The organism is Nocardioides sp. BE266 (genome assembly GCF_031457855.1).
Lineage (GTDB): Bacteria > Actinomycetota > Actinomycetes > Propionibacteriales > Nocardioidaceae > Nocardioides.
The window spans coordinates 392,124-504,574 of record NZ_JAURTI010000001.1 but is presented as its reverse complement, the minus strand read 5'-3'; the positions used below and the strand labels follow the sequence as shown (position 1 = coordinate 504,574).

The 112,451-nt window shown below is 71.7% G+C and carries 115 protein-coding genes (2 of these 115 cut by a window edge); 73 read left to right on the top strand and 42 right to left on the bottom strand.

All coding sequences use genetic code 11. The features are described 5' to 3' along the window. Positions 1–920 carry the 5' portion of an LLM class flavin-dependent oxidoreductase gene (locus J2X46_RS02500; RefSeq protein WP_310246495.1) on the bottom strand. 4 nt of this gene lie to the left of the window's left edge, so only the first 920 of its 924 coding nucleotides appear in the window; it begins with the start codon at positions 918–920; its stop codon lies off the left edge, out of view. A gap of 71 nt (positions 921–991) precedes the next feature. Between J2X46_RS02500 and J2X46_RS02495 the strand changes: the two genes are divergently transcribed. After that, complete coding sequence (locus J2X46_RS02495) at positions 992–2,188, top strand: acyl-CoA dehydrogenase family protein (protein WP_310246493.1); 1,197 nt, start codon at positions 992–994, stop codon at positions 2,186–2,188. A 16-nt stretch (positions 2,189–2,204) separates the two neighbouring features. Here J2X46_RS02495 and J2X46_RS02490 read toward each other — a convergent pair whose 3' ends face one another. Continuing rightward, the gene (locus J2X46_RS02490; protein WP_310246490.1) at positions 2,205–3,518 is read right to left on the bottom strand and encodes a DUF222 domain-containing protein; all 1,314 of its coding nucleotides are present in this window, start codon (positions 3,516–3,518) and stop codon (positions 2,205–2,207) included. Between the two features lie 181 nt (positions 3,519–3,699). Between J2X46_RS02490 and J2X46_RS02485 the strand changes: the two genes are divergently transcribed. The 6 genes from J2X46_RS02485 to J2X46_RS02460 all read left to right on the top strand — a co-directional run bounded on the left by J2X46_RS02485 (position 3,700) and on the right by J2X46_RS02460 (position 8,891). Continuing rightward, positions 3,700–5,025 (top strand): sensor histidine kinase, encoded by a 1,326-nt coding sequence (locus J2X46_RS02485; protein WP_310246487.1) that lies wholly within the window; start codon positions 3,700–3,702, stop codon positions 5,023–5,025. Further along, complete coding sequence (locus J2X46_RS02480; RefSeq protein ID WP_310246486.1) at positions 5,022–5,690, top strand: response regulator transcription factor; 669 nt, start codon at positions 5,022–5,024, stop codon at positions 5,688–5,690. The genes J2X46_RS02485 and J2X46_RS02480 overlap by 4 nt, the downstream gene beginning before the upstream one ends. Before the next feature lie 80 nt (positions 5,691–5,770). Continuing rightward, positions 5,771–6,652 carry an ATP-binding cassette domain-containing protein gene (locus J2X46_RS02475; RefSeq protein WP_310246483.1) on the top strand — a complete coding sequence of 294 codons (882 nt, stop codon included), beginning with the start codon at positions 5,771–5,773 and terminating at the stop codon, positions 6,650–6,652. Then, complete coding sequence (locus tag J2X46_RS02470) at positions 6,649–7,881, top strand: ABC transporter permease (RefSeq protein ID WP_310246481.1); 1,233 nt, start codon at positions 6,649–6,651, stop codon at positions 7,879–7,881. Before J2X46_RS02475 ends, J2X46_RS02470 begins: the two co-directional genes overlap by 4 nt. Before the next feature lie 44 nt (positions 7,882–7,925). Beyond that, complete coding sequence (locus tag J2X46_RS02465) at positions 7,926–8,138, top strand: hypothetical protein (RefSeq protein WP_310246479.1); 213 nt, start codon at positions 7,926–7,928, stop codon at positions 8,136–8,138. Positions 8,139–8,165: 27 nt separating this feature from the next. Continuing rightward, the gene (locus tag J2X46_RS02460; RefSeq protein WP_310246476.1) at positions 8,166–8,891 is read left to right on the top strand and encodes a site-2 protease family protein; all 726 of its coding nucleotides are present in this window, start codon (positions 8,166–8,168) and stop codon (positions 8,889–8,891) included. Positions 8,892–8,906: 15 nt separating this feature from the next. Here J2X46_RS02460 and J2X46_RS02455 read toward each other — a convergent pair whose 3' ends face one another. From J2X46_RS02455 to J2X46_RS02430, 6 genes are all read right to left on the bottom strand, one after another. After that, complete coding sequence (locus J2X46_RS02455; protein WP_310246474.1) at positions 8,907–9,371, bottom strand: VTT domain-containing protein; 465 nt, start codon at positions 9,369–9,371, stop codon at positions 8,907–8,909. After that, a complete protein-coding gene (locus tag J2X46_RS02450) occupies positions 9,368–9,982 on the bottom strand; it encodes a CDP-alcohol phosphatidyltransferase family protein (protein ID WP_310246472.1) in 615 nt (204 codons plus the stop codon). Before J2X46_RS02450 ends, J2X46_RS02455 begins: the two co-directional genes overlap by 4 nt. 43 nt (positions 9,983–10,025) lie before the next feature. After that, a complete protein-coding gene (locus J2X46_RS02445) occupies positions 10,026–10,625 on the bottom strand; it encodes a Maf family protein (protein ID WP_310246470.1) in 600 nt (199 codons plus the stop codon). Beyond that, entirely contained in the window at positions 10,622–12,313 is a 1,692-nt protein-coding gene (locus J2X46_RS02440) for a DUF885 domain-containing protein (protein WP_310246467.1), read from the bottom strand. Before J2X46_RS02440 ends, J2X46_RS02445 begins: the two co-directional genes overlap by 4 nt. Before the next feature lie 62 nt (positions 12,314–12,375). Beyond that, on the bottom strand, positions 12,376–12,615 hold the full coding sequence (locus J2X46_RS02435; RefSeq protein ID WP_310246464.1) for an acyl-CoA carboxylase subunit epsilon: 240 nt from the start codon (positions 12,613–12,615) through the stop codon (positions 12,376–12,378). A 94-nt stretch (positions 12,616–12,709) separates the two neighbouring features. Next, a complete protein-coding gene (locus J2X46_RS02430) occupies positions 12,710–14,329 on the bottom strand; it encodes an acyl-CoA carboxylase subunit beta (protein ID WP_310246463.1) in 1,620 nt (539 codons plus the stop codon). A 68-nt stretch (positions 14,330–14,397) separates the two neighbouring features. Between J2X46_RS02430 and J2X46_RS02425 the strand changes: the two genes are divergently transcribed. Continuing rightward, positions 14,398–15,198, top strand: coding sequence for a biotin--[acetyl-CoA-carboxylase] ligase (locus J2X46_RS02425; RefSeq protein ID WP_310246461.1), 801 nt, complete (start codon positions 14,398–14,400; stop codon positions 15,196–15,198). Here the strand turns inward: J2X46_RS02425 and J2X46_RS02420 are convergent. Beyond that, positions 15,155–16,216, bottom strand: a complete 1,062-nt coding sequence (locus tag J2X46_RS02420) for a LacI family DNA-binding transcriptional regulator (RefSeq protein WP_310246458.1) — start codon at positions 16,214–16,216, stop codon at positions 15,155–15,157. The two genes, J2X46_RS02425 and J2X46_RS02420, sit on opposite strands and share 44 nt — an antisense overlap. 52 nt (positions 16,217–16,268) lie before the next feature. Between J2X46_RS02420 and J2X46_RS02415 the strand changes: the two genes are divergently transcribed. From J2X46_RS02415 to purE, 6 genes are all read left to right on the top strand, one after another. Further along, entirely contained in the window at positions 16,269–18,143 is a 1,875-nt protein-coding gene (locus J2X46_RS02415; protein ID WP_310246456.1) for an amidohydrolase, read from the top strand. 47 nt (positions 18,144–18,190) lie between these two features. Continuing rightward, positions 18,191–18,700 (top strand): PH domain-containing protein, encoded by a 510-nt coding sequence (locus J2X46_RS02410; RefSeq protein WP_310246453.1) that lies wholly within the window; start codon positions 18,191–18,193, stop codon positions 18,698–18,700. Next, positions 18,690–19,697, top strand: coding sequence for an adenylate/guanylate cyclase domain-containing protein (locus tag J2X46_RS02405; RefSeq protein ID WP_310246450.1), 1,008 nt, complete (start codon positions 18,690–18,692; stop codon positions 19,695–19,697). The genes J2X46_RS02410 and J2X46_RS02405 overlap by 11 nt, the downstream gene beginning before the upstream one ends. A gap of 95 nt (positions 19,698–19,792) precedes the next feature. Continuing rightward, on the top strand, positions 19,793–20,107 hold the full coding sequence (locus J2X46_RS02400) for a winged helix-turn-helix domain-containing protein (RefSeq protein WP_310246448.1): 315 nt from the start codon (positions 19,793–19,795) through the stop codon (positions 20,105–20,107). Between the two features lie 43 nt (positions 20,108–20,150). Further along, entirely contained in the window at positions 20,151–21,320 is a 1,170-nt protein-coding gene (locus J2X46_RS02395) for a 5-(carboxyamino)imidazole ribonucleotide synthase (RefSeq protein ID WP_310246445.1), read from the top strand. Between the two features lie 7 nt (positions 21,321–21,327). Continuing rightward, positions 21,328–21,855, top strand: coding sequence for a 5-(carboxyamino)imidazole ribonucleotide mutase (gene purE / locus J2X46_RS02390; RefSeq protein WP_310246443.1), 528 nt, complete (start codon positions 21,328–21,330; stop codon positions 21,853–21,855). Here the strand turns inward: purE and arfB are convergent. Further along, positions 21,852–22,280 carry an alternative ribosome rescue aminoacyl-tRNA hydrolase ArfB gene (gene arfB / locus J2X46_RS02385; protein ID WP_310246440.1) on the bottom strand — a complete coding sequence of 143 codons (429 nt, stop codon included), beginning with the start codon at positions 22,278–22,280 and terminating at the stop codon, positions 21,852–21,854. The two genes, purE and arfB, sit on opposite strands and share 4 nt — an antisense overlap. A gap of 53 nt (positions 22,281–22,333) precedes the next feature. On the opposite strand from arfB, the gene lhgO reads away from it, so the two are divergent. Both lhgO and J2X46_RS02375 read left to right on the top strand, forming a co-directional pair. Then, positions 22,334–23,533: an L-2-hydroxyglutarate oxidase gene (lhgO, locus tag J2X46_RS02380; protein ID WP_310246437.1), complete on the top strand. Its 1,200-nt coding sequence runs from the start codon at positions 22,334–22,336 to the stop codon at positions 23,531–23,533. Between the two features lie 16 nt (positions 23,534–23,549). Further along, a complete protein-coding gene (locus J2X46_RS02375; protein ID WP_310246433.1) occupies positions 23,550–24,533 on the top strand; it encodes a Gfo/Idh/MocA family oxidoreductase in 984 nt (327 codons plus the stop codon). A gap of 1 nt (position 24,534) precedes the next feature. Here J2X46_RS02375 and J2X46_RS02370 read toward each other — a convergent pair whose 3' ends face one another. Continuing rightward, positions 24,535–24,981: a CoA-binding protein gene (locus J2X46_RS02370; RefSeq protein ID WP_310246430.1), complete on the bottom strand. Its 447-nt coding sequence runs from the start codon at positions 24,979–24,981 to the stop codon at positions 24,535–24,537. Between the two features lie 54 nt (positions 24,982–25,035). Here J2X46_RS02370 and J2X46_RS02365 point away from each other — a divergent pair, with 54 nt between their 5' ends. Both J2X46_RS02365 and J2X46_RS02360 read left to right on the top strand, forming a co-directional pair. Then, on the top strand, positions 25,036–26,208 hold the full coding sequence (locus J2X46_RS02365) for an acyl-CoA dehydrogenase family protein (protein WP_310246427.1): 1,173 nt from the start codon (positions 25,036–25,038) through the stop codon (positions 26,206–26,208). 76 nt (positions 26,209–26,284) lie between these two features. Continuing rightward, the gene (locus J2X46_RS02360) at positions 26,285–27,157 is read left to right on the top strand and encodes an HAD family hydrolase (protein ID WP_310246424.1); all 873 of its coding nucleotides are present in this window, start codon (positions 26,285–26,287) and stop codon (positions 27,155–27,157) included. On the opposite strand, the gene J2X46_RS02355 is transcribed toward J2X46_RS02360, so the two are convergent. Beyond that, a complete protein-coding gene (locus tag J2X46_RS02355; protein ID WP_310246421.1) occupies positions 27,141–27,725 on the bottom strand; it encodes a TetR/AcrR family transcriptional regulator in 585 nt (194 codons plus the stop codon). The two genes, J2X46_RS02360 and J2X46_RS02355, sit on opposite strands and share 17 nt — an antisense overlap. 72 nt (positions 27,726–27,797) lie before the next feature. Here J2X46_RS02355 and J2X46_RS02350 point away from each other — a divergent pair, with 72 nt between their 5' ends. The 3 genes from J2X46_RS02350 to J2X46_RS02340 are packed head-to-tail and all read left to right on the top strand — an operon-like array spanning position 27,798 to position 29,776. Further along, a complete protein-coding gene (locus J2X46_RS02350) occupies positions 27,798–28,124 on the top strand; it encodes an SMR family transporter (protein ID WP_310246417.1) in 327 nt (108 codons plus the stop codon). Between the two features lie 31 nt (positions 28,125–28,155). Beyond that, complete coding sequence (locus J2X46_RS02345; protein ID WP_310246414.1) at positions 28,156–28,917, top strand: dienelactone hydrolase family protein; 762 nt, start codon at positions 28,156–28,158, stop codon at positions 28,915–28,917. 10 nt (positions 28,918–28,927) lie between these two features. After that, positions 28,928–29,776 carry a hypothetical protein gene (locus tag J2X46_RS02340; protein WP_310246412.1) on the top strand — a complete coding sequence of 283 codons (849 nt, stop codon included), beginning with the start codon at positions 28,928–28,930 and terminating at the stop codon, positions 29,774–29,776. Here J2X46_RS02340 and J2X46_RS02335 read toward each other — a convergent pair. The 6 genes from J2X46_RS02335 to J2X46_RS02310 all read right to left on the bottom strand — a co-directional run bounded on the left by J2X46_RS02335 (position 29,754) and on the right by J2X46_RS02310 (position 35,332). Beyond that, on the bottom strand, positions 29,754–31,433 hold the full coding sequence (locus J2X46_RS02335; RefSeq protein WP_310246409.1) for a copper resistance protein CopC: 1,680 nt from the start codon (positions 31,431–31,433) through the stop codon (positions 29,754–29,756). The two genes, J2X46_RS02340 and J2X46_RS02335, sit on opposite strands and share 23 nt — an antisense overlap. Beyond that, complete coding sequence (locus J2X46_RS02330; RefSeq protein WP_310246408.1) at positions 31,430–32,191, bottom strand: YcnI family protein; 762 nt, start codon at positions 32,189–32,191, stop codon at positions 31,430–31,432. Before J2X46_RS02330 ends, J2X46_RS02335 begins: the two co-directional genes overlap by 4 nt. A gap of 69 nt (positions 32,192–32,260) precedes the next feature. Next, positions 32,261–32,809, bottom strand: a complete 549-nt coding sequence (locus J2X46_RS02325; RefSeq protein ID WP_310246406.1) for a hypothetical protein — start codon at positions 32,807–32,809, stop codon at positions 32,261–32,263. A gap of 49 nt (positions 32,810–32,858) precedes the next feature. After that, positions 32,859–33,278, bottom strand: coding sequence for a DUF1707 domain-containing protein (locus J2X46_RS02320; RefSeq protein ID WP_310246403.1), 420 nt, complete (start codon positions 33,276–33,278; stop codon positions 32,859–32,861). Next, positions 33,275–33,979, bottom strand: coding sequence for a PadR family transcriptional regulator (locus J2X46_RS02315; RefSeq protein WP_310246400.1), 705 nt, complete (start codon positions 33,977–33,979; stop codon positions 33,275–33,277). The genes J2X46_RS02320 and J2X46_RS02315 overlap by 4 nt, the downstream gene beginning before the upstream one ends. A 150-nt stretch (positions 33,980–34,129) precedes the next feature. Continuing rightward, positions 34,130–35,332, bottom strand: coding sequence for an LCP family protein (locus J2X46_RS02310; protein ID WP_310246398.1), 1,203 nt, complete (start codon positions 35,330–35,332; stop codon positions 34,130–34,132). Between the two features lie 25 nt (positions 35,333–35,357). Between J2X46_RS02310 and J2X46_RS02305 the strand changes: the two genes are divergently transcribed. From J2X46_RS02305 to J2X46_RS02260, 10 genes are all read left to right on the top strand, one after another. Continuing rightward, positions 35,358–35,861, top strand: a complete 504-nt coding sequence (locus J2X46_RS02305) for an acyl-CoA thioesterase (protein ID WP_310246394.1) — start codon at positions 35,358–35,360, stop codon at positions 35,859–35,861. Positions 35,862–35,872: 11 nt separating this feature from the next. Next, complete coding sequence (locus tag J2X46_RS02300; RefSeq protein WP_310247322.1) at positions 35,873–36,469, top strand: GNAT family N-acetyltransferase; 597 nt, start codon at positions 35,873–35,875, stop codon at positions 36,467–36,469. A gap of 99 nt (positions 36,470–36,568) precedes the next feature. Then, positions 36,569–38,107, top strand: coding sequence for an LCP family protein (locus J2X46_RS02295; protein WP_310246391.1), 1,539 nt, complete (start codon positions 36,569–36,571; stop codon positions 38,105–38,107). Between the two features lie 31 nt (positions 38,108–38,138). Further along, positions 38,139–39,068 (top strand): glycosyltransferase family 2 protein, encoded by a 930-nt coding sequence (locus J2X46_RS02290; protein ID WP_310246388.1) that lies wholly within the window; start codon positions 38,139–38,141, stop codon positions 39,066–39,068. Further along, positions 39,065–40,009 (top strand): glycosyltransferase family 2 protein, encoded by a 945-nt coding sequence (locus tag J2X46_RS02285; RefSeq protein WP_310246385.1) that lies wholly within the window; start codon positions 39,065–39,067, stop codon positions 40,007–40,009. Before J2X46_RS02290 ends, J2X46_RS02285 begins: the two co-directional genes overlap by 4 nt. Positions 40,010–40,044: 35 nt before the next feature. Then, the gene (gene glf, locus J2X46_RS02280; protein ID WP_310246382.1) at positions 40,045–41,241 is read left to right on the top strand and encodes a UDP-galactopyranose mutase; all 1,197 of its coding nucleotides are present in this window, start codon (positions 40,045–40,047) and stop codon (positions 41,239–41,241) included. Continuing rightward, the gene (locus tag J2X46_RS02275) at positions 41,238–43,280 is read left to right on the top strand and encodes a glycosyltransferase (protein ID WP_310246379.1); all 2,043 of its coding nucleotides are present in this window, start codon (positions 41,238–41,240) and stop codon (positions 43,278–43,280) included. Before glf ends, J2X46_RS02275 begins: the two co-directional genes overlap by 4 nt. Further along, positions 43,277–44,263: an ABC transporter permease gene (locus tag J2X46_RS02270; protein ID WP_310246376.1), complete on the top strand. Its 987-nt coding sequence runs from the start codon at positions 43,277–43,279 to the stop codon at positions 44,261–44,263. Before J2X46_RS02275 ends, J2X46_RS02270 begins: the two co-directional genes overlap by 4 nt. Then, the gene (locus tag J2X46_RS02265) at positions 44,263–45,084 is read left to right on the top strand and encodes an ABC transporter ATP-binding protein (RefSeq protein WP_310246374.1); all 822 of its coding nucleotides are present in this window, start codon (positions 44,263–44,265) and stop codon (positions 45,082–45,084) included. The genes J2X46_RS02270 and J2X46_RS02265 overlap by 1 nt, the downstream gene beginning before the upstream one ends. A gap of 493 nt (positions 45,085–45,577) precedes the next feature. Further along, entirely contained in the window at positions 45,578–48,304 is a 2,727-nt protein-coding gene (locus tag J2X46_RS02260; protein WP_310246371.1) for an FG-GAP-like repeat-containing protein, read from the top strand. 16 nt (positions 48,305–48,320) lie between these two features. Here J2X46_RS02260 and J2X46_RS02255 read toward each other — a convergent pair whose 3' ends face one another. The 4 genes from J2X46_RS02255 to cofD all read right to left on the bottom strand — a co-directional run bounded on the left by J2X46_RS02255 (position 48,321) and on the right by cofD (position 51,825). Continuing rightward, positions 48,321–49,040, bottom strand: coding sequence for a TIGR03089 family protein (locus tag J2X46_RS02255; protein WP_310246368.1), 720 nt, complete (start codon positions 49,038–49,040; stop codon positions 48,321–48,323). A 19-nt stretch (positions 49,041–49,059) separates the two neighbouring features. Then, the gene (locus tag J2X46_RS02250) at positions 49,060–49,797 is read right to left on the bottom strand and encodes a DUF3105 domain-containing protein (protein ID WP_310246366.1); all 738 of its coding nucleotides are present in this window, start codon (positions 49,795–49,797) and stop codon (positions 49,060–49,062) included. A 100-nt stretch (positions 49,798–49,897) separates the two neighbouring features. After that, positions 49,898–50,797: a coenzyme F420-0:L-glutamate ligase gene (cofE, locus tag J2X46_RS02245; RefSeq protein ID WP_310246363.1), complete on the bottom strand. Its 900-nt coding sequence runs from the start codon at positions 50,795–50,797 to the stop codon at positions 49,898–49,900. Next, positions 50,794–51,825 carry a 2-phospho-L-lactate transferase gene (gene cofD, locus J2X46_RS02240; RefSeq protein WP_310246361.1) on the bottom strand — a complete coding sequence of 344 codons (1,032 nt, stop codon included), beginning with the start codon at positions 51,823–51,825 and terminating at the stop codon, positions 50,794–50,796. Before cofD ends, cofE begins: the two co-directional genes overlap by 4 nt. 175 nt (positions 51,826–52,000) lie before the next feature. On the opposite strand from cofD, the gene J2X46_RS02235 reads away from it, so the two are divergent. The 3 genes from J2X46_RS02235 to J2X46_RS02225 all read left to right on the top strand — a co-directional run bounded on the left by J2X46_RS02235 (position 52,001) and on the right by J2X46_RS02225 (position 56,605). Continuing rightward, positions 52,001–52,261 carry a WhiB family transcriptional regulator gene (locus J2X46_RS02235; RefSeq protein ID WP_310246358.1) on the top strand — a complete coding sequence of 87 codons (261 nt, stop codon included), beginning with the start codon at positions 52,001–52,003 and terminating at the stop codon, positions 52,259–52,261. A gap of 71 nt (positions 52,262–52,332) precedes the next feature. Then, entirely contained in the window at positions 52,333–55,224 is a 2,892-nt protein-coding gene (locus J2X46_RS02230; RefSeq protein WP_310246356.1) for a glycosyltransferase family 2 protein, read from the top strand. After that, entirely contained in the window at positions 55,217–56,605 is a 1,389-nt protein-coding gene (locus tag J2X46_RS02225; protein ID WP_310246353.1) for a DUF5719 family protein, read from the top strand. The genes J2X46_RS02230 and J2X46_RS02225 overlap by 8 nt, the downstream gene beginning before the upstream one ends. 4 nt (positions 56,606–56,609) lie before the next feature. Here the strand turns inward: J2X46_RS02225 and J2X46_RS02220 are convergent, their stop codons facing one another. Beyond that, on the bottom strand, positions 56,610–57,047 hold the full coding sequence (locus J2X46_RS02220; RefSeq protein WP_310246350.1) for a metallopeptidase family protein: 438 nt from the start codon (positions 57,045–57,047) through the stop codon (positions 56,610–56,612). Positions 57,048–57,096: 49 nt separating this feature from the next. Between J2X46_RS02220 and J2X46_RS02215 the strand changes: the two genes are divergently transcribed. From J2X46_RS02215 to J2X46_RS02200, 4 genes are read left to right on the top strand one after another with little or no spacing between them, the layout of a single operon-like run. Beyond that, positions 57,097–57,459 (top strand): DUF3499 domain-containing protein, encoded by a 363-nt coding sequence (locus J2X46_RS02215; RefSeq protein ID WP_310246348.1) that lies wholly within the window; start codon positions 57,097–57,099, stop codon positions 57,457–57,459. 30 nt (positions 57,460–57,489) lie between these two features. Continuing rightward, positions 57,490–57,654 carry a Trm112 family protein gene (locus J2X46_RS02210; protein WP_310246347.1) on the top strand — a complete coding sequence of 55 codons (165 nt, stop codon included), beginning with the start codon at positions 57,490–57,492 and terminating at the stop codon, positions 57,652–57,654. Positions 57,655–57,664: 10 nt separating this feature from the next. After that, entirely contained in the window at positions 57,665–58,696 is a 1,032-nt protein-coding gene (locus J2X46_RS02205; protein WP_310246344.1) for an SIS domain-containing protein, read from the top strand. A 1-nt stretch (position 58,697) separates the two neighbouring features. Next, a complete protein-coding gene (locus J2X46_RS02200) occupies positions 58,698–59,096 on the top strand; it encodes a hypothetical protein (RefSeq protein ID WP_310246341.1) in 399 nt (132 codons plus the stop codon). Between the two features lie 3 nt (positions 59,097–59,099). Here the strand turns inward: J2X46_RS02200 and J2X46_RS02195 are convergent, their stop codons facing one another. Continuing rightward, positions 59,100–59,972 (bottom strand): GNAT family N-acetyltransferase, encoded by an 873-nt coding sequence (locus J2X46_RS02195; protein ID WP_310246338.1) that lies wholly within the window; start codon positions 59,970–59,972, stop codon positions 59,100–59,102. A gap of 35 nt (positions 59,973–60,007) precedes the next feature. Beyond that, the gene (locus tag J2X46_RS02190) at positions 60,008–60,352 is read right to left on the bottom strand and encodes an HIT domain-containing protein (protein ID WP_310246335.1); all 345 of its coding nucleotides are present in this window, start codon (positions 60,350–60,352) and stop codon (positions 60,008–60,010) included. 178 nt (positions 60,353–60,530) lie between these two features. On the opposite strand from J2X46_RS02190, the gene J2X46_RS02185 reads away from it, so the two are divergent. Next, positions 60,531–61,034, top strand: a complete 504-nt coding sequence (locus J2X46_RS02185; protein WP_310246330.1) for a GNAT family N-acetyltransferase — start codon at positions 60,531–60,533, stop codon at positions 61,032–61,034. A 9-nt stretch (positions 61,035–61,043) separates the two neighbouring features. After that, positions 61,044–61,610 (top strand): GNAT family N-acetyltransferase, encoded by a 567-nt coding sequence (locus J2X46_RS02180; RefSeq protein ID WP_310246328.1) that lies wholly within the window; start codon positions 61,044–61,046, stop codon positions 61,608–61,610. On the opposite strand, the gene J2X46_RS02175 is transcribed toward J2X46_RS02180, so the two are convergent. Then, positions 61,607–62,140: a DUF4240 domain-containing protein gene (locus J2X46_RS02175; RefSeq protein WP_310246325.1), complete on the bottom strand. Its 534-nt coding sequence runs from the start codon at positions 62,138–62,140 to the stop codon at positions 61,607–61,609. The two genes, J2X46_RS02180 and J2X46_RS02175, sit on opposite strands and share 4 nt — an antisense overlap. 102 nt (positions 62,141–62,242) lie before the next feature. On the opposite strand from J2X46_RS02175, the gene J2X46_RS02170 reads away from it, so the two are divergent. The 10 genes from J2X46_RS02170 to secA all read left to right on the top strand — a co-directional run bounded on the left by J2X46_RS02170 (position 62,243) and on the right by secA (position 75,697). Further along, positions 62,243–63,325, top strand: coding sequence for a DUF808 domain-containing protein (locus tag J2X46_RS02170; RefSeq protein WP_310246322.1), 1,083 nt, complete (start codon positions 62,243–62,245; stop codon positions 63,323–63,325). 96 nt (positions 63,326–63,421) lie between these two features. Beyond that, positions 63,422–64,849: an adenosylhomocysteinase gene (ahcY, locus tag J2X46_RS02165; RefSeq protein ID WP_310246321.1), complete on the top strand. Its 1,428-nt coding sequence runs from the start codon at positions 63,422–63,424 to the stop codon at positions 64,847–64,849. A gap of 41 nt (positions 64,850–64,890) precedes the next feature. After that, a complete protein-coding gene (gene mtrA, locus J2X46_RS02160) occupies positions 64,891–65,589 on the top strand; it encodes an MtrAB system response regulator MtrA (protein ID WP_397212537.1) in 699 nt (232 codons plus the stop codon). 10 nt (positions 65,590–65,599) lie between these two features. Further along, positions 65,600–67,201 carry an MtrAB system histidine kinase MtrB gene (mtrB, locus tag J2X46_RS02155; protein ID WP_310246320.1) on the top strand — a complete coding sequence of 534 codons (1,602 nt, stop codon included), beginning with the start codon at positions 65,600–65,602 and terminating at the stop codon, positions 67,199–67,201. Continuing rightward, positions 67,198–68,937: an LpqB family beta-propeller domain-containing protein gene (locus J2X46_RS02150; protein WP_310246318.1), complete on the top strand. Its 1,740-nt coding sequence runs from the start codon at positions 67,198–67,200 to the stop codon at positions 68,935–68,937. Before mtrB ends, J2X46_RS02150 begins: the two co-directional genes overlap by 4 nt. A 65-nt stretch (positions 68,938–69,002) precedes the next feature. Beyond that, positions 69,003–69,695: a phosphoribosyltransferase family protein gene (locus J2X46_RS02145; protein ID WP_310246316.1), complete on the top strand. Its 693-nt coding sequence runs from the start codon at positions 69,003–69,005 to the stop codon at positions 69,693–69,695. A 428-nt stretch (positions 69,696–70,123) separates the two neighbouring features. Continuing rightward, positions 70,124–70,735 (top strand): ribosome hibernation-promoting factor, HPF/YfiA family, encoded by a 612-nt coding sequence (gene hpf / locus J2X46_RS02140; RefSeq protein ID WP_310246313.1) that lies wholly within the window; start codon positions 70,124–70,126, stop codon positions 70,733–70,735. Between the two features lie 73 nt (positions 70,736–70,808). Continuing rightward, positions 70,809–71,483: a response regulator transcription factor gene (locus tag J2X46_RS02135; protein WP_310246309.1), complete on the top strand. Its 675-nt coding sequence runs from the start codon at positions 70,809–70,811 to the stop codon at positions 71,481–71,483. Positions 71,484–71,629: 146 nt separating this feature from the next. Beyond that, positions 71,630–72,850, top strand: a complete 1,221-nt coding sequence (locus tag J2X46_RS02130; protein ID WP_310246306.1) for a DNA glycosylase AlkZ-like family protein — start codon at positions 71,630–71,632, stop codon at positions 72,848–72,850. A 15-nt stretch (positions 72,851–72,865) separates the two neighbouring features. Continuing rightward, positions 72,866–75,697, top strand: a complete 2,832-nt coding sequence (gene secA, locus J2X46_RS02125) for a preprotein translocase subunit SecA (RefSeq protein ID WP_310246302.1) — start codon at positions 72,866–72,868, stop codon at positions 75,695–75,697. Positions 75,698–75,703: 6 nt separating this feature from the next. Here secA and J2X46_RS02120 read toward each other — a convergent pair whose 3' ends face one another. After that, a complete protein-coding gene (locus tag J2X46_RS02120) occupies positions 75,704–76,231 on the bottom strand; it encodes an Rv3235 family protein (RefSeq protein WP_310246298.1) in 528 nt (175 codons plus the stop codon). Further along, positions 76,228–76,830 carry a LysM domain-containing protein gene (locus J2X46_RS02115; protein WP_310246295.1) on the bottom strand — a complete coding sequence of 201 codons (603 nt, stop codon included), beginning with the start codon at positions 76,828–76,830 and terminating at the stop codon, positions 76,228–76,230. The genes J2X46_RS02120 and J2X46_RS02115 overlap by 4 nt, the downstream gene beginning before the upstream one ends. Before the next feature lie 130 nt (positions 76,831–76,960). On the opposite strand from J2X46_RS02115, the gene J2X46_RS02110 reads away from it, so the two are divergent. Then, the gene (locus tag J2X46_RS02110; RefSeq protein WP_310246293.1) at positions 76,961–77,497 is read left to right on the top strand and encodes a hypothetical protein; all 537 of its coding nucleotides are present in this window, start codon (positions 76,961–76,963) and stop codon (positions 77,495–77,497) included. Between the two features lie 9 nt (positions 77,498–77,506). Here J2X46_RS02110 and J2X46_RS02105 read toward each other — a convergent pair whose 3' ends face one another. Genes J2X46_RS02105 through J2X46_RS02090 form a run of 4 tightly spaced genes read right to left on the bottom strand, consistent with a single transcriptional unit; the run spans position 77,507 to position 80,873 of the window. Then, positions 77,507–77,833, bottom strand: a complete 327-nt coding sequence (locus J2X46_RS02105; protein WP_310246290.1) for a sec-independent translocase — start codon at positions 77,831–77,833, stop codon at positions 77,507–77,509. Positions 77,834–77,849: 16 nt separating this feature from the next. Further along, entirely contained in the window at positions 77,850–79,010 is a 1,161-nt protein-coding gene (locus tag J2X46_RS02100) for an Mrp/NBP35 family ATP-binding protein (RefSeq protein WP_310246288.1), read from the bottom strand. A gap of 31 nt (positions 79,011–79,041) precedes the next feature. Beyond that, positions 79,042–79,587, bottom strand: a complete 546-nt coding sequence (locus tag J2X46_RS02095; protein ID WP_310246287.1) for a DUF1003 domain-containing protein — start codon at positions 79,585–79,587, stop codon at positions 79,042–79,044. Then, positions 79,584–80,873, bottom strand: coding sequence for a magnesium transporter MgtE N-terminal domain-containing protein (locus tag J2X46_RS02090; protein ID WP_310246286.1), 1,290 nt, complete (start codon positions 80,871–80,873; stop codon positions 79,584–79,586). Before J2X46_RS02090 ends, J2X46_RS02095 begins: the two co-directional genes overlap by 4 nt. 194 nt (positions 80,874–81,067) lie before the next feature. Here J2X46_RS02090 and J2X46_RS02085 point away from each other — a divergent pair, with 194 nt between their 5' ends. The 6 genes from J2X46_RS02085 to J2X46_RS02060 all read left to right on the top strand — a co-directional run bounded on the left by J2X46_RS02085 (position 81,068) and on the right by J2X46_RS02060 (position 88,666). After that, on the top strand, positions 81,068–82,987 hold the full coding sequence (locus J2X46_RS02085) for an endonuclease/exonuclease/phosphatase family protein (RefSeq protein ID WP_310246283.1): 1,920 nt from the start codon (positions 81,068–81,070) through the stop codon (positions 82,985–82,987). A 96-nt stretch (positions 82,988–83,083) separates the two neighbouring features. After that, a complete protein-coding gene (locus tag J2X46_RS02080; protein WP_310246282.1) occupies positions 83,084–84,259 on the top strand; it encodes an endonuclease/exonuclease/phosphatase family protein in 1,176 nt (391 codons plus the stop codon). A 41-nt stretch (positions 84,260–84,300) separates the two neighbouring features. Beyond that, positions 84,301–85,878 carry a hypothetical protein gene (locus J2X46_RS02075; protein WP_310246279.1) on the top strand — a complete coding sequence of 526 codons (1,578 nt, stop codon included), beginning with the start codon at positions 84,301–84,303 and terminating at the stop codon, positions 85,876–85,878. A gap of 24 nt (positions 85,879–85,902) precedes the next feature. Further along, entirely contained in the window at positions 85,903–86,115 is a 213-nt protein-coding gene (locus tag J2X46_RS02070; RefSeq protein ID WP_310246276.1) for a DUF6752 domain-containing protein, read from the top strand. Further along, positions 86,112–87,176, top strand: coding sequence for a hypothetical protein (locus J2X46_RS02065; protein ID WP_310246274.1), 1,065 nt, complete (start codon positions 86,112–86,114; stop codon positions 87,174–87,176). The genes J2X46_RS02070 and J2X46_RS02065 overlap by 4 nt, the downstream gene beginning before the upstream one ends. A gap of 38 nt (positions 87,177–87,214) precedes the next feature. Beyond that, complete coding sequence (locus tag J2X46_RS02060) at positions 87,215–88,666, top strand: phospholipase D-like domain-containing protein (RefSeq protein WP_310246271.1); 1,452 nt, start codon at positions 87,215–87,217, stop codon at positions 88,664–88,666. A 34-nt stretch (positions 88,667–88,700) separates the two neighbouring features. Here J2X46_RS02060 and J2X46_RS02055 read toward each other — a convergent pair whose 3' ends face one another. Then, positions 88,701–89,306 carry a hypothetical protein gene (locus J2X46_RS02055; protein WP_310246269.1) on the bottom strand — a complete coding sequence of 202 codons (606 nt, stop codon included), beginning with the start codon at positions 89,304–89,306 and terminating at the stop codon, positions 88,701–88,703. Between the two features lie 124 nt (positions 89,307–89,430). Here J2X46_RS02055 and J2X46_RS02050 point away from each other — a divergent pair, with 124 nt between their 5' ends. After that, on the top strand, positions 89,431–90,627 hold the full coding sequence (locus tag J2X46_RS02050; protein ID WP_310246267.1) for an acyl-CoA dehydrogenase family protein: 1,197 nt from the start codon (positions 89,431–89,433) through the stop codon (positions 90,625–90,627). On the opposite strand, the gene J2X46_RS02045 is transcribed toward J2X46_RS02050, so the two are convergent. Continuing rightward, positions 90,624–91,805: an ROK family transcriptional regulator gene (locus J2X46_RS02045; protein ID WP_310246265.1), complete on the bottom strand. Its 1,182-nt coding sequence runs from the start codon at positions 91,803–91,805 to the stop codon at positions 90,624–90,626. The genes J2X46_RS02050 and J2X46_RS02045 overlap by 4 nt on opposite strands. Before the next feature lie 95 nt (positions 91,806–91,900). Here J2X46_RS02045 and J2X46_RS02040 point away from each other — a divergent pair, with 95 nt between their 5' ends. The 7 genes from J2X46_RS02040 to J2X46_RS02010 all read left to right on the top strand — a co-directional run bounded on the left by J2X46_RS02040 (position 91,901) and on the right by J2X46_RS02010 (position 100,009). Further along, a complete protein-coding gene (locus J2X46_RS02040) occupies positions 91,901–93,433 on the top strand; it encodes a sugar ABC transporter ATP-binding protein (RefSeq protein WP_310246263.1) in 1,533 nt (510 codons plus the stop codon). Then, positions 93,430–94,539 carry an ABC transporter permease gene (locus J2X46_RS02035; protein ID WP_310246262.1) on the top strand — a complete coding sequence of 370 codons (1,110 nt, stop codon included), beginning with the start codon at positions 93,430–93,432 and terminating at the stop codon, positions 94,537–94,539. The genes J2X46_RS02040 and J2X46_RS02035 overlap by 4 nt, the downstream gene beginning before the upstream one ends. 85 nt (positions 94,540–94,624) lie before the next feature. Beyond that, positions 94,625–95,701, top strand: a complete 1,077-nt coding sequence (locus tag J2X46_RS02030) for a substrate-binding domain-containing protein (protein WP_310246261.1) — start codon at positions 94,625–94,627, stop codon at positions 95,699–95,701. A gap of 83 nt (positions 95,702–95,784) precedes the next feature. Beyond that, on the top strand, positions 95,785–96,960 hold the full coding sequence (locus J2X46_RS02025; protein ID WP_310246260.1) for a Gfo/Idh/MocA family oxidoreductase: 1,176 nt from the start codon (positions 95,785–95,787) through the stop codon (positions 96,958–96,960). A 57-nt stretch (positions 96,961–97,017) separates the two neighbouring features. Then, positions 97,018–98,025, top strand: coding sequence for a sugar phosphate isomerase/epimerase family protein (locus J2X46_RS02020; RefSeq protein ID WP_310246256.1), 1,008 nt, complete (start codon positions 97,018–97,020; stop codon positions 98,023–98,025). Between the two features lie 15 nt (positions 98,026–98,040). Continuing rightward, positions 98,041–98,898, top strand: coding sequence for a DUF1707 domain-containing protein (locus J2X46_RS02015; protein ID WP_310246254.1), 858 nt, complete (start codon positions 98,041–98,043; stop codon positions 98,896–98,898). Positions 98,899–98,977: 79 nt separating this feature from the next. Continuing rightward, positions 98,978–100,009: a MaoC family dehydratase gene (locus tag J2X46_RS02010; RefSeq protein WP_310246251.1), complete on the top strand. Its 1,032-nt coding sequence runs from the start codon at positions 98,978–98,980 to the stop codon at positions 100,007–100,009. Here J2X46_RS02010 and J2X46_RS02005 read toward each other — a convergent pair. Then, entirely contained in the window at positions 99,985–101,094 is a 1,110-nt protein-coding gene (locus J2X46_RS02005) for a hypothetical protein (protein WP_310246249.1), read from the bottom strand. The genes J2X46_RS02010 and J2X46_RS02005 overlap by 25 nt on opposite strands. Before the next feature lie 44 nt (positions 101,095–101,138). On the opposite strand from J2X46_RS02005, the gene J2X46_RS02000 reads away from it, so the two are divergent. Together J2X46_RS02000 and J2X46_RS01995 are read left to right on the top strand one after the other, a co-directional pair. Beyond that, positions 101,139–101,960 (top strand): methyltransferase domain-containing protein, encoded by an 822-nt coding sequence (locus J2X46_RS02000; RefSeq protein WP_310246247.1) that lies wholly within the window; start codon positions 101,139–101,141, stop codon positions 101,958–101,960. A 70-nt stretch (positions 101,961–102,030) separates the two neighbouring features. After that, a complete protein-coding gene (locus J2X46_RS01995) occupies positions 102,031–102,216 on the top strand; it encodes a DUF5302 domain-containing protein (RefSeq protein ID WP_310246245.1) in 186 nt (61 codons plus the stop codon). Positions 102,217–102,229: 13 nt separating this feature from the next. Here the strand turns inward: J2X46_RS01995 and J2X46_RS01990 are convergent, their stop codons facing one another. Beyond that, positions 102,230–103,426, bottom strand: coding sequence for an MFS transporter (locus J2X46_RS01990; protein WP_310246243.1), 1,197 nt, complete (start codon positions 103,424–103,426; stop codon positions 102,230–102,232). A gap of 49 nt (positions 103,427–103,475) precedes the next feature. Here J2X46_RS01990 and J2X46_RS01985 point away from each other — a divergent pair, with 49 nt between their 5' ends. The 3 genes from J2X46_RS01985 to J2X46_RS01975 all read left to right on the top strand — a co-directional run bounded on the left by J2X46_RS01985 (position 103,476) and on the right by J2X46_RS01975 (position 105,340). Further along, positions 103,476–104,045, top strand: a complete 570-nt coding sequence (locus tag J2X46_RS01985) for a histidine phosphatase family protein (protein WP_310246240.1) — start codon at positions 103,476–103,478, stop codon at positions 104,043–104,045. Between the two features lies 1 nt (position 104,046). Then, positions 104,047–104,886 carry a PHP domain-containing protein gene (locus J2X46_RS01980; RefSeq protein ID WP_310246237.1) on the top strand — a complete coding sequence of 280 codons (840 nt, stop codon included), beginning with the start codon at positions 104,047–104,049 and terminating at the stop codon, positions 104,884–104,886. A gap of 67 nt (positions 104,887–104,953) precedes the next feature. Then, on the top strand, positions 104,954–105,340 hold the full coding sequence (locus tag J2X46_RS01975; RefSeq protein WP_310246234.1) for a response regulator: 387 nt from the start codon (positions 104,954–104,956) through the stop codon (positions 105,338–105,340). Here J2X46_RS01975 and J2X46_RS01970 read toward each other — a convergent pair. Next, positions 105,337–105,837 carry a GNAT family N-acetyltransferase gene (locus J2X46_RS01970; protein WP_310246231.1) on the bottom strand — a complete coding sequence of 167 codons (501 nt, stop codon included), beginning with the start codon at positions 105,835–105,837 and terminating at the stop codon, positions 105,337–105,339. The genes J2X46_RS01975 and J2X46_RS01970 overlap by 4 nt on opposite strands. Next, on the bottom strand, positions 105,834–106,586 hold the full coding sequence (locus J2X46_RS01965) for an SDR family oxidoreductase (RefSeq protein ID WP_310246229.1): 753 nt from the start codon (positions 106,584–106,586) through the stop codon (positions 105,834–105,836). The genes J2X46_RS01970 and J2X46_RS01965 overlap by 4 nt, the downstream gene beginning before the upstream one ends. Before the next feature lie 61 nt (positions 106,587–106,647). Here J2X46_RS01965 and J2X46_RS01960 point away from each other — a divergent pair, with 61 nt between their 5' ends. Further along, entirely contained in the window at positions 106,648–107,493 is an 846-nt protein-coding gene (locus J2X46_RS01960) for a ParA family protein (protein ID WP_310246228.1), read from the top strand. Between the two features lies 1 nt (position 107,494). Here the strand turns inward: J2X46_RS01960 and J2X46_RS01955 are convergent, their stop codons facing one another. Then, positions 107,495–108,859, bottom strand: a complete 1,365-nt coding sequence (locus tag J2X46_RS01955) for a DEAD/DEAH box helicase (protein WP_310247318.1) — start codon at positions 108,857–108,859, stop codon at positions 107,495–107,497. A 171-nt stretch (positions 108,860–109,030) separates the two neighbouring features. Here J2X46_RS01955 and J2X46_RS01950 point away from each other — a divergent pair, with 171 nt between their 5' ends. Continuing rightward, positions 109,031–109,705, top strand: a complete 675-nt coding sequence (locus tag J2X46_RS01950; RefSeq protein WP_310246226.1) for a ferritin-like fold-containing protein — start codon at positions 109,031–109,033, stop codon at positions 109,703–109,705. An 81-nt stretch (positions 109,706–109,786) separates the two neighbouring features. On the opposite strand, the gene J2X46_RS01945 is transcribed toward J2X46_RS01950, so the two are convergent. From J2X46_RS01945 to J2X46_RS01935, 3 genes are all read right to left on the bottom strand, one after another. Next, positions 109,787–110,062, bottom strand: coding sequence for a hypothetical protein (locus tag J2X46_RS01945; protein WP_310246223.1), 276 nt, complete (start codon positions 110,060–110,062; stop codon positions 109,787–109,789). 149 nt (positions 110,063–110,211) lie between these two features. Beyond that, positions 110,212–110,430 (bottom strand): DUF3107 domain-containing protein, encoded by a 219-nt coding sequence (locus J2X46_RS01940; protein WP_310246220.1) that lies wholly within the window; start codon positions 110,428–110,430, stop codon positions 110,212–110,214. Between the two features lie 67 nt (positions 110,431–110,497). After that, complete coding sequence (locus J2X46_RS01935; protein ID WP_310247316.1) at positions 110,498–111,085, bottom strand: TetR/AcrR family transcriptional regulator; 588 nt, start codon at positions 111,083–111,085, stop codon at positions 110,498–110,500. A 209-nt stretch (positions 111,086–111,294) separates the two neighbouring features. On the opposite strand from J2X46_RS01935, the gene moeZ reads away from it, so the two are divergent. Beyond that, positions 111,295–112,451: the 5' portion of an adenylyltransferase/sulfurtransferase MoeZ gene (gene moeZ, locus J2X46_RS01930; protein ID WP_310246217.1), read on the top strand. The gene runs 43 nt beyond the window's last position; only the first 1,157 of its 1,200 coding nucleotides appear in the window; the start codon lies at positions 111,295–111,297; the stop codon falls past the right edge of the window.

Here is a 112,451-nt window from a genome sequence, read left to right as displayed (position 1 = left end):
CCGATGGCCGGCAGGACCTCGCGGACCAGCCGCTCGAGCTGGGCCACCTCGTCGCCGAGCGGCCAGACGTAGGTGCGCACGCACCCCGCGGCGGCGTACGACGACAGCAGCCGCGCGCAGTGCTCAGCGGACCCGACGCACACCCGGTCGCGCAGCTCGTCGGGATCGCGCCGGACGATCGGTGCGAGCACGTCACGCAGCACGCGTTCGGTCTCGGCGTCGTCGTCGGTGATCCGCGTCCACATCGTCGCCAGCGCAGCTGGGAGCGGCGAGCGGCCCTGCCGGTCGTGCTCCTCCGCGAGCCGACGTCGGCCGGCCGCGAACTCGTCGGGGGTGGTGTTGTAGGCCGACGCGAGCCAGCCGTCGCCCAGCCGCGCCACGCGACGCATCCCGGCCGGCGATCCCCAGCTCGCGACCCAGACCGGGACCGGTTCCGGTGGGGCGGCGACCTGGCCGCCGGCCAGCAGCACCTCCCAGTCGTCGGGCAGGTCGTCGCCGCCGACGAGGCCGCGCAGCACCCGCACGGACTCCTCGAACCGCCGCCACCGGTCCTCGAACGGCACTCCCGCCAGCGCGTGGTCCGTCGCCGACGACCCCGCCCCGACTCCGGCGACCACCCGGCCGGGCGCGAGCGCGGCGAGCGTCGCGAGCGAAGCGGCGAGCTGGACCGGACCGCGCAGCGACGGGAGCGCGATCGTGGTGGCGAGGTCCATCCCAGCTGCCCGGTCGGCGACTGACGCGAGGAGCGTCGGACCGTCCAGCCAGGGCCGGTGGAAGGCGAGGTGGTCGTTGGCACTGACGGCGGCGAGGCCGAGCTGGCGGGCGGCGTCGATGACCTCGCGCACCCGTCGTACGTCCGGCCCCTCCCCGGAACGACCCGCGCCGGTCGCGACCTGCGGCAGGTGCACGCCCACCTCCATCCTGGGAGCGTCCCACAGGCGGGTCGCTCCGGGGGTTAGCGATCGCTAACCTGCGGCGCTACCCTGCTGGCATGACCTTCGAGCTGTCCCCCGAGCACGAGCAGTTCCGCCGCAGCGTCCGCGACTTCGCCGAGGCCGAGATCGCGCCGCATGCCGCGCAGTGGGACCGCGACCACCACTTCCCGACCGACGTCGTGCAGAAGATGGGCGCGCTCGGGCTGATGGGCCTCACCGCCCCCGAGGAGTTCGGCGGCGCCGGGATGGCTGGCGAGGACGGCGGCTTCACGTCGCTGTGCCTGGCGATCGAGGAGATCGGCCGCGTCGACCAGTCGATGGGCATCACCCTCGAGGCCGCGGTCGGCCTCGGCATCAACCCGATCCTCACCTACGGCACCGACGAGCAGAAGAAGACCTGGCTGCCCGCCCTCGTCGCCGGCGAGCAGCTCGCCGGCTTCGGCCTGACCGAGCCGGGCGCCGGCTCCGACGCCGGGGCGACGAAGACCAAGGCCGTCCTCGACGACGGCGAGTGGGTCGTCAACGGCGCCAAGCAGTTCATCACCAACTCCGGCTCGTCGATCACCTCGCTCGTCACGGTCACTGCGCGGACCGGTGAGCGCGCGGACGGCCGCCCGGAGATCTCGACGATCATCGTCCCCTCGGAGACGCCCGGCTTCACTGCCGAGAAGGCGTACGACAAGCTCGGCTGGCACGCCTCCGACACCCACCCGCTGTCCTTCAGCGACGCCCGCGTCCCCGAGGCGAACCTCCTCGGCGAGCGCGGTCGCGGCTACGCCCAGTTCCTCGCCACGCTCGACGACGGCCGCGTCGCGATCGCGGCCCTCGCGGTCGGCTGCATCCAGGCGTGCCTCGACATGTCGCTGCAGTACGCGAACGAGCGGCAGACCTTCGGCGGCCCCATCGGTCGCAAGCAAGGCCTGGCGTTCCAGGTCTCCGACCTCCAGGTCGTGCTCGACGCCTCGCGCCTGCTGACCTACAAGGCCGCCGCGATGAAGGACGCCATGGACGCCGGGCAGAACGTGTCGATGGGCGCCTTCAAGCAGGCCGCCGCCGTCGCGAAGCTCTACGCCACCGAGTCGGCCGTCACCGCCACCCGGATCGCGACCCAGGTCTTCGGCGGCTACGGCTTCATGGAGGAGTACCCCGTCGTGCGGTTCTACCGCGACGCCAAGGTGCTCGAGATCGGTGAGGGCACCTCCGAGGTCCAGCGCATGCTGATCGCGCGCGGCCTCGGCCTGCCGGTCGAGTGATCGGGCTTCCGATGACTCAACCGGCGATCACGTAGTCCATCTGCAACACCGGCACGATCCGTCGCCTGACCATCGCGATCGGTGGAGGCCGGGTGGTGTGCTGGTGCCCGGTCGGCAGCGTGGTCGTCACGCTGCCGTCCGGTGCGGCCCTGGCCCGCCATCGGTGGGCGGTCTTGGCGTAGTTGCAGGCCTCGCACAGTCCCTGGCCACCGCGGGCCGACGTCGAGCGACTCGACTGCCACCCGGTGACGTGGTCGACGTGCCGCACGGGTGCGTCGCACCACGGCGTGCGGCAGGTGCGGTCGCGCAGCTTCACGAACTTCGCGAGGTTGCCCCGGAACGTGCGGGTGCGGGCGTCCATCGAGACCAGCTCGCCGGTCGTCGGTGACGCGTAGAGCCGGCGGATGCTGAGCTCCTCCTCAGCCGTGGCGGCGCCGCAGACGATCTCGCGGGCGAGCTCGGCAGGGATGGGCCCGAGATCCTCGAGGTGCGCCTCGTCATCGGCGCCGCCGAAGAGCGCGGCGTCGGTCATCACGACACCGAGGCTGACCGGCGTGGACGGTCGCTCGTGTGGGCCGGCCAGCACCGAGGCGACGAGGGCGTCGGCCATCACCTGGCCGTGCGTCCGCGGATCGCCTTCGGCCCGAGCGGTGTCTGCGGTGCGGGTGAGCGCCGCCCACGCGGCGACGCCGTCCTTGACCGGCAGGAGGGCGGTGAGCCAGGTCATGCAGTCGGGCGCCGGGCGCAACGTCACGTGTCGCTCGGACTCCGCCTTGCGGCGCCGGGCGACGCACGCGCCCGGATCGCGTGCCTCGGTCTCGGAGCGGAGCCGAGCCATCAGCTGACGCGGACTCAGCTGGGCGAGCGCATCAGCGTCACCCGCCACTGCCTCGTCGACCGCAGCGCGGTGCTCGCGCGGCAGGCAGGCGGTCTCACGGGCCACCACTGTGGCGCCCCACTCGTCGATGTGCCCGGACTTCCACGCCGCCCACGTGTGCGGCAGCTCGGTCGGCACGATACGGGCCAGGCTCAGGTGACGCCTACCTCGATGCGGCGACTCACGGCGCGCGAGTGCGACCACGTGGCCGACGCCGCGTCCGATCTCCTCGGGACGGGCACCCGCCTCTTCCTGCTCACGCGTGAGGGATGCGTCGAGCCGGGCGGTGAGCTCGGCCTGGGCAGCCGTGACCACACGCCCGAGCGTCTCCAGCTCGCCGATCGCGTCGACGAGCTCGGCCTGTTGCACGGCCCCGGGCGAGTCGAGGATCGAGCGCAGCTCGCCGCGCAGCGCTGCGATCGCGGCTGCGGCGGGGAGCTGGTCGGTGGTCATGGGCTCAGTGAATCAACCGGTGCCGCCAGGCGTGCGGATGGACGAGCACGGGTGTGGAGAACCGCTTCTGCGGAGCGCCTGTGGACGGAAAGTGGCGCGTGCCGAGTCGCACCCGGCCATACGCGCCGATCTCCGCCTCCCGACGGATCCGTGCGGGGGAGAAGCGCTCTACCCTCGGCCCATGCCCCGCCCGACCTCACGCCTGCTCGACTGGTTCGGCGTGGACGACCCGTGGGAGCGGCGCCGGCCGCCGATCGGGCGGCAGGACGTCGTGCTCGCCGCGAGCGTGGAGGCGCTGAGCCTGCTCGCGCTCGAGCTGGTGCGCAGCTCCGGCGGCTTCAGCCACACCGACGTACCCGCGTGGGCCCAGTGGCTGGCGGTCTCGAGCGGCGCGGTTCTGCTGCTGGGGCGGCGCCGCTGGCCGCTGACCGTGGCGCTCCTGGCCGCGGTCCACATGTTCGTCGCCGGCGTGACCATGCCCGAGGTGATGGGACAGCTGTCGCTGCAGGTCATCTACTTCGTCGCCCTCCTCAGTGGGGTCGCGTGGGCGCGCGACCGGCGGGGGATGGTCGTCGTAGTGGGCATGATCGTGCTCTTCATGTTCGCGTGGATCACCTGGCAGTTCGCCCTCGGCTCGACCGTCCAGGAGTGGCTCGACGACGAGGAGCTGTCCGAGCACATCGGCCTCTTCCCGCCGATCCCCGCGGCGATCGCGATCACCCTGCTCATCAACGTGCTCTACTTCGGCGGCGCGATCGCCGGTGGAGGCGTCTCGTGGCGCTCCGCCCGGGCGCGGGCCCGCCTGGAGGAGCAGGCCGCGACGATCGCGGCCCAGTCGGGCCGGCTGCGCGACCAGGCCGTCGTCGACGAGCGGCTGCGTATTGCCCGCGAGCTGCACGACGTCGTCGCCCACCACGTCTCCGCGATGGGCATCCAGGCCGGTGCCGCGCGGCGGGTGCTCGACCGCGACCCCGACGCCGCGCGGACGGCCCTGGCCAACGTGGAGGAGGCCTCGCGTGACGCCGTCACCCAGATGCGACGGCTGCTCGGCACCCTGCGGGAGGGCGAGCAGGCCGCGCCGGAGGCCCGCACGACCGAGGCCGGAGTCGGCGACCTGCCGCGCCTCGTCGCGGAGGTGTCGGGCGACGGCCTCGCGGTGACGCTCGACGTGGTCGAGACGCAGCAGGACGCGGCGACCCGGCTCCCGCGCGGCGTCGGCCTCGCCGTCTACCGCACGGTCCAGGAGGCACTCACCAACGTGCGCCGGCACTCCACCGCAGACACCGTGTCCGTCGTCGTACGCGTCGACGAGGCGCAGCCCGCGCCGTACGCCGAGGTGGAGGTCGTCGACAACGGCCGACCTCGCCACGGGACGTCCGGCAGCGGGCTCGGGCAGCTCGGCATCCGTGAGCGCGCTGCCACCCACGACGGGCAGGTCGACATCGGTCCGCGGGTGACCGGCGGGTACCGGGTGCGGGTGCGCTACCCGCTGGGGGCCGGCTCGTGACCGACACCCTGAAGGTGCTGCTCGTCGACGACCACGCGATGGTGCGCTCGGGCTTCGCGATGGTGCTCTCCGTCGAGGACGACATCGAGGTCGTCGGCGAGGCCGCCGATGGCCTCCAGGCGATCGAGAAGGCCCGCGAGTCACGCCCCGACGTGGTGCTGATGGACGTCCAGATGCCGCGGATGGACGGCATCGAGGCCACCCGGCACCTCGTCGCCGACGACCTCGGGCACGTCGTCATCGTGACCACCTTCGACCGCGACGACTACCTCTTCGACGCGCTCCAGGCAGGTGCCAGCGGCTTCCTGCTGAAGAACGCCGGCCCGGAGCAGCTCCTCGACGCCGTACGTGCTGCGGGCCGGGGGCACGCGCTCCTCGCCCCCGAAGTGACCCGACGGGTGATCGGGAAGATGGCCGGTCGCGAGGTGGCTCCGGAGCGGCCCGAGCCGCCGGCGCTGGCGGGGCTCACCGGGCGCGAGCGCGAGGTGCTCGTGCTGCTCGGCCGCGGCCTGTCCAACGGCGAGATCGCCGCCGAGCTGGTTCTCGGCGAGGCGACCGTCAAGACGCACGTGTCCAACGTGCTCGCCAAGCTGCACCTGCGCGACCGCGTGCAGGCGGTCATCTACGCCTACGAGGCCGGTCTCATCCTCCCGACGGAGGAGTGATCCGCGCGGCGGCTGCTCCACCTCGAAGTTCCCCCGCGCGACGGATCCCCCTCGCCGGCCCGCCGCCTAGCGTCGTGGCCATGTTGGAGATCAGGGAGCTGACCAGGCGGTTCGGTGAGAACACCGCCGTCGACCACGTGTCGTTCGAGGTGCCGGCCGGTCAGATGACCGGCTTCGTCGGCGCCAACGGGGCGGGCAAGACGACCACGATGCGGATGGTCATGGGCGTGCTCGGCATCGACGGCGGTGAGGTGCTCTGGAAGGGGCAGCCCATCACCCGCCTGGACCGTCGCTCGTTCGGCTACATGCCCGAGGAGCGCGGGCTCTACCCGAAGCAGCCGATCATCGACCAGCTCGTGTACGTCGCCCAGCTCAAGGGCATGGAGCGCACCGCGGCCCGCGCGGCCGTCGCCGAGCTGCTCGAGCGGTTCGGCCTCGGCGAGCGGACCAAGGACCACCTCGAGAAGCTGTCGCTGGGCAACCAGCAGCGGGTGCAGATCATCGCCTCGGTGCTGCCGCGACCGGCCGCGCTGATCCTCGACGAGCCGTTCTCGGGCCTGGACCCGGTGGCCGTCGACTCGATGGTCGACCTGCTGCGGGAGTACACCCGCGACGGGATCCCGGTGCTGTTCTCCAGCCACCAGCTCGACCTGGTCGAGCGCCTGTGCGACCGGCTGGTCGTGCTGGCCCAAGGACGCCGGGTCGCCGCCGGGACGGTGTCGGAGCTGCGCGATGCGGGGGTACCGCGCTTCCGGCTCGTCCTCGGCGGCGACGCCGGCTGGGTCCGCGACCAGGGCGGCCTCGAGGTCCTCGACCTCGACGGCACGACCGCCCTGGTCGAGGTGCAGCAGGAGGGCGCCGAGCAGCGTCTCGTCGCCGAGGCCACGCGCCGCGGCGACGTCCACGAGTTCGTCCGGGTGCGCCCGGCGCTCAGCGAGATCTACCGGGAGGCCACGGCATGAGCACCGACACCAGCTCCGACACGAGCTCCGGCTCGAGCACCGAGACCAGCGCCCGTCGCGACGACCGCGAGCCCGCGTGGCTCCTGGTGACCCGCCGCGAGATCGTCTCGCGCATCACCGACAAGTCGTTCCTGATCGGCACCGCGCTGATGATCGTGATGATCGTCGGCTTCATCGGCTTCACCGCCTGGCAGGACGAGAAGACCGAGACCGCCACGCTGGGCGCGACGCCCGAGGCGATGGCGATGGCGACAGCGATCAAGGACAACGCGGCCGACGTCGACGACAAGCTGAAGGTCACGCTGGTCGAGCTCGACGACGAGGACGCCGCGAAGACGGCGCTGCGCGAGGAGGACGTCGACGCCTGGCTGCACCCGGTCGACGGCGGCTGGGAGCTGACCTCGGAGTCGAGCGAGCAGGACTCGCTCACCGACGTCGCGCGCGTCGTCGTACGACAGCAGGTGCTGGCCGACAACGCCGCCGGCGTCGGCAGCACGGTCCAGGCCCTCGAGGCGGGCAGCACCGTGTCCACGGACTTCCTGCGCGGTGACGCCGAGAAGGCGGGTGTGGCCGAGGCGGTCGGCTTCGTGTTCGTCTTCCTGTTCTACTTCTCCGCCCTGATCTTCGGCATGCAGCTCGCGTCGTCGGTGATCGAGGAGAAGCAGAGCCGGATCGTGGAGATCATCGCGGCCGCGATCCCGCTGCGGCACCTGCTCGCCGGCAAGGTGCTCGGCAACACGGCGCTGGCGGTGATCCAGCTGCTGGTCTACCTCGCGGTGGGCCTGGTCGGGCTGTCGTTCACGCCCTACAAGTCCTACGTCCCGTCCTTGTCGGGGCCGACCGTGTGGTTCCTCGGGTTCTTCCTCGCCGGCTTCGTCGCGCTGGCCTGCCTCTGGGCGGTCGCGGGATCGCTGGCCTCGCGCACGGAGGACCTCCAGGCCACCTCGACCCCGCTGACGATGCTGATGCTCGCGATGTTCTTCGGCGGGCTCTCGCTCGAGGGACGCGGCCAGGTGATCGCGTCCTTCCTCCCGCCGGTCTCCGCGGTCGTGATGCCCAAGCGCATCCTCGCCGGCGGCGTCGCGTGGTGGGAGCCGCTGGTCGCGCTCGGCCTGCTGGCCCTCTTCGCCGGCGCCACCGTGTGGGTGGGGGAGCGGCTCTACCGCCGGGCGCTGCTGCAGACCGGCGGCCGGGTCAGCCTGCGGCAGGCCTGGTCCGCGGCCGAGTGAGGCGAAAGGGCCCGGGCGCGGGTGTCCGCGCCTAGGCTCCGCCCGTGACCTGCACCTTCCACCCCGACCGGGAGACGCTGCTCGGGTGCACCCGGTGTGGGCGCAGCGCCTGCCCGGACTGCCTGCGCGACGCCCCGGTCGGCCAGCACTGCCTGGCGTGCGTCCGGGGCCTGTCGCCCGAGCAGCCGCTGACCGCGTCCGACGTACGCCTCCTCGTCGCCGGGCAGCGCCGCGCACAGCGGGCGCGGACGGGCTAGCGGCGCCCGGGATGGCTCTTCTACGCCGTGCTGGCCACCTTCGTCGGCCTCTGCGTGGCCACCGGCCCGCTCCAGCTCCAGATCCTGGAGTACGCGCCCCTCGGTCGCGCGGTCGCGATCGGCGTGATCCTGGTCGGCGTGGTGCTCTCGGTGACGCTGCACGAGTACGGCCACGCGTTGACGGCGTACTGGGGAGGCGACCGCAGCGTGGTCGCGAAGGGCTACCTGACCCTCGACTTCCGGAAGTACGCCCACCCGCTGCTCTCCATCGGCATGCCGGTGCTGTTCCTCGCGATGGGCGCGCTGCCGCTGCCGGGTGGCGCCGTGTACATCGAGGAGCACCGGCTCCGCTCACGCGTGTGGTCGAGCGTGGTCTCGCTGGCCGGGGTGCTGATGAACGCCGTGTTCGCCCTCGTGCTGGCCGCCGTGCTCGCCTCCGACGCGCTCGCCGAGCGCAACATCGTGCTCCACTCCTTGCTCGCCTACCTGCTCGTCATCCAGGTCACGCTGATCATCCTCAACCTGCTGCCGCTGCCGGGCCTCGACGGGTACGGCGTCATCGAGCCGTTCCTGCCACGCTCGGTTGCCGCCGCCCTCAACGCCGTCCGGCCCTACGGCCTGATCATCTTGGTGGCCCTGGTGTTCTCGGGAGGACTCGACTTCCTGTGGGACGCCGGCTTCGCGGTCGGCGAGCTGCTCGGCGCCGATCGCTACCTCGTCGGGCTCGGCGCGAGCGTGGCCTCGCTGCGCTGAGCGCCCCGACGCGCGTCAGAGCCAGCTGAGGAAGGTGCTGGCGCCTGCGACGACGACCCAGAACCGCAGCCCGCGACCGAGCAGGCCGGTGACGAGGAAGGCCCAGAAGTTCACCCGGAGCGTGCCGGCGAGCACGGCCGTGACGGCGTACGGCGGGAAGCCGGTGAACGCGGAGACGAAGAGCAGCCCGGAGGTGAACCACGGCCGGCCCTCCGCCCGCTCCTGCCACCGGTCGAGCGAGGCCTTGGCCTTCGGCTTCTCCAGCTGGCGGCGTACCCACGGCGCGCGCTCGACCTCGACGGCACCCCAGTACCAGAGGATCTTGCCCAGCATCTGCCCGACCGTGGCCGCGACGACCAGCGCGATGGCGTGGTCGTTCTGCTGGGAGATGGTGACCGCGAGGATCGCCTCGATGTTGATCAGCGGGAGCAGCGCCGACGCGATGGAGGCGCCGAAGATGCTGAGGTAGACCCAGATCATGCGGCCCCGGGGACCGGGATCCCGATCCGCACCAGCCGGTGCAGCGAGACGCACTTGAGGACCAGCAGCGCGGAGGCGATGGCGAGCCCGACCCACATCCAGCCGGTGACCAGCAGCAGCACCGCGAAGAGTGCGCTGTTGACGGCCTTGGCGGGCTTGGACCAGTTCCACAGCCAGATCGGCCGGTCGACCACGAAGAAGTAGTTGGGGCTGCGCACCGGCCACGCCAGGAAGGCGATGGAGAGGTAGCAGTCGATGACCATGAACTCGGCGAGGTAGACGAAGATCGCCGGCGAGAGGTCGGGCTGGAGCCAGGCGAGGCCGATGTAGAACGCAGCCGCGTTGAACCGGTCGCACATGATGTCGAGCACGGCTCCGATGCGGGTCTCGCAGTCGCGGACCCGGGCGTAGAAGCCGTCGAGCATGTCGCCGACCCAGTAGACGACGAGCGCGACGACCAGCAGCGTGAGGCTCTCCTGGTGGGCGGCCGTCGCGGCCAGCACCACCGACGCGATCGTGCGGACGGCCGTGATCACCGTCGCGCCGGTCAGCAGGCGTTCGTCGCGGACGCCGTAGCGGTCGTCAGGATCGGCGACAGGCTCTGCCTTCACCGTGCCAAGCTCCCCGCTCCCCACGGTGCGAGATCGTATCGGGTCACGCCCAGAGATCCGGCCAGGCATGGCCGAGCTCGATCACGAGCTCCCTCAGGAGCGGCAGGCTCACCCCGACGACGTTGTGGTGGTCGCCCTCGATCCCGGTGACGAACGCGCCTCCGAAGCCGTCGATGGTGAAGGCGCCCGCGACCTGCAGCGGCTCGCCCGTGGCGACGTAGGCGTCGATCTCCTCGTCGCTCACGTCGGCGAAGTGGACCGTGGTGGAGCCGGTCGCCGCGGCGACCTTGCCGGTCGCGACGTCGCGGAGGCAGTGGCCGCTGTGCAGCACCCCCGACCGGCCCCGCATCGCGCGCCACCGGGCCCGTGCCTCGTCGGCCTCGTGGGGCTTGCCGAGCGCCTCGCCGTCGAGCTCGAGCACCGAGTCGCAGCCCAGCACGAGCCCGTCAGGAGGTACGTCGTCGCGCCCGGCGACCGCCGCGCACTTGAGCTCGGCCAGCTGGAGGGCCAGCTCGGCCGGCGGCAGGTCGACCAGCTGCGACTCGTCGACGCCGCTGACGATCACGACCGGCTCGATGCCGGCAGTGCGGAGCGTGGCCAGGCGGGCGGGGGAGGCGGAGCCGAGGACGAGCGGAGTCGTCACAGGCGCTCCAGCGCCGCGCGCAGCGGGTCGAGGCCGAGCGCGCCCAGGTCGAGCGCCGCGCGGTGGAAGGCCTTGAGGTCGAAGGCGTCGCCCTGCCGCTCGGCCACCTGCGCCCGCGCCTCGAGCCAGATCCGCTCGCCGACCTTGTAGGACGGCGCCTGGCCGGGCAGGCCGAGGTAGCGCTTGACCTCGAACTGGATGAACTCGTCGTCCATCCGGCAGTGCAGCCGCATGAACTCCAGCCCGAGCTCGGGAGTCCACGTCTCACCGGGGTGGAACGCGGTGCCGCCGGCCCCGAGGCGGTTGTCCTCAGGGATGGTCAGCTCGAGGTGCATGCCGATGTCGACGATGACGCGGGTCGCGCGCAGCGACTGGCCGTCGAGCATGCCGAGCAGGTCGGCCGGGTCGTCGAGGAAGCCGAGCTCCTCCATCAGCCGCTCGGCGTAGAGCGCCCAGCCCTCGCCGTGGCCGCTGCACCAGCACATCAGCCGCTGCCAGCGGTTGAGGCTGTCCTTGCGGTAGGCCGTCTGGGCGACCTGGAGGTGGTGGCCGGGGACGCCCTCGTGGAAGACGGTGGTGACCTCGCGCCACGGGTGGAAGTCGTCGATGCCGTCGGGCACCGACCACCACATCCGGCCCGGTCGCTCGAAGTCCTCCGAGGGACCGGTGTAGTAGATGCCGCCGTCGTTGGTGGGCGCGAGCATGCACTCGATGCGCCGGATCGGCTCGGGGATGTCGAAGTGCACGTCGGCCATCTCCGCGATGGTCCGGTCGGCCAGCGCCTGCATCCAGTCGCGGAACGCCTCGCGGCCGTGGACGACCCGCTCGGGGTCGGCGTCGAGGTGCGCGACCGCGCCGTCGACGTCGGCGCCCGGGAGGATCCGGTCGGCGGTGGCGGTCATCAGGTCGGAGAGCCGCTGCAGCTCGGTCCAGCCCCAGGCGTAGGTCTCGTCGAGGTCGACCTCCGCGCCGAGGAAGTAGCGGCTGGCCAAGGCGTAGACCTCGCGGCCGACGCCCTCCTTCTCTGCGCCCTGCGGCTCGAGCTCGTCGCTCAGGAACAGCCCGAACGCCGCCGTGGCCGCGCTCGCGGCGCTCGCCAGGCTCCGGAGCTCGGCGGGGTCGCCGCCCTCGAGCCGCTTGACGAGGCCGAGGTAGAAGTCGCCCGCGTCACCGGCCTGGCCGGTCCAGCGGCGCACCTGCTCGGCCACCTCGGCGTACTGTCGCGCGGCGACGACGTTGCCCTTGCGCGCCTCGTCGGAGAGCGTGACGCGCAGCCCCTCGAGGGCAGCTGGCACGGCGGCGAGCCGGGCCGCGATCGCCGCGACAGCCTCCTCGCCCTCGGTCGGCATCAGGTCGAAGACCCCGCGGATCTCGTGGAGCGGGCTCCACAGCACCGACATGCGGCAGCGGTTGACCCCGGCGTCCTCCAGCTCGATCTCGAGGCGGGTGCGCTCGAGGAAGGCGTCGCGTGCCGCGGCCTCGCGGTCGTCGACCGGAGTGGCCGCCTCGACGGCCGCGACGACTGCCCGGTTGAGCGCCTCGCGCGCGTCGAAGCCCGCCGGGGAGTAGTCGGTCATCTCGTGCTCGTGGCCGGCGACCCCGATCCCGGTCGCGGTCAGCGGGTCGAGGGCGGCGTAGTCGTCGACGTAGGCGTTGCAGAGGGCATCGATGGTGCGGGTCTCGGTCACGCAGGCGACCCTAGACCCGCCCGGGGACAGCCAGCAGCCGGGTTTCGGTCGACCGGGTCAGGTCAGCGGGGCAGGCCGCTGGCGCGCCAGGCCGCCTCGCCGTGGCGGTGCGTACGCCGGAGGCTGCGCGCGGGATTGCTCCACGCGGACCGCGGCCGCTTGGGCGGCGTACCTCCCGCCGAGCCGAGCGCGGAGAAGACCGCCACCAGGGCGGCGACCTCCTCGGGGGTCGCGTCCTGGTTGATCACCCTCAACAGCGGCGGCTGGGCGCCGCCCTCGGCTGACTGCTCGTCGCTGGTCATCGACACGTCACCTCGTTCCTCCTCCGCTGCGCTCCTCCGAAACGAGCTGACGAGTCGATGCGATCCCGCTGCTCGGGGACCCTCCGGGCCCGCCTCACAGCGGGATGTTCCCGTGCTTCTTGGGCGGGAGGGTCTCGCGCTTGGTGCGGAGCAGCCGGAGCGAGCGGATGACCTCGATGCGGGTCTCGTGGGGGGCGATGACGGCGTCGACGTAGCCGCGCTCGGCGGCGATGTAGGGGTTGGCCAGCGTGGTCTCGTACTCGTCGATGAGCTGGGCCCGCTTGGCCTCGACGTCGCCGCCCTCGTCCTGGACGGCCTTGAGGGTCTTGCGGTGGAGGATGTTGGCCGCGCCCTGGGCGCCCATGACCGCGATCTGGGCGGTGGGCCAGGCGACGTTGATGTCGGCGCCGAGGTGCTTGGAGCCCATCACGTCGTAGGCGCCGCCGTAGGCCTTGCGGGTGATGATCGTGATCAGCGGGACGGTGGCCTCGGCGTAGGCGTAGATCAGCTTCGCGCCGCGGCGGATGATGCCGTCCCACTCCTGGTCGGTGCCGGGCAGGAAGCCGGGCACGTCGACGAACGTCAGCACCGGGATGTTGAAGGCGTCGCAGAACCGCACGAAGCGGGCGGCCTTCTCCGAGGCGTCGATGTCGAGACAGCCGGCGAACTGCATCGGCTGGTTGGCCACCACGCCGACCGAGTGGCCCTCGACGCGACCGAAGCCGATGATGATGTTGGGCGCGAACAGCTCCTGGACCTCGAGGAACTCCTCGTCGTCGAGCACGGCGGTGATGACGTCGTGCATGTCGTAGGGCTGGTTCGCGCCGTCGGGGATGATCGTGTCGAGCGCCCGGTCGAGGTCGGTGACCTCCATCTCGGGTGCCTCGTCGAGCTCCGGGGCCGGGTCGAGGTTGTTCTGCGGGAGGTAGGACAGCATCGCCTTGACGTAGTCGATGGCGTCCTCCTCGTCGGAGGCCATGTAGTGGGCGTTGCCGGACTTGGTGTTGTGGGTCCGGGCGCCGCCGAGGTCCTCCATCGTGACGTCCTCGCCGGTGACGGTCTTGATCACGTCGGGGCCGGTGATGAACATCGCGGAGGTCTGGTCGACCATCACGGTGAAGTCGGTGACGGCGGGGGAGTAGACGTGCCCGCCGGCGCAGTTGCCCATGATCAGGCTGATCTGCGGGATCACGCCGGAGGCGTGGACGTTGCGGCGGAAGATCTCGCCGTACAGGCCCAGGGAGACGACGCCCTCCTGGATGCGGGCACCGGCGCCCTCGTTGATGCCGATGATCGGGCAGCCGGTCTTGATCGCGAGGTCCATGACCTTGGTGATCTTCTCGCCGTAGACCTCGCCGAGCGAGCCGCCGAAGACGGTGAAGTCCTGGCTGAACACGCACACCATGCGGCCGTTGACCTCGCCGTAGCCGGTCACCACGCCGTCGCCGTAGGGGCGGTTCTTCTCCAGCCCGAACGCCGTCGAGCGGTGCCGTGCGAGCTCGTCGAGCTCGACGAAGGTGCCCTCGTCGAAGAGCATCTCGATCCGCTCGCGGGCGGTCCTGCGACCCTTCGCGTGCTGCTTCTCCACGGCCTTCGCCGAGCCCGCGTGGACCGCCTCGTCCAGGCGCTGCTCGAGGTCGGCCAGCTTGCCGGCCGTCGTGTGGACGTCGATCGCGTCGGGGACGTCGGTGCCTTCACCGGGCTGTGCACTCACGCGGAGGCCTCCTGTTGTCTGCTGGTCGGTCGCACGGAGCTGTCTACCTCTGGGGCAATCTAGACCCCATGACGGACGCGCCCGCACCTCGCCCACCCATCGACCTCGACCGGCTGGTCGCACCGACCGGGTGGCGCGTGGAGGTCGAGGAGGCCACCGCCTCGACCAACGCCGCCGTCGCCGAGCGGGGCCGCGCGGGGGAGGAGCCCGGCCTGGTGCTCGTCACCGAGCACCAGACCGCCGGCCGCGGTCGGCTGGACCGGGTGTGGGAGACCCCCGCCCGCTCCTCGCTCACGTTCTCGGTGCTGCTGCGACCCGACGTACCTCCTCAGGCGTGGACGTGGATCCCGCTCCTGACCGGGTACGCCGTCCAGGCCGCGCTCGCCGACCGGCTCCCCGACATCGCGCTGAAGTGGCCCAACGACGTGCTGGTCGACGGCGGTGAGTCCGGCGCGGGTCGCAAGGTGGCCGGGATCCTGGTCGAACGGATCGAGACGGACAGCGGGCCGATGGCCGTGGTCGGGATCGGCATCAACGTCGACCAGACGCTCGACGAGCTGCCGATCGCGCTGGCCACCTCGGTCTCCCTGGAGACGGGAGACCCGGTCGAGCGCACCGGGCTGCTCGGCCAGGTGCTCGGCTCGCTCCACGGCCTGCAGGGCCTGCTCGACGACACCGAGTCGCTGCGCCTGGCCTACGCCGACGTGTGCGTGACCCTCGGCCGGGCCGTCGACGTGCACCTGCCCGACGGGACCGTACGCCGCGGCGAGGCGCTCGACATCGACGCGACCGGGGCACTGGTGGTCGGGACCGACGACGGCACCTTCACCGTGGCGGCCGGCGACGTGGTGCACGTACGGCCGGCGTAGCCGTCCGGGTCGACGACGCGCGCACCTGGAGCTCGGCCGGCAGCAGCCGCTGCCGCTCGAGGCCACGCCGGCCGTTGACCAGCCCGATGAGCAGCTCGACCGACGCGGCCCCGACCTCGGTGGGACGCAGGCTGACCGTCGTCACGGGCGGGTCGAGGTGGACGTAGGCGGGGTCGTCGCTGAAGCACGCAACCGCCACGTCGCCGGGGACGTCCAGGCCCAGCTCGAGCGCCGCCTCGAGGGCGAGCCGACCGGAGTCGGTGTAGACGCCGAGGACCGCGTCGGGCCGCGGTGATCTCCGCAGCAGCTCGCGGACCGCGGCGCTCTCACCGGTGTTGGTGAGGTCGGGGTCGAAGTCCGCCACGACCGGCTCCTGGCCCACCCGCGCGCACCAGTCGTCGTACGCCCTCCGGAGGACCGTGGGGTAGGCGTCGTCGTGGCGGGGCAGCACCGCAGCCACGCGCGTGGCGCCGCCTGCGCGGAAGTGGTCGAGCAGCTCGGTGAGCACCGCGCCGTCGTCGGTGTCGATCCACGCATCGGTGCGCCGGGACTCGAGCGGCCGTCCGGCGAAGACGAGCGGGATGCCGCGACGCTCGAGGATCGCCCGGATCGGGTCGTGGACCCGCGGCTCGCAGTGCACGATGCCGTCGAGCGGGGTGGTGAGCCAGGCCCACGCCGACATCGATGCCGGCAGCACCGTCAGCAGGTAGCCGCGGTAGTGCGCGGTGCGGATCGCGGCGAGCACGAGCTCGGCGTAGTAGGGGATCTGGGTGTACGGCACCGCGAGGTCGCCGTGGGTGGCGAGGGTCAGCCCGAGCATCCCGGTGCCGCCGCGCGCCTGCGCGGTGGCCGAGGTGTACGGCACGTAGCTCAGCGCGTGGGCCGCGTCGACCACCCGGCGGCGGGTCGCCTCCGAGAGCCGGCCGGTGCCGTTCAGCGCGTTCGACACGGTCGCGGTGGAGACGCCGGCGCGCTCGGCGACCTGACGCACCGTGGGGCGCACGCGGCGTGCGGACATTCGTCCTCCCGACCTCTTGTGGTGAACAGGTTAATCACCCACGGTCCTCGCCATGACCGAGCCCACGCCACGCTCACCCCTTACCAGCGCCGCCCTCTCCCGCCGCGCGGTCGTCGCCGGAGCCGGTCTCGCCGCCGGCGCCGTCGCCGCACCCGCGGCAGTCGCGGCCTCACCCCGGACCGGGCGCACGGCCCGCGTCGTCGTCCGTGGTCACGTCTTCAGCGGTACGTCGCAGCGCGGCGCGGAGGCGGTCGCGATCGGCACCGACGGTCGCATCCAGGCGGTCGGCTCGACCCGCGAGATCCGGAGGATGGCGGACCGGAGGACCGAGGTCGTCGACGCGAGCGGCGGGACGATCATGGCCGGCTTCCACGACGGGCACATGCACCCGCTCGGTGCTGCGGAGCAGTCGATGAACCCGTCCCTCGGCAACGCCACGACGACGGTGCCGCAGCTCCAGGCGACCCTCCAGGGCTTCCTCGACGCCTCCGCCGACCACGAATCCGACGGGTGGCTGCAGGTGACCGACTGGAACCCGGTCGGCCTGCTGCCCGCGGGGACCACGGCGCACCGATCGATGCTCGACGCGCTGCGCACGGCGCGCCCGATGCTGCTGCAGGGCTCGGACTTCCACAACGCGTGGGTCAACAGTCGCGCCCTCGCGCTGGCGGGCGTCGACCGCACCACGCCCGACCCCGCGGGCGGCGAGATCGTGCGCGACGGCGCGGGCGAGCCGACCGGCCTGCTCAAGGACACGGCCCAGGACCTCGTCCGCAACGTCATCCCCCCGCCGGTGGAGGCGGAGCTCCAGGCGGCCTACGCCGACACCATGGCCTACCTGCTGAGCCTCGGCATCACGTCCTTCATGGACGCCGCGTCCGACGAGGAGTCGCTCAAGGCCTACGCCCGGCTCCGCTCGTCAGGTCGACTGCTCCAGCAGGTCACCCCCGCGCTGCGGCTGTCCAACGCGCACACCGTGCACCCGGCCGCGGCGGCGGACTACCTCCACGACCTGCGCCGGAGGTACGGCGACGTGCCGGGGATGCACGTCACCACGACGAAGGTGTTCGTCGACGGGGTGATCGAGTTCCCCGCGCAGACGGCGGCGCTGCTGTCGCCGTACCTCGACGAGGACGGCCGCCCGACGAAGCACCGCGGCGACCTCTACCTGACGAGCGAGCAGTACCAACGTCTCGCGGTCGTGCTCGACAAGTCCGGCTGGCAGATGCACAGCCACGCCATCGGCGACGCGGCGGTGCGGGTCGCGCTCGACGGCTACGAGGCGGCGTACCGCGCGAACCCGCGGCGCGCGAGGCAGCACCGGCACACGATCGCCCACCTCCAGCTCGTGCACCCCGACGACTACCCGCGCTTCGCCCGGCTCGGCGTGCTCGCGTGCATGCAGCTGCAGTGGGCCGTGCGCAACGTGTGGACGCTCGACGCGCTGCGCCCCTTCATCGGCGAGGAGCGCTTCCGCCGGATGTACCCGGCGGGCAGCCTCCAGCGGGCCGGAGCGCATCTCGTCGGCGGCTCCGACTGGCCCGTCGACCCGCTGCGGCCGTTCAACCAGGTCGCCACCGCGATGGACCGCACGATGCGCTCGGCGGTGCCGAAGCCGCTCAACGCGACCGAGGGGCTCAGCCGCGAGGCGGCGCTGCTCATGCACACCAGTGCGAGCGCCTTCCAGCTGCACGAGGGCACGCGCGGCGTGGTCGCACCGGGCCGGGTGGCCGACCTCGTGGTCGTCGACCGCGACCTCGAGCGGTCAAACTCGCGGGCCATTCGGCAGGCCTCGGTGCGCACCACCCTCGTCAAGGGCGCGGTGGTGTACGACGCCGACAGCGCGAGCGGGAGGGCCGTGGCCAGGCGTGGTGCGGGGCTCGCGGCCGTCGCCGGCGGCCGGGCGCCGCACGCGTGCTGCGGCTAGGTGGGCGTTTCCTAGAAGTCGGCTGACGCGGGTGCAATGATCACCGCGTGGCCTTTCCGACCAAGCTCCTCAACGAGGGCGAACACGTCGTCGTCTCCACCCGGACGCACGTCAAGGCGCTGATCCTGCCGGGGCTCGTCCTCGTCGTCGCGCTCGTCGCTGCCCTCCTCCTCACCGGCGTCGCCGACAACGGCGTCGTGCGGCTGATCGTGTGGGTGCTCTTCCTCGCCGTGCTCGTCTGGTTCCTGGTGGGGCCGTTCCTGCGGTGGCTGACCACGACCTACACCTTCACGAACCGCCGCTTCATCAAGCGCTCCGGCTTCATCGCCAAGGAGGGCCGCACGATCCCGCTCAACCGGATCAGCGGCGTCGACTTCGAGATCGGCGTGATCGACCGGATCTTCGGCTGCGGCACCCTGGTCGTCTCCGACGCCAGCACCGACGGCAGCGTCGCGCTCAACGACATCCCCCAGGTCGAGCAGGTCCAGCTGCAGGTGTCCAACGAGCTCCACCGACTCGCCGGCGGAGACCGCGACCACCGGGACGATGGCACCTGAGCGCAGCGCTCGCGGCGGGTCGCCGGACCGCGCACCGGGTGAGCAGCTCGACGACGCGATCCTGCGGAGCGCGCCGGAGTTCAACGCCCTCGAGGTGGCCGCCGAGACCGGCGTGACCATCGAGCAGACCCGTCGGCTCTGGCGCGCCCTGGGCTTTCCGGAGTTCGTCGGCGAGAAGGCCTACACCGCCGCCGACGTCGAGGCGGTCGCGACGCTGATGAGCTTCGTCGACGCTGGCGCGGTCGACTTCGACATGGCCGTCAACCTCACCCGCGGTGTCGGGCAGACGATGGCCCGCCTCGCCGACTGGGAGGTCTCCACCCTGGTCAGCCGGGTGGAGGAGATGGAGCGCGGCGAGCACGCCACCGGGTCGCGGATCGGGTCGGCGCTGAAGCTGATCAACGAGGTCAACCCGCCGTTCGAGCGGCTCCTGGTCTACGCCTGGCGCCGTCACCTCGCGGCCGCCGTCGGCCGGATCGAGGCGATGGGCGCCAAGGACGAGGACCTGCACACCATCGACGTCTCGGTCGGGTTCGCCGACCTGGTCTCCTTCACCGCCCTGTCCAACACACTCGATCGCGACGAGATCGGCGACCTGGTCGAGGTCTTCGAGAGCCGGTGCCAGGACGTGGTGGCCCGCTACGGCGGGCGGATCATCAAGAGCCTCGGTGACTCCGTGCTGTTCGTGACCAACGGCGCCGAGGACGCCGTGGCGGTCGCCGAGGGGATCATCAACGTCATCGGCCGCGACGCCAAGATGCCCGACGTACGCCTCGGGCTGGCCAGTGGCCCCGTGATCCAGCGCCTCGGCGACATCTTCGGACCGCCGGTCAACATGGCCGCGCGGCTGACCCAGGTGGCGCGCCGCAACCGGCTCATCGTCGACCAGAACACAGCCGACCTGCTCCCGCCCGCGGAGTGGGAGAGCCGCCGCCTGCCGGCCCGCCCGGTGCGCGGGTTCGGCCTCGTGGAGCCCGTCGCCGTACGCCGTCGCTGAGGCGGAGGACGGCATCGCGAGGTGGTCCAGACCAGTTCTCCACAATTCACCCATAAGGGTCACCTGGCGCCTGCGTGCTCGCCTATTTTCGCCCCGTGCTGGCTGTGCAAGACGTGCGACTGGACCCCTCGACGCGACAGGTGTGGAGGGGCGAGCGAGAGATCCGGCTCTCGCGCAAGGAGTTCCAGCTCCTGCATGCCCTGATGGCGCGCCCCGGTGACATCGTCACCCGCGGGGAGCTGATGGCGGACGTGTGGCAGACCTCGTTCTACACGAACTCCAAGACGATCGACGTGCACCTCGGGTGGCTGCGGCGCAAGCTCGACGACGACCCGCGCAGCCCCACGTTGATCACCACGCACCGCGGTCGCGGCCTGCGCTTCGAGGCCAAGGCCCCGGTCGCCAGCTGAGCCGGGGCCCGGACGCCGCGCGGGCCTTCTATAGGCTCCGGGCGTGTCCTCGACCGGCTCGCACCGTGCCCCCACGCTCGCCGTCATCGGCGGAGGCCAGCTGGCCCGGATGATGGCCCAGCCCGCGATCGCCCTGGGCCTGCCCCTGCGGCTGCTCGCCGAGGCCGAGGGCGTCTCGGCCGCGCAGGTCATCCCCGACCACCTCGTCGGCGACTACACCGACCTGCCCACCCTGCGCCGGGTGACCGCGGGCACGAGCGTGGTCACCTTCGACCACGAGCACGTGCCCACCGACCACCTGCACGCGCTGGAGGCGGAGGGCGTCGCCGTACGTCCCGGGCCGGACGCGCTCGTGCACGCCCAGGACAAGGCCGTGATGCGGCGCCGCCTCGCCGAGCTCGACGTGCCGTGCCCGCGCAACGCCGTCGTCACCACGACCGCCGACGTGGAGGCCTTCGGGCTGCCGTGCGTCCTGAAGACCACCCGCGGCGGCTACGACGGCAAGGGCGTCTGGGTCGTGCGCGCCCTGGGGGAGGCCCAGTCCGCTTTCGACGCGGCCGCGGCCGCGGGTGTCGAGGTGCTCGCCGAGGAGCTCGTGGACTTCCGCCGCGAGCTCTCCGCCCTCGTCGCCCGCTCGCCGAGCGGCCAGGCCGCGGCCTACCCGGTCGTCGCGTCCACGCAGCTCGACGGCATCTGCCACGAGGTCGTCGCCCCCGCGCCGGACCTCGCGCCCGCCCTGGCCGGTCAGGCGCAGGAGATCGCCCTGCGCATCGCCGGTGCGCTCGACGTCACGGGCATCCTCGCCGTCGAGCTCTTCGAGACGACCGACGGCCGGATCCTGGTCAACGAGCTGGCCATGCGTCCGCACAACACCGGCCACTGGAGCCAGGACGGCGCCGTGACGTCCCAGTTCGAGAATCATCTCCGCGCCGTCATGGACCTCCCGCTGGGCTCGCCGGCCCCGCGAGAACGCTGGACCGTGATGGTCAACATCCTCGGCGGACCCACCGACACCGGCCGGCTGTACGACGGCCTGCCGCACGCGATGGCGCGTGACCCGCAGCTGCGGGTGCACTTCTACGGCAAGGACCTCCGGCCCGGCCGGAAGGTCGGCCACGTCAACGCCTACGGCGACGACCTCGACGACTGCCTCGAGCGCGCGCGGCACGCTGCCGCGTGGTTCCGGGGCGACCTGGGCAACGAGAGCGAGTGAGGACCAGATGAGTGAGACGCAGGCCAGGGTCGCGATCGTGATGGGCTCGGACTCCGACTGGCCGGTCATGCAGGCGGCCGGCGAGATCCTCACCGAGCTCGGTGTCGCGTGGGAGGCCGACGTGGTCTCGGCCCACCGGATGCCGACCGAGATGGTCGCGTGGGGCCAGGAGGCGCACACCCGCGGGCTGTCGGTGGTCATCGCCGGCGCCGGAGGAGCGGCCCACCTGCCCGGCATGCTCGCGAGCCTCACGCCGCTGCCAGTGATCGGCGTCCCGGTGCCGCTGAAGTACCTCGACGGCATGGACTCCCTGCTCTCGATCGTCCAGATGCCCGGCGGGATCCCGGTCGCCACCGTGGCCATCGGCAACGCCAAGAACGCCGGCATCCTCGCCGCCCGGATCCTCGCGACCAGCGACCCCGAGCTGCAGCAGCGCCTCGTCGACTACCAGTCGTCGCTCGCCGAGACCGCGCACGCCAAGGGTGACGTCGTACGGCAGGCGGCGGCGGGCAGCACCCGCCGCGTCGGCTTCTAGTCCCGCACCCGGCCGCGGAGCGACTTGGTCTGCGCCCGCTCCTTCTTGGCCTTGAGCCGTCGCTCCTTCGACCCGCGCGTCGGGCGCGTCGGGCGGCGTGGGGGAGGCGGTGGTGCGAGCGCCTCGCGCAGCAGCTCGGCCAGCCGCTCGCGCGCCGCGACCCGGTTGCGGTGCTGCGAGCGGTGCTCGGACGCCGCGATGGTCACCCGCCCGGACGGCCAGCGGCGCAGCGCACGACGACGCTGGGCGTCGGTGAGCACCGCCGACGAGGCTACGTCGAAGTCGAGCTCCACTCGCGAGTCGGTCGTGTTGACCGACTGACCGCCGGGGCCGGGCGACTTGGAGAAGCGCTCGACCAGCTCGGCCGCGGGCACGACCAGGCCGTCGGGGAGCCCCGGGCCGGCGGGGACGTGGAGGTCGCGCATGCCCCCATTCTGGGCTTGACGGCCGGCGCCGCGACCCACCACCGTCTGACGGCATGGGGGAGAAGACTGTGGGAGTCGTCGGCGGCGGCATCCTCGGAGTGGCGATCGCGCGCGAGATCGTGCGTCGTCGACCGGGCACCGAGGTCGTCGTGCTGGAGAAGGAGGACCGGCTCGCGGCCCACCAGACGGGGCACAACTCCGGGGTCGTGCACGCCGGCATCTACTACAAGCCCGGCAGCCTGAAGGCCGAGCTCTGCACGCGCGGGCGTCTGCTGCTGCGCGAGTTCTGCGCCGAGCACGCAATCGCGTACGACGAGTGCGGCAAGCTCGTCGTCGCCGTTGATGCCAGCGAGATGGAGCGCTTCGACACCCTCGAGCGCACCGCCACGGCCAACGGCGTGCCCGGGCTGAGGCGGCTGTCGTCAGCCGAGATCTCCGAGGTCGAGCCGCACGCGACCGGGCTGGCGGCGCTGCACTCGCCGGCCACCGCCATCACCGACTACGTCGGGATCACCCGCGCCATCGCCGACGAGGTCGTCTCCTCCGGCGGCGAGGTGCGGCTCTCGTCCCCGGTCACCGGCATCCGGCGCGAGGCCGGCCGCGTCCTGGTGCAGGTCGCCGGAGGCGGTGCCCCGCTCGCCGTCGACCACCTCGTGGTCGCGGCCGGACTGCAGTCCGACCGGGTCGCGGCCCTCGTCGACGGCGACCCGAGCCCGGCGATCCTGCCGTTCCGCGGGGAGTACCTCGCGGTCAGCCGCACCAAGCAGGAGCTGGTGCGCGGCATGGTCTACCCGGTGCCCGACCCGCAGTACCCGTTCCTCGGCGTCCACTTCACCCGGCGCGTGAGCGGCGAGCTGGAGGTGGGCCCCAACGCCGTGCTGGCCACCCAGCGCGAGGGCTACCGCCGCCGCGACGTCTCGGCGGCCGACCTGCGTGACGTGCTGACCTATCCGGGCTTCTGGCACCTGGCGCGGGCCCACTGGCGCACGGGCATCGACGAGGTGATCGGCTCCGCGTCGATGCGTGCCTTCATGCGCAAGGCGTCGCGCTACGTCCCCGAGATCGGTGCCGCCGACGTGGTGCGTGCGGGAAGCGGGGTCCGCGCGCAGGCGGTCGATCGCGACGGCAGCCTGGTCGACGACTTCCGCATCGTGCAGGCCGACGGGGTCACCCTCGTGCGCAACGCCCCGTCCCCTGCGGCCACCTCGAGCCTGGCGATCGCCGCGCACGTCGTCGACCAGACGTGGGCGTGATCCCTAGGGTGGGCGCATGACCACGCGCTGGGGCATCGCCGCCACGGGCCGGATGGCCGCCGCCTTCGCCACGGACCTGGCGCTCGTGCCGGATGCGGAGCTCGCCTTCGTCGGCAGCCGCACGCCGGACCGGGCCGCCGAGTTCGCCGGGCAGTTCTCCGCGAGCGGGTCGGGCACCTACCGCGACCTGCTCGCCGCCGACCTCGACGTCGTCTACATCGCGACACCCCACCCGCAGCACCACGCGCTCGCGCTCGCCGCGATCGAGGCGGGCACTCCCGTCCTGGTCGAGAAGGCCTTCACCGCCACCCTCGCGGGTGCACAGGAGGTGGTCGACGCCGCCCGCGCGGCCGGGCTGTTCTGCATGGAGGCGATGTGGACCCGCTTCCAGCCCGCCGTGGTGCGGGCCAAGGAGCTCGTCGACGCCGGTGAGATCGGCGAGCCGCTGATGGTCACCGCGGACTTCGGCGCCCAGCGCGACTTCGACCCGGCCAGCCGGCTCTTCGACCTCGCGCTCGGTGGTGGCTCCGTCCTCGACCTCGGCGTCTACCCGATCTCGCTCGCCCAGTACGTCCTCGGCCGGCCCGACAGCGTCACCGTCACCGGGACGACGTACCCCAACGGGGCGGACCGGTCGGCGGCGATCCACCTCGCCCACGAGGACGGGAGGGCCGCCGCGCTGATGTGCACCCTCGCCGCGGAGACGCCCGGTCGCGCGGTGGTGGTGGGCACGGAGGGCTCGCTCGAGCTGCAGCCGCGCTTCCACCACCCCGACTCGTTCGTCGTACGCCGCAACGGGCAGGACCCCGAGGAGGTCGAGCTGCCGAGGACAGGGGCGGGCTACTTCCACCAGGCGGTGGAGGTCCAGCGCTGCCTGGCCGAGGGGCTCACCGAGAGCCCGACGATGCCGCTCGCGGACACCCTCGACGTGCAGTGGGTGCTGGAGGAGTGCCTCGGCCAGCTCGGCATCGAGATCGGTGAGGCGTCGGTCGAGCTGTAGGTCAGTCCCGCTTGCGCCACTCGATGGCGGGGCAGGTGTTCATCACCATCGGCACGCCCGCCGCGGTGGTGCGCTCGAAGGCGGCCTCGTCGATGACGCCCAGCTGGAACCAGACGCCGCCGGCGCCGATCGCCACGGCCTCGTCAGCGAACTGCCCGGCCGCCTCGGAGCGGCGGAAGACGTCGACCACGTCGATGTGGAAGGGGACGTCGGCGAGGGTGGCGTACCCCGGCTCGCCGTGCACCGCGAGCGCTCCGGGCTCGGCGAACTGCGGATGGATCGGCACGATCCGCTTGCCGCGCTCCTGGAGCAGCCGGGCGATCGACCAGGCGGTGCGCCCCGGGTCGCCGGAGAGCCCGACGACCGCCCAGGTCTCGGCCTCGTCGAGCATGTGGTCGATCGTGGCCCGGTCCTGCCAGTCCTGCTGCGACTGCTGCGGCGTGGTCATGACCACACCGTAGACGGCTGCTCCAGAATGCTTGGACGTCCTAGAATTCCGGTCATGAGCGAGTTCCCCCTCTACGCCCTGTCCGAGGAGCACCAGGCCATCCGCGAGGCCGTCCGGGCAGTGTGCGACGCCAAGATCGCGCCCCACGCCGCGGCCGTCGACGAGGAGGCCCGCTACCCCCACGAGGCCGCGGCCGCGCTGCTCGCCTCGGACTTCCACGCCCCGCACGTGCCCGAGCAGTACGGCGGCGCCGGCGCCGACGCGCTCGCCACCGTGCTGGTGATCGAGGAGGTCGCCCGCGCGTGCGTCTCGTCCTCGCTCATCCCCGCGGTCAACAAGCTCGGCTCGCTCCCCGTCCAGATCTCCGGCTCGGAGGAGCTCAAGCAGAAGTACCTGACGAAGCTCGCCAAGGGCGAGGGCGGCTTCTCCTACTGCCTCTCCGAGCCCGACGCCGGCTCCGACGCGGGCGGCATGAAGACCCGCGCGGTCCGCGACGGTGACGAGTGGGTCATCGACGGCGTGAAGCGCTGGATCACCAACGCCGGCGAGTCGGAGTTCTACACGGTCATGGCCGTCACCGACCCGGAGAAGAAGACCCGCGGCGGCATCTCCGCCTTCGTCGTCGAGAAGTCCGACGAGGGCGTCTCCTTCGGCGCCCCGGAGAAGAAGCTCGGCATCAAGGGCTCGCCCACCCGCGAGGTCTACTTCGACAAGGTCCGCATCCCCGCCGACCGGATGATCGGCGAGGAGGGCACCGGCTTCGCCACGGCGATGAAGACCCTCGACCACACCCGCGTCACCATCGCCGCACAGGCCGTCGGCGTCGCGCAGGGCGCGCTCGACTACGCCCTGCAGTACGCCAAGGAGCGCCAGCAATTCGGTCGCTCGATCGCCGACTTCCAGGGCCTGCAGTTCCTGCTCGCCGACATGGGCATGAAGGTCGAGGCGGCCCGCCAGATGACGTACGCCGCCGCCGGCCGCTCCGAGCGCGGCGACGACGACCTCACGTTCTTCGGCGCCGCCGCGAAGTGCTTCGCCTCCGACACCGCGATGGAGGTCACCGTCAACGCCGTGCAGGTGCTCGGTGGCTACGGCTACACCCGCGACTACCCGGTCGAGCGGATGATGCGCGACGCCAAGATCACCCAGATCTACGAGGGCACCAACCAGGTCCAGCGGATCGTGATGGCACGGCAGCTCCTCGCCGGGGTGCAGTCGGAGCTCTGAGACCTGCGCCTCACCCGCGACGTGGTTGTCGCGCCCGGTGGCGCCGTGACGACCGTCTCTGCGTACGGTCGTGGGCGTGCTCCAGCCACCTGCCCCGGCCGTCTCCTTCCTCGACGACCTCGTGCCCGGCGCGCTCGCGGGCGTACGGCTCGTCGTCTCCGACCTCGACGGCACGCTGCTCGCACCCGACCGGACGCTCCCGGCCGGCACGGGCGGGCTGGTGGCGGAGCTGCGTGACGCAGGCATCGCGTTCGTGCCCGCCAGCGGTCGGGCGTACGCCTCGCAGGCCGAGCTGTTCGCCGACGTGCCGGTCATCGAGACGTTCATCGCCGACAACGGCGCGGTCGTCGTGCAGCAGGGCCAGGCGCGGGGCACCGGCACCCTCGACCCGGCCCTCGTCCACGAGCTGGTCGCCGCAGTCCGCGAGCACGCGCTAGCCGGCGGCCGCCGTGCCACCTCAGTCGTGTGCGGTGTCGACACGGCCTGGGTCGAGGTCGACGGCGAGCTGTGGGACGAGGCCCTGAACTACCACCCGACGCTGACCCGCGTCGCCCGGCTCGAGGACGTGACCGACCCGGTCATCAAGGTCGCGATCGTCGACCTCGAGAGCACGGAGGCGGTCGACCGCGACGTGCTCCGGTCGTTCGCGAACCAGGCGCAGGTGACGCGTTCGGGCGCGCACTGGGCCGACGTCACCGCGCTCGGCGTCACCAAGGGCCAGGCCCTCCGCGACCTGCAGGACCGCCTCGGCGTCGGCCCGGGCGAGACGGTCGTGTTCGGCGACCACCTCAACGACCTGGAGATGTTCGGCGAGGCCGACCATTCCTTCGCGGTCGCGCACGCCCAGCCGGAGATCCTCGACGTGGCGCGCTACCGGCTGCCCGACCTGGTCGACCCGGTCCAGGTCGCTCTCCGCCGGATCATCGACGACGTCACCGGCGCGGCCTAGCCCTAGCGGCACCGTCCAGCGCCGCCACGGCGTCGGCGAGGTCGGCCACCGCCTGCCTGCTCAGGGCAGGCGGGTCGAGGGGGGCGTCGAGCTGGAACCCGAGGAACGCGGCGTCGACGATCGTGACGGCGCGCTGGGCCAGCGGCCGGTCGACCCCGGACCTCGTCAGGTGGGTGACCAGGCACGCCGTCCAGCGGTCGTTGGCCTCCCGCACGACGGTGGCGTAGGGCTCGCGACCGAGCAGGCCCAGCGCCGCCGCCTCGATGTAGGTCCGCGTGCACGGCTCGAGCGGCGGCGAGCCCCAGGCGGACCACAGGTCGTGCACCGCGGCCCGCAGGTCCGCTGATGCCGGCAGGTCGGTCACGTAGGCCACGGAGCGGTCGTTGGCCTCCCGCAGGATCGCCGCGACGAGGTCGTCCTTGGTGCCGAAGTGGTAGAGCAGCATCCGGTCGCTGGTGCCGAGAGAGGCGGCCAGAGGACGCAGGCTCAGCCCGATCAGGCCCTCGCGCAGGACGTAGTCGGTGGCGGCGCGCGTCCACGCCTCGCGGCGGCCGGGGTCCTCGGGCATGCGCGGGAGTGTAGCAAGTGCTACAGTTGGTGCTGTAGCACTTGCTACAGCGAGTCGGAAGGGAGTCCTCCCATGTACGCAGCACTGGTCCTGCTGTTCGCCGCGATCGCCGCCGAGGTGGCGGCCACGGCGGCGCTCCCGCGCACCCAGGGCTTCCGGGACCCGCTCTGGTCGGCGCTCGTGATCGGCGGCTACGCCGTCTCGATCTGGCTCCTGGCGGTGGTCGTGCGGCACATGGCGGTTTCCACGGCGTACGCCATCTGGGCGGGCCTCGGCACCGCGGCCGTCGCTGTGATCGGCGTGCTCTTCCTGGGCGAGGCCGTCACCCCTGCGAAGGTCGCAGCGCTGAGCATGATCGTCGCCGGCGTGGTCGTGCTGAACTTGCAGGGCGCGCACTAGCGGCTTCCGGTCCGTGGCTAGCCTCGAACCCGTGCCCACGATCTCCCTGACCCTGCCCGACGGCGACGCCGAGGCGTACCTCGCTCCAGCACCCGGGGGCGAGCCGGCACCCGGTGTGCTGTTCGTCATCGACGCGATCGGGCTGCGGCCGCGGATCGAGGAGATGGCCGACCGGATCGCGTCGTGGGGCTACACCGTGCTCGCGCCGAACGTCTTCTTCCGCGATGGCTCCGCGGCCGACGTCGCGCCGCAGGTCGACCTCCGCGAGCCCGGCAACCGCGAGGAGTTCATGGGGGAGGCGATGGGTCGCGTGAAGCGGCTGACCCCTGACCTGCTGGCCCGCGACCTCCCGGCCTACCTCGCCGCGCTGCGCGCCCGGCCCGAGGTGGCGGGGGAGGAGGTCGGCGTCACCGGCTACTGCATGGGCGCCCGGATCGCGCTCCGCGCCGCCGGCGTCGACCCGGCCGTGGTCGCCGTCGGCGGCTGGCACGGCGGCGGCCTGGTCACCGACGACCCCGACAGCCCGCACCACGCCCTCGCGACCGCTCGCGCCAGCCTCGCCTTCGGGCACGCCGACAACGACCGGTCGATGCCGCCCGAGGCCGTCGCAGCGCTCGGTGCCGCGATCGAGGAGGCCGGCCTGACGGCGGTCAACGAGGTCTTCCCCGGACCCCACGGCTACTCGATGTCCGACACCGCGATGTACGACGAGGAGTCCACCGAGCGGCACTTCGCGAGCCTGCGCACCCTCCTCGACCGCACCCTAGGCCCCGCCATGGGCGCCGCCTCGTAGGCTGGCCCGCGTGACCGTACGACGCCGACTGACCGCCGTACCGGTCCTCGGGGTCCTCGGCGCGCTGGCGGTCACCGGCTGCTCGGCCGACGACCCCGGCCAGGTGGCCGCAGGCCACTCGCACCCCGGAGGGGTGATGGTCTCGATGGCCGTCGGCGACGGCACCAGCGTCTCCGAGGTCGGCTACACACTGAGCGACCTCCAGGTGCGCGAGAAGCAGCGCGGGATCGGCGAGGTGCAGTTCCGGATCGACGACTACGACGGTGACCCGGTCACCGACTACGTCGAGGAGCAGACCAAGGAGCTCCACCTCTACGTCGTCAACGACGCGCTGACGGTCTTCCGCCACCTCCACCCGACCCGGGCCGCGGACGGCACGTGGTCGGCGCCCTTCGACGTACCCGATGCGGGGTCCTACCGCGTCGTGACCGAGTTCGTCGCCAGGGACGAGGGCGGCAACGGCGACCACGTGGTGCTCGGCCGACCCCTCGCGCTGCCGCCCGGCGACCCGGGCGACACGGTCGCCGAGGACCGCGTGGTCAAGGTGTCGGTCTCGCAGGCACCGGACGCCGGACCCAACGGCCTGCTCCGGCTCACGGTCCGCGACGCCGGCAACCGCCCCGTCAACCTCGGCACCTACCTCGGCACCTACGGCCACGTCACCGGCTTCAACACCGAGACGGGCGCGATGGTCCACCTGCACCCGCTCGACGCGCCCGACATCACCGAGGACGGCTCCGAGCTGACCTTCCACGCCGACATCGAGCAGGCCGGCGACTACCGGCTGTTCGTGCAGGTCCGGGTCGACGGCTTCGTGCACACCGTGCCGGTGGAGCTCACCGTCGGACGCTCAACCTGACCGTCGTCACCGGGCTCTCGAAGCGGCTCAGCACGAGGCTCACCTGCACCTCCCACTCGCCGGGGCGCGGGACCACGACCTGGCCGCGATAGGTGCCGGCCCCGATCGGTGTGACCGTCACCTCGCTGACGTCGAGGTCCTCGGTCCGCAGCGACACGACCGGGTTGGTCGGCGGGTCGTAGGGGTCGCCCGCCGCGTCCTGCACCTGCACGAGCAGCGTGTTGCTGCCGACGCGCTGCGGATCCATCACGGCCAGCACGCGCAGGTCGCCCGCCGTGGCCGAGCCGGTGCCGGTGGTGCCCGACTCCGCGGTGACCGGGGCGGGTCGCGGCGACTTGTTGACGAGCACCCCGGTCACGCCGAGCAGCACGACCAGCAGCACCGCCTCGACGCGCACCGCGCGGGTCACCAGCCGGGCAGCACGCTCGCGGTCGCCGAATCCGGCGGCCGCCTGGACCGCGGGAAGCGTGCGCCAGCGGTTCCACCCGCCGAGGGCCGCGACGACGGCGGCGATGCCGATCTTGGCCAGCAGCAGCCAGCCGTACGTCGTCTCGACCAGGAGGTTCCATGACCCGACGACCCGCCAGGCCAGGAACGCGCCGGCTCCGGCCACCACGAGCACCAGCCCGCCGGCGATCGTCGAGAACCGCGCCAGCGTCTGGGCGGCCAGCAGCTCACGACCGGCCAGCGCGCGCAGGGTGAGGACCAGGCCGACCAGGCCGCCCAACCACATCGCGCCGGCGCTCACGTGCAGGACGTCCCAGGTGATCAGCACCGGTGCCGGGGCGAAGGCGCGGGTGTGGCCGACCAGCGAGGGGCCGACCAGGGCGAGGACCGCGCCGCCGCCGATGAGCCGGCCGGCGACCAGCCCGGGCGCGGCGTCGGTGAGGGTGCGCACCACGATGCCGAGACCGACGATGACGAGCGCGGCGCTGACCAGCTCGTTGACCACCAGCGCGGCATCGAACCCGGTGACCACCTTGCCGAGCTCGAGGCCCTGCGCGTAGACCGACGCGACCGGCACCAGCAGGACCGCGGCCGCAACGGCCACCCATGCGGCGTACGTCGTCAGGCGGCGCAGCCGGCCACGCGCCTCGCCGCCGGCCCAGGCGCGCGGCAGTACCAGCACCACGAAGAGGGCGAGCCCGGCCGCGAGCAGCAGCCCGACGTAGAACAGCACGGTCAGGCCGTCGCGCAGCACCGTCACCACCGGCGAGGAGCTCTCCGGCTCCGGCGGCGCGACGACCGACGCGCTGGGCGCGCCGACCGAGAAGGTCAGCGCCCCCGAGATCGGGTGGCCGTCGCCGGACAGGACGTTCCACGACACGACGTAGGTGCCGTCGGCGAGGTCCGCCGCGTCGGGCAGGTCCACGGTGACCACGGCGTCACGTGCCGTGGCTGTGGACGCGACCTCGTCGCCCTCGGCGTCGTAGACCGCGATCTCCTGCGAGGTCAGCCGGACCGGCTCGTTGAAGGTCAGGGTGACGGAGTCGGGCGCGGTCTCGACAACCGAGCCCTCGGCCGGGTCGGAGCTGACCAGCTCGGCGTGCGCGGACGCCGGCGCGCCTGCCCCGAGGACGAGCGCGAGCGCGACCAGCGCGGTGGCGACCAGGCCCGGGGCCCGGTGCCACCACGCCGGTCGCGTCGCGGGGGTCACGACGTCGTACGCGTCCGGGTCAGGGCGAGGCCGCCGGCCGCCAGGCCGAGGAGGCCGGCGACGAGTCCGGCCCATCCCAGCGCCGAGGAGTCGTCGTCGGTGGCGTCGCTCGCGGCCTCGGCCTCGGCGTCGGCGGTCGTCTCGTCGGCGTGGTCGTCGTCGGCCGCGGCCGCTTCGTCGTCCGCGGCAGCGGTGCCGTGGTCATGGCCGCTCTCGCCCGAGGCGGCGAGGATCTCGAAGGACGGAGCCGGGTGCTCGAGCTCCTCCTCGTCCTGGCCCTCGGCGGCGACCTCGATCCAGTCGGTGCGACCCTTCTCGCAGGTCTGGATCGTCGGGAAGGACAGCACCTCGCCCTCGGCGTCGGGCACCTGGAACGACAGCTCGAAGGTGTCGCGCTGGCCGTCCGGCAGTGGCGTCGTGGCGGTGTAGGTGATCGAGGACGTGCGCTCGGTGACCTCGTTGCCGTGCGCGTCGGTGGTCGGCTCGTCGAGCTGGGTGATGGTGCTCTTCAGGTCGTAGTACGGGTTCCGCGTCGGCGTCACCGACAGGACCGACTCGGGGATCTGGATCTCGACCTTGGTGGTGGGCGACTCCTCGCAGCCGTGCGGGACGCTGAAGGTCGCCACGGTGAAGGCGCCGGCCGACGCGTCGGTGACGGTCGCGCTGACGTGGGCGCTGGCCGGTGCGACGACCGACAATGCGATGGCCGCGGTGGCGGCCGGGAGCGCGGCGAGGCGCGCGAAGGTACGGGTGGACATGGGTGGCTCATCTCCTGAGTGGTGGTGCGGGTCTGGGGTCACGTGGACACACCCGAACCCGCACGGGGCTCAGGTGTGGTGGACCGCCAGGGGTGGCCCGCGCCGTGGCCAGACCAGCAGGTGCACGAGGGAGGCGTAGGTCCGCACCTCGGCGTGGACCGCGCGCAGGCGGGCCGCGACGAGCGACGCGGGACGGGTGACGAACGAGACGACGAGGGAGCCGGCGCGACGACCGGCCCACCACAGCGCCGCGGTCAGCAGCGTGACGAAGAGGTGGGCGCAGACCATCTGCCAGGTCCAGCCCGGGTCGGGCGCGGCGACGGCGTCGTGGCCGGTGTGGACGTGCTCGGCGACGAGGCCGAACGACTCGTGCAGGCCGAGCTGTGCGGCGGCCACCGCGGGCAGGAGGGCCCACGCGGGGACGTCGCGTACGAAGAGCAGCAGGCCGCCGCCGAGCACGACGACCGTGATGAGGACGAGGCCGGGCACCGTCGGCACGGTTCCGCCGGCCCAGGTGTGCGCCGAGACGGCGCCCGTGAGCACGACGAACGTCGCGGCCAGGGCGCGCGCGAGGGCGTAGGGAGCACGCACGTGCTCGACCCTCGGCTCGGCCCTCATGCGGCACATCGTGTCAGAGGAATGCCTGGGGCCGCCTCAGCGGCCGGACCTACCAGCCGTGGTGGCCCTTCGGCCGGCGGTAGTCACCGTGGTGGACGAATGTCGGTGCGCAGCCGCGGCGGCTCCGCGCGAACCACATCAGCGGGAAGATCAGCAGCCACACCGGCGCGTGGGTCAGGATGCTGAGCCCGATGAGCAGCGCGAGCACCGGGAGGAACGGCATCCGGAAGCCGCGCCGGCCGCGCTGCTGGGCGGCCGGCTTCGCGGGCGGGTACGACACCTGCGGCCGGGGGAGGTCGCTGAACAGCACCGCCAGGTCGGCGCGGGTGCGTGCCGTCCAGATCGCGTCGAGCCGCTCGTCGTACTCCTCGTGGTCGAGGCGGCCGTCGGCGTAGTGCCCGGCCAGGTCGGCCATCGCACGCTCGCGGTCGCTGTCGGAGATGCGCAGGCGCGGGTCGGGCGCGCTCATCGCTCGTCGTCCCGTCCGTCCACGTCGCGGCCGTCGGCGAGGATGCCGTAGAGGCGGCGGCGGGTGTCGACGAGCACGTCGAGGGCCGCGCGGCGCTGCTGCTCCGAGCCCTGGGTGGCCAGCTGCCACACGGCGCTGACGACCTGGCCGATCTCGCTCTTGATGTCGGCCTGACCGGAGGGCTGGTCGGGGACCGGCTGCTCGGTGCGGGTGAACGGCGCCCACACCGCGGCGAGCTCGTCGGCGTGCTCCTCGGCCCAGGTGACGCCCTGGTCGGTGAGGCGGATGGTGCGGCGGCCGCGCTCGTCGTCGGACTCCACGAGTCCCTCGTCCTGGAGCTGCTGGATGGTCGGGTAGACCGAGCCGGGCGAGGGGCGCCACTCGCCGCTGCTGAGCTCGGAGATCTCCTGGATGACCTGGTAGCCGTTGATCGGCTCCTCGGCGCGGCGGGCGCGGTGCAGGACGTCGATGATCGCGGTGCGGACGTCGCCGCGCTTCACGCGCGGGCCGCGCTGCTGCGGCCGCTGCGGGGCAGTGGCGAAGCCGAAGATCTCGCCGAGCCACGGCGGCGGACCGCCCTGCCGGCGGCCGGGGCCGGAGCTCCAGGAGCCGCCCCAGCTCCCGCCTCCGGAACGGTGGTCGGACCGGTGGTCCGGTCGGTCGTTGCCGGGCCAGTCGGCGCCGGGCCAGTGGTGTCCCATGTCGTGCTCCCTCGGGTCGTACGCTGACAGAAGTTCGTGATCTATCGCAGAACTATCGGAGACGTATCGCGATATATCGTGAGCGTACGCCGACGAGGAGGGCCGCACAAGGGAGTTGTGCGGCCCTCTTCCGAGGGACAGCCAGCCGGGTCAGCTGCGGGCGCGGCCCGTCGGCGTGCAGGCGGCCTTGGGCACCGACTCGTCCTTGATGATCGCGTTGAACAGGGCGGGCGCCCGGTCGGGGTCGGCGATGATCCGGTTGGGGTCGCTGGGGGCCGAGAGGTTCGGCATGGTGCAGGTCTGGCTGTCGCCGGTCATGGCGAGGGCGAACCGGCCGAGGTCGAAGGGGTTCATGTTCTCGTCGACCCGGATCGCGCCGGAGGCGGCCTTGTTGAGCTTCCAGTAGCGGATCGGGTTGACGAAGGTCCACGGCGTCTTCGCCTCGCTGCCGAGTGCGCTGATCACCTCGCGCTGCCGGGCGACGCGGTCGAGGTCGCTGAGCGCGGTCACGTGCCGCGAGCGGGAGTACGCCAGCGCGGTGAGGCCGTCGACCTCCTGGCAGCCCTTCTTGATGTCGAGGCGGGCGAGTGGGTCCTTCATGTCCTGCTTGGGGCAGATCTCCACGCCACCGAAGGCGTCGACGGTGTTGATCACGCTGCCGAAGCCGAGCTCGACGTAGTGGTCGATGTGGATGCCGGTCAGCTTCTCGACGCTCGCGACGAGCAGGGGAGCGCCGTCGATCGCGAACGCCGCGTTGATCATCTGGGTGCCGTGGCCGGGCACCTCGGTGAGGGTGTCGCGGGGGATCGACATCATGGTCCGGCCGCCGGAGCCGGTGTGCAGCACGATGATCGTGTCGGTGTTGGTGCCGCCCCGCTCGCCGGTCTTGAGCACCTTGCGCTGCTCGTCGCTGAGGTCGTCGGCCTTGTCGGAGCCGACGATCAGGTAGTTGGTGCCGGGCTGGTCGGCCGGCCGGTCGCCGCCGGGCTCGGCGTCGACCTTGTCGATCTTGGTCCAGAACCAGAGCGGCACCGCGACGAGCCAGACCACGATCAGCAGGAGGATCAGGGGGATCAAGCCGAGCCGCAGGCGGGGGCGCCAGCGGCGCTTCTTCGGCCGCGGCGGCGGGGCGGAGGACGCCGTACGGCTGCCGGTGGGCGGCTGCCCACCGGAGCCGCGGGCCTCGCGCCGGGCAACCGGCATCACGCGCGTCTCGTCGGGGCGGTCGGCTCCCTGCGCGGGCACCTGCCGCGTGACGTCGCTCGACGGGGACTGCGACTGGCTCCCGTAGAGCCAGTCGTACTCCGGTGTTCCCTTCTCGGGCATCCCGGAGCCCTGCGGACGATCAGCCATGGGACGGGACGCTACCGTGCCGCACATGACGGAGAGCGGACCCCGACCCACGTCGTACAGCCGGGTCAGCCTCGGCATCATGGCCCACTCCAGCGAGGCCAACCTCCTCGGCAACGTGCACGGTGGCGAGATCATGAAGCTCGCCGACTCCACGGCCGGGGCGGTGGCCCACCGCCACAGCGGCGGTCCCGCGGTCACGGCGGCCATGGACGAGATGACGTTCCTCGCGCCGGTGCACGTGGGCGACATCATCAAGACCTATGCGCAGGTCAACTGGGCCGGCACCTCCTCGATGGAGATCGGCGTGCGCGTCGAGGCGCAGCCGTGGGGCAACGCCGGCGACGAGCCGGTGCACGTCGCGAGCGCGTACTTCGTGTTCGTCGCCATCGACGACGACGGTCGGCCGCGCCCCGTGCCGCCTCTGGAGACCGAGACCCCGGGTGACGTACGACGCCAGCGCGAGGCCGAGATCCGTCGCGCGCACCGGCTGGCGCGCAAGGCCGAGATCGACCTGGGGCGCGAGGAGTGACCTTGCGCAACGTGCGGACCGAGCGGCTGTGGCTGGACGAGCCGGTCGAGGGTGATGCCGAGGCGCTCCTCGCGATCCACAGCGACCCGGCGTCGTGGCGCCACTTCCCCTCGGGCCGGGTGACCGACCCGGCTGCGGGGGCGACGATGGTCGGCGCGAGCCGGCGCCGCTTCGACCGCGACGGGCTGGCGTACTGGTCGGTGCGCGACGAGGCCGACGGTCCGGTGGTCGGCCGGGGCGGCTGCGCCCTCCCCGACGAGGCCATCGGGGCCGACCCGACGCGACGGGGCTGGTGGAACCTCTACTACCGCTTCGACCAGCGCGTGGTCGGCCGCGGCTACGCCACCGAGATGGGGAGGGCCGCCATCGAGGCCGCGCACGATGTCGCCGCCGAGCGTCCCGTGCTGGCCTACCTCCTCGAGCACAACCACGGCTCGCGGCGCACCGCCGAGAAGCTCGGGCTGCGCCTGGTCTGGCGCGGGCCCGACGCCGACAACCCCGACCCCGACGCCGTACGCCTCGTGTTCGTCGACCGGGAGCCCGACGACGTGCTGGTGACGGCGCTCGAGGTCGAGGGGATGGCGGCGCAGCACCTGGTTCGAAGCTGAGGGCCCCGACCCGGGCCTCCCGGCGCGTCGCGGCCGCTTGTGACGGGTGTGACTGGTGATACTGGGCGGGCTGACTTCCCCCAGCAGAGAGGCCCCCCGATGCCGCCCGTCCCGCCCTCCGGGTCGCACGAACCGCGGTTCACCACGCTCGACCGCGCGCAGCGCGTCCGGTTCCGTCGTGCGGTGACCCTGATGCTGATGACCCTCGTGCTCCCGGGCTCGGCCCAGCTGGTCTCCGGCAACCGCCGGCTCGGGATGCTCGCGCTGCGGACCTGGTTCGCGCTGGTCGTGTTCGGCGTCGGCGCGCTGGTGTCGTCGTACTTCTGGCACGGGGTCGCGTTCTGGGCCGGCACCAACACGATGCTGCTCCAGGTGCTGCGGCTGGGCCTGATGGCGCTCGCGGTCGGCTGGGCCTACCTCTTCGTCGACGCCTGGCGCCTCGGCCAGCCGCTGACCCTGCAGCGCCAGCACCGGCTCGCGATCGTCGGGGTGAACGGCTTCCTCTGCTTCAGCGTCGCCGGCGCCCTGCTCTTCGGCGCGCACATGGTCGGCGTGCAGCGCCAGTTCATGATCACGATGTTCGGCGACGGCTCGGCCGTCGGCGCCCACCACGGCCGCTACAACGTGCTGCTCATGGGCGGCGACTCCGGCGCCGGCCGCTGGGGCCTGCGCCCGGACTCGATGACCGTCGCCAGCATCGACGCCGAGACCGGCAAGACGGTGCTGATCTCGCTGCCGCGCAACATGCAGAACTTCCCGTTCCCCGAGGGCTCGGTGATGGGCGAGCAGTTCCCCGACGGCTTCGACGTCGAGGGGATGTACCTCAACGGCCTCTCCACCTGGGCGCTCGACCACGCCTCCCTGTTCAAGGGCTCGAAGAACCCCGGCGTCGACGCGACCATCCAGGGCGTCGAGGGCATCACCGGCCTGAAGATGAACTACTGGGCGATGGTCAACCTCCAGGGCTTCAAGGACCTCGTCGACGCGGTCGGCGGCGTCGAGCTCAACGTGCGCCAGCGGATCCCCGTGGGCCTGCCGAGCGACTCCTACTTCCACTACATCGACCCGGGCAAGCGCACGCTCAGCGGCGTCGACACGCTGTGGTTCGCCCGCGCGCGCTACGACTCCGACGACTACTCCCGCATGGCGCGCCAGAAGTGCGTGATGAGCGCGATGCTCCAGCAGGTCAGCCCGCAGACGGCCGTCACCAACTTCCAGAAGATCGCCAAGGCCAGCTCCGCGATGGTCTCCACCGACATCCCGCGCGGCGAGGTCGACCGCTTCGTCGACCTGGCGCTCAAGGCCAAGAGTCAGAAGATCGCGACGCTCTCGCTGGTGCCGCCGATGATCAACACCGCCCACCCCGACATCGCCCTCGTGCAGCAGAAGGTGGCCGCGGCGATCGCGAAGGCCGAGGGCGTGAAGCCGGAGCCGGAGACCGCCGAGGCGGCTCCCGAGACGAGCACCGAGCCCGCCACCGGATCGAGCGAGGCCCCCGCCGCCGGCACGGGCAAGGGCGCGACGCCCACCTCACCCACGACGCCTGCGGCTCCGCAGTCGGTGACCGGCGGCTCGCTCGGCTCGCTGTCGGAGGGCTACGCCGCCAACGAGTCGGAGGACCTCGGCGCGGTTTGTTGAGGCGCTCTCCCGGGCCCCTAGTGTGTACGCCGTGACGTCCGGACCCCTGCCTCGCATCGTCGCGGTCGTGGTCACCTTCAACCGCCTCGGCCTGCTGGAGAAGCTGGTCGACCGGCTCGGCGAGATCGACGGCCTCGCCGAGGTGCTCGTCGTCGACAACGCCTCGTCCGACGGCACCGGTGAGTGGCTCGCGGGCCGGTCCCACACCGGCGAGGTCCGGCTCCAGGGCCGCACCCTGACGAGCAACCGCGGTGGCGCCGGCGGCTTCCACGACGGACTCGCCTGGGCGATCGACCGCGACGCCGACCTGGTCTGGCTGATGGACGACGACGGGCTGCCCGACGTGGACTGCCTCGAGCGCCTGCTCGAGGAGACCGACAACCTCGACTTCTGGGGCCCGTTGGTCGTCGACGAGGCCGACCCGGGTCGCCTTGTGTTCCCGATCCGCCTCCCCGGCAGCACCCGCGTCGTGCACCAGGTCGACGACGTACGAAAGGCGGCGAAGGCCGACCGCATCGACGGGATCGTGATCCCGTTCAACGGCGTGCTGGTCACCAAGGAGCTGGTCGACCGGATCGGGCTCCCGCGCGAGGAGTTCTTCATCTGGGGCGACGACCACGAGTACCGGCTCCGCGCCGAGGAGGCCGGCGCCCGGGTCGCCACCGTCGTCACCGCCACCGTGCGCCACCCGAGCGTGGGCAACCTCGGCACGCCGATGATGTTCGGCCGCACGACCTACAACGACTCCCCGAGCGACCTCAAGCACTACTGCATGGCCCGCAACAACCTGGTCAACCTCCGCGACTACAGGGGCCCGCTCCACGCGACGGCCTTCGTGGTGAAGACCGCGTGGTTCTACACCTTCACCCGGCCCAGCCTGTCGCGGCTGCGGCTCAGCCTCAGCGCCATGCGCGCCGGCATCGCCGGCGACTTCGACGGCCACCGGAGGTTCCTGGCGTGAGTTTCGAGGCTCGCTCCGCTCGCACCTCAACCACCGACAGAGCCGAGAGCGTCGCGGTCGTCGTCGTCACGCACAACCGCGCCGACCTGCTGGGCCGCCTGCTCGACGGGCTGGCCGCCCAGACCCGGCGTCCCGACGCCGTCGTCGTGGTCGACAACGCGAGCACCGACCACACCGCCGAGCTGCTCTCCGGCCGCGCCGACCTGCCGCTGCACGTCGTCACCCAGGACAACCTCGGCGGAGCCGGCGGCTTCCACCGCGGCGTCCGGGAGGCGTACGACGCGGGCTGGGACCGCGTATGGCTCATCGACGACGACGTGGTGCCCGCACCCGGCTGCCTCGAGGCGCTGATGGCGATCGACGAGGACTGCCTGATCGCGGTGCGCGAGGACCTGTCCGGCGCGCTGGTGGAGAAGGCCGCCATCGACTTCGACCTGCGCAACCCGCTCGCGATCCACCCCAAGCGCTCGGCCGTCGACACCGTCTACGCCGACCGGGCCTCGATGCCCGCGCTGGTCGAGGTGCAGAACGTCGCCTTCGAGGGCTTCATGGCCCGCCGGGCGGTGGTGGAGCAGATCGGCTTCCCCGACCCCACCTTCTTCATCTTCTACGACGACGCCGAGTACGCCGTCCGCGCCCGCCGCGCCGGCCACCGGATCATGGCCGTCCGCGACGCCGTGCTGGTGCGCCAGCTCGACTTCAACCAGCAGCACGACCTGTCGGGCTGGAAGGGCTTCTACATGTACCGCAACCTCTTCGTGGTGCACCTGCGCCACGGGGAGAACGCCCTGGTCCGGCTCAAGCCGTGGCTGATCACCGTCGCCGTGGTGCTGCTCAGCCCGGTCCGCGGCGGCCGGGCCGAGGCCCGCAACGTGATCCGCGCCATGGCCTCGGCGCGGGGCATGCGCCGCCTCTCCGATCCGGCCCGACCCCCTCGCTAGACTCGAGCAGCCTCTCAACCTCAGGAGTTCTTCCCTTGTCCCAGGGCTCACCCGACCTTCCCGACCTCGTCATCGTCGGCGCCGGCCTCTTCGGCCTCACCATCGCCGAACGCTGTGCCGAGGAGCTGGGCCTCCGCGTGCTCATCCTCGACCGGCGCCACCACCTCGGCGGCAACGCTTACTCCGAGCGCGACCCCGAGACCAACGTCGAGGTGCACAAGTACGGCGCCCACCTCTTCCACACCTCCAACGAGCGCGTGTGGGAGTACGCCAACCGCTTCACGTCGTTCACGGACTACAAGCACCGGGTCTTCGGCAAGTACCAGGGGCAGGTCTACTCCCTGCCGATGAACCTGTCGCTGATCAACCAGTTCTTCGGCAAGTCGCACACGCCCGAGGAGGCGCGTGCGCTGATCGCCGAGCAGTCCAGCGAGATTGCCACCGAGGACGCCTCGAACCTCGAGGAGAAGGCGATCAGCCTGATCGGCCGCCCGCTCTACGAGGCGTTCATCAAGGGCTACACCGCCAAGCAGTGGCAGACCGACCCCACCGAGCTGAGCGCCGACATCATCACCCGCCTGCCGGTGCGCTACACCTTCCAGAACGGTTGGTTCAGCGACACCTACGAGGGCCTGCCGACCGACGGCTACACCGCGTGGCTGACCAAGATGGCCGACCACCCGAACATCGAGGTCCGCCTCGAGACCGACTTCTTCGACGTCGCCGACGACTACAAGGGCAAGGTCCCGATCGTCTACACCGGCCCCGTCGATGAATACTTCGGCAACTCCGAGGGCCGCCTGTCGTGGCGCACCGTCGACCTGGAGGAGAGCGTCGTCGACACCGACGACTTCCAGGGCACCGGCGTCGTCAACTACAACGACCAGGACGTCCCCTTCACCCGGATCATCGAGTTCAAGCACTTCCACCCCGAGCGGGAGAAGACCCACCTTCCGGGCAAGAGCGTGATCGTGCACGAGTACAGCCGCTTCGCGGAGGAGGGCGACGAGCCCTACTACCCCGTCAACACGGCTGAGGACCGCGAGAAGCTGCTGAAGTATCGCGAGCTCGCCAAGGCCGAGCCGATGGTGCTCTTCGGCGGCCGCCTCGGCACCTACAAGTACCTCGACATGCACATGGCGATCGGCTCGGCCCTGTCCATGTACGACAACAAGCTCAAGCCGCACTTCACCGAGGGCGTCGAGCTGACCAGCGGAGGCATCGAGGCATGAGCGCCACCACACCCGGCACCGTCACCCGCCTGCTCCAGCGGCAGATCCTGCCGCTCGACCGCGACACCGACGTCTTCCCCCTCTACGTCGACCTGGAGGAGCCGAAGCTCGACACCGACCGGTTCGAGGTGGGCGGCAACACCGCGGCGAAGGACCTCAACAACGCAGCGATCCGCCAGTCGACCTCCACGGGTCGCAAGCTCCACCCCGACCAGATCCGCTCGCGCACCGCGCTGCGGCTCGAGCCCTCCCAGCTGCTGTCCTTCGGCACGTACTTCAACGCCTTCCCGGCGTCGTACTGGCGTCGGCACACGGTGGTCACCGACGTCGAGCTGACCGTCTCGGTCACCGGCACCGGCTCGGTCGTCACGGTCTACAAGTCGATGGCCCGTGGCCACTCCCAGCGCGTCGGGGCCGCGACGGTGACGGAGGAGTCGGGCACCTTCACCTTCGCCCTGTCGCTGAAGCCGTTCGTCGACGGCGGCTGGTACTGGTACGACGTCGTCGCCGGCGACCACGGGGCGACCGTGGAGTCCGCCGAGTGGACCGCCGGGGTCCCGGCCGACCGCGCCGAGCACGGCACCGTCGACGTCTGCATCACCACGATGCTGCCCGACATGAGCGCCCAGCTGCTGGGCCAGCTCGGCTCGACCGAGGAGCTCCAGCCCTACCTCGACACCGTCCTGGTCATGGACCAGGGCAAGGACAAGGTCACCGACAGCACCCACTTCCCGGCGGCCAAGGCCGGCCTCGGTGACAAGCTCCGGGTCATCGTCCAGGGCAACCTCGGCGGCTCCGGCGGCTACGCCCGCGGCCAGCTCGAGAGCGTCCGCAAGGGCACCGCGACCTACGCGATGATGATGGACGACGACGTCGTCTGCGAGCCCGAGGGCATCATCCGCGCGGTCACCTTCGGCGACCTCGCCAAACGGCCGACCATCGTCGGCGGCCACATGTTCAACCTCTACAGCCGCGCCCAGCTGCACTCCTTCGGCGAGATCGTCCAGCCGTGGCGCTTCTGGTGGCAGACCCGCCTCGACGGCTACTCGCAGTGGGACTTCGGGGCCCGCAACCTGCGCTCCTCGCGCTGGCTGCACAAGCGCGCCGACGTCGACTTCAACGGCTGGTTCATGTGCCTGATCCCGCGGGTCGTGCTGGAGGAGGTCGGCCTCTCGCTGCCGATCTTCATCAAGTGGGACGACTCCGAGTTCGGCCTGCGCGCCAAGGAGGCCGGCTACCCGACGGTCTCGTTCCCCGGCGCCGCGGTGTGGCACGTGCCGTGGACCGACAAGAACGACGGCGTCGACTGGCAGTCGTACTTCCACCACCGCAACCGGATCATCGCGGCGCTGCTGCACTCGCCCTACGAGCGTGGCGGCCGGATGGTGCGCGAGAGCCTGAACCACCAGGTCAAGCACGTCGCGTCGCTGCAGTACTCCACCGCCGAGTTGCGGCACCTGGCGATGGAGGACGTGCTGCGCGGCCCGCACGCGCTGCACGGTGAGCTCGCCACCAAGCTGGGTGAGATCAACGCCTTCCGTAAGCAGTACTCCGACGCGCAGCTCCACGCCGACCGCGACGACCTGCCCCCGGTGCGCCGCAAGAAGCCGCCGAAGAAGGGCAAGGCCGACATCGAGATCCCGGGTCGCCTGAGCACGCTCATCGCCGCCGGCCTCGCGCCGATCCGTCAGCTGCGGCCGGTGCGCGAGATGGCCGACGAGTTCCCCGAGACCGAGCTCACCGCGATGGACGCCAAGTGGTGGAACCTCGTGAAGTACGACTCGGCCGTGGTCTCGATGAACGACGGCACGTCGGTCGCGCTCTACAAGCGCGACCCGGCGCACTACCGCGACCTGATGAAGCGCACGATCGAGATCCACCGTCGCTTCCACCGCGAGTGGCCTCAGCTCGCGCAGCAGTACCGCGACGCGCTGGGCGAGATCACCTCACCGGAGGCGTGGGAGAAGACCTTCGCTCCCTGGATGCAGGACGAGATGCAGGACGAGGTGCAGGACCACACCCCGGACGGCGATGCGTGAGCACGTCCACCACTTCTGAGGCGGTCCCCGACCCGCGCCCGGTCGAGGTCCGGCACGACCTCGCACACGTGCCGCTGGCCCCGCCGTCGCGCACGTCGGGCGTGCTCGAGGTGTTCCGGCGCCGCTACCTGCTGCGCCTGCTCGTGCGCCGCGAGATCCAGGCCCGCTATGCCGGGACGGCGTTCGGGCTGCTGTGGTCCTACATCAATCCGTTCACCCGGTTCCTGACGTTCTACCTGGTGTTCGGCCTGCTGCTCGGCCGCGGGCTCGGCATCCAGAACTTCGCCATCCACCTGTTCGCCGGGATGGTGCTGGTCAACTACTTCACCGAGTCGGTCACCGCGGGCACCCGGTCGCTGCTCTCCAACCGGGGTGTGATCACCAAGATGGCGATGCCGCGGGAGATGTTCCCCGTGGCGTCGATGCTCGTCTCGCTGTGGCACTCAGTCCCGCAGCTGTTCATCCTCGTCGTCGCGTGCGTCGCCACCGGCATCTGGGGCGGGGGGCCGCTCTGGGTCCCCGACGCCGTCGGCATGGGCGCGGCGCTGCTCGGCTTCCTCATCATCATGGTCTTCGGCACCGCGTTCGGCCTGATGTTCAGCTGCATCAACGTGCTGTTCCGCGACTTCCAGCGGATCGTGCAGACCTTCATCAACATGATCCCGTTCACCGCGCCGATGATGTATCCCTACTGGATCAGCTACAACCGGTTCGGGGGCGGGGTCTGGCACGAGATCTACCTCGCCAACCCGGTCGCCGAGGCGGTCCAGCTCATCCAGCGGGGTTTCTGGTACCCCACGTGCGACGGTCCCTGCGCGATGATGCCCAACCCCAATGGCGACGGCACCACTATCCCGGCGCCCGAGTTCGCCGACCACCTCTACACCCGTGGCTTCGTCACGCTGGCCGTCGGCCTGCTGCTGCTCGTCGTGGGTCAGTGGGTCTTCGCGCGGCTCGAGAAGTCGATCACGGAGCGTCTGTGATGACGACCTCGATCGTGGTGGACAACGTCACCAAGACCTTCCGCTACCAGTACCAGCGCACCCTCAAGCAGATGCTGCGACCCGACCGCCGCAAGCGGGAGGCCGCAGGAGAAGGGGACCAGCTGGAGGCCGGCGCGACCTTCAAGGCCCTCGACGGGGTGTCGTTCGAGGTCAAGCAGGGTGAGTCGATCGGGCTGATGGGCCTCAACGGCTCCGGCAAGTCGACCCTGCTCAAGCTGGTCAACGGCGTGATGGTCCCCGACGAGGGCCAGGTCCTCACGCGCGGCCGGATCTCGGGCCTGATCGCCACGGGCGCCGGCTTCCACAACGAGCTCTCCGGTCGCGACAACATCTACATGAACGCCGCCATGCTCGGGATGAGCAAGGAGGAGACCGACGCCAAGTTCGACGACATCGCCGGCTTCGCCGACGTCGGCCGCCAGCTCGACATGCCGGTGGGCAACTACTCCTCGGGACAGTTCGCGCGCCTCGGCTTCGCCGTCGCGGTGCACGTCGACTGCGACATCTTCATCGCCGACGAGGTGCTCGCCGTGGGGGACCGGCCCTTCAAGCGCAAGTGCCTCAAGCGCATGAAGGAGATCCGCGAGTCCGGCATCACGATGTTCTACGTGAGCCACTCCGCGGGCTCGGTCAAGAAGATGTGCGACCGCGCGATCGTGCTCGACAAGGGCAAGGTCGGCTTCGACGGCGACGTCGACGAGGCCATCAAGTACCTCCACTACGACGGCGACGACGACGAGCCCGACTCCGAGGAGTCCGAGGTCGACGAGCGCGACGACGCCCTAGCCAGCGACATCTGAGACGCACAGCGGGCTGCGAGGCACGAGCAGCACGCGTGGGTGCGGCCAGGTTGAGCAAGGACCACGGCTGAGGCACGAAGCCGTGACGTCCGCGTCGAAACCCCTCGTGGGAGGCAAGACGGCCCGAGCGCACGCCCAAAGGTGGCGGCACACGACATCGGGACGACGCCGCGTGATGTTGTACGCCGCCACGGTGGCGGCAGATCGCACCCGGAGCGGCCCGCTGGCTGAGATGTGCCGCCACCACCCGACGTACGCCCGGGGGAGCGGTGCGTGAGGCGCCTTTGCGTGCCCGAAAACCCGCCTCACACACCGCCCCGCGGCGTGTTGGGAGCGTGAAATCGACCGAATCGGTGAGAATTACACCGATGTAACGGCGTGTCGAGTGGAAATTACACCGTTGTAGTTACTCAGAAACTCTTCCGTGACTGGTGTGACTGGTGTGAACTTCTGCCTTGTGTGACCTTCCCCCACACAGGAACAGAGATTTCTCATGCGACCTCTCCAGGCCCGACTCGTCACGTTCTGCCAGCAGGTGCTGGCGCTCGGTGTCGTGCTCGTCGTCCTCACGCCCGCGTCCGGTGTGATCTCCCTCGACATCGTCGGTGAGCACCCGACCCGGTCCGCCGGCTCGTCGTCCGGCCTCGCGCCCGCCGCGCTGATGTCGGCCACGGTGCCGACCCGCGTGGTCAAGCCGACCGTCACCGAGGTGCCCCTCACCGGTGCGACCGGTGGCACGTTCGGCCTCCAGGGCCGCACGATCGCCGGCGGCGCCACCGACGCGCGCGTGGTGAGCAAGCCGCAGTCCGTCACCGGCTTCGCGGCCGTCGGTGTGACGTGGAAGCACGGCGAGGACCTCGAGGAGGACCAGATCGCCCTCCAGGTGCGCACCCGCACCGGCGACACGTGGAGCGACTGGCAGGCCCTGGAGTACCACGACGAGCACGGCCCGGACGCCGGCAGCCCCGAGGCCGCCACGTCGCGCCCCGGCACCGAGCCGACGTTCGTCGGCGACGTCGACGACGTCCAGGTGAAGGCGGCCACCGACGGCGTCTCCCTGCCCGACGACCTGTCCCTCGCCCTGGTGAACCCCGGTTCGGCCAAGTCGAGCGAGACCGAGGCCCCGGCCGAGCAGCCCGACGCCGGCACCGCGACCTACGAGCAGGACTACGACGACCTCGGTGCGCTGGAGTCCGGCACGGGATCGAAGGACGGCATCACGCTGCAGGCCAACGTGCAGGCGAAGAAGGCCGTCGCGCAGCCGACCATCTACTCGCGGGCCCAGTGGGGTGCGGACGAGAGCATCCGCAACAAGAGCTCGCTGCGCTACGGCACCATCAACGGCGGCTTCGTCCACCACACGGTCAACGCCAACGACTACACCGAGGCCCAGGTGCCCGCGATCATCCGCAGCATCTACGCCTACCACGTGAAGTCCCGCGGCTGGAGCGACATCGGCTACAACTTCCTCGTCGACCGGTTCGGCCGGATCTGGGAGGGCCGCTACGGCGGCATCGACAAGCCCGTCGTCGGCGCGCACACGCTCAACTACAACCAGTACTCCTTCGCGATGTCGGCGATCGGCAACTACGAGACCGCCCAGCCGAGCGACGTGATGCTGCAGGCCTACGGCCAGCTCTTCGCCTGGAAGCTCTCGCTGCACGGCGTGAACCCCGCGTCGATGTCTCAGAAGATCGGCAGCAAGACCTTCGCCGCCATCAACGGCCACCGCGACGCCGGCTCGACCGCCTGCCCGGGCAAGTACCTCTACGCCCAGATCCCGCTCATCCGCCAGTACGCCAGCGCGGCCGCGCCGACCACGCCCGCGGTCGTCCCGATCGCGGTGTCGGAGCCCAGCCCGCAGAACAACCTCGACGCGTCGCCGTACCCCGACCTCGTGGTCCGACGGGCCGCCGACGGTCGCGGCATGGTCATCCCGACCGGCGGCCTGACGTCGTTCCAGAAGCGCACCGTGGTGGGCAGGTCCGGCTGGGACAAGCGGGCCGACGTGCTCGTCTCGCCCGACCTCACCGGAGATGGCCTGGCCGACCTGGTCACCGTCGACGCGTCCGGCGCGGTCCGGATCCGGGCGGGCAAGGGCAACGGCAAGTTCGGCGCCACCGCGAAGAAGCTGAGCCTCCGCGGCTACTCGCTGATCACCGCCGTCGGTGACATCAACGGTGACGGGCGCAACGACCTGGTCGCGCGCTTCAAGGGTCGGCTCACGACGCTGCTCGCGACCGGCCGGGGCGGCTTCGACCGCAAGACGACCCGCAAGGGCTACGGCAACTACCGGCAGCTCATCGGTGCCGGGGACGTCAACGGAGACGGTCGCGCCGACCTCCTGGTGCGCACGAAGAACCGTCTCTACCTCCAGACCGGCTACGGCACCGGCCGCTTCGCCCCGCCGGCACGCGTCGCGGGCTCCTGGAGCAAGTTCAACCGCCTGGTGGCCGGCGACTTCAACCGCGACGGCGTGCCCGACCTGGTGGCGCGCTCCAGCAGCGGCAAGGTGCTGATGCTGCCGGGTCGCGGCAACGGGACGTACGGCGCCGCGCTCGGCCCCGCGACCAACCTCAAGACCATGCGCTGGATCACCGGCACCAACCTGGTGGGCGGCTCGGGTGCTGACCTGATCGGCGTCTCCGGCAAGCAGCTCGTCGTCGTCGCCAACCGCGACACCTTCGAGCTCGGCTCGCCGATCGACACCGGCGTCTCGTTCGCGGGCATGGACGTCCTGCTCAACGCCGGCGACGTCAACCGCGACGGTCACGGCGACGTCGTCACCCGCGACACCGGCGGCCAGCTCTGGCTCTTCGCCGGCACCGGCACGGGAACCCTCGCGCCGCGCGTCTCGCTGGGCACCGGCTGGAACTCGGCCTCCGGCCTGACGGCCGTGGGCGACGTGACCGGCGACGGCATCCCCGACCTGATCGGCACCGTCGGCACCACCGTCACCGTGTGGCCCGGCACCGGGTCCGCCTTCGGCACCGGCGTGCCCGTCAAGGGCAAGGTGCCCTCCCGGGCCGGCCTGCCGAGCGACCTGTCGGGCTTCGACTGGGTGCTGGAGGTGCAGCCGATGACGCTGAAGGGCTCGGGCGACTTCATCGTCCGCGACCGGACCAACGGCCTGGCCTACGTCTACGGCGGCCGCAAGAAGGGCGTCTCGACCCCGCGGGTGCTGGGTGAGGGAATGGGGGCCTACGACCTGGCGGGGTGACCCGCGAGAGCCGCGATCAGGCCCGGGCCGTCGCCCGTTCGGCGTCGTAGACGCCGTCGAGACGAGCCGGGTCGGGATTGCGGACGAGGACCAGCGAGCCGCCTCTTCCGAGGGGCTCGGTGAAGGTGGCCGTTCCTGGTGGGGAAGCCGGGTCGGCCACCGACAGAAGACGGCCGCCGTCGGTGAGAGAACTCCCGACGGCGGCCGTCAGGTCGTTCGAGCGGTCCCAGAGCTGGGCCTGGGTGAGGTCGTCGGTGGCGGGGTCGGCGTCGGCCGGCGGGTCCCACGCGGCGAAGCCGTCGGGCTGCGACCAGATCTCCACGCCGACATCGAGCACCCCGGCCGGCAGCGGGTCGGCGAAGCGTACGCCGAGGGGGCGCAGGCTGCAGGCCAGCACGGGCACGGCCGCCGCGCGGGGCGCCCACGCGTCGAGGGTGTCGGGGCCGCACACGACGCCGTCGGGCTCGTCGGAGGTGGTGACGCGCAGGCCGATCGTCCAGGCCGCGCCCAGGAAGACCGTCGAGAGCCAGTGCGGCGGCAGGTCGATCCGCAACGACATGCCGCGCTCGAGGTCGGCCACGTCGGTCAGCAGCCCGGACGCCTTGGCCACCCAGTTGGCGTACGTCGTCACCGACAGCTCGACCCGCTCGTCGGTGGCGTGGTCGTAGAACGTGACCAGCGGTCGCCCGGGCTCCCGCCGCAGCTGGGCGGCGAGGACCTCGGCGAAGGTGGTCATGCGGGCTCCCGGGGGAGGGTCAGACGACCGTGGGCTCCGGGGAGTCCATGTAGGGGTAGTCCTCCATGAAGGTCTCCAGCGCGCTGCCGCTCAGCTCGGAGCAGTACTGCCACACGCCGACCTGCTTGGAGGCGTCGGTCTCGCCGACACCGCCGACCGACCAGTGGGTGAAGGCGACGTGCTGGCCCTTGGGGAAGGCCTTGCCGTCGTCCTTGGTCCACGGCACGGCCTTGAACTTGTCGCGCAGGTTGGTGGTGCCCTGGAGTTTGGAGGCCATGCCGCGCAGCGTGTCCATGGCGTCGGAGTCGTCGGCGATCGTCTCGTCGTACCAGAGGATCGTGTAGCCGTGCTCGAGGTTGTGCACGAGCTCGCCCAGCTCGGGGCGGTCCGTCGTCGTGTAGAGCTTGCGGTCCATCGTGTCCCACATGTTCCAGTGCTGGCCGAAGGCCGGCGGGGCGTCCGGGTAGGTCATCGGCGTGCCGACGTCCACGTGGTCCTGGTTGCCGTCGGCCTTCTTGGTGGTGACCTTCTGGCAGACCGACGCCTTGGCGCCGATGTCGCTGAGCGAGTCGGAGGCGTAGGCACGCAGGTCGTACCAGTCCTTGAGCGGCTTGAAGGCCGCCGCTCCCACGATCAGCACGGCGACGAGGACGCACACGCCCACGATGGCCACGCCACGCCGGTTCTCGGCCTTGGACTGCTGGGAGCGGATGGAGTCGATGACCGCCTGACGGTCGGTCTTTGCCTGCTTGGCCACGGTGCTCGGTGTCTCTCGGTCGATGGAACTGCTGCGGATCTGCTGGGCTGCGCTGGCAGAGTCTACGTAGTACCGGGTGATGCGCCACACGGACGTCGCATCACGCGCGCCCGTCCCGTCGCTGCCAGTCCTCCCACGTCCACCCGTGCGCGAAGCAGACGGCGGCGACCGCGGTGCGGTCCGCGGCGTCGGGCAACCGGGCCAGGGCGGCGGCCAGCTCGTCGGCCGGGACGGGTGCGCCGAACGGCAACCGGTCAACCTCCGCACCCGCCAGGGCGCGTACGACGGCCTCCCGCGCGCCGAAGCCGAACAGGTCGCCGCCCTCGGGCCGTACCAGGGAGGTGGCGCCGGGCCCGTCCTCGCCCGGCGGCAGCACCAGGTCGGCGCGCCCCCTCACCACGGCGAGCGGACGACCGGCCAGCTTGCCCTGCGCGAGCTCGGCCGCGCCGGCCAGCTCGTCGGCGACCGCGGGCAGGGTGACGGCGAGCGGGTTGCCGTAGGGGTCGGTGCGGCCGGCGAAGTCCTCGGCCACCACGATCCCGGCGGCACCGATCGCGATGTCGGTCTGGCCCTCGCGCCACGCGCGCCCGGCCGTGTCGGTGACCACGACCCCGACGTTGGCGCCCGTCAGCTCGAGCAGCCGGCGGCGCAGGTCGCGGGCGCTGGCGTCGGGGTCGAGGGGGAGCAGCACGATCGAGCCGGCCTCGACGTTGGAGGCGTCCACGCCGGCCGCCGCCATCGTCAGGCCGAGCCGGTGGCGCACGATCCGGGTGGCGCCGCGTCGCGCCACCAGCCGCACCGTCTCCTCGTCGATCGCGTCCTCACGGTCGCCGACGCGGGTGCGACCCTCGGCCTTGCTGACGACCTTGCTGGTCACGCAGACCACGTCGCCGTCCGCGAGGTCGGCACCGACCGCCGCCACCGCGAGGCCAGCGAGGTCGTCGCCGGGGGCCACCTCGGGCAGCCCGTCCGGCGCCCAGACCTCGAGCCGGCTGCTCACCCTGCGACCAGGGCGACCGCGGCGGCCGCCATCCGCGCGGTCGCGTCGTGGTCGGACATCATCAGCGGCACCGCCTCGGCCGCGAGGCCGGCCTCCGCCAGGCGCGGGAGCTGGTCGGCGTCGCGCTCGTCGACCAGCCAGCCGTCGAGCACACCCCCGGAGGCGCGGGAGCCGTAGTGGAGCCCGACGGCGGCGGCGCTGACCTCGACGCCGATGCTCGCCAGCACCTGCGCGGCCATGCCGCGGACGTGGGCGCCGCCGACGATGGGGGAGAGGCCCACGACGGGTGCGGACGTCGTACGGACCGCGTCGCGGATGCCGGGGACGCCGAGGATGGTGCCCACGGAGACCACCGGGTTCGACGGTGGCAGCACGACGAGGTCGGTGTCGGTGATCGCCTCGAGCACGCCGGGGGCGGGAGTGGCGCTGTCCTGGCCGACGACCAGCACCGACTCGGCCGGCACCTCGGCGCGCAGGCGCACCCAGTACTCCTGGAAGTGGACCACCCGGCGTCCGCTCGGGCTCTCGGGATCCGCGATCGCGATGTGGGTCTCGACCCGGTCGTCGCTCATCGGCAGCAGGCGCACGCCCGGCTGCCAGCGGCGGCACAGCGCCTCGGTGACCTGCGACAGCGGGAAGCCCGCCTCGAGCATCTGCGTGCGCACCAGGTGGGTGGCGATGTCGCGGTCGCCCAGCCCGAACCACGTCGGCTCGACGCCGTAGGCCTCGAGCTCGGTCTTCGCGCTCCAGGTCTCCTCGCGTCGACCCCACCCGCGCTCGACGTCGATCCCGTCGCCGAGGGTGTACATGACGGTGTCGAGATCGGGGCACACCTTGAGCCCGTGGATCCACCAGTCGTCGGCCGTGTTGGCGACGACGGTGACCTTGGTGTCAGGCGAGCCGCCGGGGACCGCACCGGTGCGCAAGCCGTGGAGGAGGCCCTGGAGGAAGCGGGCGCCGCCGACGCCTCCCGAGAGCACGGTCACACGGCGAAGGGGGGCTGAGGGGGGCCGGGTCGAGGAAGGCATCGGCGCGGATGATGACATAGGAACAGCCTGCCCGAAGCAGAATGGCGATATCGCATCCCATAGCAGATCCGGGCTTGACTTCACGGTACGACAGGCATGTAATTCCCACAGTGTCGTTCAGTTCTGAACAACGGGTCGCAGCACCGGGCCCAGGGTCGAAAAGGGGCGTAGAGCCATGAGAGCAGAACTGTTTCTCCTCGAGCCCGAGGGCGAGGAGTTCGGTTGGCAGGACCGCGCGTTGTGCGCGCAGACGGACCCCGAGGCGTTCTTCCCCGAGAAGGGTGGATCGACTCGGGAGGCCAAGAAGGTCTGCCTGACGTGCGAGGTCCGCAACGAGTGTCTGGAGTCCGCTCTGATGAACGACGAGCGCTTCGGCATCTGGGGCGGGCTGTCCGAGCGCGAGCGCCGCAAGCTGAAGAAGAGCGCCGCCGGCTGAGCGACTTCGCCAGTCCTGTCGCCGTTTTCGCTGCTTTTTGAGGGCGTGGAGTGCCTCGCTAAGGTGCTCCGGTGACTGTCACCGCGCTACTCGTCAGCCACGACGGGGCGCGATGGCTCCCAGCAGTTCTCGCTGGTCTGACCGGGCAGACCCTCCCGGTGGACCGCGTCGTGGCTGTCGACACCACGAGCCGCGACGACAGCGTCTCTCTCCTGCGCGAGGCGCTCGGTGAACCGTCCGACCGCGTGGTCGTCGACGTGGTCCCCGGCTCGACCAACTACCCCGCCGCCGTCCGTCACGGACTGGGCCTGGCGCCCGCCGTCGCCGACGACGAGTGGGTCTGGCTGCTGCACGACGACAGCAACCCGGACCCGACCGCGCTGGCCGAGCTCCTCGCCGCCGCGCACGAGCACCCCGAGGCCGCGATCCTCGGCCCGAAGCTGCGCGAGTGGCCCTCGCTGCGCCGGTTGCTCGAGGTCGGCCTGACCATCTCCGGCACCGGTCACCGCGAGACTGGTCTGGAGCGGGGTGAGTACGACCAGGGCCAGCACGACGCCGTGCGCGAGGTGCTGGCGGTCAACACCGCGGGCATGCTGGTCCGCCGCCGGGTGCTGGAGTCGCTCGGTGGTCTGGACGAGGAGCTGCCGATCTTCGGCAACGACATCGACTTCGGCTGGCGGGCCGCGCTCGCCGGGCACCGCACGCTGGTGGTGCCGCAGGCGGTCGTCTTCCACGCCGAGGCCGCGCACCGCGGCATCCGGCGTACGCCGATCACGGGTCGCCACACCCACTACCAGGAGCGCCGCGCCGCGATCTTCACGTCGCTGGCCAACGTGTCGTCGCGGGCGCTGCCGTGGCAGTACGCCCGCCTCTTCTTCGGCTCCCTCCTGCGGATGCTCGGCTACCTCGGCGTGCGCTCGGTGGGAGAGGCCCTCGACGAGCTGGCCGCGGTGCTGTCCGTGCACGGCCGTCCCGGCCAGGTGCGGGCCGCGCGCAAGGAGCGAGCCGGTCGCCGCGACGGCGAGCCCGCCGACGTACGACGCCTGCTGGCGCCGGCGTGGCTGCCCTACCGGCACGGGCTGGACTTCGTCACCGACCTCGCGGCCGCGGCGACCAGCCAGGCCGCCGACGTCGCCGAGCGACGCCGGCTCGCCAAGACCCCCGACGCGGCGCCGGCGCAGGACCAGCGTCGCGGACCTGCGGAGGACGACGAGGAGGCCTACCTCACCGACACCGGCCTGGTGGCCCGCTTCTTCACCAACCCCGTCGCGGTGGTGCTGGTGCTCTTCGGGGTGCTCGCGCTCGTCGCCGGGCGCGAGGCCTTCGGGTCGATCACCGGTGGCGCGCTGTCGCCGGTGCCGGCCGCGGCCGGTGACTGGTGGCGCCTGCACGTCTCCTCCTGGCACCCGCTCGGCACGGGCACCGACGTCCCGGCGCCTGCCTACGTGCTGCCATTCGCGCTCGCGGCGTCCGTGCTGCTGGGCCACACCGGCGCCGTGGTGTCCGGCCTGATGCTCCTCGCCGTGCCGATCGCGGCCTGGGGCGCGTGGCGCCTGCTCAAGGTGGTCGGCCACCTCGTCGACCCGCTCGGCCTGCCGCGCTGGCTCGTGGTCTGGGGTGCGCTGTCCTACGCCCTCGTCCCGGTCACGTCCGGCGCCTGGGGCGAGGGGCGCTTCGGCACCGTCGCGGTCGCTGCGCTGCTGCCGTGGGCCGCCCACGCCGCGCTCGGCTTCGTCGACCCCGACCGCGACCGGCGCTGGCGCGCCGCGTGGCGCACGGCCGTGCTAGTCGCGCTCGCCGCCGCCTTCGTGCCGGGCTTCTGGCTCTTCACCCTGCTGGCGACCGCGGTCGTCCTCGGCGGCGCCGCGATCATCGCCCCGCGCCTGCTGAAGGAGCGCGACAGCTGGGGCCCGCCGGTCGTGGCCGTCGCGGCCACCCCCGTGCTGCTCGCGCCGTGGCTGCTGCCCCTGCTGACCACCGGCTCCGCGTCGGGCCTGCTGCTCGAGGCCGGCCGGATCACCGTCGACCAGGTCACCTTCACCGGCCTGCTCACCGGCCGGCTCAACGAGCTGGGCGCCCCGCTGTGGCTCGGCGTGGTGCTCGGCCTGCTCGCGTTCGCCGCGCTCATCCCGCGTCGTACGCGCGTCGCGGTGGCCATCTGCTGGCTCGTCGCGCTCGCCGCGGCCCTCGTCTCCGGCGTCCTCTCGCACGTCACGCTCGACCTGCCCGCGGCGACGACGCGACCCAGCCTCGGCCTGTTCGTGGTGATCCTCCAGGGCACCTCGATCGTGGCCGTCGTGCTGGGCGCCGACGCCTACCTCCGCCGCCTCGACGTGGACCACCCGTGGTGGCAGCGCGGGCTCGCGACCGCGCTCGCCGTCGTGGCTGCTGCCGTCCCGATCGGCGGGCTGGCCTGGTGGCTCGGCACGCCCGACAACGCGATGGCGCGCGACGCCGAGCAGACGGTGCCGGTCTACATGGAGCAGAGCTCGTTGCTCGGCGACGAGCACGGCGTGCTCGTGCTCGACGGCTCGGTCGAGAACGGCATCACCTACCGGATCCGCCGCGACGACGGCACCACCCTGGGTGAGGACGAGATCCTCACCCTCACCGACGAGGACACCGAGCTGACCGCCGAGGTGAAGGCGCTCGTGTCGGCGCCCACTCCCGGCGTGGTGGCGGCGCTCGGCTCGCGCGGCATCGAGTACGTCGTCCTCACCGCGCCCGCCGACGGGCACGTCTCCTCCCTGCTCGACGCCACGGCCGGTCTCGACCAGGCCAGCGCCGAGGACCGCACCACCCGCGCCTGGCACGTCGACCGCCCGCTCGACGCCTCGGCTCTCGACGGCGACGGCTCGTGGTGGCGGGCGGTGCTGCTCGTCGTGCAGGGCGTGGCGATCATCGTCGCGCTCGTGCTGGCGGCCCCGACCGTCCGGCAGGGGAGGAGGGGTCGCGATGACTGAGCCCACGGCCACCCCCGGGCGGCGTCGCGTCGCGCAGGCGACGCGCCGGCGTCCGTCGGCACTGACGCTGCTGGCGATCGCCATCCCGCTCCTGACGGTCGCCGCGCTCGGCCTGGTCCGACCCGCCGAGCCGCGCATGACGACGCACGCACCCACCGGGGCGCCCCTCGACCGCACCACCGCGGTGTGTCCCGCGCGGCTGCCCGGGGCCGACGCCCTGCGCCTCGGCAGCACCGACCTCGTCTCCGGCGAGCTGGCGCTCCGCGTCGGCCGCGAGGACGACACCCAGGACCTCGACTCCGGCGTCGCCGCACGCACCGAGCGGGAGCCCGTCGTGGTCAACGGCACCGGCGACCTTGCCCCCGGCCTGGTGGCGACCCGGTCCGGCGCCGGCTCTGCCGTGCGTTGCGACCAGCCCGCCCCCGAGCGCTGGTTCACCGGCGTCGGCGCCTCGGCCGAGCACTCCTCGACGCTCACGCTGACCAACCCCGACAAGGGCCCCGCCGTCGCCGACGTGACGGTGTGGGACGGCAGCGGCCTGGTCGACGTGCCCGCCCTGCGCGGGGTCCGGGTGCCCGGCGGCCGGTCCGCCTCCTTCGACCTCTCCGAGGTCACCCCCAACCGCGACGCCCTCGCCATCCGGGTCACGGTGTCCCGCGGCCGGCTCGCCTCCAGCGTCGTCGACCTGGTCGACCCGCTCGGCCGCGCGAAGCCCGTGCGCGAGTGGCTTCCTGCCCAGGCGGCGCCCGCCGCGACGTCGTACGTCGTCGGGGTGGGGGCGACGCCTTCCGACCGCACGCTCACACTGGCCAACCCCGGCGACAGCGAGGTCCGGGTCGGGCTCAAGCTGGTCAGCGGCGACAGCGAGTTCGCCCCCTCCGGTGTCGAGGAGATCACCCTGGCGCCGGCCTCGGTGAGCGAGGTCGACCTCGGTGGCGTCCTGCGCGGCAAGAACGCCGCCGGCGTCCAGGCGCTGCGGCTCGAGGCGACCGGCCCGGTCACCGCGAGCCTGCGCAGCCGGACGGAGTCCGACCTCTCGTTCTCGGTCGTCGGCACGACGGTCAACACCGAGGCGGGCGTGGCGCTGCCGGCCGGGGTGAAACGGATCCTGCTCGCCGGTGCGACGGCGCCCGGTGTCGTGACCGTCCAGGCCTGGGACGAGGACGGCGAGACCGTCGTGCGCGAGCGCCGCGTCGAGGTCGACCCGGCGACCTCGGCCCGGGTCAACCTGCCCAACGACGCGGTCCTCGCGCTGGTCCGGCTCGAGCGCACCGGCGCGGTCGTCTCGGTCGAGGTCAGTGACAAGGGCCTGTCGATGCTGCCCCTCGAGCAGCTGGAGACCACCAGTCAGGTGCCCGACGTCCGGCCGGCCCAGCGCTAGCCACTCAGTCGATGTAGCGCTCGTCCACCTGGCCGGGCGTGATGCCGAGGAGCTCGGCGAGCTGCTCGACCACGACGGTGTGCACCATCGCCTCCAGCTCGTCGCGGTTGGTCGCCCGTTGCTCGATCGGGCGCCGGAAGAGGACCAGCCGCGTCGGCGCCTGCCCCTTGCCGCGGACCAGCGAGGACAGGGGCACCGTCTCGTCACCCCAGTCGTCGGGCAGCATCGGCGCGTCCTCGACGGCGTACTCCACGAGGCCGAGGTGGCACTGCCAGCGCTCGTCGAGGGGCGTGACCACGTCGAGCACGAGCTGGTCGAACTTCTGCCGCGCGGTGCGCAGCGCCGGGGTGCCCGGCCAGTCCGGGACGACTCCCGGACCGCGCATGCCGCGGCCCCGCCGGTCGCGGGTGCGTCGGGGTGCGGGCTCGGGTGCGTCGTCCACGCCGCGAGCCTAAGCGCCGCGCGTGCATCCGGCGGGTAGCGTCGGCGCCGTGAGCCTTGCCCGTCGTTGTTCGCGTACGGCGTGTGGCCGTCCTGCGGTCAACACGCTGACCTACGTCTATGCCGACCAGACCGCGGTCCTCGGTCCGCTGGCGACGTACGCCGAGCCGCACGCCTACGACCTCTGCGAGCTCCACAGCGAGCGGCTCTCGGCCCCGCGCGGGTGGGAGGTGCTGCGGCTGGCGCCGGACCCGAAGGCCCAGGGTCCCAGCAGCGACGACCTCCTCGCGCTCGCCGACGCGGTGCGCGAGGCGGCCCGGCCCGCACCGGCTCCCGTCCCGCTGCACTCGACCGACGACCCGACCCGCGGCGCCAAGCGTGGCCACCTGCGCGTCCTCACGCCGACCGACTGACCCCGATCCGGCTGTCCTAGGATTCGGGGCGTGAACATCGACGCGCAGCTCCTGAGCATCATCGTCTGCCCGGCCTGCCACGGCACCCTCGCCGAGCAGGCCGACGAGCTCGTCTGCCAGGGCTGCGGCAACGCCTACCCCGTGCGCGACGACATCCCGGTGCTGCTCGTCGACGAAGCCCGCAAGCCCGACTGAGGAGTACGCCGTGGCGACCTGGTTCGACGAGGCCCGGCTCGACGACGCCGGCGTGCTCCAGACGGTGGACCTGCGCTTGCGCACGCTCGCCGAGAGCGGTGCCCGGGTGCGCCGTGAGGCCCACGAGGCCGCAGCCCCGATCGCCGAGCTCATCGCACGCGGTCGCGACGAGGCCCGTCCGCGCGCGGTGATCGCCGCCGGTCCCGACTCGCGCCTGCTGCGCGCGGTGCTCGAGCCGTGGTGCCCGGTGCCGTTCGTGGCGTGGCCCAACCCCGGTCTGCCCGGCTGGGCCGGCTCCCTCGACCTGGTCGTGATGCTGGCGCCCGAGGGCAACGACCACGGCTCCGCGTCGGCCGTCGCCGAGGCCGTACGCCGCGGCGCGCAGGTCGTCGTCGCCTGCCCCGAGCGCTCCCTGGTCGCCGAGCACGCCGCCGGCCGGCACGTCACCGTGCTGCCCACTGTCACCGGCGACCAGCTGGCCACGGCGGTCGTCGTGCTCGACTACCTCTCCCACGTCCACCTCGGACCGCAGGCTGACGCGGAGTCGGTCGCCTCGTCCCTGGACGAGGTCGCCACCAACTGCTCGCCACACCGCGACCTCGCGGTCAACCCCGCCAAGATGCTGGCGATCGCGATGGCCGACACCAACCCGCTGGTCTGGGGCGGCTCGGTGCTCGCGGCCCGCGCGGCGCGACGCCTGGCCGAGTCGCTGCGACGCACGTCGGGCCGCTCCGCCATCGCGGGCGACGCCGAGCACCTGCTGCCGGTCATCGAGGCCGCCAAGCAGCACGACGTGTTCGCCGACCCGTTCGCCGACGAGGGCGGTGACCTCCGCCCGCTCCTGCTGATCCTCGACGACCGCTCCGACGATCCCGTCGTCCGCGAGCAGACCGGCGAGCTGAGGGCCGCGGCCGCGCGCCACGGCGTACGCGTCGAGACGGTGGAGACCACCGCCGACGCCGAGGTGGGGCGCTACGCCTCGCTGCTGCTGACCGGCACGTATGCCGCGGAGTACCTCCGCGTCGGGCTCGTCGAGGACTGACGTGCCGCTCTTCGGTCGGCGTGACGACGGGTACGACACGCGTTCGCGTGACCTCGTGGTGTCCGCCGAGCCCGTCGTCACCGCCGACTCGTTCATCGTGCTGGTCGACCTCGTGGTGCGCTGGGACCACGTCCCGGAGGAGGAGGGCCCCGGCCTCGACTGGACGCCGACCGACGAGGTGGCGATCGAGGCCGTCGCGATCGCCACGCTTCGGGTCGAGGGGGAGAAGGCCACGCGCGACGAGCTGGTCGCGGAGCGGACGCGCCTCGCGGACCCGGTGACCAAGGCCCTGTCGTTCGCCCCGGTGGCCGCGGGCTTCCGGTCCACGCTGGTCTCGCTGGAGGTCCGGCCGCACGAGGACGGCGCTCGCCGGACCAGCGAGTTCCGCGTCGTCGGCTGACTGCTAGCGCGCCAGCCGCACCCCGAACACGAGCGCGTCGGTGCCGTGGACGAAGGCGGTGCGCTCGAGCTCCATGCCGAGGTTGCGGGCGACGCTCTGGGAGGGAGCGTTCTCCCGACGGATGATGGCGACGAGGTGCTCGACGCCGTGTGCCGCGGCGAGGTCGCGGACCGCACGGGCGGCCTCGGTGGCGTAGCCCTGCCCTCGCCAGTCGGACAGGAGGTGGTAGCCGACCTCGACGTGCGGCGTTCCCTCGATGTCCTGCATCGTCAGCCCGCAGTCGCCGATGAACTTGCCGTCGTGGGTCTCGAGCACCCACAGACCGAAGCCGTGCTCCGCATGGTTGCGCTCCTGCCACTCGATCCACCGCACTGCGTCGTCATGGGTGCTGGGCGGGCGGTCGCCGCGCATCGGGTCGAAGTCCACGAGCATCGCTCGGATGTCGTCGACGTCGGACCTCTGAATCCGGCGGAAGCGGAGTCGCTCGGTCGGCCCCGGCGGCGCCCACCCGGGTCGCGTGCCCTCCGGCGCCTGCTGGCCGACGTCGGCCCAGACCTCGGTCAGCTCGACGACCAGGTCGTCGCGGACCGTGACGAAGCTGGCGACGGCGAAGAGCAGGTCCCGGCCATCACTGTCGGTGCCGATGACGCGCGCCCGCAGGACGCCACGGTCGCCGTCGGCCACGAGGTCCTCGACGTGCATCCGCTGGAAGCCGGGGTAGTCGGCGTTCAGCCGCACCCACCCGTCGCGGTCGAACACCTCACCGGTGTGCACGAGCCGGCAGGTGAAGTCGTCGTGGAGCAGCGCCGGCAACCCGTCCCAGTCGTGGGCGTCGATCACCTCCGCGAGGCGGGTCAGGAGGGTGGCAGCGTCCATGCCGCCAGTCTGGCGCAGTCCTCCGACACCCGTGCTCACCCGCACTCGGGGCCCGAGTGCACGTGGACGTGGAGGTGCTTGGAGTCCTGGTAGCGGCCGAGGTTGGTGAGCACCGCGGCCGCACCGTGCTCCTCCTCGACCTGCCGGGCGATCCGCTGCACGACCGCCAGCAGCGCGCGTACGTCGACCTCGTCCTCTGCCGTGACCGTGGTGAACGAGGAGATGTGCCGCTTCGGCACCACCACGACATGCACCTCCCAGAACGGCCGGGTGTGGTGGTACGCCAGCACCAGCTCGTCCTCGTGCACCACGTCGATCGGGATCGCGTGCGGGATCGCCAGGTCGCAGTAGAAGTCGTCACCGTCGTACGCCGCACCCATGCGGTCATCCTCGCAGCGGACGAGCCTGTGGCCCCGGCCTGCACCTCAACCGACAAGCCCACGCCGGTTGAGCAGCGAGCGCCAGCGAGCGTGTCGAAACCAAGGGGAGCCGCGAAGAGCTCGAGACCTCGATCGTCGGGCTACGTTGTCGGGCACCGGCCGAGGCTAGTGTCGCGACATGCTCACCGACGGGCCGCCGCTCCGCGAGATGCGCACGTCCGACGTCGATGACGTGATGGCGGTCCAGGAACCGGCGTCGATCGCCGGACTGTCAGGGGTGTTCCCGCAGGACACGCACCCGTTCCCGCGCGACGTGCTCGCCCAGCGGTGGCGAGACGAGATCGCCGACGACGAGGTCGACTGCTTCGTCATCCTCCGCGACGGCGCGGTCGCCGGGTTCGCGGCGACCTGCGGTGGCGAGGTGAAGCACTTCGGGGTCGCGGTCGAGGAGTGGGGCAGCGGGCTGGCGATCGCGGCCCACGACCAGCTCGTCGCCCTCGTCCGCGCGGCCGGGCACGCGACGCCCTGGCTGCGCGCGTACGCCGCCAACCCGCGAGGCCGCGCGTTCTACGAGAAGCTCGGGTGGACCGACACCGGCGAGCGGAGCCGGGGTCCGATGCCGCCGCACGCCGAGCTGATGACGTACGAGCTCCGTCCCGAAAATGTCCGCAACCGGTCCTAGCGTGGCGTCGTGACCTACGAGACCAAGCTGCTCACGCCGGAGACCTGGGACGACTTCGCCGCCCTGGTCGAGGCCAACAACGGGGTGTGGGGCGGGTGCTGGTGCATCGGCTTCCATCCCGAGGGCCTCGGAGGCACGGCAGAGGACCACCGGCTCGCCAAGCGAGCACACACCGACGCGGGCACCGTCCACCAGGTGCTGGTGTATGACGGCGAGCAGGCGGTCGGGTGGTGCCAGTTCGGCAGCCCGGCCGAGCTGCCCAACATCAAGAACCCGAAGGTCTACGACAAGGACCTCGCCGACCTGCCGGCCTGGCGGATCGGCTGCATCTTCACCGGCAGCAAGCACCGCGAGAAGGGCGTCGCCCGGGCCGCCGTCACCGCGGTGCTCGAGGAGATCCGGAAGGCCGGCGGGGGAGTGGTCGAGGCCTACCCCGAGCAGGTCGTCGACCGGAAGCCCCAGCGCGGTGCCTACCTGCACACCGGGCCGGAGACCCTCTACGAGGACTTCGGCTTCGTCCGCGACCGGCAGATCGCCAAGTGGCGCTGGGTCATGCGTCGCACCGTGGCGGCCTAGACCCGGGGATCGGCCACCGCGTCGAAGAAGAGCTCGCCGAGGCCGCACCCGGCCGCCGCGTCCGGGAAGTCGCGCAGCCTCTCCGGGTCGACCAGCACGGCCTCGTAGGCGGCCTGCCCGTGGGCGATCACCCAGCTGCGGTAGTCCGCGCCGAGGTCCTGGCCGAGGCCGAGGCCGGGCGCACAGATGTCGTCGGCCACTTCCATGGCCGGCTTCAAAGCCCGATTGAGGCGCACGAAGGTGCTGCGGAACTCCGCGACCCTGTTGTCGGGGAGGCGTGACAAGGCGTCGCGCAGGGCGTCATCCTGCTCCGCGTCGCCGTCTTGGGCCACCGCGCACGACGCGTGCACGAGATCCCAGAACCGTGCGTCGCGACCGCCGTGGCCGCCGCAGTACTCCGGCAGACCACCGTCGACCCAGGCGTCGGTCGTGACCGGCTCGACGGGGCCGGACGCGCAGCCCGCGCCGAGGGCGGCGACGAGCGCCAGCCCCACCCAGACGCGTCCGCGCCGAATCGTGCCCCCAGACATGGGCGGGAGTCTGTCAGGCGCCACGTGCTTGCGGGGAGGAAAGGCGCAGCGCGGCGTCGATAGGCTGGCCCGGTCACGACCCACGACCTGAAGGATCACTCCATGGCCGGCGGACTGTTCGCCCTCCTCGACGACGTCGCCGCCCTCGCCCGGATCGCGGCCGCCAGCGCGGACGACGTCGCTGCGGCCGCCGGGCGCGCGAGCGCCAAGGCGGCGGGCGTGGTCGTCGACGACACCGCGGTGACCCCGCAGTACCTCCACGGCTCCGCGGCCGAGCGGGAGCTGCCGATCATCAAGCAGATCGCCATCGGCTCGCTGCGCAACAAGCTCCTCTTCATCCTGCCCGCGGCCGTGCTGCTCGGGCAGTTCCTCCCGTGGCTGCTGCCGGTGATCCTGATCTTCGGTGGCGCGTTCCTCGCCTACGAGGGCGCCCACAAGGTGCACGAGCGCCTCACCGGCCACGCGACCGAGGCCGAGGAGGACGTCTCCGAGCAGGGGGAGTTCACCCCCGAGCACGAGAAGGCCACCATCGCCAACGCGGTGCGCACCGACTTCATCCTCAGCGCCGAGATCATGGTCATCGCGCTCAAGGAGGTCGTCAGCTCCGACCCCGACGCCAGTATCTGGATCCGCGCGATCGTGCTTGCCGTCGTGGCGGTCCTGATCACCGTGCTCGTCTACGGCGTCGTCGCGCTGATCGTGAAGATGGACGACGTCGGCCTCCACCTCGCCGAGAAGGAGTCCAAGGGCTCGCAGCGCGTCGGGCTCGCCCTCGTCGCCGCGATGCCGCGCCTGCTGGCGGCGATCTCGTTCATCGGCACGCTCGCCATGCTCTGGGTCGGCGGCCACATCTTCCTCGTCAGCCTGTACGAGATCGGCGGGCACGACGGCCTGCTCGAGGGCACGGGAGTCGGCGACGCCCTGCACGCGCCGTACGACCTGCTCCACCACTGGGAGGAGGACGTCCACCACGCCATCGGCGGTGCCCTCGGCAGCCTCGTGGGGTGGCTGCTCAACACCGTCGTCTCCGCGGTGGTCGGCCTCGTCGTCGGCTTCGTCCTGCTCTACGCGCTGCGCGCCTTCGGCATCGGCGGGCACCACGGCGACGAGCACCCGAGCGACCACGAGAGCGCCCCGGCGGACGAGCCCGCGGACGGCGGCGTCGAGGATTCCCCGAATCGCTGAGGACGGTCCTACTCTCTTCTGGTCCGCGCGGGAGATCCCGACGATGCACAGATGTGCGGCGCAGACGCACCTCCTCAGAATCCGGGAGACACACTGATGGACTTCAACGTCGCCGACCTCAGCCTCGCCGCCTACGGTCGCAAGGAGATCGAGCTCGCCCAGCACGAGATGCCCGGCCTGATGGCCATGCGCGAGCGCTACGGCAAGGAGCAGCCCCTCGCCGGCGCCCGCATCGCCGGCTCGCTGCACATGACGATCCAGACGGCCGTGCTGATCGAGACCCTCGCGGCTCTCGGCGCGGACATCCGCTGGGCCACCTGCAACATCTTCTCCACCCAGGACCACGCCGCTGCCGCGGTCGTCGTCGGCCCGAACGGCACGCCCGAGGACCCGCAGGGCGTCCCGGTCTTCGCCTGGAAGGGCGAGACCCTCGCTGAGTACTGGGACGAGGCGGAGAAGGTCTTCGACTTCGCCGAGGGCGGCCCCAACATGCTGCTCGACGACGGCGGCGACATCACCATGCTGCTGCACCTCGGTGTCGAGTACGAGAAGGCCGGCGCCGTGCCGTCGCAGGACTCCACCGACAACGAGGAGTTCAAGGAGGTGCTGCGCGTCCTGGCCCGCTCGCTCGAGTCCGACCCGCAGCGCTGGACCAGGCGCGCCCCGCTCGTCAAGGGCGTCTCCGAGGAGACCACCACCGGTGTGCTGCGCCTCTACGAGCGCTTCAAGGAGGGCACGCTCCTCTTCCCGGCGATCAACGTCAACGACTCGGTCACCAAGTCGAAGTTCGACAACAAGTACGGCTGCCGCCACTCGCTCGTCGACGGCATCAACCGCGCCACCGACGTCATGATCGGCGGCAAGGTCGCGGTCGTCTGCGGCTACGGCGACGTCGGCAAGGGCTCCGCGGAGTCGCTGCGTGGCCAGGGCGCCCGCGTCATCGTCACCGAGATCGACCCGATCTGCGCGCTGCAGGCCGCGATGGACGGCTACGAGGTACGTCGCCTCGAGTCCGTCGTCGAGACCGCCGACATCTTCATCACCACGACCGGGAACTTCGACATCATCACGGTCGAGCACTTCCACAAGATGAAGCACCAGGCGATCGTCGGCAACATCGGCCACTTCGACAACGAGATCAACATGGCCGGCCTGGCCAAGATCCCGGGCATCGTCAAGGACGAGATCAAGCCGCAGGTCCACCAGTGGATCTTCGAGGACGGCAAGAAGATCATCGTGCTGTCCGAGGGCCGCCTGCTCAACCTGGGCAACGCCACCGGCCACCCGTCGTTCGTGATGTCGAACTCCTTCACCAACCAGGTGCTGGCGCAGATCGAGCTGTTCGCGAAGGCCGACGACTACGAGCTGGGCGTGCACGTGCTGCCCAAGCACCTCGACGAGGAGGTCGCTCGCCTGCACCTCGACGCCCTGGGCGTCGAGCTGACCGAGCTGACCAAGGAGCAGGCCGCCTACCTCGGCGTCCCGGTCGAGGGCCCGTACAAGTCGGACCACTACCGCTACTGATTCCTGACGGATCGGTCGGGTGCCGGACCTACACTGGCGCCATGACTGATCTGGTCGAGCCCGCTCGCGGCAGCGTGCTCGTCGTCGACGACGACGCCTCCCTGGCGGAGATGCTCTCCATCGTCCTCCGCCAGGAGGGGTTCGACAGCCGCATCGTGGGCCGCGGAGACGTGGCCCTCGATGCGTTCCGGGACTACAAGCCCGACCTGGTCCTCCTCGACCTGATGCTGCCCGGCAAGGACGGCATCGACGTCTGCAAGGAGATCCGCGCAGAGTCGGGCGTCCCGATCGTGATGCTCACCGCGAAGGGCGACACCATCGACGTCGTGGTCGGCCTCGAGTCCGGGGCAGACGACTACGTCGTCAAGCCGTTCAAGCCCAAGGAGCTCGTCGCCCGGATCCGCGCACGCGTGCGCCGCAACGACGTGACGCAGGACGAGGGCCTGACGATCGGCGACGTGACCATCGACGTCGCGGGCCACTCGGTGACCCGCGACGGCCAGCCGATCAACCTCACGCCGCTGGAGTTCGACCTGCTCGTCTGCCTGGCCCGCAAGCCGTGGCAGGTCTTCACCCGCGAGGTGCTGCTCGAGCAGGTCTGGGGCTACCGCCACAGCGCCGACACCCGCCTGGTCAACGTGCACGTCCAGCGGCTGCGCTCCAAGGTGGAGCACGACCCCGAGAACCCCGAGGTCGTGGTGACCGTGCGCGGGGTGGGCTACAAGGCCGGCAAGTCCTAGGACGGGACCGTTGAGCCTGTTCGAACGGCTGCCCCCGATCCTGCGCCACGGGCCGGCCTTCTGGCGCCGGTCCGTGCAGGCGCGCGTCGTGGTGAGCACGCTGGTGCTGTCCGCGGTCGTGGTGGGCGTCGTGGGCTGGTTCCTCATCCAGCAGACCCGTGACGGGCTCCTCCAGCACCGCGTCGACGCCGCCGTCCAGGAGGCCGAGGGCGAGACCGCGTCGGCCCGCGAGCAGCTGGCGGCGATCCCCGGCCTCGACGCCAACGAGTCCCGCCAGCAGCAGGACCTCGTCGAGCCGATCATCACCCGTGGCGCCACCCGCGGCTTCGCGGTCATCCTCTCGCCGCCCATCGGCGAGGGCAGCCGGCTGGCCGACGGCGGCGCGAAGTTCACCCAGGGGCTCGACCTGTCCAGCGTCCCCGAGAGGCTCGAGGCGAAGTTCGACCAGGCATCTGCGACGGCGTGGACCTACACCGACATCAAGACCATCCGCGACGTGCCGGGCCTGCCCGAGGGGCCGGGCATCGTGGTCGGCAGCCAGGTGCGCCTGCCGGCCGACGGAAACACGTACACGCTCTACTACCTCTACTCGCTCAACGAGCAGGGCGAGACCCTCGCCCTGGTCTCCCGGGCGATGCTGGTCGCCGGCGTGCCCCTGCTGCTGCTGATCGCCGGACTCACGTGGCTGGTCACGCGGCAGGTCGTCACCCCGATCCGGATGGCCCGCCGGGTCGCCGAGCGGCTCGCGGCCGGCCAGCTCCAGGAGCGCATGCGGGTGACCGGCGAGGACGACCTCGCCCGCCTGGCCACGTCGTTCAACCAGATGGCCTCCAACCTGCAGAAGCAGATCCGCCAGCTCGAGGAGCTCAGCCGCCTCCAGCGCCGGTTCGTCTCCGACGTCTCCCACGAGCTGCGTACGCCGATCACGACGGTGCGCATGGCCAGCGACGTCATCCACGACGCCAAGCCCTTCCTCGACCCCGTCACCGGCCGGGCGGCCGAGTTGCTGCAGAAGGAGCTCGACCGCTTCGAGACGCTCCTCGCCGACCTGCTCGAGATCAGCCGCTTCGACGCCGGTGCCGCCGTGCTGGAGACCGACGACGTCAACCTGGTCGACGTCGCCCACCGGGTCGTCGACATGACCTCGGCGCTCGCCGCCCAGCGGGAGACGCGCGTCATCGTGCACGACCCCGGCGTGCCCTGCATCGCCGAGGCCGACGTACGCCGGGTGGAGCGGATCGTGCGCAACCTGGTCACCAACGCCATCGACCACGCCGAGACGCGCGATGTCGAGATCTTCGTCGACGCCGACCGCCAGGCGGCGGCGATCGCGGTCCGCGACCACGGCGTGGGCCTGGGGCCGGGGGAGTCGGCGATGGTCTTCAACCGGTTCTGGCGGGCCGACCCCGCGCGGGCCCGCACCAGCGGCGGCACCGGTCTCGGCCTGTCCATCTCGCTCGAGGACACCCACCTCCACGGCGGTTGGCTCCAGGCCTGGGGCCGCCCCGGCGAGGGCGCGCAGTTCCGGCTGACGCTGCCGCGCCACCTCGGCACCCAGCTGCGGCACTCGCCGCTGCCGCTCGTGCCCGACGACGCCCGGGAGACGGCATGATCGCCCGCGCACGCCTGGCCCGGGCGTTCGTCTCCGCGGCCGCCTGCACGCTGCTCGCCGGCTGCGTGCAGATGCCCAGCGAGGGCCCGGTCGTCGAGCCCAAGGCGTCCACCGAGGTCGACGAGCTGCCCGGCTTCGCCTTCGACCCGCGCCCGCCGCAGGCGGGGCAGTCGCCCGAGGAGGTCGTCGCCGGCTTCCTCGAGGCGATGCGGGCCACGCCGGTGAGCAACACCGTGGCGCGCCAGTTCCTCTCCACGTCCGCGGCCGAGACGTGGGTGCCGGAGCAGCAGATCATCACCTACAACGAGCTCGGCACCGCCTCGGGCAACACCTCGGTGCAGATCCCCATGACCGACGTGAACCTGTACGACGCCCGCGGCGCGTGGGAGCGCACCCAGGTCTCGCGGACCCTCAGCCTGGGGCTGGTCGAGGAGGACGGCGAGTGGCGCATCGACGAGGTGCCCGACGCCCTGATCGTCCCCGACTCCTGGTTCGGCGACTGGTACGAACGCGTCTCCCTCTACTTCTTCGACCCCACCGCCGAGGTGCTGGTGCCCGAGCCGGTCTTCGTGCCGCGCGGTGACCAGTTCGCCTCCTCGCTCGTGCGTGGCCTGCTCATGCCGCCGTCCGACGACGACGCCGACGTGGTCCGGACGTTCTTCCCGGCCGGCGCTCGCGCCCTCTCGGTCCCGATCAGCAGCGGCGGCATCGCCGAGGTCGCGCTGTCCGGCGACCCCGGCGCGGTCGACCAGGACACGGCTGACCGGATGCTCGCCCAGCTGGCGTGGACGCTGAAGCAGGACGACCGCATCAACGCCGTGCGGCTGAGCATCGGCGGGCAGGCGGTCGGCTTCCAGGACGGCTCGTCGTTGGTGAACGTCGGCGTCGGGAGCCTCTACGACCCCAACGGCGCGGGGTCCAGCAGCGAGCTGTTCGCCCTCGATCGCGGACGCGTGGTCAGTGGCGCGATGGGCGCCTTCCAGGAGACCCTCGGCCCCTTCGGCCAGCAGGACCTCGGCATCCGCTCCATCGGGGTCTCCCTCGACGGCTCCCGCGTCGCGGCGGTGTCCGGCACGGGGACCGGGATGTCCATCGCCCCGACCGAGGCGCCCGACGGCGAGGCGACCCCGGTCGTGTCCGACGCCGTCGACCTCGCGGCTCCCAGCTGGGACTACCGCGGCCGGACCTGGGTCCTCGACCGGGGTGCCGGGAGTGCCCGCGTGATCCTCGTCGTCGACGGGGTCGCCCGCGACGTCGTGGTCCCCGGGCTGACGGGTCGCACCGTCACCAAGCTGCTGGTCTCCCGCGACGGCAGCCGACTGGTCGCGGTCGTCCGCGGCCCCAAGGTCGACCGGGTCGTGGTGAGCCGGGTCCGCCACGACGCCGCCGGCACCGTCGTCGGCTTCACCCCGCTCCAGACCCTGCCGGTGCCCGCCGAGGGCAGCCCCCGCATCCGCGACATCGGCTGGCGCTCACCCACGTCCGTGTCGGTGCTCAGCGACCTCACCGACGAGTCGTCGCAGGTGCGCACGCTGTCGGTCGACGGCGCGCCCGGGGAGCTGTCGTCCGGCGGCACCATCCGGCTGCGCGGGCGCTCCCGGGTGCTCGTGTCGTCGCCCGTCGACCTCGCCGAGATGTACGGCCTCGCCGGCCGGAAGGTCATCGACCTGACCCGGCTCGAGCGCTCCGTGTCGGACCTGCCGCAGGGCCTGACCTCGCTGACCTACACCGGCTGACGCCCCGTCCACAGGCCAGGGCGCGGCCGGTTGCCGCTGTCGTGCCCGGCTGCTGCGATGGCGTGGTGCTCGACGAGGCCCTCGACCTGTTCCTCGGCAGCCGCTGCGTGGGCTGCGACCGGCCGGGCCGGATGCTGTGCCCGGCGTGCCGGTCCGGGCTCTCCGCGGAGGCCGCCGTGGCGTGGCCGACCCCGACCCCCGCGGGGCTCGCGCCGCCCTGGGCGACAGCGTCGTACGACGGCGCCGTCCGCGCGCTCGTGGTCGGCCACAAGGACCGCGGTCAGTGGGGCCACCGTCGCGTGCTCGGTGACCTGCTGGCCGTGTCGGTGCACGCCGCCGTGGCCGGGCTCGACCCTGCCGTGCCGGTGCTGCTGGTCCCGGTGCCGTCGCGTCCCGGGGCGGGCCGCCAGCGCGGCTACGAGGCCACCGCCGCGCTCGTGCGCACCGCCGCCGCGCGCGTACGACGTACGCGCGAGGTCGCGGTGGCACCGGTGGTCGTGTCCCGCGGCGCGGCCGACCAGGCGGGCCTCGACGCCCGCGGCCGGGCCGCCAACGTGCACCTCTCGATGCACTGCCCGACACCCCTCCTCGGGCGCCTCGCGCGCCGCCACCGCACGGCGTGGGTCGTGGTGTGCGACGACGTGGTGACCACCGGCGCGACCGCCCGCGAGGCCCAGCGCGCGCTCGAGGCGGTCGGCCTCGCGCCCGTCGCGATCGCCGCGGTCGCCGCCACCCGTCGGCGCTCGACCGACAGGTGACCCTGCTGTTGGCCCGGAGCCGATGAGGGGCTAGCGTCTTGTCATGGAGTCCGCCCGGGTCCGTGGTTGCGTCACGGAGAGGGTTGCGCGCGGCACCGTCAGGTGCCTCGCCCGGTCTGCCCCGTGGCAAGCCGATGCCAGTCGCAGGCGAAACGGTCCACGTAAGTCCACGGGTGCTGCGCTCTCGAGCGCAGGGCCCGCAGGACGATCACGGTGCGGCTTAGAAGTAAGTCCTGCCTCGGCGCCGACACCAGATGTGTCGGACGTCGGGAGAAGGCCAGTAGTGACGGAGAAGTTGCGAACGCTTCAGCAGGCGGTTGTGGGGTCGAAGACCAGGTCGGCCGGGCGGACTCCATCCCACCCTGCCCCGGCGCACGGCGCCGCGGCCCATGGAAGGGTGCGGCCGCTCGCTAGTTGAGGAGGTTCACATGGAGGTTGTGGTCACGGGACGGCACTGCGAGGTGTCGGATCGCTTCCGCGAACATGTCTCGGAGAAGCTCACCCGTCTGGAGAAGCACGATCACCGCATCATGCGCGTCCAAGTGGAGGTGGAGCTCGAGAAGAACCCCCGCCAGCACGACCGGTCGACGAAGGTCGAGCTCACCGCGTTCTCCAAGGGACCGGTGATCCGCGCCGAGGCGGCCGCCGAGGACAAGATGGGCGCCCTCGACCTGGCGCTGGACAAGATGCAGGCGCAGATGCGCCGTGCTGCCGACCGCCGCCGCGTGCACAAGGGCCGCAACGCCCACGTGGGCGTCGGCGAGGCCCTGGCCGGCCTCCCCGAGGCCGACGACGCGGCCGACGACGACGGCGTGATCGAGCGCAAGGTCGGCCCGATCACGGTGCACGGCGACGGGCCGCTCGTGGTGCGCGAGAAGTCCCACGCCGCGGCCCCGATGACCCTCGACACGGCGCTGTACGAGATGGAGCTCGTGGGCCACGACTTCTACCTGTTCGTCGACAAGGAGAGCGAGCGTCCTTCGGTGGTCTACCGCCGCCGTGGCTACGACTACGGCGTCATCTCGCTCGACGTCGACTGAGCTGCCTCACGCCGTCGTACCACAACGAGTGACAAGTGCGACGCAGGTCACGCGCGCATGACATGATGCGCGCGTGACCGAGGCACACAGCAGCGAACCCGTCCGCGTCCTGGTGGTCGACGACCAGGAGCTCTTCCGTCGCGGCCTGATCATGCTGCTCGGCGGCGACACCGACATCGAGGTCGTCGGCGAGGCGGCTGACGGCGTCACCGCCACCGATCTCGCGGTGAAGACCGCTCCCGACGTGATCCTGCTCGACGTCCGCATGCCCCGCCGCACCGGCGTGGAGGCGTGCCGCGCGATCAAGGAGGTCGTCCCGGCCGCCAAGATCATCATGCTGACCGTCTCCGACGAGGAGGCCGACCTCTACGAGTCGGTCAAGAACGGCGCCTCGGGCTACCTCCTCAAGGACTCCTCGATCGAGGAGGTCGCGCAGGCGATCCGCGTGGTCAACGAGGGCCAGTCGCTGATCAGCCCGTCGATGGCGGTCAAGCTCATCGACGAGTTCAAGCAGATGTCCAAGCCCGAGCGCGAGCAGGGCCCCGGGCTCCGGCTCACCGACCGCGAGCTGGAGGTGCTGCGGCTGGTGGCCAAGGGCCTCAACAACCGTGAGGTCGCCAAGGAGCTGTTCATCTCCGAGAACACGGTGAAGAACCACGTCCGCAACATCCTGGAGAAGCTTCAGCTCCACTCCCGCATGGAGGCCGTCATGTACGCCATGCGCGAGAAGTTGCTGGACCTTCCGTAGGACCGAGGCACGAGGTCCTGCGCAGGTCCAGCAAGGTCGAGTAGCCGCGCGGGGGAGGAACGAGCCCGCGACCGGCGTATCGAGACACCGGTCAGTGGACCGCCGACATCAGCCACGCTGTCGTACCCACGTGGTTGAGTTCCGGCGTGGACCAGCTCACGCAGCTCCAGGCCCGTCGCATCGCGCTGGCCGCGCAGGGCTTCACCGACCGCGCCCACGCGGTCCCGTCGATGAAGACCTTCGACCGCACGGTCGCGCGCACAGGCGTGCTCCAGGTCGACTCGGTCAACGTCCTCCAGCGCGCGCACTTCATGCCGCTCTACTCCCGGATGGGCCCCTACGACGTCGACCTGCTGCGCCGCGCCTCCGAGCGCCGCCCGCGTCGCGTGGTGGAGTACTGGGCGCACGTCCAGGCCCTGATGCCGGTCGACCTCTGGCCGCTCATGCGCCACCGGATGGACCACTACCGCTCCGAGCGGGGCAAGTGGGGGTTCGTCGCCTCCGACCCGGGGCTCGAGGCGCGGGTGCTCGACGCGGTGCGCGACCGCGGGCCGGTCACCGCCCGCCACCTCGAGGAGGAGTTCAGCACCGGCCCCCGCGACCGCAAGCACTGGGGGTGGAACTGGTCGGAGGCCCGCAAGGTCCTCGACTACCTCTTCCTCGTCGGCGACGTCGCCATCGCCGGCCGCAACAGCCAGTTCGAGGTCGTCTACGACCTGACCGAGCGCGTGCTGCCGCCGGCAGTGCTCGCCGCACCGACGCCGACGCCCCAGGACGCCGTCACCGAGCTCGTACGCCGTGCCGCGCGCTCCCACGGCGTCGCCAGCGCCGCCTGCCTGGCCGACTACTACCGCCTCCGCCTGCAGCCCGCGCCCGGGAAGGCCAGCGCCAAGGTCGCCGTCGACCAGCTGGTCGAGGAGGGTGAGCTCAGCCCGGTCAAGGTGCAGGGGTGGAAGCGCCGGGCCTACCTCCACCGCGAGGCCCGGCTGCCCCGGAAGGTCGGGGCCCGCACGCTCCTGAGCCCCTTCGACCCGGTGGTGTGGGAGCGCGACCGGGCCGAGGCGCTCTTCGACTTCTTCTACCGGATCGAGATCTACGTCCCGGCCGAGAAGCGGCTCCACGGCTACTACGTGCTTCCGTTCCTGCTCGGCGACCGACTCGTGGCGCGGGTCGACCTCAAGGCCGACCGGAGCGCCGGGGTCCTCCTCGTGCCGGGCGCCTTCGCCGAGCCGCACGCGCCCGCGGAGACCGCCGAGGAGCTCGCCCTCGAGCTGCGCCGGCTCGCCGGCTGGCTGGGCCTGGACGACGTCGTGGTGGGTGCCCGGGGCGACCTGTCCGACGAATTGCGGGTCGCGTTGGGACGGTAGGTACAGTTACCACTCGTGCCTGCCATCATCGACAAGCTCCTCCGCATCGGCGAGGGCAAGATCCTCCGTGAGCTCGAAGCCATCTCGAAGGCCGTCAACGCCATCGAGGACGACTTCGTCAAGATGACCGACGACGAGCTCCGCGGCATGACCGCCGAGTTCCGCGAGCGGCTGGACAACGGCGAGACCCTCGACGACATCATGCCGGAGGCCTTCGCGGTCGTCCGCGAGGCGAGCAACCGCGTCCTCGGCATGCGCCCGTTCGACGTCCAGGTGATGGGCGCCGCCGCGCTGCACCTCGGCAACATCGCCGAGATGAAGACCGGTGAGGGCAAGACCCTCGTCGCCGTGCTGCCGTCCTACCTCAACGCCCTCGCCGGCAAGGGCGTCCACGTCGTCACGGTCAACGACTACCTCGCCAAGTTCCAGTCCGAGCAGATGGGCCGCGTGCACCACTTCCTCGGCCTGACCACCGGCGTGATCCTGCCGTCGATGCGTCCCGCCGAGCGCCGCGAGGCCTACGGCTGCGACATCACCTACGGCACCAACAACGAGCTCGGCTTCGACTACCTCCGCGACAACATGGCCGACTCCGTCGAGGAGTGCGTGCAGCGCGGCCACAACTTCGCGATCGTCGACGAGGTCGACTCGATCCTCATCGACGAGGCCCGGACCCCGCTGATCATCAGCGGACCGACCCAGGACGAGGTCAAGTGGTACGCCGAGTTCGCCAAGATCACCAAGACGCTGAAGCGTGACGTCGACTACGAGGTCGACGAGAAGAAGCGCACCATCTCCGTGCTCGAGCCCGGCATCACCCGCGTCGAGGACCACCTCGGCATCGAGAACCTCTACGACTCGGTCAACACCCCGCTCATCTCGTTCCTGAACAACTCCATCAAGGCCAAGGAGCTGTTCCGCAACGACAAGGAGTACGTCGTCATGGACGGCGAGGTGCTCATCGTCGACGAGCACACCGGCCGCATCCTGGCCGGCCGCCGCTACAACGACGGCCTCCACCAGGCCATCGAGGCCAAGGAGGCCGTGACCGTCCGCGAGGAGTACCAGACCCTCGCCACGATCACCCTCCAGAACTACTTCCGCCTCTACGAGAAGCTCTCCGGCATGACCGGTACGGCCATGACCGAGGCCTCGGAGTTCGACAAGATCTACAAGCTCGGCGTGGTCCCGATCCCGACGAACCGCCCGATGCAGCGCCTCGACAACGTCGACCTCGTCTACCGCACCGAGGAGGCGAAGTACGAAGCCGTCGCCGACGACATCAGCGAGCGCCACGAGAAGGGCCAGCCGATCCTGATCGGCACGGTGTCGGTCGAGAAGTCGGAGTACCTCTCCAACCTGCTGCGCAAGCGCGGCATCCCGCACACCGTCCTCAACGCCAAGCAGCACGCCGACGAGGCCAAGGTCGTCGCGCTGGCCGGCCACAAGGGCTCGGTCACCGTCGCCACCAACATGGCCGGCCGCGGCACCGACATCATGCTCGGCGGCTCCGTCGACTTCCTCGCCGACCAGGAGCTGCGCAAGCAGGGCCTCGACCCGGTCGAGACGCAGGAGGAGTACGACGAAGCCTGGCCCGCCATGGTCGAGCGCATCAAGGCGCAGGTCGCGGCGGAGCACGACGAGGTCCGCGACCTCGGCGGCCTCTACGTCGTCGGCACCGAGCGCCACGAGTCGCGCCGCATCGACAACCAGCTGCGCGGTCGTTCCGGCCGACAGGGCGACCCGGGCGAGTCCCGGTTCTACCTCTCGCTGCAGGACGAGATGATGCGCCTGTTCAAGTCGGAGTGGGTCGACCGGATCCTCACCGTCCTCAAGGTGCCCGACGACGTGCCGATCGACGCCAAGCGCGTCAGCAACGCCATCGCCGGCGCCCAGGCCAACATCGAGTCGCAGAACTTCGAGTCGCGCAAGAACGTCCTCAAGTACGACGACGTGATGAGCCGCCAGCGTGAAGTCATCTACGCCGAGCGCCGCCGCGTCCTCGAGGGCGCCGACCTCGGCGAGCAGATCCGCGGCTTCATCGACGACGTCGTCACCGGCTACGTCCGCGGTGCGACCGAGGGCTACGCGGAGGAGTGGGACCTCGACGGCCTGTTCACCGCGCTCGGCCAGCTCTACCCGATCGGCGTCACCCAGGAGGGCCTGGTCAAGGCCGCCGGTGGGCTCGAGGGCCTGAGCCGCGAGACCCTCATCGAGGAGATCCAGAAGGACGTCCAGGAGGCCTACGACCGTCGCGAGGACGAGATGGGCGAGGAGGTGCAGCGCGAGCTCGAGCGCCGCGTCGTCCTCTCCGTGCTCGACCGCAAGTGGCGCGAGCACCTCTACGAGATGGACTACCTCCGCGAGGGCATCTACCTCCGTGCCTACTCCCAGCGCGACCCGCTGGTCGAGTACCAGCGCGAGGGCTTCGACATGTTCACCGCGATGATGGACGGCATCAAGGAGGAGTCGGTCGGCTTCCTCTTCAACCTCCAGGTCGAGGTCGACGGCGGCGACGACGAGCCCGGCGAGCCGGAGCCGGTGCAGGTCGCCGCGCCGCAGGTCTCGGCCGCGACGCCGCAGATCGACTTCGCCCAGGCGCAGTCCCACGCCCCGCAGATCCGGGCCAAGGGCCTGGAGAAGCCGTCGCGACCGCAGAACCTCTCCTACAGCGCGCCCAGCGAGGACGGCGAGGCCGAGGTGCACGCCGAGACCCAGGCCGCCGACGACCCGTTCGCCGGCATCGGCCGCAACTCGCTGTGCCCCTGCGGCTCGGGCCAGAAGTTCAAGCGCTGCCACGGCGCCCCCGGCGGGGCCTCGGGCTACACCACCCGCGCCGGCGGCTGAGCCTGCTCAACCCCAGCTGATCGCGACGCACTGCCAGCGGTCCCGCACGACCTCGAAGCGTGCGGCGACCGCTCGCGAGCGCCTGCCGTAGCGCACGTGTGCGCTCGCCTCGACCGCGTCGTCGCGGACCAGCGCAGTCCGTACGCCGACCACGACCGGTCGCGCCGGGTTGGGTCCCCGAACTTGGCCCGGCGCGAGCCCGGCCGCGGCACCGACGGTCCGGGCGCGCCCGAGGAGGTCGTCGTACACCTCGGGGAGGGTGTGGCGCAGCACCTGACCCGCGGGACGGTCGCCGGCGGCGATCTCGACGACGGCCTGGAAGTAGCGCCCGACGAAGGCGTCGACCCGCGCGCGGTCCACGACCGGGGCGGCCACGAGGTCGTTGGACCGTGCGCTGCGCAGCCGTGGGCGCGGGGGAGCGGTGCGCGGCGTCAGGTCGAGGGCCAGGGCGCCCTGCACGCTCGCCAGCGGCGCGGGGCGGACCGCGTGAAGGGTGATGACCTCGGCGTGCGAGGTGTGGTCGGCGGTGCTCATCGTCGGTCTCCGTCCGTGCGTGGGGTGGTCGGCAGGCGCAGCGCCTGGCCGGGGAGGATCAGGTCGGGGTCGTCGCCGACCACGTCGTGGTTGGCCCGCCAGATCGCGCGCCAGCGCTCCTCGATGCCGGTGCCGTCCTCGGGATGAGCGCGGGCGATCGACCACAGGGAGTCGCCGGGGCGGACCACGTAGGAGCCCTGCGGGCGGGGTGTGGGCGGTGCCGGCTGCTGGTGGCGCGGCTGGTGGGCCGGCGCGGACGCGCGCTCGGGCAGGGCGAGGCCGGCGAGGAGCTCGGTCCCGTCGCCACCCGCGGCGAGGGCGGGCAGCGCAGGTCCGGCGGCCACGGCCGCGCCGCAGGCCACCAGCACCAGGCGCCGGGTGGCGCCCACCCGCCAGTGGTCGCCCCGGCCGGTGAGCAGGCCGGCGACGGTGGCCGTGGTGATGACCCAGAGCCACGCCAGAGACGCGGCGAGCGCGGCGGCGCAGACCGCGACCAGCAGGTCGGCGAAGTCTGCCGAGCGGTCGGCCGCGCGCCAGGCGCCGGGCACGGCCGCGGCGCTCGCGACGGCTGTGGCCGAAGCGGCCGCCCAGACGACCATGGGTCGCCAGATCCTGATGACGTTCCCCCGAGACACGGTCAAACCTTTCGTTTGCATGCGTTTGCTTCATTCAACGAAGGTTTGGAGCAGGTGTCAACGAATTGTCCACAGGTCTGGGTAGGGTCACGCCATGTCTTGGGAGCACGAGCTGTTCGCGCTGTTCGACGACCTCGAGGGCCAGGCGGCGGCTGCCTGGGAGGAGGACCGGGAGGCCGAGCTCGCCGACCGGGCGCGCGCCGAGTACGCGTCGGTCACGCTCGCCAGCCGGTTGATGGCCTCGCGGGGGCGCCAGGTCGCCCTGGACCTGCCGCACGTCGGTCGCGTCGACGGCAGCCTGGACCGGGTCGGTGACGGGTGGTGCCTCATCAGCGGCACGGGACAGGACTGGATCGTCCCGCTCGGGTCCGTCGCCGCCGTCCACGGCGTGAGCGGCCGCTCGGTGCCGGAGGTGGCGTGGTCGGCCGTCGACCGCCTCGGCCTCCGCTCAGCCCTGCGCAGGCTGGCCGATGCCGACGCGCGGTGCCACCTCCACCTCGTCGACGGCACCCGGCACGAGGCGCACGTCCACCGCGTCGGCGCCGACTTCCTCGAGGCGCGTGGTGCCCGGAGCGAGCGGCTCCTGGTGCCCTACGCGGCGCTCGTCGCCGTGCAGCGGCGCGAGGAGTAGGCGGACCGGTCAGGTCGCCTCGACGTCGTAGGGCGGGACCTCGCCCTGCGCCAGCACCGCCGCCCGCGCGGCGGTCTGCTCGCGGTCGAAGTCGGCCATCGCCTCGCTGATGTGCTTGCGCACGATGGTGCGGGGGTCGAGGTCGCGCAGTTGGAGGTCGGCGTAGTCCGGGCCGAGCTCGCTGCGGAGCTCGTCGCGCGCGTTGTGCGCGAGGCCGCGGGCCCGGTGCAGCAGCTGGGCGGCCTGCCGGGCGAGGTCGGGCAGCTTGTCGGGGCCGAGCACGACGACGGCCACGAGGGCGATCACGGCCAGCTCCAGCAGCCCGATGTCGAACATGCCCAGAACCTACAGGTCAGAACCTGCTGGAGGGGGTGAGTCCGAGCTGCATGCCGGCGAGACCGCGGCCCCGACCGGACAGCTTCTCGGCCACCTGGGCCAGCTCGCGGGCCGCCGGGGCGGCCGGGTCGGCCTCCACGATCGGCTTGCCGACGTCGCCGCCCTCGCGCAGGGAGACGTCGAGCGGGATGCGCGCCAGCACCGGTACGTCGTACCCGAAGCGCTCGGAGAGGGTGCGCGCGACGCGCTCGCCACCGCCGCTGCCGAAGACCTCGAGCTTGTGGTCGTCCTCCGGCGGGCAGTGCGGGCAGGGGAGGTAGCTCATGTTCTCCACGACGCCGACGACGCGCTGGTGCATCATCGAGGCCATCGTGCCGGCGCGCTCGGCCACCTCCGCGGCGGCCTCCTGCGGGGTCGTCACCACGACGACCTCGGCGCTGGGCAGGTGCTGGCCGAGCGAGATCGCGACGTCGCCGGTGCCCGGGGGGAGGTCGAGGAGCAGGGCGTCGAGGTCGCCCCAGTAGACGTCGGCGAGCATCTGCACGAGCGCCCGGTCGAGCATCGGGCCGCGCCAGGCCACGACCTGGTCGCGACGCGGCTTGAGCATGCCGATCGAGATGACCGAGACGCCGCTCTGCGTGGGCACCGGCATGATCAGGTCGTCGACCTGGGTGGGGCGGGTGTCGGCCACGCCGAGCATGGCGGGGACCGAGTGGCCGTAGATGTCGGCGTCGACGATGCCGACCTTGAGGCCCTGCTTCGCGAGGGCGAGGGCGAGGTTGACCGTCACGGACGACTTGCCCACGCCGCCCTTGCCGCTGGCGATCGCGTAGACCTTGGTCAGCGAGCCGGGCTGGGCGAACGGGATCTCGCGCTGGGCGCGGCCGTCGGACAGGATCTCCTTGAGGCCGGCGCGCTGCTCGGCGGTCATCACGCCGAGGGTGAGGTCGACCGAGGCCACGCCGGGAACCTTCGCCACGGCGGCGGTGACGTCGCGGTTGATGGTGTCCTTGAGCGGGCAGCCGGCCACGGTGAGCAGCACGTGGACCGCGACGGAGCCGTCGTCGGCCACGGTGACCGAGTCCACCATCCCCAGGTCCGTGATCGGGCGCTTGATCTCCGGGTCGTTGACGGTCGCCAGGGCGTCCATCACCTGCTGCTGCGTGGGGGTGCTCATGATGGGCAAGTCTACGAGCCGCCCCGAGGCATCAGTGGCCGGTCCGGGGGTCCTGGTCACCCGGTGTGGCCGAGGTCTCCCCGTCGGCCTCGGCGCGCGAGAGCTCCTCGATGTCGCCGAGCAGCCCGCGCAGCTCGGAGCGGAGGAAGTCGCGGGTGGCGACCTCGCCGACGGCCATGCGCAGCGAGGCCACCTCGCGGGCGAGGAACTCCATGTCGGCGTGGGCCCGGGCGTTGGCCTGGCGGTCCTGCTCGGCGACGACCTTGTCGCGCTGCTCCTGCCGGTTCTGCGCGAGCAGGATCAGGGGAGCGGCGTAGGAGGCCTGCAGGCTGAGCATCAGCGTCAGGAAGATGAACGGGAACTCGTCGAAGCGCAGGTCGGCGGGGGCGAGGACGTTCCAGACGATCCAGGCCGCGACGAACGCGGTCATCCAGAGCAGGAACTTCGCGGTGCCCATGTAGCGCGCGAACGACTCGGCGAAGACGCCGAACGCGTCGGCGTCCACGGTCGGGCGCCGGACGATCTGGCGCCGGGTCTCGCGCGGGGTGTCGAGCCGGGTGCGGCGGTCCGTGCTCACCGAGCTCCTCCGCTCCGGCCGGCGATGGGACCGGGCCGCGGTGCGCGGTCACGCCAGCCCTCCGGGAGCATGTGGTCGAGCAGGTCGTCGACCGTCACCGCGCCGAGCAGCCGGCCTTCGTCGTCGACGACGGGCGCCGCGACGAGGTTGTACGTCGCCAGGTGGGCGGCGACCTCGTCCATCGAGGCGTCGGGCCGCAGGGGGTCCATCGAGTCGTCGAGCGCCGCGGCGACCAGCGTCGACGGCGGCTCGCGCAGCAGGCGCTGGATGTGTGCCGCGCCGAGCAGCTTGCCGGTGGGTGTCTCGAGCGGCTGGCGGCAGACGTAGACCAGGGCGGCGAGCGCGGGGGTGAGCTCGGGGTTGCGCACGTGGGCCAGCGCGTCGGCGATCGTCGCGTCGGGGGAGAGGATCACCGGCTCCGGCGTCATCATCGCGCCCGCGGTGTTGTCGTCGTACGACATCAGGCGGCGGACGTCCTCGGCCTCCTCGGGCTCCATCAGCCCGAGCAGCGTGGCCGCGGTCTCGGGGTTGAGGTCGGCGATGAGGTCGGCGGCGTCGTCGGCCGACATCTCCTCGAGCACGTCCGCGGCGCGCTCGGAGTCGAGGTGCTCGAGGATCTCGACCTGGTCCTCCTCGGGCAGCTCCTCGAGCACGTCGGCGAGCCGCTCGTCGTCGAGGGCCGCCACGACAGCCGTACGACGCTCGGGCGGGAGGTCGTGGATCATGTTGGCGGCGTCGGCGGGGCGCATGTCGTTGAGCGCGGCGATCAGGTGCGTGGCGCCCTGGGTCGGCTCGTGCCTGGTCAGGCCGGTGACGTCGCGCCACTCCACGACGTGGGTCTGGCCCTTGCGACGGAAGCCCTTGCTGGGCTCCTGCACGGCGACGCGCGAGAGCACCCAGTCGCGGTTGCGGGCCTGCTCCATCGCGACGTCGTAGACCACCCCGGTGACGCCGCCGTCCTTCGCGGAGTCCTTGATCGTCACCGTGCGGTCGAGCATCTGGCCCATCACGAGCGTCTCGGTGGAGCGCTGCTCGAACCGGCGCATGTTGAGCAGGCCGGTGGTGTGGACCTGGCCGCTGTCGATGGCGGTGATGCGGGTCATCGGCACGAAGATCCGCCGTCGGCCGAACACCTCGGCGACCATGCCGAGGACGCGCGGCTGGCTCGTCTCCGTGCGGAGCGCGACCACGAGGTCGCGCACCTTGGCCACCTGGTCGCCCTGGGGGTCGAAGATCGGCAGCCCGACGAGCCGGGCCACGAAGACGCGGGTCGGGGTGGTGCTCACGGCCGCAACGTTAGCGTGCGCGGGCCTGCCGCGCTGGCCACCGACAAGCCCGGGACTGGCCGCGCGGGATGTTACGCTTGCAACGCAGGAGTCACTCCTGTCACACCGATCTGGCCGGGGGGCGGACGTCCCGGTGGTCCGATCTGACACCTCGACCGCCGCCACTTCCCCGACGACCGTGAGGCCGCACCACTATGTTCGCCAAGCCTTCCAAGCTCCGACTCCTGGGCCTCCTCGTGCCCGCAGCGATCGCTGTCGCGGTCGCCGGCACCCTGGCCGACCCGGCCCCCCACGCCCCGAGCATCGCCGAGCCCGTCGCCGACGAGGCGCCGGCCACCGCCGAGCGTGGTGTGGAGAAGGCGGCCTCGACGGCCGTCCAGACCACGCCGGCCACCTTCTTCCGCGCCGCCACCTTCAACGTGCTCGGCGCCGACCACACCGCCAAGGGCGGCAACCGCAAGGGCTGGGAGTCGGGCGTGGTGCGCATGGAGCGCGTCGTCTCGCTGCTCGGCTCGCAGGACCTCGACGTGGTGGGCTTCCAGGAGTTCCAGCCGCCGCAGGCCCAGCGGTTCGCCGAGCTGATGGGTGCCTCGTGGCAGACCTACCCGGGCCTGGACACCTCGACGGGCGCGCCCTCGGTCAACTCGATCGGCTGGCGCACCGACACGTGGCAGCTCCTCGAGGCCCGCACCCTGCCGATCCCGTACTTCGACGGTGCCCCCAGCCGGATGCCCGCCGTGCTCCTCCAGAACCTCGACACGGGCCGCCGCGCGTGGTTCTTCAACACCCACAACCCCGCCGACACCCGCGGCAACGCCCAGCAGTGGCGCAACGCCGGGTTCGCGATGGAGGTCGCGCTCGCCAACGAGCTGCGCACCAACTATCCCGACGCCCCGTTCATCTCCTTCGGCGACAAGAACGAGCGCGACGAGTACTACTGCGCCGTGGCGCCGGGGGCCAACCTGTGGTCGGCCAGCGGCGGCTACGTCGAGGGCACCACGTGCTCGCCGCCCGGCGGCGGCGCGATCGACTGGATCATGGGCACCAAGGACGTCTTCTTCAACGGCTACACGCGGGTCTGGAACGACTACGTCTCCAAGACCAGCGACCACCCGCTCTACACGACCAACGTCGTGGTGCCCGCGTCCGCCCCGGTGACCGCGGAGCACGTCGTCGTCGTCGCGGTGCCCGGACTGACCTCCACGGTGGTGCGCGGCCTCGGCTCGAAGGCCGCCGAGCTCGACCGGATGGTCACCAACGGCGCGTCCACGATGAACGCCCGCACCGTCAAGGAGAACACCGGCCCCGACGCGAACCTCGTCTCGGTCATCACGGGTCGTCGCGTCTTCCCGAAGGCCGGCGGCCACGGCGTCGGCTCGAGCGGGCGCAAGGCGAGCACCGTGCACGCCGCGGCGGGGCAGTACGTCTCCAGCATCTTCGACCTCGCCCACAACAACTCCCTGCGCACCAGCTTCGTGGCGAGCCGGCCCGACGCCCAGCTCGTGCGTCGCAGCTGGAACAAGAAGTCGGGCGGCAAGGACCCCTACGGGGTCGACAACGGGACCGCGAAGTTCGACAAGGCCACCGTGCTGCGCGACGACTCGAAGTCGGTCGCCTGGTGGAAGTCCAAGGTCGCGCGCCGTCCGTTCGACCTCAGCGTGATCGAGCTGTCCGGTGCCCTCAAGGAGGGCCAGCGGGGCGGCTACACCGGTGAGGCCTACCAGCGCTCGGTGAAGAAGATCTCGCAGAAGGTGGCCGCCATCCGGCGCGGCATCGCGGCGCAGCCGGAGATGAAGGGCACGACGCTCCTCGTCGTGGTCGGCACGTCCGGCGCCCAGAAGGCCAAGGGCTCCTCGACGAGCTGGGCCGAGAGCTACCGGGTGCCGATGTGGGTGACCGGTCCGGGCGTGCCGCCCGGCGACGACCTCTACGGCCTCAACCCGTCGCTGTCCTCGCCCTCCAAGAGCCAGCCCAACTACTCCGGGATCCAGCCGATCCGCACCGGTGACGTCGCCAACCTGGTGACCCGCGTGCTGCGGCTGCCCCCGGTGCCGGGCTCGACCATGGGCGGCGACCAGCGCTTCCAGATCTTCGACCCGGCGTCGCTGCCCTGAGCCCGGTCGTCACCTGCTGCCTTCGTCGTTCGTTGGGCGTGGTAAGGCGCTTCCCGATATCCTGATGCCTCGAGCCTCGGGCGGGGATCGCGCCACGTGCCTGCCTCAGCCGGCTCCCGCGACCAGAAGGTGACCGTGAACCCCAGGAAGTTCCCAGCGCTGCCGAGCGCTGTCCGAACGCCTCCGGTGTGGGTGGTCCCCGCGGTCGTGGTCGCGATCGTGGCAGGGCTGCTGTGGTTCTCGTTCGGCGTCGGCAGCGGTCCCGGTGGCCCGCAGGGCTCGATCGGGCTGGGCTCGCAGTCCACCGACGGGTCCGGTCAGCGCGACCACGCCGACACCAGCGACCTCGAGTCGGGTGACGACGAGACCGAGGAGGGCGACGGCGCGAAGAAGACCGACGAGCCCAGCGCCGAGCCGAGCTCGGAGACCTCGCCGGCCCTCGAGCGCTCCGTACGCCGCTTCGAGGCCGCCCAGCGGCGCCTGGCCGAGCGCGTGAACAAGCAGCTCGCGCGCCGGACCCAGCCGTTCTCGTTCCGCGTCGCCAGCTTCAACCTGCTCGGCGACTCGCACACCGGCCCGGGCGGGAACAAGCCGGGCTTCCCCGACGGCAGCCCGCGCATGGACATGGCCATCTCGGCCCTGCGCAACAACGGCGTCGACGTCGTGGGCTTCCAGGAGATGGAGGCGTCGCAGTACAACATGTTCAACGCGCGGGCAGGCGAGTACTCCCTCTACCCGGGCCTGGCGATGGGCGACAAGTCGGTCCGCTTCAACATCGCCTGGCGCTCGAGCATGTTCCAGCTGGTCGATGCCCACACGCTCTCGATCCCGTACGCCGGTGGCAGCCGCATCGAGATGCCGGTGGTGCTGCTGGAGTCGATCTCCACGGGCCGCCGCGCGTGGTTCGCCAACTTCCACAACCCGGCCGACACGCCCAACCTCGGCAACAACGGTCGCTGGCGCTCCGAGGCGGCCGGGATCGAGATCTCGCACCTGACCGCGCTCCACCAGGAACAGGGGCTCCCGGTCTTCGCCACCGGTGACTACAACGAGCGCGAGGAGATCTTCTGCCGCTTCACCGCGGGCGGGGTCTTCTCCGCCGCCGCCGGCGGCAGCAACTCGGGCGGGTGCCTGCCGCCCAGCGGGATGCAGGTCGACTGGATCTTCGGCTCGGCCGGCATCTCGTTCGACTCCTACGCCGTCACCGGCGTGGGCAAGGCGTCCGACCACAACATGGTGAGCTCCGGGGCCACGCTGCTCCCGGCCGGGTGACCCGGTCGGCCCGTCGGTCGCCCGTCGATATACTCCGCGCTGTGAAGTCCCTGACCGCGTTGCGCCTTCGTGGCGCGCCGGAGGTCCGGGCCATCGACGTCGACGGCGTGCACCTCACCGGTCGCCGCGAGCGCCTGGTCGACGTCGCCTTCGGCGGCCGGCGCATCTGGTCGTTCTGGCTCCAGCGCGACGGCGAGGAGGAGGACGGCGGCCGCGTCGCGCGCTGGCCCAAGCCGCTGCGCCCCTTCCTCGACGGCGTCGCCGAGGTGACGCTGACCGACGCGGCCTCCGGCGAGGAGATCTTCTCCGGACCGGTGCACTTCGCGTCCGGCACCGACCCGATCGAGGTCGTCAACCCGGCCGGCCGGCCGCTGGCGATCGACAAGTCGCTCAAGCTGGTCGAGACCTTCGACACCCGCGACGCCGCGCAGGTCGAGCCGCTGCTCGACGCCATCGACGAGGTCCTCGGCGCGCTCCGGGCCGCGGGCGTGCAGCCGTTCCTGGCCTACGGCACCGCGCTGGGCGCCATCCGCGACGGCGGCCTGATCGGTCACGACAGCGACGCCGACCTCGGCTACGTCAGCGACCGCGACCACCCCGTCGACGTGATCCGCGAGTCCTTCCGGCTCCAGCGCACGATGACCGACATGGGCTACCGGGTCACCCGCTACTCCGCGATCGCCTTCAAGGTCCACGTCGAGGAGAGCGACGGCCTCGACCGCGGGCTCGACGTCTTCGGCGGGTTCATGCGCGACGGCATCCTCTACCTCATGGGCGAGATCGCGGTGCCCTTCCAGCGCTCCTGGATCTATCCCCTCGGCTCGGCCACCCTCGAGGGGCGCACCTTCCCGGTGCCGGCCGACCAGGACAAGTTCCTGACCGTCACCTACGGCCCGGGCTGGCGCGTGCCCGACCCGGCCTACAAGTTCACGACGCCGGCGAGCACGATCGAGCTCTTCAACGGCTGGTTCCGCGGCATGCGCACCGGCCGCGCGGGCTGGCACGGCTACTTCAAGCGCACGGCCGCACACACCGTGCGCGAGTCCGCCGTGGCTCACCAGGTCGCCGAGCGGCACCCCGACCTGGCGACCTACGTCGACATCGGCTGCGGCCGCGGCGCCGACGTCGCGTGGTTCGCCGACCGTGGCGTCCGCGCTGTCGGGCTGGACTTCCAGCCCTATGCCTACGGCCCGGAGGCCGAGCGTCGCGCCGACGACCCCCGCGTCAGCTTCCAGCTCTTCAACCTCCTCGAGCTGCGCCACGTCCTCGCCGTGCCGGCCTGGGTCGCCCGGATGCCCGGCCCCCGCGCCGTCGGGTGCGTGCACGTCATCGAGCGCCTGGGCCGCCGCGGCCGCCTCAACATGCTGCGCTCCGCGCGGATGATGGTGGCGGGCACGTCGGGCGCGCTGCACCTGCAGTTCCTCAGCGAGCGGGGCCGTGACGGCTACGCCCGCCGCACCGGCGTACGCCAGGCGCTCGGCGTGGACGTCGTGCGCGCCGAGGTCGCCGAGTCCGGGGGACGAGTGCTGGAATGCGTCGAGGAGGCCGTGTCGGGCAACCCGGAGAGCTCCCGGGTGTGCCGCATGGTCATCGACTGGCCCCCCGTGAAGCAGGACTGAAGTGGGACTGAAGTGGGAGATGTGATGTTCGGACGCTGGAACCCCCGTCGTGCCGGAAGCGGCGACCTCGAGTCCAGGGTCGCCGCGCTCGAGGCGGCGGTGCAGGAGAACCGCGCCCTCAACGTGCGGCTGGCCGAGCTGACCGACGTGGTCACCGAGCTGCTGCTGCCGGTCGCCGCGCGTGACGAGGACAAGCTCGAGGAGATCCTGGCGAAGTACCGCGGGGACTTCTCTTGAGCCGAGCCCGGCAGGTTCCTCGTCGGGCCTTCCTGCACATCGGTCTGCCGAAGACCGGCACGACCTACCTCCAGCACGTCCTCTGGGCCAACCGCGACCGGCTCAAGAAGGACGGCGTGCTCCTGCCCGGGTTCGGGCACCGCGAGCACCTCTGGGCCGCCCTCGACCTCCAGGAGCGCCCGCGCCTGGCCAAGCGGCACAAGAAGGCGCCGGGTGCGTGGCAGCGGCTGGTCGACGAGGTCAGCGGTCGCCCCGACGACGTGCTGCTGACGCACGAGTTCCTGTGCGGGGCGAGCGCCGAGCAGGCCGCACGCGCGGTGCACGCCTTCGGTGACGCCGAGGTGCACCTGATCGTGACCGCACGCCCCGCGGCCGACGTGGTGTCGGCCGGCTGGCAGGAGTCGGTGAAGAACGGCAGCACCGTCGACCTCGACGCCGTGCTGGCCGGCAGGTCCGCCGGCGGCCCCGAGTTCAGCATGCGCACGTGGGACCTCGCCGGGGTGCTGGAGCGGTGGACCGCGGAGCTGCCGCCCGAGCGGGTGCACGTGCTCGTCATGCCCGGTCCCGGCGAGCCGCGCGACGCCCACTGGCGCAACTTCGCCGAGGTGATCGGCGTCGACCCCGGTGCGTACGACGCCCCGGCGGAGACGCTGAACCCGGCGCTGGGCATCGTGCAGATCGAGCTGCTGCGGCAGGTCAACCAGCACCTCACCGGCTACTCGGCGCTCGAGCGGGGCGTGTGGATCCGTGGCTACCTCGCTGAGGACCTCCTGGCCGGCCAGGAGAAGGAGCGGGGCCGGCTGCCGGTGCAGTACCTCGAGCGCTTCGCCGAGCTCGACCGCGCAGCCGCTGCCCTGGTCGAGGCCCGCGGGTTCGACGTGCGCGGCGACCTGGCCCGGCTGACGGCCTCGGAGCACGCCCGGGAGGGCGCCAGCCGGGTCCCGGAGAGCGTCTCACCGGAGGAGCTGCTCGACTCGGCGGGCCGTCTCGTCGCTGCTATGGTGGCCGACGTTCGCGCGAGCACAGGTGATGTGCCGCCTCGGTTCCGGGGGAACATCTGACTCGGGCGCCGAAGGGTTGCCTCGTAGGAGTATTCGACGTGCGTCACAAGATCCTGTCCCTGTTCACCGTCTGGGGACTGGCCGCCAGCCTGGTCGTCCCGACCGTCGCCGCCAGCGCCGCGACCGCGGGTGTCGGCGCCTCCGCGCCCACCGCGAAGTCCGCCGCCCAGCCCGCTGCGAAGGTCTCCGCGCGCAAGCCCGGCAAGCCGAACAAGAAGTGGAAGGTCCCCGTCGGGCCGAAGTTCAACAACCCGATGATCCCCCAGGACCGCTACGTCATCGAGCGCCACATCCTGCGCGCGATCCGCAACACGCCCAAGGGCGAGAAGATCATCATCTCGGCCTACTCCCTGGACCGTCAGGTCTTCGCCGACGAGCTGATCCGCGCCCACAAGCGCGGCGTCAAGGTGCAGGTGCTGCTCAACGACCACCTGGTGCCCAACGCCCAGGTGCGGATCCAGCGCGTGCTGGGCCACAAGACCAAGAAGTCGAGCTTCCTCAAGCGCTGCGTCTCCGGCTGCCGCGCGGACAAGAACGAGTACAACAACCTGCACAGCAAGTTCTACCTGTTCAGCCGCACCGGCCGGAACCGCAACGTGGTCATGCTCGGCTCGCAGAACATGACGCTCAACGCGGTGCGCTGGCAGTGGAACGACCTCTGGACCTCGGTCGGCAAGAAGCAGCTCTACGAACAGTTCGAGGGCCTCTTCAACGACATGCGTCCGGACTGGGACCACCGCCGGGCGACGTACTCCTTCTGCGAGAACGGGCTGAACTGCCCCGCCGGCGACATGCAGAAGTACTACAACACCGTCTTCCCGCGCTACACGACGCCGTCGACCGACATCATCATCGACATCCTCAACAACGTGCAGTGCGTCTACACCGACGCCGCGGGCGCCCAGAAGCACACGCTCCTGCGCCTGTCGATGCACACCATGCGCGGCAACCGCGGCAACTACATCGCCGACAAGCTCCGCGACCTGTACGCCAACGGCTGCAACCTGCGCGTCAACTACGGCCTGATGGGCTTCTACACCAAGCAGCACATCGGCGCCCCGACCGCTCGTGGCCGGGTGCCGCTGCGCTCCACCGGCTTCAACCTGGTCGACGACCCGGTCTCCAACGCCCCGGAGGACGAGGAGGAGCCGGAGAACATCGAGCGCTACACGCACCAGAAGTACTTCGTGCTGCGCGGCTCCTACCGCGGCAACATCGACAGCAACATCGTCTGGACCGGGTCGACCAACTGGTCGAGCCTGGGCACCCCGCAGGACGAGATCCTGTTCGCGATGCACGGTCGCCAGATGGTGCGCGACTACCTCAAGAACTTCGACCTGATGTGGAAGAAGCCGTTCAGCCGCGACGCCTACACCACGACGTACTCGGAGTGGAAGATGGTCAACGGCCGTCGCGTGGGCTCGAAGCCGGTGACCACGATCGAGCCCGACGGCCTCAAGGGCGGCGGCTCGACGTGGGAGAACGACTGACCGAGGGTCCGACCGGTCCGGCCGCCTTCCGGGGCTACTCCTGAAAGGCGGCGTCCTCGGCGGGCAGCAGCGTCTCGGCGAGCGCCCGCACCTCCTCGGGCGAGGCGCCCTGGAGCACGACGGTGCTGCCCTTGAGGTCGAGGGCGAGCACGTCGAGGCCGTCGCTCGCCTGCCACGCCGACCAGGTGCCCGTGCCGTAGTCGGAGAGGTCCACGTCGTCGGCGGCGGTGAGGCCCGAGGCCTCGGCGAGGACGTCCTTCGCCGTGCCCGGCATCTGGTCGAGCGTGACGTCGCCTGTGGGGCTGGTGAACTCCATCCGCCACCACTGCGGGTCGGCCTGATAGCCGCCCCCGACGGCCGTCCAGCCGTCGGGCAGCACGCTCGGCACCATCGTGATCAGGTCGTCGGAGACCGCCTTGAGCGCGGCCTTGCGGTAGCGCGGCTTGAGCGCGGGCTCCTCGCCGAAGTCGACGAAGGTGACCTGCTCGGGCTCCTGTGACGGCTCCGCGCTCGTGCTGGGGCTGGTGGATGCGTCCGCGGCGGGGTCCTCGGCCGTGTCGGTCCCGTCATCGCCGCAGGCGCTGGTCACCAGCGCGAGCGAGGCGGCCAGGACAGCTCCGGAGCTCAGTGTGCGTCGCATGCACTCCATCGTCTCACGCGTCCCACGTCTCGTGTGACGTCTCTCTCGGTTCCGGGGCCTGCCAAGCCAAAGTACCGCTCACTAGACTCCCGAGCGTTCCGCCCACGAGCACAGGAGCCACCGCATGCCCCGCCTCTGCCAGACCGATGGCCTCTCCGAGGACCAGTCCGAGATCCTGAAGGCTGTCCGCCAGTTCGTGGACGAGCAGATCATCCCCGTGGCGCAGGAGCTCGAGCACAAGGACGAGTACCCGACCGAGATCATCGAGGGGCTCAAGGAGCTCGGCGTCTTCGGCCTGACCATCCCCGAGGAGTTCGGCGGGCTCGGCGAGTCGCTGCTGACCTACGCCCTGGTGGTGGAGGAGATCGCCCGCGGCTGGATGAGCGTGTCGGGTGTGATCAACACCCACTTCATCGTCGCCTACATGCTGATCCAGCACGGCACCGAGGAGCAGAAGCAGAAGTACCTCCCGAAGATGGCCACCGGTGAGGTCCGCGGCGCCTTCTCGATGTCCGAGCCCGGCCTCGGGTCGGACGTGTCAGCGGTGTCCACGAAGGCCACGCGTGGCGAGGACGGGTCGTACTCCATCACGGGGCAGAAGATGTGGCTGACCAACGGCGCCACCTCCACCCTGGTCGCCGTCCTCACCAAGACCGACGAAGGCGCGGACAGCGTCTACAAGAACATGACGACGTTCCTGGTCGAGAAGGAGGCCGGGTTCGGCGAGACCGCGCAGGGTGTCACCGTGCCGGGCAAGATCGACAAGATGGGCTACAAGGGCGTCGAGACCACCGAGCTCATCCTCGAGGGCCACCAGATCGGCGCCGACCAGATCCTCGGCGGGGAGCCCGGCCGGGGGTTCTTCCAGATGATGGACGGCGTCGAGGTCGGCCGGGTCAACGTCGCCGCCCGCGCCTGCGGCCTCGCTTGGCGGGGGTTCGAGCTCGGCATCGCCTACGCCCAGCAGCGCAAGACCTTCGGCAAGCCCATCGCCGAGCACCAGGCCGTGCTGTTCCGCCTCGCGGAGATGGCCACCAAGGTCGAGGTCGCGCACACCATGATGGTCAAGGCCGCCCGCCTCAAGGACACCGGCCAGCGCATGGACGTCGAGGCCGGCATGGCCAAGATGGTCGCCTCCGAATATGCGAACGAGGTCGTCGAGGACTCCTTCCGCATCCACGGCGGCTACGGCTACTCCAAGGAGTACGAGATCGAACGCCTCATGCGCGAGGTCAAGTTCATGCTCATCGGCGAAGGCACCTCCGACATCCAGAAGATGATCATCGGCCGCAGCCTCCTCAAGGACTACCAGCTCCGCTAGGCCCCGGCAGCCGCGTCGGCGGCGGCCAGCGCCTCGCTGGCCGCCTCCACCACCTCGGGGGAGAGGACGTGCTCGATCGCGAGCGCGGAGGCGCCGAGGACGGCGGCCTCGCCGCCCGCGCGTGAGGTGACGATGCGCAGGTGCTCGGTGGCCAGCGGCAGCGACCGCTGGTAGACCGACTCGCGGATGCCGGCGAGCAGGTGCTCGCCGGCGCCGGCGACCTGGCCGCCGATCACCACGACGGACGGGTTGATCAGGTTGACCATGGTCGCGACCACCTCGCCGATGTCGCGCCCCGCCTGCCGTACGACGGCCATGGCCGGCTGGCTGCCCGCGCGGACCAGCTCGACGACGTCGCCGCCGGTCTCGGCACTCTCGCCCTGCTGCCGTACGGCGGCCGCGAGCGCAGGCCCCGCGGCCACGGCCTCCAGGCAGCCGGTGTTGCCGCACCGGCAGAGCACGGCGTCGGCGCCCGGCACGCGGACGTGCCCGAGGTCGCCTGCCGTGCCCTGGGCGCCGCGCTGGAGGACACCTCCGGAGACGATGCCGGCACCGATGCCGGTGGCGACCTTGATGAGCACGAGGTCGTCGACGTCGCGCAGGTGCCGGCGCCGCTCGCCGAGCGCCATGATGTTGACGTCGTTGTCGACGAGGACCGGCACGGGGTAGACCTGCTGGAGGTGCCCCGGGACGTCGTAGCGGTCCCAGCCTGGCATGATCGGCGGGTTGATCGGGCGGCCGGTGGAGTGCTCGACCGGACCGGGCAGGCCGATCCCGATGGCGCCGAGGTCGTCGAGCGGCCGGTCGGTGCGCGCGACGAGGTCGCGGACCGACTCGATGACCCAGCCGAGCACAGCCTCGGGGCCGTCGGTGACCGCGATGCGGGCGTCGACCTCTCCGAGGATCGCGCCGTTGAGGTCGGTCAGGGCGGCCCGGGCGTGGGTGGCTCCGACGTCGACGCCGACGACCAGGCGGGCGGCCGGGTTGAGCGCGAAGAGGGCCGGCGGGCGCCCGCCGGTGGAGCGCGCGCCACCGAAGGGAGCGATCAGGCCCAGGCGCATCAGGGTGTCGATCCGGGCGGTGATCGTCGACCTCGCCAGGCCGGTCGCCTCGGCCAGCTGGGCGCGGGTCCAGGGCCTTCCGTCGCGGAGGAGGTCGAAGAGTTCACCCGTGCGCACGGCCGGAGTCAAGCACATGCAGGACTTTGCACGCTAGACCAGAGACTTTTGCAAGACTCTCGACAAAAGCCCGTGACGCATGCCACAGTTCCGGCGTGACGTCCTCATCCGCCGCCGGCACTGCGGCACCGCTCCTGGAGATGCGCGGGATCGTGAAGCGCTTCCCGGGCGTCCTCGCGCTCGGCGGCGTCGAGCTCGAGGTGCACGCGGGCCAGGTGCACTGCTTGCTCGGCCAGAACGGCGCCGGCAAGTCGACGCTGATCAAGGTGCTCTCCGCCAGCTACCAGCCCGACGAGGGCCAGATCTTCTGGGAGGGCGAGCCGGTGTCGCTCGACACCCCGCAGACGGCGATGGACCTCGGCATCTCCACCATCTACCAGGAGCTCGACCTGGTCCCGGAGCTGAGCGTCGCGGAGAACATCTTCCTCGGCCACGAGATCAGCCGCGGCGGCTTCACCCAGGCCGGCGAGACCAACCGACGCGCCCGTGACCTGCTGGCCCGCCTCGGCCACCCCGAGATCCCCGCCACCCGCGCGGTCGGGCGGCTCTCGCCCGCTGCCCAGCAGATCGTGAGCATGGCGCGGGCGCTCTCGCACGACACCCGGCTGCTGATCCTCGACGAGCCCTCCGCCGCGCTCGACCAGGGCGAGGTCGACAGCCTCTTCCGCGTCATCCGCGACCTCACCGCCGAGGGCGTGGCCGTCGTCTACATCTCCCACCGCCTCGAGGAGATCCGCCAGATCGGCGACCGCATCACGGTGCTCAAGGACGGCAGCACGGTGGCGTCGAGCCTGACCGTCGAGGACACCCCCACGGCCGAGCTGATCACGCTGATGACCGGTCGCTCCATCGAGTACGTCTTCCCGCCGCGCGGCGACGCCGTACCGGTCTCCGGCGAGCCGGTCCTCGAGGTCATCGGCCTCGAGCTGCCCGGCGTGTTCACCGGCGTCGACCTCTCGGTCCACGCGGGTGAGATCGTCGGGCTCGCCGGCCTCGTCGGCGCCGGCCGGTCCGAGATCCTGGAGACGGTGTACGGCGCCCGCCGACCGTCCGCGGGCACGGTGCGCGTCGAGGGTCGTGAGCTGCGCCGCGGCTCGGTGCCCGACGCGGTCAAGGCCGGCGTCGGCCTGGCACCCGAGGAGCGCAAGAGCCAGGGGCTGCTGCTCGACCAGGCCGTCTACCGCAACGTCACCGTCTCGAGCCTGGGCCGGTTCTCCCGGCTCGGCCTCCTCGACTCCCGCCAGGAGCGACGCCGCAGCCGCGAGGTGACCGAGTCGCTCGACGTGCGCCCCGCCGGGGTCGACCGCCTCGTGCGGCTGCTCTCCGGCGGCAACCAGCAGAAGGTCGTCCTGTCGCGCTGGCTGATGCGCGAGTGCCGCGTGCTGCTGCTCGACGAGCCGACGCGCGGAGTCGACGTCGGTGCCCGCGCGGAGATCTACGCCGTGGTCCGGTCGCTGGCCGACTCGGGCGTCGCCGTCGTCGTGGTGTCCAGCGAGGTGGAGGAGGTGCTCGGGCTCGCCGACCGGGTGCTCGTGGTCCGGGAGGGCCGGGTCGTGCACGAGGGCCCCGCGAGTGAGATCGACGAGTCCCGGGTCCTCGACCTGGTCATGGAAGGAAGCGCCGCATGAGCGAGCACAGCACCACCCCCGGGACCGACGCAAAGGTCGGGGGAGCGCCGGACCTGACGAGCGTCGAGAACACCGTGGCACCCACGAGCGACACCGTCCGGGTGGAGCACGCGGTCGCCGAGTCGGAGAGGACCTCGCGAGGTGCCGGCCTGATGAGCGGGTCGTTCGGCCGCAACATCGGCCTGGTCGTGGCGCTCCTCATCATCTGCGCCGTGGGCGTGGTGACCGCGGGTGACCGCTTCGCCAGCATCGACAACATGGTGACCATCGTCCGGTTCGCCTCGATCGTCGGCGTGGTCAGCATCGGCATGACGTTCGTGATCATCAGCGGCGGCATCGACCTGTCGGTGGGAGCCATGGTGGCCCTCGCGTCCGTGTGGGCGAGCACCTTCGCGACCCAGAACATGGCCGAGGACACGCACTGGCCGATCATGGTGTTCGCGGCGCTCGCGGTGGGCGGGGCCTGCGGTCTCGTCAACGGGGTGCTGATCGCCTACGGCAACATTGTCCCCTTCATCATGACGCTCGCGATGCTGGCGTCCGCCCGCGGACTGGCCGAGATCATCTCCGAGCGGCGTACGCAGATCGTGCGCGTCCAGGGCTTCAAGGACTTCTGGTCCTCCGACATCCTCGGGGTGCCGCTGCTGGTCGTCATCTTCGCCCTCGTCGCCGTGGGCGGCTGGGTGCTGCTCAACCGGACGACGTTCGGTCGCCGGACCCTCGCGGTCGGCGGCAACCCCGAGGCTGCCCGCCTCGCCGGCATCAACGTCAAGCGCCACACCGTCTGGGTCTACGTGCTCGTCGGACTGTGCTGCGGCCTCGCCGCGCTGATGTACCTGGCGCGTACGTCGACCGGCAGCTCCACCCACGGCACGCTGCTGGAGCTCGACGCCATCGCCGCGGTCGTCATCGGCGGCACCCTCCTCACCGGCGGGCGCGGCACCATCGTCGGCACCGTGATCGGGGTCCTCATCTTCAGCACCCTGAGCAACGTCTTCGTCCTCAACAACCAGGACAGCTCGACCCAGGCCGTCGCCAAGGGCCTGATCATCGTCGTCGCCGTGCTGCTCCAGCAGCGCCTGGCGCGACGCTCGACCACGACCTGACGGTCGGGGTCCCACGCACTCGGAAGAAGTCACCGCACCACCCGCACCTACGCCGCACCCACACCGCACACAAGGAGTCCGACCCATGCGACTGCGCACCACCACCTCACGGCAGCAGAGCCGCCGCTTCCCCGGCCTCGTGGTCGGCGCGGTCGCCGTCCTGGCCCTCAGCGCCTGCACCGGCAGCGCCCAGGACGCGGCCAACGACGAGAAGGACTCGTCGGACACCAGCCCCGCGGCTGCCGCGGGCGGCAACGACGAGGCCGGCGACACCGTCACGATCGGGTTCTCGGCGCCCGCCGCCGACCACGGCTGGATGGCGGCCATCACCAACAACGTCCGCGACCTCGCCGACGAGTACCCCGACCTCGACCTGCAGATCGCCGAGGGCACCAACGACGTCAACCTGCAGATCAGCCAGGTCGAGACCTTCATCAACGACAAGGTCGACGCCATCGTGCTGCTGCCGTTCGACGGAGCCGCGATGACGCCGGTGGCCCTGAAGGCGATGGAGGCCGGCATCCCGGTCATCAACGTGGACCGCGAGTTCGACGACCCCAACGCCGCGCGCGTCACCGTGCTCGGTGACAACTACGGCATGGGCGTCTCGGCCGGGCAGTACGTCTGCGAGCAGGCCGACGGCAACGAGGACGCCGTCGTCGCCGAGATCGCCGGCATCGACTCGCTGCCCCTCACCCAGGACCGCAGCCAGGGCTTCGAGGACGCGCTCTCCGAGTGCGGTCTCGACGTCGACGCCCGCCAGGCCGCCGAGTTCACCGTCGAGAGCGGCGAGGAGGTCGCGGCCAACCTGCTGCAGGCCGAGCCGAAGATCGACTTCCTGTGGAACCACGACGACGACCAGGGCGTCGGCGTGCTGGCCGCCATCGAGAACGCCGGCCGCGACGAGTTCACCATGATCGGCGGCGCCGGCTCGGCCAACGCGATGCGTGAGATCCAGGACGGCAGCGGCGTGCTCAAGGCGACGGTCATCTACCCGTCGACCCAGGGCGCGGACGGCGTCAAGCTCGCCCGCCTGCTCGTGCAGGAGAAGGCCATGGGCGACCTGGTCGAGGTCGAGGTCCCGCGCACGGTGCAGCTCTACGCACCGGTCGTGACCGGCGACAACGTCGACCAGTACATCGACACCGCCTTCGAGTCCTGAGGTAGCGGTCCACGCCCCGCCGCCCGAGCGCGGCGGCGGGGCCTGCCGCCTCCTGACCCACCGACGAGACCCGAGGACCACCGATGACGTACCAGCAGGACACCCTGTCCGTGGGGATGGTGGGCCACGCCTTCATGGGCGCCGCCCACTCGCAGGCCTGGCGCAACGCACCGCGCTTCTTCGACCTCCCGCTCCAGCTCCGGATGACGGCCCTGACCGGCCGTGACAGCGCCCGCGTCGCCGCAGCGGCGGAGCGGCTCGGCTGGTCGTCCACCGAGACCTCCTGGCGGGACCTGGTCGCCCGCGACGACATCGACCTCGTCGACGTCTGCACGCCTGGCGACACCCACGCCGAGATCGCGATCGCCGCGCTCGAGGCGGGCAAGCACGTGCTCTGCGAGAAGCCGCTCGCCAACTCGGTGGAGGAGGCGGAGGCGATGGTCGACGCCGCCGACAAGGCGGCTGTGAACGGCGTACGTGCCATGGTCGGGTTCACCTACCGGCGCGTGCCGGCGATCGCGCTCGCCCGCCAGCTCGTCGCCAACGGGCGCCTCGGCACGATCCACCACGTCCGGGCCCAGTACCTCCAGGACTGGATCGTCGACCCCCAGGCCCCGCTGTCCTGGCGCCTCCAGAAGGACAAGGCGGGCTCCGGCGCGCTGGGCGACATCGGTGCCCACATCGTCGACCTCGCCCAGTTCATCGTCGGCGACGACATCCGCCGCGTCTCGGGCCGGCTGCGCACGTTCGTCGACGAGCGTCCGCTGCCCAGCGAGCACAGCGGGCTGTCCGGCACCGCGGGCACCGGCACGGGGAAGGTCACCGTGGACGACGCCGCGACCTTCCTGGCCGAGTTCGGCAGCGGCGCGATGGGCGTCTTCGAGGCGACCCGCTTCGCCAACGGCCGCAAGAACGCGATCCGCATCGAGGTCAACGGCTCGGCAGGCAGCCTGGCCTTCGACTTCGAGGACATGAACCTGCTGCACTTCTTCGACGGCACCGAGGACGCGACCACTGCGGGCTTCCGCCGGATCGTCGTCACCGAGCCCCAGCACCCGTACGTCGGTGCGTGGTGGCCGGCCGGCCACGGCATCGGCTACGAGCACGGCTTCACCCACCAGGTCGTCGACCTGGTGAACGCCCTCGCCGCGGGCGAGGACCCGACCCCGTCCTTCGCCGACGGTCTGCGCGTGCAACGCGTCCTGGCCGCGATCGAGACCAGCTCCGACACCGACTGCTGGCAGGACGTCGCGTCCTGAGCCATCGTCGTACCGGCACCACCCACGGCACCGCCATCCCGACCTGAGGAGCACGTCATGCCACGCCCCGTCACCCTGTTCACCGGCCAGTGGGCCGACCTTCCCTTCGAGGAGGTGTGCACGCTCGCCGCCGGCTGGGGCTACGACGGGCTCGAGATCGCCTGCTGGGGCGACCACTTCGACCCCTGGGCGGCCGTGGAGGACGACTCCTACGTCCCGGCCAAGCTCGAGGTGCTGGAGAAGCACGGCCTCCAGGTGTTCGCGATCAGCAACCACCTCAAGGGCCAGGCCGTGTGCGACGACCCGATCGACGAGCGCCACCGCGGCATCCTGCCGGACCGGATCTGGGCCGACGGCGACGCGGAGGGCGTGCGCCAGCGTGCCGCCGAGGAGATGAAGATGACCGCCCGGGCGGCTCGCCGGCTCGGCGTGGACACCGTGGTCGGGTTCACCGGGTCCTCGATCTGGAAGTACGTCGCCATGTTCCCGCCCGCCTCCCAGGACATGGTGGACGCGGGCTACCAGGACTTCGCCGACCGCTGGAACCCGATCCTCGACGTCTTCGACAGCGAGGGCGTGCGGTTCGCCCACGAGGTCCACCCCTCGGAGATCGCCTACGACTACTGGACCACCGTGCGTGCCCTCGAGGCCGTCGACCACCGCGAGGCCTTCGGGCTGAACTGGGACCCGAGCCACTTCGTGTGGCAGGACCTCGACCCCGTCGGATTCCTCTGGGACTTCAGGGACCGGATCTACCACGTCGACTGCAAGGACGCGAAGAAGCAGGTGGGCAACGGGCGCAACGGGCGGATGGGCTCGCACCTGGCCTGGGCCGACCCGCGTCGCGGCTGGGACTTCGTGTCGACCGGTCACGGGGACGTCCCGTGGGAGCAGTGCTTCCGGATGCTCAACACCATCGGCTACGACGGCCCGATCTCGATCGAGTGGGAGGACGCCGGGATGGACCGGCTCGTCGGTGCGCCCGAGGCCCTCGAGCTCGTCCGGCGCCTCGCGTTCGACGCACCCGACGCCGCCTTCGACGCCGCCTTCAGCACCTCGGAGTAGCCCTAGAATCCGCGCATGAGGGGATTCCGCGCCAAGGATGCGGACCGCGACCGCGCGGTCGAGGTCATCGAGGCGGCCTACGCCGACGGGCAGATCGGCGACGCCGACCGGGAGCTCCGGGTCGGTCGCGCGCTGTCGGCGGAGACGCTCGACGAGCTCCAGGGCCTGACGCGCGACCTGCAGGTGCCGGCCGGGCTCGCCATGCCGCCTGCCGTGCGGACCACCCTCGATGCAGGTCCGCCCCGGCAGCGGCACTCAGTCGGCCTCGTCGCGGGACTCGGTGCCTTCGTCGTCCTGATCGGGGTGGGGATCACCGCTGTGGTGGCCGTCGTGGCGCTGTCCGCGGGCGGCGAGTCCGACTCGGCGACGTCCGGTGGCGTCGGGCCCGCGCCGTTCGAGGCGGCGGAGGCGACCCCGGTCGAGGCCGCCACGACCCCGTTCACGATGACGGCCCCACAGGTGCGGAGGTTCCTCAAGGCCTACGAGAAGAAGTTCGGCATGCTCGACGCATGGGAGGTCGGCTTCTACCCCGACCGGGTCGGCGTGCAGGTGCCGGTGTCGCGGACCCACAAGCGCTTCGAGCGCTGGAGCTGGACCGGCACGTGGCGCCAGGACACCGAGGCCTCCGCCGTGATCGGCCCGCAGAGGTTCGTCAGCCTCGGCTACCTCGACGTGGGCCGGATGTTCGACAACATCGCGCGTGCGAAGCGGACGCTCGACGTGCCCGGCGGCAAGCTCACCCACGTGCTGGTCAACGACTGGGGCGACGGGCCGAGCGTGAACATCTACATCGGCAACCAGTACAACGAGACCGGCTACCTGAAGACCGAGCCCGGTGGCGCGATCGTGCGCGCGTACCCGTACGACGGGTGACCCCGCGTAAGCCCCGACGTGATGGAGCCCACGTGACCACGGCCACCTGCGCGGGCCGCGCTGCGGCAGCATGTCCGCCATGAAGACCAACGCCGGCAACTTCTTCGAGGACTTCACCGTCGGGCAGGTGATCGAGCACGCCACCCCCCGCACGGTGACCGAGGGCGACCGGGCGCTCTACGGCGCGATCTACCCGACGCGCTTCGCGGTGCCGTCCTCGGCCGAGTTCGCGGCGTCGGTCGGGCTCGCGCCCCACCCGGTCGAGGAGCTGATCGGCTTCCACGTCGCCTTCGGCAAGACCGTGCCGGACGTCTCGCTCAACGCGGTGGCCAACCTCGGCTATGCGGAGTGCCGCTTCCACGTCCCGGTCGTGCCGGGCGACACCCTGCGCACCCGCTCCGAGGTCATCGGCCTCAAGGAGAACTCCAACGGCCGGACCGGCGTCGTCTGGGTGCGCTCGACCGCCACCAACCAGCGCGGCGAGGTCGCCATCGACTGGGCGCGATGGGTGATGGTGCACAAGCGGTCGGCCGAGTCGCCCGCTCCGGAGACCGTCGTACCCACGCTGGCGGACGCGGTCTCGCCCGAGGACCTCGTCGTGCCTGCCGGCCTCGACTTCAGTGCGTACGACGTCGCTGCCGCCGGCGAGCCGCACCGGTTCGACGACTACGAGGTGGGGGAGCGGATCGACCACGTCGACGGCGTGACCCTCACCGACGCCGAGCACATGATGGCGACGAGGCTGTGGCAGAACACCGCCAAGGTGCACTTCAACACCGAGGCCCGCCCCGACGGCAACCGGCTCGTCTACGGCGGCCACGTGATCTCGCTGGCCCGCGCGCTGTCCTTCAACGGCCTGGCCAACGCCCAGCTCGTCGCCGCGATCAACGCCGGCGCCCACGTCGCGCCCGCCTTCGCGGGTGACACGGTCTACGCCTGGTCCGAGGTGCTCGACAAGGCCACGGTCGACGCCCCGGGCGTCGGCGCGCTCCGGCTGCGGCTGGTCGCGACCAAGGGCCGCGACGAGTCGATGGCCCTGCGCGGCGAGGACGGCACGTACGCCCCCGGCGTGCTGCTCGACCTCGACTACTGGGCCTTCGTCCCGCGCTGAGTCCGCCGCCGAGGCGGCGCGACCCGGGCCAGCAGGTCGGCGGCGATGACGCCGACGGCATCGTCGAGCGAGGCCGGGGCGTCCACGCCGATGCGCTGCAGCACGACCGTCGCAGCGTCCAGCAGCTCCGGGTCGCCGACCTGGTCGGGGGTGCGCCCCGAGCCGTCCGCGCGGGGGAGCAGGTCGTCGAGGTCGCCCACGACGTCGTACGAGCTGGCGCGTAGCGCGGCGACGACCTCGGCCGAGCGCTCGCCCACCCAGGCCAGGTGCTTCTCGGGCACGGCGAAGGAGTCGCGCGGTGCGCTGCCGACCAGCTGCTCCGGCACGAACGACCGCTTCACCAGGTGGGAGTACGCCGCGGTGCGGCGCTCGCGGGGGACGGTGTCGTTGACGCGGCGCAGGAGCTCGGCCTCGACCACGCCGAGCGAGTCGTTGGGACGGGTGGCGTCGGTGGAGAGGCCGCTCACGTCGAGGCCGAGCACGGCGGACGTGCGGTGCCACAGCTCGTCACGGGGCGCCCCGGGAGCGGGTACGACGACGACGTGGACGCGCCCGCCGGGCAGGCCCGCCGACCACCGGTCGAGGATCTGCGGGACGTCCTGGTAGCGCCAGAACTTCTCGTCGCCCGCCGGGTTCCGCACGCCGCCGAGGAAGCGCCGGTAGGGCTGGCGCGCGCCCATCTTGACCCGCTGCTGCCAGGCCGACGGGAGCACCCGGCCGAGGTCGCGGGCGGTCACCACCACGTGCACCTCGTCAGCCACCGCGGCGAGCTCGGCGACCGCGTCGCGGGCCGCCTCGGGCGGGGAGTCGGCGAAGTGCTCGTTGCTGACCAGCACGTCGTCGGGCCAGTCGCGGGTCTCGTCGAGCAGCCGCTGCCAGGCGCTGAGCTCGCGCTCGCCGAAGGTCGCCACCACGTCGGTCATGCCCTTGACCAGGGCCGCCGCGGCGAAGTGGTCGCGGCGTCCGTCGCCGGGCAGCAGCAGGCCGCGGTCGCGCAGGTCGTCGCGCTGCTGCCACCACAGGTCCTGCAGGAACGAGGTGCCGGACTTCGCGGTCCCGACGTGGAGGAACACACGGCGAGCCATGCCGGTGACCCTACTGCGCGGACAGGGTGCGGCAGACTCGCCCCGTGACCTGGGACCGTGAGTTCTTCTACGACGACTACCCGCGGATCGAGGAGGCCTTCGACGCGCGACTCGACGAGAGCCTCGCGCCGCGCGACCCGTCGGTGCTCCTCCAGGTGGTGCGTGAGCTCGACCTCCGCCCCGACTGCCGCGCCGTCGACGTCGGCTGCGGCGAGGGGGCGCACGCCTTCCGGCTCGCCACCCACTTCGGCTTCCGGGTGCTCGGCATCGACCCGGTGCAGCGCCACCTCGACCTGGCCCGCGAGGCCCGCCGCGACCTCGCGCCCGACATCGCGTCGCGGGTGTCGTTCGAGCGCGGCACCGCGACGCACGTGCCGGTCCCGACGTCGTCGCAGGACCTGGTCTGGTGCCGCGACGTGCTGGTGCACGTCGACGACACCGACGGTGCGTACGCCGAGTTCGCGCGCGTGCTGCGACCCGGCGGCCACGTGGTCAGCTACCAGGTCGTCGCGACCGACCTGCTCCCGCCGCAGGAGGCGGACTGGCTCTTCGAGGTCATGGGCGTCGTGCCGTCCGCCGCCGACCCCGCGGTGCTCGACGGGGCGATCGCCCGCTCCGGCCTCGAGGTCGTCGACAGCATCGACCTCTCCACCGAGTGGGGCGAGCGGTCGCAGGAGGAGGGCGGCGCCGCGGGCCGGGCGCTGCTGCACCTGGCCCGGCTGCTGCGCGAGCCGGAGCGCTACCGCGCCGAGTTCGGCGACGAGGCGTACGACGTGATGCTCGGCGACTGCCGGTGGCACGTCTACCGGATGGAGGGCAAGCTCGCCGGACGCGTCGACGTGCTCCGGCGACCCGCCGGTGGATAACCGCTCGACCCCGCTTGACGCGTTTGGCAGGGTGGCAGTCACCCGTCCCACCTCGGATCCAGGAGGACCCATGGCTGATCAGGACCCCAACGCAGACATCAAGGCGAAGATGCGGGAGGCCCTCGATCGCAAGAAGGGCCACGACCACCCCGACGACACCGCGGGCTCGCGCGAGAAGGCCCACGGCTCGGAGGTCACCAACGCCAACGTCGCCAAGCCGATGCACCGCCGCAAGGCCGGTGGCGGCGGCGTCTGAGCCGTAGCAGTGCCTAGGCGTCGGCGGACGCCCGCCCAGCAGCGGGGTCGTCCGCCGGCGCGAAGGCCTTCGCCAGCCAGAACAGCGCGACCACCAGCACCAGCGGCACCGCGAAGCCGAGACGCAGCGAACCGGCCCCGACGGCGCCCGTCATCACCGCGCCGAGCAGGGCTCCTGCGTAGTTGAACTGGTTGAACCGCGCCACCACCGCGTCCACCCGCGCCTGCCGGGTCGCCGGGTCGGCGTTGCGCCCTGCGAGCGCCGCCGCGGCCGAGAAGCTCAGCGGCGCGACGACCGCGACCCCGCAGCCCAGCAGGGTGAAGCCGACGACGGCCACCTCCCACGTGGGTGACGCGACCACGAGCGCCAGCGAGACGAGTGCGATCGCGGCGCCGACGCGCAGCAGGCGCACCGCGCCGACCTGCTCGGTGAGCCGGTCGCCTGCCAGCCGCACCAGCCCGCTGGCCACCAGGTAGGGCAGGGTCGCCAGCGCGACCAGCTCCTCGGGGGCGTCGAAGACGTCGTCGAGGTAGACCGGTCCCCACGTCGCCGCCGCGGTGTCCACCGTGTAGAAGACGACCAGCGCCAGGCCGACCAGCACGATCGCCCGCCACGGCACGTCGGTGTCCGTGGAGGTGGCGGCCTCACCGTGGTCGCGCGCGAGGTACGGCGCGGTCGCGGCCACCAGCGGCAGCACCGCGAGCCCGGCGATCGCCGACCACGGCACGTCGGTCGTCATGAGGGTCAGCACGGCGCCGATCACGCCGCCGAGCGTCCACGCGCCGTGGCACGACGGCAGCACGACCCGGCCGAGCCGGTGCTCCAGCGCGACCGCCTGCATGTTGCCGGTGGCGTCGACCAGCCCCAGCCCGACGCCGTACGCCGCCAGGGCGAGGACGAAGACCGCCTTCACCGGGGCGAGGACGACCGCCGCGACGGACACCGCCACGACCAGCAGGCCAGCGCGCAGGACCACCGCGCTGTCGAGCCTCGGCGCCAGCCGCTCGGCGAGCAGCGAGCCCACGCCGGCCAGCAGGACCATCATCAGCAGCACGCCCGACAGGGCCAGCTCACCGAGGTCCCAGCGGTCCTGGATGCGGGGGAGCCGGGTGGTCAGGCTGATGAAGACCAGGCCCTGGGTGCCGAAGGCTGCCGCGATCGCCAGGCGCGCCCGGCCGAGGTCGACGCTGCCGGGCGTGGGTCCACTCATGGCGAGCATCGTGGCAGGAGACCCGCGCGACCGTGGCAGACTCGCGGGCATGTCGACCGCAGAGGGCTCCGAGCTCTGGCTCGTCCGCCACGGCGAGACCGAGTGGAGCCGCGACGGCAAGCACACCTCGACCACCGACCTGCCGCTCACCTCCGACGGCGAGGAGGCGGCGATCCTGCTCGGCCCGCGGCTCTACGACGTGGACTTCGACCTCGTCCTGACCAGCCCGCGCCAGCGCGCACGTCGCACGGCCGAGCTGGCCGGCTTCGCGGACGTCGAGGTCGACGACGACCTCGTGGAGTGGGACTACGGCGACTACGAGGGCGTCACGACCGCCGAGATCCGCGAGACGGTCCCCGGCTGGTCGGTCTGGACCCACCCGACACCCGGCGGCGAGACCGCCGACGAGGTCTCGGCGCGGCTCGACCGCGTCATCGAGCGGGCGCGCGGCCACGACCGCACCCTGGTCTTCGCGCACGGCCACTCGCTGCGGGTGCTCACCGCCCGGTGGCTGTGCCAGCCCGCCGACGAGGGGCGGTTCTTCAAGCTCGACACCTCCACGGTGTCGGTGCTCGGCTTCGAGCGGGAGACGCCCGTCCTGCTGAAGTGGAACAGCTGACGTGCGGGTCGACCTCCACACGCACTCGTCCGCGAGCGACGGCACCGACACGCCCGCCGACCTCGTCCGCGAGGCGAAGGCCGCCGGGCTCGACGTCGTCGCGCTGACCGACCACGACGCCACCTCCGGGTGGGCCGAGGCGCAGGAGGCGGCCGACGAGGTCGGCATCACCCTCGTGCCGGGCCTCGAGATCAGCACGAAGCTCCAGCACCGCGGGGTCCACCTGCTGGCGTACCTGCCGGATCCGACGTACGGACCTCTGGTGGACGTGCTCGGCCGGATCCTCGCCGGCCGCAGCGAGCGCACCCCCGCCATCGTCGCCGCCCTGCGCGCCCACGGGATCGACCTCACCGAGGACGACGTGCACCGCGAGGCCAACGGATCGGTCGCGGCCGGCCGCCCGCACGTGGCCGACGCGCTGGTGCGGCTCGGCGTCGTCGCCGACCGCACCGAGGCGTTCGCGACCCTGCTCAGCCCGGGACAGCCCGGGTACGTCAACCGCTACGCGCCGCAGCTGGAGGAGATGATCCCGATCGTGGTCGCCGCCGGCGGCGTTCCGGTCATCGCCCACCCCTGGGGTCGCCGCGGCGGCACGGTGCTCACCGAGGAGGCGTTCGCCTCCCTGAAGGGGCTCGGGCTCGCCGGGATCGAGGTCGACCACCAGGACCACGGTCCCGAGCTCCGCACCCGGCTGCGCGCCATCGCCGCCGACCTCGACCTCGTCGCGACGGGCAGCAGCGACCACCACGGTCTCGGCAAGGTCGACCACGACCTCGGGGTCAACACGACGGATCCGGAGCAGTACGAGCGCTTGGTCGGGATGGCGCGACAACAGGCCTGAGAACCCGTTTGTTGATTTTGTTACCATTCTGGGCCGCGACTGTTCCTTCAGCGTGTACGTTTCCCGCGTGCCCCAGACTGTGCTGCTCGTCGAGGACGAGCCCGACCTGGCCCGCGTGATGACCGTGTCGCTCTCACGGGCCGGCTTCGACGTGCTCGTCAGCGGCACCGCTGCGGACGCCGTCAAGGTGGTCGCGAGCGTGCACGTCGACATCATCGTCACCGACCGCGGGCTCCCCGACGGCGACGGCATGGAGCTGGTCCGGCGACTGCGCTCGGACGGCTTCGCAGGTGGGATCCTGGTCGCGAGCGGCCGCTCGGGCCCGGCCCACGACGAGGAGTGCCGCGCGGCGGGTGCGGACGGGGTGCTGGCGAAGCCGTTCCGGCTGGCCGACCTCGCCGCCGGGCTCCACGCGCTGGCACCCTCCCAGCCTGACGCCGTGGTCTGCTCCTAGCCCGTTCGCGCTGCCAGCCGCACCATCCGGCGCTCGATTCGCGCGTCGCTGTCCTTGGTGGCGCCGTCGAAGCGGAAGCCCTGGCGCTCGTAGAACCGGATGGCGCGCTCGTTGCCGTCGAGCACCCAGAGGTAGGCGTCGGCGTCCCCGATGGCTGCCTCCAGGAGCGCCCACCCCACCCCGCTGCCGTACGACGACGCCCGCACGTAGAGCGCCATCAGCTCGAGCGGAGGGAGACCCTCGGCGGGGTCGTCGCGGCCCGGGCCGGTGGAGGAGAAGCCGAGGAGCCGGTCGGCCGACCACGCCAGCAGGTTGTCGCTCGAGCCGGTCGAGACGATGTCGCGCCACTGCTCGACGCGGGCGTCGCGCCCGGCCCGGCGCTCGGTGAAGACGGCCGCCGGCATCAGGTCGGCGTACGCCTCCTCCCACGCGGCGATCTGCAGGTCGGCGATGGCCGCGGCGTCCTCGACGCGGGGCGGCGCGATGCGCACCGTCACCGGCGGCCCATGCTCTGGGTCAGCCGCAGCGCGCGGTTGGGGATGGCGCGGGTGAGCGCGATGATCGTCTTGTACTGCGCGCCGGGGATCGAGTAGGCGCGACCCTTCTCGAAGTCCTGGAGCGACTTGCGCACCAGGAACTCCGGCTCGAGCCACATGAACCCCTCGCCGCGGGTGACCTGCATCCGCTCGTGGAACTCGGTCTTGGTGAAGCCGGGGCACAGGGCCATCACCTTCACGCCGCGCGACTTGTACTCCAGGTGCGCCCACTCGCTGAAGCTGTTGACCCAGGCCTTGGCCGCGGAGTAGCTGCCGCGGGGGAGGAAGGCGGCGACGCTCGAGACGTTGATGATGCCGCCGTGGCCGCGCTCGGCCATCGCGCCGAGGGCGGCGTGGCTCAGCCGCAGCACGGCGGTGACGAGCACCTCGAGCATCGCGGTCTCGTCGTCGGCGGTGTTGTCGAGGAAGCGCTTCTTGAGCCCGAAGCCGGCGTTGTTGACCAGCAGGTCGACCGGTCGCTCGCGGTCGGCGAGGCGGGCCTCGACGGTCGCGAGCTGGTCGCGGTCGACGAGGTCGGCCACGAGGACCTCGACCTCGACCTGGTGGGCGCGGCGCAGCTCCTCGGCGACCGCCTCGAGCCGCTGGGCGTCGCGGGCGACCAGCACGAGGTCGTCGCCGCGGTCGGCGAGCTGGTGGGCGAACTCGAGGCCGATGCCGGCGGTCGCGCCGGTGATCAGGGATGTGCTCATGGGCGCCAGCATTTCAGGACACCCGGCCGGTCCGCGACCCGGTCCGGCACAATTGGCACCGATGAGCACCAAGAGCCGGGGAACGGCCCCCGTCACGCTGGCCGTCGCCAACCAGAAGGGCGGCGTCGCCAAGACCACGTCCGTGGCCTCGATCGGTGCCGCGCTGGCCGAGATGGGCCAGCGCGTCCTATTGGTCGACCTCGATCCGCAGGCCTGCCTGACCTTCTCGCTCGGCATCGATCCCGAGGACCTCGAGACCTCGGTCCACCACGTCCTGACGCAAGGAGTGGACCCTGCCGAGATCATCATCGAGACCGAGGACGGCGTGGACGTGCTGCCGGCGACCATCGAGCTCGCCCGCGCCGAGGCCGACCTGCTCACCCGCACCGGGCGCGAGCACGTCATCAAGGGCGCGCTCGAGCAGCTCGCCGACGACCTCGGCGACGAGGCCTACGACTGGGTCCTGCTCGACTGCCCGCCCTCGCTCGGCGTGCTGACCGTCGCCGCGCTGACGGCCGCCGACGGCGTGCTGGTGCCGCTGCAGTGCGAGACGCTCTCGCACCGCGGCGTCGGGCAGCTGCTCGACACCGTCCACGACGTACGTCGCTTCACCAACCGTGGCCTGGAGGTGTGGGGCGTGCTGCCGACGCTCTACGACGGCCGCACCAACCACGCCCGCACGGTGCTGGAGACGATCAGCGAGACCTACGACCTCGAGGTCGTCGAGCCGCCGATCCCCAAGACGATCAAGTTCGCCGAGGCTCCCGCGGCCGGTCGCTCGATCCTGGCGACGAGCCGCAGCAGCAAGGGTGCCCAGGCCTACCGCGAGGTGGCTCAGAACCTCGTGTCGCGCGCGTCGCGGCCGAAGCCGAAGAAGACCGCGAAGAAGGCTCCGAAGAAGCGCTGACTCATGCCTGGGGGGCCTCGACCGACTGGCCGCCACGGGTGCGGCGGCGGCTGCGGTTGCGGCGGCGCGGCGCGTCGCCGGACTTCTCCGACGAGGACGAGCCGCCCTGCGAGGAGCCACGGCGCTCGCGCGAGCCGTCACGCGGGGCGCGCTCCTTCTTCGCGACCGGGGCGGGGTCGACGACGCGGCCCTTGGTGCCGGCCGGGATGCCCTGGTCGTGGAAGAGGTGCTCGGAGGTCGAGTAGGTCTCCTGCGGCTCGTCGAAGGGCAGGTCGAGCGCCTTGTTGATGAGCTTCCAGCGGTGCAGGTCGGCCCAGTCGACGAAGGTGATCGCGGTGCCCGAGGCGCCCGCGCGGCCGGTGCGGCCGATGCGGTGGACGTAGGTCTTGTCGTCCTCGGGGCAGGTGTAGTTGATGACGTGGGAGACGCCGCGCACGTCGATGCCGCGGGCCGCGACGTCGGTGCAGACGAGGACCTGGATCTTGTCCTCGCGGAAGCGGGCCAGCGCCTTCTCGCGCGCGACCTGCGCCATGTCGCCGTGGAGCGGGGAGGCCTTGAAGCCGCGCTCCTGGAGGTCCTCGGCGACGCGCTGCGCCTGCCGCTTCGTGCGGGTGAAGACGATCATCTTGTCGGCGTCCTCGGCCTGCAGGACGCGGCCGATGATCTCGGTCTTGTCGAGGTCGTGGGCCTGGTAGATGAACTGGGCCGTCGCCGGCACGGTCGCGTTCTCGTACGACGACTCGGCGCGGATGTTCATCGGGTGGCGCATGTGGGTGCGCGCGAGGGCGACGATCGCGGCCGGCATGGTGGCCGAGAAGAGCATCGTCTGGCGGGTCTCGGGTGTCTTGGAGATCAGCGTGATGACGTCGGGCAGGAAGCCGAGGTCGAGCATCTCGTCGGCCTCGTCGAGGACCAGCGCGTGCACGTGGGAGAGGTCGAGGGACCGGCGGTTGGCCAGGTCGATGAGGCGCCCCGGGGTGCCGACGACGATGTCGACGCCGGCGTCGAGGGCCTCGAGCTGCGGCTCGTAGCCGACGCCGCCGTAGACGGTGAGGACCCGCAGGCCCATGTCGGCGCTGGCCAGGGCGAGGTCGCCGGAGACCTGGAGCGCGAGCTCGCGGGTCGGGGCGACGATGAGGGCCTGCGGCTTGCCCTGCGGCATGTCGGCGTAGGCCGGGTTGCCGGGCGCCACGGAGCGCTGGAGCACCGGGATGCCGAAGGCCAGCGTCTTGCCGGTGCCGGTGCGCGCCTGGCCGATGAGGTCGGTGCCGAGCAGGGCGACCGAGAGGGTCATCTCCTGGATGGCGAAGGGGGTGGTGATGCCGGCGCGCTCGAGCGCGTCACAGATCGCGGGCTCGACGCCCATGTCACGGAAGGTGGTCACGAAGTGGCTTTCTGCTGAGTCGGGTGTCCCACACGGATGCGGTCGGCCCACTCGAAGAGCTCCCGGAGGGAGTGCCAACCGCGCACATACAGGTGGCCGCCGGACACGTTGTCGACGGCTCGGTGACCATGATGCTATCGCTAGGCTGCACGCATGACTGAATCGCCCGACGAGGACTACCGCCGCGCCGCAGTCGACCTCCTCGGTGCGATCGCCTACGGCGAGCTGTCCGCCTTCGAGCGGCTGGTCGAGGACGCCAAGATGGCGCCGGGTATCGACGACAAGATCGCGATCGGCGCGATGGCCACCGCGGAGTTCGGCCACCTCGAGAGGCTCGTCGGCCGGCTCGCCGAGCTCGGCGCCGACCCGGTGGAGGCGATGGAGGCCTTCCGGCAGAGCTTCGACAGCTTCCACGAGCACACCGCGCCCTCGGACTACTACGAGGGCCTGATCAAGGCCTATGTCGGCGACGGCCTCGCCGCCGACTTCTACCGCGAGATCGCGGCCTACCTCGACGCCGAGACCCGCGAGGTGATCATCAGCTCGCTCCAGGACAGCGGCCAGACCGCCTTCATCGTCGAGCGGGTGCGCGCCGGGATCGCCGAGGACCACCGCCTCGGCGGCCGTCTCGCGCTCTGGGGGCGCCGGCTGATGGGCGAGGCGCTCACCCAGGCGCAGCGCGTCGCCGGCGACCGCGAGTCGCTGACCGCACTGCTCGCCGGGGGAGTGGACCGACCGGGACTCGACCTCGCCGCGCTCGGCCGGATGTTCACCCGGCTCACCGAGCTGCACGCCGACCGGATGGCGCAGCTCGGCCTCGAGGCGTGAGGGAGGCCTGAGCCTGTCGTCGTACGTCACAGGGCCCCGCACCATGACGGTGCGGGGCCCTGCGGCGTACGACGGTGCGGGTCAAACCCTGGTGGTGCGGCGCCCGGTCACGCCGGAGGCGACCACGACGAGGATCGCTGCGACAGCGACCTGCCAGATGTGGCGCCACCAGTCGATGCCACGGGTGCTGGGGTTGAAGAAGACCTCGTAGAGGGCGGTGCCGATCAGGACGCCGCCGATGCCGCAGAGGATCGTGAGCCACAGCGGGATGTTGTCCTTGTCGCCGGGCGCGACCATCTTGCCGAGGAGGCCGATGATCGTTCCGCCGATGAGAGCCCAGAGGATTGCGCTGAGCATTGCGGTTCCCTTCCTTTCAGCCGCGGCGTCGGGGTGACGCGCAGAGGGCGAGCCCGATCAGGCTCCCCTTCATCATTGCTCTCGCGCGACCCGCGGACAACGACCGCGCGCGTGTGGCCCGATGGGCGTGTCAGACCCGCCCCAGCAGCTCAGCGGAAGCCGACGGTGCTGGCGGTCGGGCTGCCGAGCTCGAGGTAGGCGATCTTGTCGGCCGGCACGACGACCGTGCGGCCCTTCACGTCGGCCAGGCGCAGCACGCCACCGGCGGACAGCGCCTCGTTGAGCTTGCTCTCGATGTCGTCGGGCGTGCTGTCGGTGTCGAGCACGAGCTCACGCTGCGCGTTCTGCACGCCGATCTTGACCTCCACGGTGGTGCTCCTTGCTGAAGACGTTGGCCTGAGGCCTGGGGGGATGTGCTCGATCGATCCTGCCGGATCAGTGGTCGTCGGTCATCGGGTAGCCCCGGATGCCGCGCCAGGCCAGCCCGGCGATGAGCGCGGCCGCGTCGTCCTGGGGGATCCCGCCGCCGCCAGCCAGCCAGAACCGCGCGGAGACCTGCGCCATTCCCACCAGCGAGACCGCCAGCAGCTCGGAGGGCTCGTCGGGCAGGCCGGTGTCGGTGCGGATCACGTCGGCGATCATCGCGGCGCACTCGACGGTCACCCGGTCGACCCGCTCGCGCACGTCGGGCTCGCTGGTGAGGTCGGACTCGAAGACCAGCCGGAACGCGCCCTCCTCGGACGCGACGTAGCTGTAGAAGACCTTCATCGTCGCCGCGACGCGGTCCTTGTTGTCGGACGTGGAGTCCAGCGCCACCTTGCAGTTGTCGATGATCGTGTCGCAGGAGGCGTCGAGCAGCGCGAGGTAGAGGTCGAGCTTGCCCGGGAAGTGCTGGTAGAGCACCGGCTTGGAGACGCCCGCGCGGTCGGCGATGTCGTCCATCGCGGCGGCGTGGTAGCCCTGGGCGACGAAGACCTCCAGGGCCGACTCGAGCAGCTGGGCACGGCGCTCGCGTCGGGGCATCCGTCCGCCGCGCGGTCGCGGGGCGTCTGGGTCCAGCTGGCCTGCAGTCACGTCGTACTCCTGAGTAGTGAGGTCGCGACCGAGCCTAGCCGCCCGTGGTCCTCCAGCCGCGTCCGTATCGCGGGACGTGGCCGGGCGTGTCACCGGTGCGCGGGGAACATGGAGGGTGCCGGTGCTGTTGCACCGACACCCGAGTCAAGGAGAAGTACGTGTCGTTCCCCGCTCTTGTCGAGCCGGCCGCCGAGCTCACCACCGATGAGGTGCGCCGCTACAGCCGCCACCTGATCATCCCCGACGTGGGCATGGCCGGGCAGAAGCGCCTGAAGAACGCCAAGGTGCTCGTGATCGGTGCCGGCGGCCTCGGCTCGCCCGCCCTGCTCTACCTCGCCGCGGCCGGCGTAGGCACGCTCGGGATCGCGGAGTTCGACGAGGTCGACGAGTCCAACCTCCAGCGCCAGATCATCCACGGCATGTCCGACGTCGGCCGCCCCAAGGCGATCTCGGCGAAGGAGTCGATCGCGGAGGTCAACCCCTACGTCGACGTCGTGGTGCACAACGAGCGCCTCGACAACGACAACGTGATGGGCATCTTCGAGGGCTACGACCTGATCGTCGACGGCACCGACAACTTCGCCACCCGCTACATGGTCAACGACGCGGCGTACTTCCTCGGCATCCCCTACGTCTGGGGCTCGATCTACCGCTTCGACGGTCAGGCGTCGGTGTTCGCGCCGACCATGGCCGACGACGCCCCGTGCTACCGCTGCCTCTACCCCGAGCCCCCGCCGCCGGGCATGGTGCCCAGCTGCGCCGAGGGCGGCGTGCTCGGCGTGCTCTGCGCCAGCATCGGCTCGATCCAGGTCAACGAGGCGATCAAGCTGCTGACCGGCATCGGCGACCCGGCCATCGGCAAGCTCGTCATCTACGACGCCCTCGAGCTGGAGTGGCGCAAGCTCAAGGTCCGCAAGGACCCCAACTGCGCGCTGTGCGGCGACAACGCCACCGTCACCGGCCTCATCGACTACGACGCCTTCTGCGGCGCGGTCTCCGACGAGGCCGCCGAGGCGGCTGCCGGCTCGACGATCTCGGTCGTCCAGCTCGAGCAGATGCTCAAGGAGCGCGACGCCGGCGAGCGCGACTTCACCCTGATCGACGTGCGCGAGCCCAACGAGTTCGAGATCAACAAGATCCCGGGCTCGGTGCTGGTGCCCAAGGGCGAGTTCCTCAACGGCAACGCCATCGGCGACCTGCCCAGCGACAAGCCGATCGTGCTGCACTGCAAGTCGGGCGTCCGCTCGGCCGAGGTGCTCGCGATCGTCAAGGGTGCCGGCTACGCCGACGCCGTGCACGTGGGCGGCGGCGTGGT

Bases quoted from the DNA above. Each gene is read 5' to 3' on its own strand.
- J2X46_RS02495 (WP_310246493.1), top strand. From the start codon at position 992: ATGACCTTCGAGCTGTCCCCCGAGCACGAGCAGTTCCGCCGCAGCGTC.
- J2X46_RS02490 (WP_310246490.1), bottom strand. From the start codon at position 3,518: ATGACCACCGACCAGCTCCCCGCCGCAGCCGCGATCGCAGCGCTGCGC.
- J2X46_RS02485 (WP_310246487.1), top strand. From the start codon at position 3,700: ATGCCCCGCCCGACCTCACGCCTGCTCGACTGGTTCGGCGTGGACGAC.
- J2X46_RS02475 (WP_310246483.1), top strand. From the start codon at position 5,771: ATGTTGGAGATCAGGGAGCTGACCAGGCGGTTCGGTGAGAACACCGCC.
- J2X46_RS02470 (WP_310246481.1), top strand. From the start codon at position 6,649: ATGAGCACCGACACCAGCTCCGACACGAGCTCCGGCTCGAGCACCGAG.
- J2X46_RS02455 (WP_310246474.1), bottom strand. From the start codon at position 9,371: ATGATCTGGGTCTACCTCAGCATCTTCGGCGCCTCCATCGCGTCGGCG.
- J2X46_RS02435 (WP_310246464.1), bottom strand. From the start codon at position 12,615: ATGACCAGCGACGAGCAGTCAGCCGAGGGCGGCGCCCAGCCGCCGCTG.
- J2X46_RS02425 (WP_310246461.1), top strand. From the start codon at position 14,398: ATGACGGACGCGCCCGCACCTCGCCCACCCATCGACCTCGACCGGCTG.
- J2X46_RS02420 (WP_310246458.1), bottom strand. From the start codon at position 16,216: ATGTCCGCACGCCGCGTGCGCCCCACGGTGCGTCAGGTCGCCGAGCGC.
- J2X46_RS02415 (WP_310246456.1), top strand. From the start codon at position 16,269: ATGACCGAGCCCACGCCACGCTCACCCCTTACCAGCGCCGCCCTCTCC.
- J2X46_RS02405 (WP_310246450.1), top strand. From the start codon at position 18,690: ATGGCACCTGAGCGCAGCGCTCGCGGCGGGTCGCCGGACCGCGCACCG.
- purE (WP_310246443.1), top strand. From the start codon at position 21,328: ATGAGTGAGACGCAGGCCAGGGTCGCGATCGTGATGGGCTCGGACTCC.
- arfB (WP_310246440.1), bottom strand. From the start codon at position 22,280: ATGCGCGACCTCCACGTCCCCGCCGGCCCGGGGCTCCCCGACGGCCTG.
- lhgO (WP_310246437.1), top strand. From the start codon at position 22,334: ATGGGGGAGAAGACTGTGGGAGTCGTCGGCGGCGGCATCCTCGGAGTG.
- J2X46_RS02375 (WP_310246433.1), top strand. From the start codon at position 23,550: ATGACCACGCGCTGGGGCATCGCCGCCACGGGCCGGATGGCCGCCGCC.
- J2X46_RS02370 (WP_310246430.1), bottom strand. From the start codon at position 24,981: ATGACCACGCCGCAGCAGTCGCAGCAGGACTGGCAGGACCGGGCCACG.
- J2X46_RS02365 (WP_310246427.1), top strand. From the start codon at position 25,036: ATGAGCGAGTTCCCCCTCTACGCCCTGTCCGAGGAGCACCAGGCCATC.
- J2X46_RS02355 (WP_310246421.1), bottom strand. From the start codon at position 27,725: ATGCCCGAGGACCCCGGCCGCCGCGAGGCGTGGACGCGCGCCGCCACC.
- J2X46_RS02350 (WP_310246417.1), top strand. From the start codon at position 27,798: ATGTACGCAGCACTGGTCCTGCTGTTCGCCGCGATCGCCGCCGAGGTG.
- J2X46_RS02330 (WP_310246408.1), bottom strand. From the start codon at position 32,191: ATGTCCACCCGTACCTTCGCGCGCCTCGCCGCGCTCCCGGCCGCCACC.
- J2X46_RS02325 (WP_310246406.1), bottom strand. From the start codon at position 32,809: ATGAGGGCCGAGCCGAGGGTCGAGCACGTGCGTGCTCCCTACGCCCTC.
- J2X46_RS02320 (WP_310246403.1), bottom strand. From the start codon at position 33,278: ATGAGCGCGCCCGACCCGCGCCTGCGCATCTCCGACAGCGACCGCGAG.
- J2X46_RS02315 (WP_310246400.1), bottom strand. From the start codon at position 33,979: ATGGGACACCACTGGCCCGGCGCCGACTGGCCCGGCAACGACCGACCG.
- J2X46_RS02310 (WP_310246398.1), bottom strand. From the start codon at position 35,332: ATGGCTGATCGTCCGCAGGGCTCCGGGATGCCCGAGAAGGGAACACCG.
- J2X46_RS02305 (WP_310246394.1), top strand. From the start codon at position 35,358: ATGACGGAGAGCGGACCCCGACCCACGTCGTACAGCCGGGTCAGCCTC.
- J2X46_RS02295 (WP_310246391.1), top strand. From the start codon at position 36,569: ATGCCGCCCGTCCCGCCCTCCGGGTCGCACGAACCGCGGTTCACCACG.
- J2X46_RS02275 (WP_310246379.1), top strand. From the start codon at position 41,238: ATGAGCGCCACCACACCCGGCACCGTCACCCGCCTGCTCCAGCGGCAG.
- J2X46_RS02265 (WP_310246374.1), top strand. From the start codon at position 44,263: ATGACGACCTCGATCGTGGTGGACAACGTCACCAAGACCTTCCGCTAC.
- J2X46_RS02260 (WP_310246371.1), top strand. From the start codon at position 45,578: ATGCGACCTCTCCAGGCCCGACTCGTCACGTTCTGCCAGCAGGTGCTG.
- J2X46_RS02255 (WP_310246368.1), bottom strand. From the start codon at position 49,040: ATGACCACCTTCGCCGAGGTCCTCGCCGCCCAGCTGCGGCGGGAGCCC.
- cofD (WP_310246361.1), bottom strand. From the start codon at position 51,825: ATGCCTTCCTCGACCCGGCCCCCCTCAGCCCCCCTTCGCCGTGTGACC.
- J2X46_RS02235 (WP_310246358.1), top strand. From the start codon at position 52,001: ATGAGAGCAGAACTGTTTCTCCTCGAGCCCGAGGGCGAGGAGTTCGGT.
- J2X46_RS02225 (WP_310246353.1), top strand. From the start codon at position 55,217: ATGACTGAGCCCACGGCCACCCCCGGGCGGCGTCGCGTCGCGCAGGCG.
- J2X46_RS02195 (WP_310246338.1), bottom strand. From the start codon at position 59,972: ATGGACGCTGCCACCCTCCTGACCCGCCTCGCGGAGGTGATCGACGCC.
- J2X46_RS02190 (WP_310246335.1), bottom strand. From the start codon at position 60,352: ATGGGTGCGGCGTACGACGGTGACGACTTCTACTGCGACCTGGCGATC.
- J2X46_RS02185 (WP_310246330.1), top strand. From the start codon at position 60,531: ATGCTCACCGACGGGCCGCCGCTCCGCGAGATGCGCACGTCCGACGTC.
- J2X46_RS02175 (WP_310246325.1), bottom strand. From the start codon at position 62,140: ATGTCTGGGGGCACGATTCGGCGCGGACGCGTCTGGGTGGGGCTGGCG.
- J2X46_RS02170 (WP_310246322.1), top strand. From the start codon at position 62,243: ATGGCCGGCGGACTGTTCGCCCTCCTCGACGACGTCGCCGCCCTCGCC.
- ahcY (WP_310246321.1), top strand. From the start codon at position 63,422: ATGGACTTCAACGTCGCCGACCTCAGCCTCGCCGCCTACGGTCGCAAG.
- mtrA (WP_397212537.1), top strand. From the start codon at position 64,891: ATGACTGATCTGGTCGAGCCCGCTCGCGGCAGCGTGCTCGTCGTCGAC.
- J2X46_RS02150 (WP_310246318.1), top strand. From the start codon at position 67,198: ATGATCGCCCGCGCACGCCTGGCCCGGGCGTTCGTCTCCGCGGCCGCC.
- hpf (WP_310246313.1), top strand. From the start codon at position 70,124: ATGGAGGTTGTGGTCACGGGACGGCACTGCGAGGTGTCGGATCGCTTC.
- J2X46_RS02120 (WP_310246298.1), bottom strand. From the start codon at position 76,231: ATGAGCACCGCCGACCACACCTCGCACGCCGAGGTCATCACCCTTCAC.
- J2X46_RS02115 (WP_310246295.1), bottom strand. From the start codon at position 76,830: ATGGTCGTCTGGGCGGCCGCTTCGGCCACAGCCGTCGCGAGCGCCGCG.
- J2X46_RS02110 (WP_310246293.1), top strand. From the start codon at position 76,961: ATGTCTTGGGAGCACGAGCTGTTCGCGCTGTTCGACGACCTCGAGGGC.
- J2X46_RS02105 (WP_310246290.1), bottom strand. From the start codon at position 77,833: ATGTTCGACATCGGGCTGCTGGAGCTGGCCGTGATCGCCCTCGTGGCC.
- J2X46_RS02100 (WP_310246288.1), bottom strand. From the start codon at position 79,010: ATGAGCACCCCCACGCAGCAGCAGGTGATGGACGCCCTGGCGACCGTC.
- J2X46_RS02085 (WP_310246283.1), top strand. From the start codon at position 81,068: ATGTTCGCCAAGCCTTCCAAGCTCCGACTCCTGGGCCTCCTCGTGCCC.
- J2X46_RS02070 (WP_310246276.1), top strand. From the start codon at position 85,903: ATGTTCGGACGCTGGAACCCCCGTCGTGCCGGAAGCGGCGACCTCGAG.
- J2X46_RS02055 (WP_310246269.1), bottom strand. From the start codon at position 89,306: ATGCGACGCACACTGAGCTCCGGAGCTGTCCTGGCCGCCTCGCTCGCG.
- J2X46_RS02050 (WP_310246267.1), top strand. From the start codon at position 89,431: ATGCCCCGCCTCTGCCAGACCGATGGCCTCTCCGAGGACCAGTCCGAG.
- J2X46_RS02035 (WP_310246262.1), top strand. From the start codon at position 93,430: ATGAGCGAGCACAGCACCACCCCCGGGACCGACGCAAAGGTCGGGGGA.
- J2X46_RS02030 (WP_310246261.1), top strand. From the start codon at position 94,625: ATGCGACTGCGCACCACCACCTCACGGCAGCAGAGCCGCCGCTTCCCC.
- J2X46_RS02025 (WP_310246260.1), top strand. From the start codon at position 95,785: ATGACGTACCAGCAGGACACCCTGTCCGTGGGGATGGTGGGCCACGCC.
- J2X46_RS02020 (WP_310246256.1), top strand. From the start codon at position 97,018: ATGCCACGCCCCGTCACCCTGTTCACCGGCCAGTGGGCCGACCTTCCC.
- J2X46_RS02015 (WP_310246254.1), top strand. From the start codon at position 98,041: ATGAGGGGATTCCGCGCCAAGGATGCGGACCGCGACCGCGCGGTCGAG.
- J2X46_RS02010 (WP_310246251.1), top strand. From the start codon at position 98,978: ATGAAGACCAACGCCGGCAACTTCTTCGAGGACTTCACCGTCGGGCAG.
- J2X46_RS02005 (WP_310246249.1), bottom strand. From the start codon at position 101,094: ATGGCTCGCCGTGTGTTCCTCCACGTCGGGACCGCGAAGTCCGGCACC.
- J2X46_RS01995 (WP_310246245.1), top strand. From the start codon at position 102,031: ATGGCTGATCAGGACCCCAACGCAGACATCAAGGCGAAGATGCGGGAG.
- J2X46_RS01990 (WP_310246243.1), bottom strand. From the start codon at position 103,426: ATGAGTGGACCCACGCCCGGCAGCGTCGACCTCGGCCGGGCGCGCCTG.
- J2X46_RS01985 (WP_310246240.1), top strand. From the start codon at position 103,476: ATGTCGACCGCAGAGGGCTCCGAGCTCTGGCTCGTCCGCCACGGCGAG.
- J2X46_RS01965 (WP_310246229.1), bottom strand. From the start codon at position 106,586: ATGAGCACATCCCTGATCACCGGCGCGACCGCCGGCATCGGCCTCGAG.
- J2X46_RS01960 (WP_310246228.1), top strand. From the start codon at position 106,648: ATGAGCACCAAGAGCCGGGGAACGGCCCCCGTCACGCTGGCCGTCGCC.
- J2X46_RS01955 (WP_310247318.1), bottom strand. From the start codon at position 108,859: ATGGGCGTCGAGCCCGCGATCTGTGACGCGCTCGAGCGCGCCGGCATC.
- J2X46_RS01950 (WP_310246226.1), top strand. From the start codon at position 109,031: ATGACTGAATCGCCCGACGAGGACTACCGCCGCGCCGCAGTCGACCTC.
- J2X46_RS01945 (WP_310246223.1), bottom strand. From the start codon at position 110,062: ATGCTCAGCGCAATCCTCTGGGCTCTCATCGGCGGAACGATCATCGGC.
- J2X46_RS01935 (WP_310247316.1), bottom strand. From the start codon at position 111,085: ATGCCCCGACGCGAGCGCCGTGCCCAGCTGCTCGAGTCGGCCCTGGAG.